Raw genomic sequence first — 115,343 nt, forward strand, 5'->3', positions numbered from 1 at the left:
CCCACGATATGACATATTTCCTATAACTGCATTCCCGTTACTATCTACCAAGCTTTTAGGAATAATTATATTAGAATTCCCCGGGCTTTCTACATAATCCTCTAAAGATTGCATGGAGAGGTTAGCTCCGATATTAATAAACTTCCATGCACTCTCGGTCATCAGTTGAATGGTTGCTACACCACCGGCATTCCCCAGGGTAAACTTGTCTATATTATATCTGGTTGAAGCACCAGCAACAGAACTGGTATTCTTATTATTGGTAAGAAATAAAGTTGCTGAAGCGTCTCCTGTAATTGCGACACCCAGACCTGCTGGGTTAGTCATCAATGAAGTAGCATCCCCTCCTAATGCTCCGTTAGCACCCGCCATTGCATTAAACTTTGACGACCCTATCATAGGAGAATTAGAATAAACATCAATAGAATTTCTGATCGTAGAAATATTCTGAGCCTGTGCAAAATATGCCACAGAAACACTCACGATTACTAAAGATTTTTTTAACATTATTTTTTTAAATAGTTATTATTTGAAAATTATCTACCACCTGATCTGAAGCCGCCTCCGCCACCTCCGGATCTGAAGCCACCGCCTCCACCGGAAGATCCTCCACGGAAACCACCTCCTCCAGAATTGAACCCACCTGATCTGAAGCCACCACTATCATTCGATCTGAAACCTCCTCTTGGTTGGCTGTCATAATTAGGTCTTGGTTGATTCTGCATATTCGGATTACGGAAGCCAGAATTATTATTTCTGAAGCCACCATTGTTATTTCTGAATCCTGAATTATTTACAGCTCCGTTTCTGAACCCTGAATTGTTATTGTTTCTAAATCCTGAGTTATTATTGTTTCTGAAGCCAGAGTTATTGTTATTTCTAAACCCTGAATTGTTAATATTGTTTCGGTAAACTGATCCATTACTTCCATTATAACGAGCTCCGTTGCCTACCAAGCCATATCCGAGTCTTCCGTCAGCTCCACTTCTTCTGTAGGCAGGTCTGTTGTAATATCCATTACCCCAGTAGCCTCCGCCCCAGCCAAGTCCCATTCCCCAGCCTCCGTTCCAACCCCAAGGTCCAAAGCCTCCGCCCCAGCCCCAAGGAGATCCCCAGCCAAGTCCCATTCCCCAGCCTCCGTTCCAGCCCCAATGTCCAAAGCCTCCGCCCCAGCCCCAAGAGCCACCCCAGCCGAGTCCCATTCCCCAGCCTCCGTTCCAACCCCAAGGTCCAAAGCCTCCGCCCCAGCCCCAAGGAGATCCCCAACCCCATGAATTATCATAGTAGTTGGTTTGAGATCCGGCAAAATTGCCCCAGTCTGAATCCGTAGCATTGTTATTCCACGAATCTCCACCCCAAGAGCTATATCTGTTATTCTGGTCTCTTACATTCGTTTCTGCATTCTGGATTACATTTGAATCCTGATAGTAGTCATAATAATCGCCTACTCTGTTTCCGCCATTGTTGATGATCACCCCTTCTGGCAGTGTATCTCTATTGGGGTCATAGTATACCCCATCCGTCTCACTATACCCTCCCATTTGAGCACCGCAAGACATCAGTAGTAATCCACCTGCTATTGCTAAAACGCCTTTGGATTTTAGCATAACAAATAAATTTTTATGTATATTTTTTTTCATGATAACGTAAAAATTTTTAATTTAAATTATATTTGCAAAGTGTACCAAAAATGTACCAAAGCACCGGTAATAAAATCTATCAAAAATAGATTTTTATTTTTAGATAACAATAATGTTAAAAAGTTAAAAAAATTTTAAAAGATAATGGCAAAATTAACCTCAAGAAGCGAAGATTACAGCAAATGGTATAATGAACTGGTTGTAAAAGCAGATTTAGCTGAAAATTCAGGAGTGCGAGGGAGCATGGTTATTAAACCATATGGATACGCAATCTGGGAAAAAATGCGTGATGAAATGGACAGAAAGTTCAAGGAGACCGGTCACGTTAACGCTTATTTCCCGCTATTTATACCCAAAAGTTTATTCGAGGCTGAGGAAAAAAATGCAGAAGGTTTTGCAAAAGAATGTGCCGTTGTTACCCATTACAGATTAAAAACTGACCCTGATAATCCACACAAGCTGATTGTAGATCCAGACGCGAAGCTGGAAGAAGAGCTGATTGTTCGTCCTACATCAGAAGCGATTATCTGGAATACATATAAAAGCTGGATTCAATCCTATAGAGATTTACCTATCCTGATCAACCAATGGGCTAATGTTGTACGTTGGGAAATGAGAACCCGTTTATTCTTAAGAACTTCTGAATTCTTATGGCAGGAAGGGCATACTGCTCACGCCACTAAAGATGAAGCAATAGAAGAAGCTGAGAAAATGAACAAAGTATATGCAGACTTTGCAGAAAACTTTATGGCTATGCCAGTAGTTCAGGGACTTAAAACCCCATCCGAAAGATTTGCCGGTGCCGATGAAACTTATTGTATTGAAGCATTAATGCAAGACGGAAAAGCTCTTCAGGCAGGAACTTCCCATTACTTAGGACAGAATTTCGCGAAAGCTTTTGACGTTAAATTCACCAATAAAGAAGGAAAAATAGAACATGCATGGGCTACTTCTTGGGGAACTTCTACCCGCTTGATGGGAGCTTTGATTATGACCCATTCTGATGATTTCGGATTGGTACTTCCTCCTACTTTGGCTCCGATTCAGGTAGTAATCGTTCCTATCTTTAAAGGAGAAGAGCAGTTAAACCAAATCAGCGAAGTCGCTATGGATATCCAGACCAAATTAAGAGCTAAAGGAATTTCCGTGAAATTCGACAATGACACTCAAAATAAGCCGGGATGGAAGTTTGCAGAATATGAACTAAAAGGAGTTCCTGTAAGAATTGCTATCGGGCCAAAAGATTTGGAAAATAAATCAGTTGAGATCGCAAGAAGAGATAACCTGACTAAAGAAACTCATTCTCTTGAAGGTTTAGATTCCTATATCGATGAATTATTGAAAACGATTCAGAAGGACCTTTATACTAAAGCCTTAAGCTTCAGAAAGGAAAATATGACAAAAGTGGATACTTATGAAGAGTTTAAAAAAGTGTTGGAAGAAAAAGGAGGTTTCATCTATGCACATTGGGATGGTACTGCCGAGGAAGAAGAGCAAATAAAAGAAGAAACAAAGGCAACTATCAGATGTATTCCATTGGATGATGATACAGAAGAAGGGGTTTCTCTTGTTTCCGGAAAACCTTCAAAAAGACGGGTTTTATTCGCCAAAGCGTACTAATTTCTTTTCAATGATTTGTAAAAAAAACATTGGATTTTAAATAAATATTTAAAAAAAATGACATTTGGACAGATTTTTGTTTAAATTTATATCAACATTAATTTAAAAAATATTTATTATGTCTTTAAATGTTATCGATTTAATTAAAGGACAATTAGGTCCCGCATTAGTTTCTCAGACTGCTTCGCAGTTAGGAGAAAGTGAGTCTGGTATTTCAAAAGCAATTAGTGGGTTATTACCTGCAGTTGTTGGAGGATTGGCTAATAACGCTAACAATCCTGGAGTTTTAGATGCTATTACTAGCGCTTCATCTAGTGGAATTTTAAGTAATTTAATAGGTGGCTCTTCTAACAACTCTGTAATTTCCGGCTTATTGTCCTCAATTTTTGGTGACAAATTAAGTGGATTAGTAAATTCGATCGCTACTTTTTCGGGAATTAGCAATAATTCTTCGAGCTCTTTGCTGAATTTAGTAACCGGAGCAACCGTAGGATCTATTGGTAAATATGCTGCTGATAACAATTTAGATAAATCGGGAATCTCCGGATTATTAAATGATCAGAAAGGTATCGTTTCAGGTTTATTACCAGCAGGACTTTCTTTAGCCTCTTTTGGCCTAGGAGCAGAAAACTGGTTTGGTCAAGCTAAAGAAACTGTTTCTTCAGTTTCGTCTACCGCCAAAGACAATATCGCTGAAGGTGTTGCTACTGCTAAAGAAAGTGTTTCAGAAGGAGCAAGAGAAATAAAAGAACAATTCAACAATAACAATAATCAAGGTGGTGGTTCAATCTGGAAATGGTTACTTCCACTTTTATTATTAATTGCTGCAGCCTATTTCCTATGGAAGCAATGTGAGAAAAAAGAAACGACAACGACAACAGTCGCTGCAGATTCTACAGGATCGCATACGGATACCGCTACAGCGGTTACACCGGCTGATACATCAGGAACAATGTCTTCTTCAGCGAAAGTAGATGAAAACATTGATCTAAACGGTACAACCCTTAAAGGATACAAAGGAGGAATGGAAGACAAGATGATTGCTTTCCTAAAATCTGATGGTTATAAAAATGCAGCAGATGACGAAGCATTAAAGACTACATGGTATGATTTTGACCACGTGAACTTTAAAATGGGAAGTTCTACCGAATTGGAAGCTGGTTCTCAAGGACAGCTTGAAAATTTAGTAGCTATTTTAAAAGCATATCCGGATGCAAAAATTAAAATTGGAGGATATACTGACAAAGTAGGAAACGAAGCTTCTAATGTAAAATTATCTACAGCAAGAGCTAACTTCATCAAAGACTGGTTGACAAAACAAAATCTTGGTAGCCAGGTTTTAGGTGCAGATGGATATGGAAGTAAATTCGCAACCGTAGATGCAAAAGCTTCTGATGCTGAAAGAGCTATTGACAGAAAAATGTCTATAAGATTTGCAAAATAATCTTAAGACATATATATAAAAATCCCGAAAGTTTTTTCGGGATTTTTTTTGGATAACTTTTTTATTTACATTTATTTAATTAAATTTGTTAGTCATTTCTAACATTTATGAATCCCAATACAAAGCGCCCTTGGCGAAAAGATAAATTACTACACTCATTACCGGAAGTATACTCATCCGTAAAAGTTCCGAAAAACGGTTCTTTTTGGAGAAAATACCTTGCATTTGCAGGACCGGGTCTCATGATTGCTGTCGGATATATGGATCCGGGAAATTGGGCTACAGATATCGCTGGAGGTGCCCAGTTTGGCTACACCCTGCTTTCAGTAATCCTTATCTCAAATATTTTTGCAATGGTTTTACAGCATTTATCTGTAAAATTAGGGGTCGCAACGGAAAGGGATCTTGCTCAAGCATGTAGAGACCACTTCCACCCTACGACTAACTTTATTCTGTGGATACTCTGTGAAATAGCGATTGCTGCCTGTGACCTTGCAGAAGTAATAGGTTCCGCTATTGCTCTTAATTTGCTTTTCCATATTCCGATAACCTGGGGAATTGTCATTACAACAATAGACGTTCTGATTATACTTCTCCTGCAGGCTAAAGGATTCAGATGGATAGAAAGTATTGTAGGAGGGCTTATCTTTATCATTCTCGCATGTTTCGTATACGAAATTGTGATCTCTAAACCTGCTATTAATGAGATCTTAGGAGGACTGGTCCCTCAAAAGGAGATCATTCAAAACCCGGCCATGCTTTATATTGCTATAGGAATCCTGGGAGCCACTGTTATGCCTCATAATCTTTATCTGCACAGCAGCATTGTACAGACAAGAGATTATAGCCGGAATGCAGAAGGTAAAAAAGAAGCCATAAAATTTGCTACTTTAGACAGTACGGTTTCTCTAATGCTCGCTTTTTTCATCAATGGGGCTATCCTTATTTTAGCTGCTGCTACATTTCATGTTACAGGTAATAAAGAAGTTGCAGACATTCATGATGCATACAAGATGTTAACTCCTATTTTAGGTGCTTCCATGGCTAGTATTGCTTTTGCCATTGCATTATTGGCATCAGGTCAGAATTCTACATTGACCGGAACTCTAGCAGGTCAGATTGTAATGGAAGGCTTTTTAAACATAAGATTAAAACCTTGGTTACGAAGACTAATCACCAGGCTTATTGCTCTGATTCCAGCCTTGATTGTAGCTATTATATATGGAGAAAAAGGAACTACAGAGTTGTTGGTCCTAAGCCAGGTCATCCTATCCATGCAGCTGAGTTTTGCCGTAGTTCCTCTGGTCATGTTTACCAATGATAAAGCTAAAATGGGTGAATTCGTTAACAAACCTCTTATGAAAATCTGTGTTTGGGCTATTTCCATCATCATTATTATTCTGAATCTTTATTTGTTATATCAGACGTTTTCCGAAGCATAAATTTTTCTGCCTTAATGTCCATATTTTGTATTTGGCAGAATCTTTGACAAATACCCTTTAAAATAAGTTATTGAATATGGAAAATCAGGATATCAACGAAGAAAACATCAATAAGCAACAAGAAGACAACTTTCAGAATGAATCAGTTTCTGAAGAAAATGTGACAAATACTCCAACTGCGGAAGAACTTTTGGCAGAAGAAAAAGACCGTTATATTCGTCTTTATGCTGAGTTCGAAAATTATAAAAAAAGAACTAGCAAAGAAAAAATGGAGTTCTTTCAATTTGCCAATCAAGATATGATGGTTTCTATGCTTGGAGTCTTAGACGATTTCGAAAGAGCCTTGAAAGAAATTGCTAAAAATGGAAATCCATCAGACCTACAGGGTGTTGAGCTTATTTATCAGAAATTCAAAAACAGACTTACTGAAAAAGGATTAAAGCCAATGGAAGTAAAAGCCGGAGATAGCTTTAATGTAGACCTTCACGAAGCCATTACCCAGATTCCTGCACCTTCAGATGAGCTAAAAGGTAAAATTGTAGATGTTATCGAAACCGGATATACTTTAAATGATAAGGTTATCCGTTTTGCAAAAGTGGTAACAGGAAACTAATATTAATAAGTGATAAATGATGAGTGAGAGATGATTTTATTTCATTGAGCCACTCTGAGTTTTTATTATCATTTATCAATAATCAATTATAAAATTGTCATGTCAAAAAGAGATTATTACGAGGTTCTTGAAATAAGCAAATCTGCATCAACCGAAGAAATAAAAAAGTCATACCGTAAAATGGCTATTAAATATCACCCAGATAAAAATCCGGGAGATAAAGAAGCCGAAGACAAATTTAAAGAAGCTGCAGAAGCCTACGAAGTATTAAGCGATGACCAAAAACGAGCAAGGTATGACCAGTATGGACATGCCGGTGTTGGAGGTAATGGCGGATTCGGAGGTGGCTTCGGAGGCGGAATGAATATGGAAGACATATTCAGCCAGTTCGGAGATATTTTTGGTGGCCACTTTGGTGGCGGTGGTTTTGGCGGCGGTGGGCGCCAGCAGGTAAAAGGTTCTAATTTAAGAATAAGAATCAAGCTGAACCTTGAAGAAATGGTCAACGGAACCCAAAAGACTCTTAAAGTAAAAAAAATGAAGATGGCTGAAGGAGCCACTTCGAAAACATGTCCTACCTGTAATGGTTCCGGAGTTCAGATGAAAGTAATGAACACCATGTTCGGACAAATGCAAACGCAAACCACTTGTGGAACTTGTCAGGGTATCGGAAAAGTTGCCGATAAAATTCCTGCGGGAGCGAATGCACAAGGTCTCATTAAAGATGAAGAAGAAATTACCATCAACATTCCTGCAGGAGCAAGAGACGGAATTCAGCTGAATGTAAGAGGAAAAGGTAACGATGCTCCTTTTGGAGGTATTCCAGGGGATTTATTGGTTATTGTAGAGGAAGAAATCGATAAGACAATCAAGAGAGAGGGTGATAACCTTCATCAGGAATTATATATTTCATTTGCAGAAGCTGCTCTTGGAACTAAAAAAGAGATCGCCACAGTAGGTGGAAAAGTAAAAATCACAGTGGATGCAGGAACACAATCCGGAAAAATCTTGAGGTTAGCAGGAAAAGGTCTTCCAAGCATTGACAGCTATGGAAAAGGAGATATGTTTATCCATATCAATGTATGGACTCCACAAAAGCTTACAAAAGATCAGAAAGACTTCTTTGAAAATCAGATGTCAAGCGGAGAAATGGTTGCAGAACCATCCGGAAAAGAAAAGACATTCTTCGATAAAGTAAAAGATTTATTCAACTAAAATAGATACAAAAGAGGCCTACAAGGCCTCTTTTTTTTATACTTTATAGACACCCCTCCCTTCCAATAGCGAATGGCAATACCAATCCTAATAAGAGGATTAGCTTTGATATACATTATTACAGTAAATACTTAAGCTTCCGGTTGGCAAAAACCAAAATAAAACTGGATACCAGCAGAAGAATGAAGAAAATAATTGTTTCAAATGGAAAGTATTTTCCCAGCACCCATTTCATTAACAGTGGATGCACAAGATAAATGGCTGTTGATAAACTGGCCAGAATTTTAGAATCTATCATAATAGAAAGATTCTTGCAATATATAAACAGCAAAGGACAGGCAAAGATTAATGAGAATAATAAATCAATACTTTCATCAGGGTTGATGATCGTATAGTTAAAAAATGATTCCAGGATAACCAGACCTGTTACAGCCATTATAACCATGAGCGAAGGTCTGTATTTCATATCCAGATTCAATCTGTTAATCAGATATCCTATGGTCAAAAAAGGAAAGCATACGAATAGAAAGTTTCTGTAAGATGGAAAGAGATTAATGATTAAATCGGTCTGATCTTTAAAATAATGGAGGTTCCCTAAAGTCTGCAGCCCGTATCCAAGACTGAAAAATAAAATCACAAGAATTGAAAGCACCCGAACAGATCTTTTTCGGATAAGAAATAGAATAATCCCCGAAAAGAAAGTTCCTATCAAATACCATAAATGGTGATAACCAAACAGAATATTCATCAGAGTATCCTCTTCTTTCCAAAATGGAATATACACTAAAGACCAGATCAAATAAAGCAAGAATGTCCTTATGAGCCATTTCTTTAATTTATCTGTAGTATCAACATAATAAAAATAATAGCCTGTGATAATTAAAAAAGCAGGCACTGCCATTCTGAAAACTCCGTTCACAAGTACAAAACTTAATACACGATGAGAGTCCCGAAAGACGTGCATATGTAAAAAAACGACAAAAAATGCGAGGATGATTTTTAATATATCAATTGATAAATTTCTCATAATACTCAATAAACCGAATATACAATCCTCAACATTTACTGTTCAGTGTTTTAATTCTAAAAGATGAAGTATATTATTTACGTGTTGCCAGCGTATAAATCTTTTTCCCCAGTGTAAAAAGCAGAACCGCGAAAATTCCACCAATTAGTCCAAAAGTAAAGTTTTTAACAAATGAAGGCCAGTCTGGCAATACATCATGTAGATAACTAATATTATGGGAGAAGATCCCTCCGGAAACTAAAATCAAGGCTATAGTTCCTACAACCGCCAGTATTTTTATAATGATGGGTAGTGCTTTTACCAGCAAATGTCCCAGCTTAGAAAAAATGCCTTTATCATTACTTTTTCGGATCAGTTTAAAACCGGCATCATCCATTCTTACAATAAGAGCTACAATCCCATATACTCCTACTGTTGCTATAAATGAAACAAAAGTAACAGTAAGAATTTGTGTTAATAAAGGATGATCCTCCTGAAGAACAGTTCCTAAAGCAATAATCACAATTTCGATAGACAAAATGAAATCTGTGGTAATTGCTGATTTTATTTTTGATTTTTCAGAATTTTCAGCACTCTCTTCTTTTTGGCTTTCCTCAACGACTTCATGCCCTTTCTTTGAACGGTGAAACAAAAATTCAATAATTTTTTCGACTCCTTCAAACGCCAGGTAAAAACCTCCTAAAACTAAAATAATTTCAATCGCAGGCTTATACAGCCAGTGAAGTAAAAATGCAATAGGCAGAATGATAAGCTTATTAATAAAAGAACCTTTGGTAATGGCCCATAAAACAGGTATTTCTCGCGAAGAGATAAATCCTGTAGCCTTTTCTGCATTGACCGCTAAATCATCTCCTAAAATCCCAGCAGTCTTTTGAGTAGCTATTTTACTCGTTACAGCCACATCATCCATCAGAGCAGCAAGATCATCTAAAATTGCAAAAAAACCAGATGCCATAATCACGTATTATTTATTCACAAAAATAACTATTTAATTCTATTTCTCATTTTCTTTTAAAATCAATTTAATAAAGAAAAAAAACAGCGTTTAAATGTATTCAATGAAATTTTTAACTTTACCCTTATGAATGAAATAGAAAACTGGGAATATGAGCTGCAGCTGATCTGGCAAAAGCTGGGAAAAATCGACAATGCAGATTTTATTGAACAAATTAGTATACATGCATATAAGTTCTCAGGCTCAAAAGCCATTGCAGACTTCGAAATGGCCTGTGCATTCGATTCAACTGGTCATGAAAAAGAAGCTGAGCCTTTATACAGATCTTCATTGAATCAAGGATTATCCGGTTTACGCAGAAGAAGAGCACGCATCCAACTGGCTAGTACCTTAAGAAATAATGGAAAAATAGATGAAAGCATCAGTATTTTAAAAGAAGAAAAAGCCAATTATTCCGATGAGCTTAATGATGCTGTAGATTCTTTTCTGGCATTATCTCTTTTTTCTGCCGGCGAGTGTAGTGAAGCTCTATCTTTAGCGTTAAAAGCTTTATCACAGTACCTTCCAAGATATAATAACTCATTACATAACTATGCAAGTGCATTAACCCTTACCAAAAAATGAGCTTAGCTGTAAATCATAATCTTAAACATAGTTTATGTCTTACTTTAAGAATAACCTCCAGATAGGATTCAATGCTATAAATCAAAGAATTAGCAGAGAAAAGATGATGATCATCATCTTGAAATTATTCATAAATTCTTTTATTTTCATTACATTTGATAGATGAAAAAGCTAGTTCTGAGATATCATTTTTTTGTTTTAGGATGTATTGGCTTTTTGTTGAATTCATGCAACTCCCGATTCAGGGTCTGGGTAGGAAACAACCGCCAGCAAAAAATTTACAATTTAAAATACGGAGAACATCCGAGACAGAAAATGGATGTTTTCCTCCCATCAGAATACCCTGAAGATTCACCCGTTGTTTTAATCGTACATGGAGGAGCATGGAAATACGGGAGAAAAGAGCATATGATTCAGATTCAGAAAATGCTGTTTAAGAATAATATTCCCAGTATTAATATGAATTACCGGCTGGTCTCCAATTCAAAACAAATCACCTATCGCGAGCAGCTTGAAGATATCAGCTCTGTCATCAATAAATTTAATTCTTTAGCAGGCAAAGCAGATCTGCGACCGGACAATTATATTCTCTTAGGCGAAAGTGCCGGTGGGCATTTAGCACTATTATACGGATATCAGCATCCTGATCAAATCAAAAAAATTATCTCATTAAGCGGTCCTACAGATTTCTATTCTAAAGAATATCTGGATTCATTCTATTCAAAATATACTTCACCTACAATACAAAAAGTAGTAGGAACAAAATTTAATCGTACAGCATTGTCTGAAGAATTTAAAAAAGCAAGTCCGATTGCTAATATAGCGAATGTTCCGACCCTTCTTTTTCAAGGAAATCAGGATTTCCTTGTCAACAAAAAGCAAGGGCTGGCCCTGGATTCGGCATTAACCCGACAAAATATTATCCATAAGCTCGTCTTTATGGAAAACACAGGGCATGCACCCAGATTTTTCAGTAAGAAAAAAAGGGACCAGATTATTTATCCCAATATTCTCGAGTGGATAAAAAAATAACCTGCACAAAGCAGGTTATCTATATTTCTTAATTCATTCCGGATTATTCCTCTGAATCATGATTTTCATATTTCGAATGATCCACTTTTTTTCCAAATAAAAACTTGATAATAATCGGAAGAGTTGTAATCAACACAATAACAATAATAATCAATTCAAGCTTTTCTTTTAAATTAATTCCAAATTGCTCCTGGAATAATTTATCAAGATAATGACCTGCAAAAATCAGTATAAATGACCATAAAACAGCTCCAATAATATTATCTCTTAAAAACTCTTTTTTATCCATTTTTACAATCCCCGCTACAATAGGAGTAAACGTTCTTACTACGGGTAAAAACCTTGCCATTATGATTGCCAAAGCTCCATGTTTCTCAAAAAAATCATGCGCCTGATAAAGGTATTTTTTCTTGAATAAAAAAGTATCTTTCTTTTTATATAAAGCCGGTCCTGCTTTTACGCCAAAATAATACCCTACCTCATTTCCGACAATAGCAGCAATGGCAACAGAAGTAGCCAGAATAGTGGTATCCAGCAGATCACTCCCTGTAGAACCAAAAGTTTCCTTGATAATTTCAACAGCGTAAATTCCTGAAACAAATAATAAAGAATCACCTGGTAAAAAGAACCCTACAAAAAGCCCGGTCTCAGCAAAAATAATGAATAGAATGAGCCAAAATCCGCCCATTTTTATATAAAATTCTGGGTTTAATAAATCTTTCCAGCTATTGAAATCTTCCATAAATATTGATAAGTAACAAAAATAAGTTTAAAAAGTCTGAAAAGGAAATTAATTATAAGATTTTAACTAAAAAACAAGGATATTATTCTAGAGCTCCATATCGTCATCAGAAACAGCGGTTCCATCGGCCATCAGAAATGCTTTCAGGAATGGAGTAAGGTTTCCGTTCATCACAGAATCCACATCTGACGTTTCATGTCCTGAGCGGACATCTTTTACCAATTTATAAGGATGCATCACGTAATTTCTGATTTGGCTTCCCCACTCGATTTTCATTTTATTTGCTTCAATCTCATTTCGGGCTCTCATACGCTCTTCAAGTTCCATTTCATATAACCTGGAACGAAGTAACTGCATAGCTTTCTCTTTATTCTGAAGCTGTGAACGCGATTCTGAGTTTTCAATAATAATACCTGTAGGTGCGTGGCGAAGTCGGACTGCCGTTTCAACTTTATTTACGTTCTGACCACCTGCCCCTGAACTTCGCATGGTTTCAAATGAAATATCTGCAGGATTGATGTTGATTTCAATCGTATCGTCCACTAATGGATAAACATATACGGAAACAAAACTTGTATGACGTTTTGCGTTACTATCAAAGGGAGAAATACGCACCAATCTGTGAACTCCATTCTCTCCTTTAAGATACCCAAAAGCATATTCTCCATCAATTTCCAGCGTTACTGTTTTCACTCCTGCAACCTCCCCTTCCTGAAAGTTTAGTTCACGAATTTTATAACCTTGTTTTTCCGCCCACATCGTATACATTCTCATCAACATAGAGGCCCAGTCACAGCTTTCGGTACCTCCCGCACCTGCTGTAATCTGTAACACGGCAGAAAGCTCATCTCCCTCATTAGAAAGCATATTCTTGAATTCAAGATCTTCGATTTTTTCAACCAATTGAGGAAAGGACTGATCTAATTCTTTCTCAGAATCGGGATCCTCTTTTGCAAATTCTACTAAAACCTGTAAATCTTCAAACTGAGTAGTAATTTCTTCATAATCTTCTACCCATCTTTTTTTGGATCGAAGTTGCTTTAGAAATGCTTCTGCCTCTTTTGGACTCTCCCAAAATTCAGGTGCAGCAGTCTTTTCGTCATCATTGGCAATTTCTACCCTCTTCTTCTCAATCTGAAGGTATTTGTGTAAATCTTCAATTCTGGATTGAACGTCTTTTATATGGTCGTTGTTAATCACGAAATTTTCTTTTTTGCAAAAATAAGGATAAAAGTGGGATTAGTGGTTATAAGTTGATAGTTGATAGTTGATAGTTGAAAGTTGAAAGTTGAAAAATTACAGATCTACTAAATACCTACCCTTATCATTTATCAATTAATCTACATCATGAATACATTTTACATGAATACGTTAATACATCAGTACATTCTACAATTATCCAATCAACTCATCAGCGACTATCTCTCCAATCTTCGGAGCTAAAGCTACCCCCATTCCGGAAAGTCTTACCGCACAGAATTGTCTTTCCGAGAATTGCTTTATGATAGGTGTTTTTTCGTTTCCCATAGCCATAATTCCTGACCATCGATTGGCCACTTTGAAATCCTGACCAGGAAGAATAATATCCTGTAAGAAATTCTCTAAATGATTTTGTAAAAAAGCAGTGGTTCCAAAAGTATTTGTCTCTTCCGTTTTAAAATCCTGATTTCTTCCACCACCCAGTAAAATCCTGTCACCAAGATTCCTGAAATAATAAAACCCTTCATCATAATGGAAAGTTCCTTTCAGTTTCAAATTTTTGATTGGTTCTGTTAAAATAACCTGGCCACGTGCCGGAATTATTTCTTCGTCTTCCAGAAATCTGGAACTGAAAGCATTCGTACAAAATATAATTTGATCTGTCTGAATGGAAACTTCATCTGATACTAAAACCTGAACCTCCCTGGTATTTTCAATAATCTCTTTCACTTCAATTCCAAAAAGAAATTCAACGTGTAAGCTGTGACATTGCTCTATAAGCTTTTGTACCAGCTTTCCGGGGTGCAGACTTCCTTCACACAAGTTTCCAATTAGAAAATTGGATTTTCCCAATCCGAATTCCTTTATTTTACCTTGCTGCAAATTGTATGTCTTCTCAATACCAGTAATAGGCTTGATTTTTTCATTTACTTCATTCAGCATGTTTAAAGGCTGATCCGTATTCAGAATTTCAAACCCACCATCTAGCTCAAAATCAATTTCAGAATTTTTGAAATAATGTTGAATTTTTTTCAGCCCTTCAAACCTCATCCGAACCAATTCTACAGTTTTATCCCAACCCATTTTTTCAGAATCTGCAATCACTTCTGTCAGGCTACCGAAACAGGCAAACCCTGCATTTCTTGTTGAAGCTCCCAAAGGAATAGCATTCCTTTCAATGATTAAAACCGACTTTTCAGGATATCTTTCTTTAATAGAAATAGCTGTCCAAAGCCCGGTAAAACCAGCACCAATAATAATGATATCCCGTCTTCTATAAAATGTTTCAAGCTCCCAGATGCTGTTCATGATGATCAATAAATAATGAGTAATGAATGATAAGTAACCTTTTAATTCGCTGCCATTAATTCATAACAGCTAACCTTTATCCTCTCCTCCATCATTTTCACCATTATGCTGAAATCCTATTGCTCTTGCCGGTTCCTCAACAATTTTGAAGGTTTCAAGTTCTGCTCGTAAAGCTTTTATCCTGTATTGAAAATCATCAAAATTATTAATGATAGCGTCATTCAGAAACCGCTCTACTTGCCCTAAATATTCTTCTGTGAGTTTTCCTGCTGCATCTCTCAAAGCTCCGTTTAAGAGATTTTGGTCAATAATAAGGTTTTCATTTCTGGTTCTCTGATAAAGATTTTTAATCCTCTTTTTCAGACTTTGTGTAAAATCCATCAGCATTGTATTGCTAAACGTTTTCATTTTAGAAGCGCTGTCACGCCAGAAAGGAACTTTATCTGCTTTATTATTTTTAAGAATTTTATAGAGTAAGGAATCTTTTTCCAGACCTTTAGTCATTCCATACAGGATAATTTCCGAACGTTCAGAAGCATTGGGTGGAAAGACAGGAATCAATACATCAAATCTTCCGGGAGCCAAAACTTCTTCATCAATTTCTGATATGGAATTGGCAGATCCTACCATAAGCACATCCTCTTTTTCAAATTTTCCGATATAATGAAGAATAATTTCCTGGGTTTCAAGATTGTAAGAAGTAACATTGTTTTCAGGGCTTCTCTCCATCATAATATCATCAAAGTCATCCATAAAAAGGAGCACCTTCTCTTCTTTCATGATGCTTAATAAAAAATCATTAAAGTTGGTTTGGTTCCCGTTCACAAAAGAAGTTCCCAGATAATGCTTTTTGACTTCTTTAAAATGATATCCGATAATTTCTGCAATTTTATTCGCCCAGAAAATTTTACCACTTCCCGGAGGACCATATAAAATAATTCCTGCAGGTTTATTAATTCCCCAATCTTTAATCTGTTGCTTGTTCAGGAAAGGTTCTAAAACACTTGAAATATAAAAGAACAAATCCCGGTACCCGATGAAATCTCTTTGTTGAAGGCTCGTCTTGTAGCCAAAATAATCATATACAAACTGATAGTTTCCTCCCAGTTTGTTATCAATACCATAGCTGGAAATCGAGGAACGGAAAAATCCGTTATCAAAAATATTCGGTGTGGTATCTTGTATAGCTTTTTCTACTTTTTCTTTGGGCTGATTAATGGTTTCTGCAATTTGCTCCAGTGTTTTATTCTGATCAAGATCTTTTTCATATTTTCTCAGAAAATCAACATTCTCACGAGCAAATTTTTCAAAGTCTTCTTTGATCTCAAAATTAGTACTCATACATACGCCTAACTCAAGGTCAAAATCCTGTATAAATTGTTTGATCGCTTCTGCCGATATATTTAATTCCTTTGCCAGTTCAATTAACTTCATATTCACAAATTATACAATCAAATTTAATATTTTAATCCGGAAAGTTTATTTAAAAATAACTTAAACTTTGTAACAATTTGTTAATTACACGGACTACTACTATGTAAAACAAATTACATGGAAAAAATTTTATCAGTAAAGAATCTGACTAAAAAATTCAAACGAGTGGTGGTCAACAATATTTCCTTTGACGTAGAAAGAGGAAATGTTTACGGCCTTCTGGGTCCCAATGGAAGCGGAAAATCCACAACATTCGGAATGCTTCTGTCAACTATCAATCCTACCAGTGGTGATTGGTATTGGTTTGGAAAGAAAGGAACTGATCCTGATACTCTGAAAAAAATAGGAGCGATCATTGAACAACCTAATTTTTATCCTTACTTGAGTGCTGAGACCAATTTAAAAATCGTTGCTGAAATTAAAGAAGCTCCCTATGAAAGAATTGATGAAGTCTTAAAAACCGTAGGACTTTTCGAAAGAAAAAAAGATACTTTTAAAACCTTTTCCCTGGGAATGAAACAGCGTTTAGCTATTGCTTCAGCCATGTTAAATAACCCGGAAGTAATGATTCTTGATGAGCCAACCAATGGACTTGATCCTGAAGGAATCATTCAGATCAGAGAAATTATATCCAGCATTGCAAAACAAGGCATTACCATCATCATTGCTAGCCACCTTCTGGATGAGATCGAAAAGATCTGCAGCCATGTAATTGTTTTAAAAGAAGGAAATGCTATTTACAGCGGAAGAGTTGACGAAATCACCAATAACCAGGGGTATTTTGAATTAAAAGCTGACAATAACACTTTGCTTTTAGCCACTCTTGAAGAGCTTCAATGGTTTACTTCGGTAACATTAGAAAACGATCTGATCAAAGCACAAATCAGGGAAGATGCCTCTATTTCAGCATCTGGTCTGAATCAAAAGCTGGCAGAAAAAGGGATTTTCTTATCTCATCTGACTAAGAAGAAATTATCGCTTGAAACTCAATTCCTCGAACTTGTAAAAAACACGAATACCCATGCTTAAATTATTAAAAATTGAATATTACAAAAACCTGAATTATAAGCCCTTCAGGATTTTTACAATATTGTACTTTGCTATATTGATTGCACTCCTTTTTATCGGATTAGTAGATCTCGATGTTTTCGGAGCTACCATTAATTTAAAAGAACAGGGCATCTATAATTTCCCGGAAATATGGAATTTCACCACATGGATCGTGGCATTGCTTAAAATTTTTCTGGGGTTGATCATTGTTTTTTCAATATCTCAGGAATTCAGTAACAGAATGTTTAAGCAAAATACAATTGATGGATTAAGCAGGAAGGAATTTATCGGCTCCAAGCTATTAACGATCACCGTGTTCACTGTAGTTTCTACTCTCATTGTATTTATCATTACGTTATTTCTCGGACAGAAATATTCGAAAGTTACAGATTCGGCAATGGTATTCAAGGAAATATTTTTCATTGGAAATTACTTTGTCAAACTCTTTACTTTTTTCTGTTTCCTTATGTTTCTTTCCATCCTTTTGAGAAAATCAATGTTTGTTTTCCTTGGATTCTTTGTGTACTGGATTGGCGAGGGAATATTAACTGCTGTAGAAATCTTTCAGAAGGTTCGTGGCACTCAGGAATTGGAAAGAATGAAAATCATGAAAGACGACTTTTTCATTACCCATCTTTTACCTCTCGAAAGCATGTCAAGCCTTATTCCTAATCCAATGCTTAGATTAAATATGGCCAAAGCCATGGGAATGAAATACGAATTTACCTATCCTACAGAAAGCTTAATTGCCTGTATCGTATGGAGCATCCTTTTTATTTTGGGATCTTATTGGATCTTAAAAAAGAGAGATTGGTAGTTTTTCTTTATTAAAAGATTAAAAAAATTTAAATATTTAGAAGGTGGTTCATTTTTTGGACCACTTTTTTTATAATCTTACTGCATATCTGTAAATCATACTCTTTCCATGCCTTTGTCATTCCGCCAGGAATCTAAACCTTTTTACTAATTATTTAGTTTTTACATAGTTATTCAGGTTATTTACTATGTTTAGATTCTTTCGCTTCGTTACTGAATGACAAACTTATGCTTTTCTCAGATTGTTAAATTTGAGTTTTTCATCCACACTATCCATGTCTGTTTTAAAATAATCAAAGCGCTTTCACACTCTACGTTTAAAATCCGTTCACAAACTTTTCGTTCACAACAGAAGAAAATACATTTAATAACAAAAAAGAGGCTGTCTCAAAAGGACAGTCTCTTTTTAGTATTTCATTGAAAAAAGATTTCGATATTTTGAATAAAAAAAATATCTTGGAAAAAAGAAGATATAAGTCAAAAAAGCAGTCTGTTTTAGGCTGCTTTTGACATTTTCTTTAGATTGTGGGCAATTGCGAGTATGCCGATTTCTACCTCGACTTTATTTTTTCCCCGAAGCATGAATCGTTTAAAATTTTTGTTGTGTTTGAGCTCTGCAAAAACAGGTTCAACATCATGGCATCTTTGTTTTCTGAGTTTGATGCCCTTGCTGGTATTAAGAAGTTTGAAAACCTTTTCTCTGATTTTTGCCAATTTAGGATTGTTTTGTGAAGTGGTTATTTGTCCCGATTTCTGATCTTTTCTGAAGTAATTATATTTAACATAAGCTTTTATTTTCTTAGATTTTAACAAGTTGTAATTTTCTTCTGAGCCATAACCAGCATCAGCAACAAGCTCTTTGGGAGCTTTATGATAGCTTTCTTCAAAACCCAGTAAATGAGTCGCTAATGTTTTGGTGTCTGTTGGGTTGGGATGAATTGAATAATGTAAAATGAATTGTCTATGGGTAGAAATTTGTAGATTGTAAGCGGGTTTTAGTTGTCCGTTTCGCATATGATCCTCCTTCATTCGCATAAAAGTAGCGTCTGTATCGGTTTTGGAATAGGAATTTCTATCTTCTAATAATTCTTGCTGTTTTTTATATTTCTCTAAATTATCTGCCCAGTTTTTCTTAGCATAATTCAGTTTCTGACGAACTTTTGAAGCTACTTTTTTATCTTTCAAAACTTCATTGATCTTTTCTATGGTTTGAGTTACTTTTTCAGAATCTACTTCTTTAAAATCAATACTTTCTGTATTTTCAAGCTCGTCTTTGGCAACTGTTTCTGCATAGTTCCAAAGCTCTTCTAATTGCTCTGCAATCCTTTCTTTGTGTTTTTTGACAGCTCTTCCCCAAACAAAAGTATAGCGATTGGCATTGGCTTCTATCTTGGTGCCATCTACAAAAGTGGTTTTCAGACTTACCAAACCTTCCTTTTCCAAAAGAAGAACAATTTGTGTGAAAATAGCTTTAATCTCACCTTTCAATCGTTCACTACGGAACCTGTTTAAGGTGTTATGATCGGGACGGCTCATTGCAGAGAGCCACATAAAATGGATGTTTTCTTTCAAGGCCTGCTCCATTTTGCGGCTTGAATAGATATTGCTTAAATAGCCATAAATCAAAACTTTCAAAAGCATTTTCGGGTGGTAGCAAGATGTTCCGCCAGGTTTGTAGGTTTTAATTAAGCTTTTGATATCCAAGCCATCAATAATGTTTGAAACAATTTTCACAGGATGTCGCTCATCAATCAACTCCGATAAATTGGGAGGAAAAAGCAGATTTTCTTTGGGGGTGTAATCTTTAAAGACTACTTTTGACGTACTTAACACAATGCAAATTAATCAATTTGCAACTATTAGGAAAGCGAAAGCTTTCCTTTTTGCATAAAAAAGGCTATCTCTTTTGAGACAGCCTCTTTCAAATTATTTTTTTTCTAACAAAGGAAGGTATTCACCATATCCCTGTTTTTCCATCTGATCTTTCGGTACAAACTTAAGTGATGCACTGTTGATACAGTATCTTAATCCACCTTTATCCGCAGGACCATCTGTAAACACATGTCCCAAGTGAGCATCTCCTGTTTTACTACGAACCTCCACTCTGGTCATTCCGGCAGAACGGTCCATCTTTTCATCAATTACATTTTTAGTAATTGGTTTGGAAAAACTTGGCCATCCACAACCAGATTCAAATTTATCTGTTGAGATAAACAACGGTTCCCCTGTTGTAATATCTACATAAACCCCTTCACGAAACTCTTTATCGTATTCATTTTGAAAAGGTCTTTCTGTAGCATTTTCTTGCGTTACTCTGTATTGTTCAGCAGTAAGTTTTTCTTTTAAAACCTTTTTATCCTGTTTTTGGTATTTAGCTTTTGGAAGTGGGTTGGCATTTTTAGCCATTTCAAAAAGCCCTGGTTCTATATGACAGTAACCTCCTGGATTTTTATCCAAATAATCCTGGTGATAATCTTCTGCTCTATAGAAGTTCTTTAAAGGAATGGTTTCTACCACCACAGGCTTACTATAATTCTTCGCTAACTTTTGCACTTCTTCTTTTACAATTGCTTCTGTAGCTTTATCCGTAGAATAAATACCCGTTCTGTACTGGTCTCCCCTGTCATTTCCCTGTTTGTTTAAACTCGTTGGATCAATGGTTTTAAAATACAGATCGATCAACAGTTTTAAATCAACTTGTTCAGGATCATATTTTACTTTTACAGTTTCCGCAAAGCCTGTTGTATGGCTTATTACTTCTTCATAGGTTGGATTGGTCTTGTTTCCATTGGCATAACCAACTTCCGTCCCTACAACTCCACGAATTTGTTGAAAAAAGTGCTCTGTTCCCCAAAAACATCCACCTGCAAAATAAACTTCTTTTACATTTTTACTGTCCATATTGGTCTCATTTTCTTTTTTAGTTTCTGTTGATTTTTTTGAATTACCACAGCTTGTGGCAAATACCGCAATACCTAAGACTACTGCGAGTAAAATTAATATACTTTTCATTTTTATCTTTTTATTCATTATTTATTTTTTCCAAATAACATCAGTCCAAACCCAAGTAGCATAAGATCTTTAAGGATAAAAAAATCTGTTACGGGCACTCCGTCCACCACTTTCCAGATTCCGGGTGTTGTGAATAAATAGCTTAAAGTAACCAGAAAAGTAACAATCATTCCTATTCCGGCATACTTCTTTAAGAATGCAAATTTCACACTAAATATCAATAATAATGCAATGATAATTTCTATCGCTCCGATAGTATTTGATACCGCCTGAACACTGGCTATATTATATACGAAAAAGGTGAGGAAATGGTTTTCTACCAATGATTTTATTCCTTGAGCTTCAGTAGGGGTGAATTTGAAAATTCCAATCCACAATAAAATAAGAGCTGCTCCGAAAAGCGAGATGTAGTATCCAAGCCTATATGTTGGATTTTCTTTGTCTAATTGTTGTGATGTTCCGTTCATGTTTTTGGATTTTAAATGTATACTTTATTATTTTCAAAAGTATAGTCGGAACAGCTTCAAAATCCTGACAGAATTTTTTATTAAAAATCCATTTTCCTGATCATTTCATCTTTAAAATTCTGAATATCAGTAGTATCAATTTTATTTTTTTCTTCCTGAATAAGTGTTCTTTTTAAAATTTCATCTAATATTTTCAATTTTTTCTCATAGGCTTTACACCATTTGCATATTTTCAGATGCATGGAAAGCTGCCAGCTCTCTTTTGGAGAAAGGGCTCCGGAATTTCTTTTTTCCATAAGTAATGTTGCTACACTACACGGAAGAAATATAAAATGAATAAATTTTTTCAACATTCTTAATTACTTTATGATTTTGCAAACCAATTAAAATCCAGACATTCTCTTAACTGCATTCTACTTCTTTGTAAAATCTTCCAAAGATTAGTCGTTGAAATGTTTAATTCCTGACTAACATCGGGTGCTTTTTTCTCCTGAAGGTAATACATTTTTAACGGGATCTTCCACCGGGAAGGTAATTCTTCGATACAATCTTCCAAAGTTTTATTAAAATCCTGATCATCCAAAAGCTCAGTTTCTTTAAGGGAAACATCCCAATCATTCAACACACCATCATTTCTCCACGACCCTTTTTCATCAAAAAAATGATCGAGTTTGATATGAGGTTCCGATTTATATTTTTTACGATAAAAATCAGCAACCTTACGATTAAGAATAGAAGTGAGCCACGTCAGAGGATTGCTTTTTCCTTCAAAAGTATCATAAGACGAAAATGCTGAAAGAAAAACTTCCTGAACCACGTCTTTAGCATCATCTTTGTCTGAAAGCAGGTACATCGCCCTTTTTAAAAGAGACTCAGAGTATTTGTTTACCCAGCTTTTCAATTCTTCATTTTTTTTCATCATATGATGTGAGGATTTATTAAAAACTCTGTAACGAATATAAAAGAAAAAATTCTAATTGATTTAAAACCCGCTCCCGAAAACAGAATATTTTTTAAACCTGCTTCTTTTCATGTAGCCGAACAGCCAGATAAATTAAAAAAACAAAGTATTTTGACTTTATGAATGCTCTAAATAAATTATCATGACAATATTTTCCCGTGTTTGTATTAAAAATTTTAAATTTGCATCTTATCAAAAATTTGATATTTTTTAAAAAGCAAAGCAAAACTATGACATCACAAGAGATACGTCAAAAATTTTTAGATTATTTTAAAAGTAAAGACCACCTTATTGTTCCTTCAGCACCTATCGTGTTGAAAGACGACCCTACCCTAATGTTTTCCAATTCAGGAATGACGCAGTTCAAGGATTTTTTCTTAGGTTACAAAACACCTACCGCCCCAAGAATTGCCGATACTCAAAAATGTCTGAGAGTTTCAGGGAAGCATAATGACCTGGACGATGTGGGTAGAGATACTTACCACCATACGATGTTCGAAATGTTGGGAAACTGGTCTTTTGGAGACTATTTCAAAAAAGATGCTATTGCTTTTGCCTGGGAACTTTTAACGGAGGTGTATGGAATTCCTAAAGAAAATCTGTATGTAACCATTTTTGAAGGAGATGCTTCCGAAAATCTGGAGAGAGATCAGGACGCCTATGATTTCTGGAAATCTCATATTTCTGAAGACAGAATTATCAACGGAAACAAAAAAGATAATTTCTGGGAGATGGGTGAAAGCGGACCTTGCGGACCTTGTTCGGAAATCCACATCGATTTGAGAACTCCGGAAGAAAAAGCTAAAGTTTCAGGACTTGAGTTGGTGAATAAAGATCATCCACAAGTTGTGGAAGTTTGGAATCTGGTTTTCATGGAATTTAACAGAAAAGCTGATAAGAGTCTGGAAAAGCTTCCTCAGCAACATGTAGATACAGGGATGGGATTTGAACGCCTTTGTATGGCGTTACAAGGAAAATCTTCCAACTATGATACCGATGTTTTCACTCCGCTTATTGCTAAAGTTGAAGAACTTTCAGGAAAGAAGTATACCGGAATTCTGGAAGATGAAAAAGATATTGCCATTCGTGTAGTGGTTGACCATATCAGAGCGGTTTCTTTTGCTATTGCGGACGGACAGCTACCTTCTAACGGAGGAGCAGGATATGTGATCAGAAGAATTTTAAGAAGAGCTATTTCATATTCTTACCGATTCTTAGGAATGAAAGAACCTTTCCTTTTTGAATTGGTTTCTGTTCTTAGAGCTCAGATGGGAACATTCTTTCCTGAGCTGGAAAAACAGGGAACACTTGTTACAGAAGTAATTAAAAGTGAAGAAGAATCATTCCTTAAAACTATTGAAAGCGGTTTGGTAAGAGTTGAAAAACTGATCCAACAAACCATTGCCGACAACTCAAAAGTATTACCAACCGTAGAGGTTTTCGAATTATATGACACCTATGGCTTCCCGGATGACCTAACAAGAATCATTGCCGAGGAAAAAGGCTTGACTATAGACGAAAAAGGCTTTGAGGCTGAAATGGAAAAGCAAAAACAGCGTTCCAAAAAAGACTCTGCTTCTAAAGTATATGACTGGGTGGTTTTGGAAGAAAAACCGGAAACTTTTGTTGGATATGATCAGCTTGAAGCGGAAACCTATATTACAAGATACAGAAAAGTAGAAAATAAAGACGGAGAATTCTATCAGGTTGTATTAAGCAACTCCCCTTTTTATCCTGAAGGAGGTGGACAGGTAGGTGATAAAGGAACCCTTGAGAATGCTACGGAAAGTTTCGAAGTGATCGAAACCAAAAAGGAAAACGGATTGATCGTCTCTTTAATCAACGGACTTCCAAAAGATGCCGGAGCTGTTTTTTATGCTAAAGTAAATGCTGCAGACAGAAAGAACTCTCAGGCCAACCACTCTGTAACCCACCTTTTACATGAAGCTTTAAGAGAGGTCTTAGGAACTCATGTTGAACAAAAGGGTTCTTATGTAGGACCTGATTATTTACGCTTTGACTTCTCTCATTTTAATAAAATGACGGAAGAAGAGCTTGCATTGATCGAGGAGAAAGTCAATCAAAAGATCAAAGAAAGTATTGCATTACAGGAGTTCAGAAATATCCCTATACAAGAGGCAATCGATAAAGGAGCTATGGCTTTGTTTGGTGAAAAATATGGGGATAGCGTAAGAATGATCCAATTCGGAAGCTCAAAGGAATTATGCGGAGGAACTCACGTAAAAAATACGAGTGAAATCGGTCATTTCAAAATAACTTCTGAAAATTCTGCAGCAGCTGGTATCAGAAGAGTTGAAGCTATTTCAGGAGATAAATCTGATGAATACTTCAAGAATTTAGAAAAGCAAATTGTAGAGCTTTCCCAATTATTAAAATCTAAAGATGTTGTAAAATCTATTGAAAGATTAATCGAGGAAAATACTTCTTTAAAATCTGAGATAGAGTCTCTGAAAAAAGAAAAAGCAAAAGGAGAAATCAATGATTGGAAAAATGCTTACGAACAGAAAGAAGATAAACAATTATTGGTGAAGAAAACTTCTTTGGATGCAGGTTCTGTAAAAGACATTGTTTTCCAGTTAAAAAAAGAAATCCCAACCTCTGTTACCATTGTACTTTCTAATGCTGATGATAAGCCGATGATTACAGTAGGTGTTTCTGATGATCTTGCGGCCAACTATCAGGCTGGAGCTATTGTAAAAGAACTGGCCAAAGAAATCCAGGGCGGCGGAGGCGGAAACCCAGGTTTCGCAACTGCCGGTGGAAAAAACCTGGCAGGTTTAGAAAATGCTTACCAAAAAGCGTTAAATATTTAAATAACAATAAATTACCAATTATCATAAAAACTTCCGAAAATTTCGGAAGTTTTTCATTTTCCAACACTTCATATAATTGACTTTCATTAGATTTACTTCAAAAACGGAGTCTCAATAAAGTTTGAAATTATTAGTAATAAGGTGAATAAAAGTTTTTCAGAATAAGAAATATGATTAATTTTGATTGACATTTACTTCATGAAAAGAGTTCTATTTATAATATTTTTCTGGACATTTATTTTTGGTTATTCGCAATCAAAAATTAACGTTACCGATGAGCTTAACAATAGCCCTATCGTCAATGCAAAAATATTTTGTAATGGTAGTTTTCTTGGACAAACGAACTCTAATGGTATTCTTGAATTTAAAACGAAATGCAAGAGTATTGAAATTCAGGCAGCCAACTACCAGAAAGAAACCGTTCTTGTGGAAGATAATATAGAAGTTTCCTTATATAAAACTACATCAAAAACCACATCAATTGAAACGGTAATCTTACAGGATAAAAGTGATCCAAGGGCTTTGGAAATTTTAAAGAAAGTTAATAAATATTTCAAAGACAATTCTCCAAAAACATTGGATTCATATACCTATAAATCCTATGAAAAAGTTTCTTTAGATATTGATGAAGATAGTATTTCCCAGTTTAATCAATTTTTTCAGGACAGCAATTTTTTCAAGAAAAAAAGAGCGAAGGATTCACTCAATAATATTTCTGCAAGAAAGATCTTTTCAAAAAGTAAACTATTCCTTTGGGAAAGGGCTCAGGAGTTTTTGTATTCAAAAAAATATGGCGAAAAAATCAACATTTTAGATAACAGGATCTCCGGACTAAAACAGCCTATTTATGAAATGATTGCCTTACAGCAAAGCAACAGGGATAAAATCCCGAATCAGATCAAACAGGAAAACCGGGGCTTATACCGATTCTTTCTTACCGATACTATTGAACTGGATGGCAGAAAAAATTTCGTCATCCGCTTTCGTGAAGTAAATTATAAAAAACCGGATAAGAAAAGAAAATTCAATGGCACCATTTATATCGATACAGAAACTTATGGGATCAAGAAGATTGAAAATATAAGTAAAAATAAAAACGACGGAATTATTACCAGTACGTGGATTTTCTATAAAGATAAATGGTTCCTGGCTCATGAGAAAGTAAAATTACGAATGAGTAGAATGGCAATGAAAGAAGATGGCAAGGAAAAAGATGAAGAGAATCCTGAAAAAGCGGAAAAAAGAAGTTTTGGAACCTATGCTTTTCTTACCTCAAAATATTTTGATTTTCAATCTCCTATTGAAGAAAACTCAAAAGACTTTAAAGGTTATACTTTTTCTGTGAAAAATGCTGATGGAAGGTCATTGAACCAATACAGAACCGATCCTTTAACAGACCGGGAAAAAAATACCTATACCACTATCGACAGTCTCGGAAAAATCTATAATATTGATAATAAAGCCAAGATATTAACCGGATTAATCAATGGTCAGATCAGACTTGGAATTGTTGATTTTGCAGTTGATGAGATTGTTAATTATAACTTATACGAAGGATTCAGGGTGGGATTAAAAGCCAAGCTGAACGAGAATTTCAATCCGTACTTTTCACCCGATTATTATTTTGCGTATGGTTTCAAGGATGATAAATGGAAATATGGAATCGGTCTGGATATGAAGACCACTCTTGAAAAAAATTCATTTTTCAGGATTGAATATTATAATGATGTGACTGCTTCGGGAGAGTTTTACCGAAGACTCTGGAATTTCAAAATGAGGATGATGAATTATGGAAATAACTTAAACAATGACCGGTATTATCATTTCAGAGGAGCGTCTTTATCATATCTGAATGATATTACCAATGGTCTTACTCTGGTCTTTGCTGCCAAAAGAAATTTTGAGCAGGCCATGTTTGATTACAAATTCCGGAATAACGGCCCCGCGTTTGAAAACTTCTATACTTTATTCACCTTAAAATTTTCACCCAACTCGACCAACATTATGACCCCTCAGGGAAAATCTATTATTGATCAAAAATACCCTGAGCTTTACTTTAATTATGAACAAAGTTATAAGGTCTTAGGAGGTGATTTCAATTACACTCGTTTTGATGCATTATTTGTGCATAATTTCAAAACAATATTAGGAACAACTGGAGTACGATTGTACGGAGGACTGGTTTTAGGTGAAGCTCCTATCTGGAAAAACTTCACCATGAACGGATTGGCATCTCCAGGAAGAGATATTAACTTTAACCTGACCTCATACCTTGGTTTTGCAACGCTGGAAGGAGGGAAATATTATAATGATAAATTCATAGCCTATTACTTCACTCATAAACTTCCGGTTTATTTAAAAAGCATAGGCCAGAATGTTTCAAGTTTTGATTTTGTTTTAAGAGGCACCATAGGAGATATGAAAAATCCGGAATATCATGATTTCAGATTTAGAAAACTGGATCGCCTTTACCAGGAAGTAGGTCTGGAATGGAATAACTTCCTCTCAAGCTATTTTAATCTGGGTGTATTTTATCGGGTAGGCTATTATACAACGCCCAATTTTAAACAAAATTTTGCAATACAATTTAAACTAAAACTATTAGAATTTTAACCATTTAGCTATGCGAAAAATAGAAATAAAAGCAGATGATTTTTTTGAGTTATTACGATTAAAAGATGTTTCCATGTGGGAGATTTTTTTACAAATGATCGATGGAGAAGAGAAAGAAATTATTTTCATAGACCGTGAAGAAAAAGTTCTTTTTACTTATATTCTTCCCGCTGACAAAGAAAAACTAGAAGAAGACAGGAAAGAATTTTCAAAGCAATTCTCTGAAAAATTAAGCACTCTGAACTAATACAATCGCATGAATAAAAAATACCTATTTTCATTATTAAGCATACTTGCTTTCTGTTTTGGAAGTGCTCAGAAATATCAGCAGCCATTGGTTTCCGCAATCAAAGAATCGGACATTAAAAAAGACATGTACGAAATGGCGGCAGATCAGTTTTGGGGGCGTGAAGCCGGAACATTGAACGAACTTAAAGTCTCGATGTGGCTTGCTGATAAAGCAAAAGACGCAGGCATGAAACCTGCTGGCGATAATGGAACATTCTTCCAGTTTTTTGATATGTACCGTCATCAGATTATTCCTCAAAGTTCCATGAAAATCGGTGGAAGCACTTTAAAGTTATGGAAAGACTTTCTGGTTGCAGAACCCGTGAACACAAATATAGATGCGGATATTGTATATGCAGGAAATGCAGAACCAGAAGAATTATCCAAGCTTGATCTAAAAGGAAAAGTACTTGCAATTAATGCTTCTGATAAGAATATAGACAAGGAAATGACCCTTTTTGTAAGGAGGTATCCGGGATTTATAAGAACAAAATATTACAATAAGGCTTTTAATCTTGGAGCAAAGGCTATTATTTTTATCACAGATGATATTTCAGAAAAAAGTTGGGCTGAAGTTCTTCCTCAGATGACCAGAGGATCTTATGGGGTTGAAGGTTTAAGAGAAAGCATCACTAATAACATTCCTGTTTTATGGATTAAAAAGGAGAATTCTGAATGGGTGAAAAACAATCCTAAGGTTTCTTTACACCTAATCACAGAAACATATAAATATCCTTCCGTAAACGTAATAGGAAAAATTGAAGGAACCCATCCTAAGCTGAAAAATGAATATGTATTAATCAGCGGGCACCAGGATCATGATGGAATCAGACATCCTATTAAAAATGACACCATTTACAATGGCGCTGACGATAATGCCAGTACTTGTGTAGCAATGCTGGCAATGGCAAGAGCTTATAAAAAGCAACCTGGAAAAAGAAGCATTCTTTTTGTTTTTCATGGCGCTGAAGAAAGAGGGCTGCTCGGTTCCAGATGGCATGCTGCTCACCCGGTAGTTCCAAAAGAACAAATTGTCGCTGTATTGAATGGAGATATGATCGGAAGAAACAGTCTCGATGAGGCAGCTTTATTAGGAGGCAATACTCCTCATAAAAATTCTGAAGAATTGGTCAAAATGGCTGAAGACGCGAATAATGAAAGTACCAAATTCAAATATCTAAAAGATTGGGACTCCCCTACCCATGCAGAATATTTCTACTTTAGAAGTGACCATCTCCCCTATGCAAAAGCTGGAATCCCTGCGATATTTTTCACCAGTGTTTTACACGATCAATATCATACACCTCAGGACGAATCTGAAAATATCAATTATAAAAAATTGTATAAAATGACCGAATGGATGTACAGAACTTCCTGGAAAGTAGCGAATGAAAATGAGCGTCCAAAGGTAATTCCGAATTTTACTCTGGAAAGATAAATGCAACCCATATCCACTGATTTTGCATTTTTTAAATACTGCTATAAAACTTTGCGTTGGACTTTTTCAACGCATTTTTTATTGGCTATACTATTGTTATAGAATAAATTGTATAAAAAAATTAAAGAGTTTTAAAACTTATGTATGTTCCTAAGCACCATAATAATTCTTGAGATAACTAAAGTATTTATAAAACTTTTATGGTTTAATTTTTTAAACCACAGATGACCTTTAGATTTACACAATGAATTAGTATTAAATTAGATAATAATTATATTCTGAAGAACCAGAGAAAATAAAGTGAACTAAACAGATTTCCAGAACAGAACTATTCTGAGTATCAGACTTTATTTTCTCTTTTGAATATCTGCCATTTAGAATGTTAAGCATTAAGGCTTATTAAAGGTTTTAGCATTATTCAAAATGGTTCATTCAGGATAAATCCTAAATCCAAAGTTATGAAAAGTTATTTTATAGGAATTGATATTTCCAAAGATACCTTGGATGTTTGTATCATGAGTGATTCTGAAGAGAAAGACATTTTTTTTAAAGTTGAAAATACTCTATCAGGAATTGAAAGTATGATTTCAAGAAACATCCCAGAGAATGCTCAATTGTGGTATTGCTTTGAAAATACAGGAAATTATGGGCTGCTCCTTGCCAGGATATTGGAAAGCCAAGAAATAAGCTATTATCAGGTCCCGGCTCTCGAAATAAAATTAAGTCAGGGAATACAAAGAGGAAAGAATGATCGAGTTGATGCCTGGAGGATTGCCAAGTATGCAAAAACATATTGCAAAGAACTTAAACCTTATCTCCTTCCCAGTAAAGAACTGCTTAAGATAAAAAATCTTCTTACCTACAGAAATCATTTGATAAAGGTAAGAACACAGTTCAAGAATGAGATAAAAGCTTTTTATCAGATCAATAAAATAGCTGATGTAAGTTTTGAAATTAATGATATTATGGGCCATATACAGCAACTGGATAAAAATATAGCATTAGTTGAAGAAAAAATAAAACAGGAAATCCATAATCAACAACACCTCAACCGAAACTTTGAAAAAATAACCAAAGTGAAAGGGGTTGGATTCCTCACAGCAGCTTATATGATTGTATTAACGAATAATTTTACAAGTTTTCAAAACCCAAGGAAATTCAACTGTTATGCAGGGATTGCTCCTTTTGAGCATACATCAGGAACAAGTGTTCAAGGCAAAACTAAAACAAGTAAACTTAGAAATAAAAGAATTAAAACGATTCTTTTTAATGGTGCTAATTCTGCCGTAATTTATGATGAAGAATTAAAATCTTATTACCAAAGAAAAAAACAACAGGGAAAAGCACATAATTCTATTATCAATGCTGTATGCTGTAAAATTGTATATAGAATATTTGCTGTCGTAAAAAGGGAAGAACCTTTTGTAAATTTAACAAGATATAATTTGCATATGTCTTAGAATACTCAGATTTACAAAGATGATTTTGCTATTTTTTCTCGCTGATTTTAATTTCTATCGAAGATAAAAATCATTGTGCCTAAAACATGATATATCAATTTTAGCACCTTAGCGATTAATTTAATCTTTTATTAATTCCCACTCAAGAATGTGTCAAGTGTTTTCTTAGCTTCTGCGACATCGTGTACTCTCAGAATTTTCGCTCCCTGTTTTAAAACTTTCAAATGTAATTTTTGAGTTTCTTCATTAATATCTAATGGAGATTTCCCAAGTGGTTTATAGATAAACGACTTCCTGGAAATTCCAATTAATAGCGGAAATTTCCCAAACCTAAGAAAGTCTACTTCATTGATCATTTTCATTTGATCCTCCACTGTCTTTCCAAATCCAAAACCAGGGTCTAGAATAACATCAGTCACCCCTTTTCGCAACAACTGATCAGTCTTTTCAGAAAAATATCTATTGACTTCCAATGTAATGTCTTCAAATTTCGTTTTATCATGCATGCTTTCATAAGAAGGATTTACATGCATTAAAATGTAAGGCAGCTTTGTTTCAGCTACAGTATCAAACATTTTTTCATCATACTGTCCACCCGAAATATCGTTAATGATATCAATTCCTTCATTAAAACCAAATTTCACAGTTTCAGAATAAAATGTATCAAGCGAGATCAGAGCTTGAGGAAATTCTTTTTTTATCAAAGAAATGAAATTTCCTAGTCTTTTAATTTCTTCTTCGCTGCTTAAGAATTCGGCATTCGGTCGTGTAGATTGAGGTCCGACATCTATGAATTCAGCTCCATCTTTCAATAACTTCTCTGTATGCTCTAAAGCTGATTTTTCACTATTAAACTTCCCTCCATCTGAAAATGAGTCCGGAGTAAGATTCAGAATACCCATAATTTTAGGCTTCGTTAAATCTATTAATTGACCATTGCAGTTGATCGAGTGAAAAGATTGGATAGTTTGGGAGTTTGAGAGCATGTTGAGTCGGAGGGTTTGAATGTATTAGAGTTTGTGTACTATTTAGTAATTAATCAATACAAAGCTAAGGACTAAAAGTAATATGAGCAATAAATATAGGTAATGAGTAATGGACAATAAATTATTTTACAACATAAATTTTACATTCAAAAAACAAAGATCTTCAAACTCTATAGACCCAAACACTTTCACCCTCAAACTCTCAAACTCTCAAACATCTAAACTCACCTATTCTGATTCAAAATCATCCTTTAATTCCTGCAACCTAAACGCTATTTTTGTATATTTGGGCTATTAAGAGAATTTATGTTAAAAACTTCAATACAGTTCGAGAAAATTATCAGTCAATGTCGTGATCTTTTCAGCAAAAAATTACAAGATTACGGGGCAGCCTGGAGAGTTTTAAGACCCAGCTCAATTACGGATCAGATTTATATTAAAGTCAACAGAATCCGTACCCTACAAATGACTGACAAAAAGATGGTGGATGAAAGTGAAGAAGATGAATTTATCGCTATCGTCAACTATTCTATCATCGGACTTATTCAGCTTGAAAAAGGTCTTTCTAATGATTTCAATGAAAATAACGAAGAAATCCTGAGTCTTTATGACAAGTATTCCGCCGAAGCTAAGGCATTAATGGAAAGAAAGAACCATGATTATGGAGAAGCATGGAGAGATATGAGAATTTCTTCCATTACAGATCTTATTTATCAAAAAGTTTTAAGAACTAAACAAATTGAAGATAATCAGGGGAAAACAATTGTTTCAGAAGGTTTGGATGCCAATTATTTTGACATGCTGAATTATGCTGTTTTCTGTCTGATCAAATTCTCAGAACAAGAAAAGAATTTCGAACCTAAAACTATTTAATATGATCAAAGGTATACTTCGCTTTATTATTGCTGTTATTTTTATTCTATCAGGATTTGTAAAGGCAGTGGATCTCGTTGGCTTTTCCTTTAAAATGGAAGAATACTTCTCCCCTGCAGTTTTTAATATGCCGTTTTTTGAAAAATTTGCTTTGCTGTTTTCAATCATTGTGGTCGTATTAGAACTTTTCCTGGGATTTATGCTTTTACTCAAAATAAAGCTTAAATTCACTCTTTCAGCATTAATTGCGCTTTGTATATTCTTTGGCTTTTTAACCTTTTATTCGGCCTATTATAACGTAGTGACTGATTGTGGGTGCTTTGGTGATGCTATCAAATTCACTCCCTGGCAAAGTTTCTTTAAGGATGTGATCCTGTTATTAGGATTGATCATTCTGTTCGCTTTATACAGAAAGGAATTTATTAAAAACAATACAAAAGAATCAACCGGTAAATTAAAGTTTGGGATCTTGGGAATCTTTTCCCTGATTATGATTTATATTATGGCTCAAGGTATTATGCATGAGCCTATGATTGATTTCCGGGATTATAAGATAGGAACTGATATCGCCGGAGAAAAAGAAAAAATCAATAAAAACCCTTCTGAATATAAGACTTTTTATTCTCTTAAAAATCAAAAGACAGGTGAAGTTCTGAAAGTCAACCAGGATGATTATATCAAAGAAACCAAATATTGGGAAGATGGATCTCCATGGAAAATTGAGGAAGGAAAAAATGAATCCAAGATTATCAAGGAAGGCTATAAGTCTGAAATCGTTAAATTTAAAATAGAAGATCCTACAGGGAATGATCTTACAGATACAATTATTAAAGCTCCAAAAGCCATATTAGTGTTCTCCTATCATCCGAAGGATGTCTCTTCAGAATTGATTCAAAGAATTGAAGCTAAAGTAAACACTCAAAAAGATGCTGTCATTTATGGTGTTTCTACAGATCCTAATACCTTTAAAACTATTAAAAATGCTATGATGGACGGAACAGCCATTAAGACCATAGCCAGAAGCAACCCTTTTGTACTGATATTGCAAAACGGGAAAATTGTAGACAAACAACCTTCAAAAGACTATATCAAATAATACTGATGAATGACTAAAGATATCAATGGTGTGATCATCAGTAAAAAACTTTAAACACTAAACATTAAATCAAGACATGCAAAAATCAAATAAACCAATCGCGGGCTATCATTTATTAATGATTCTTTCTTCTGTAGACGGAGAATTTGCCCCCGAAGAAGGACTCGTTGTTCAACAATATTTAGCTGATGAATTTCCATTCAAAATGAATCTGGATAACGAGCTGGAAACTATTGCCCTGCTTCAGCCAGAAGAATGGAAGGATCATTTTGAGTTTCATGCCCGTTGTTTCTACGATGACTCTACGGAAAAAGAGCGTGAAAACTTCATAAAATTTGCTAAAACACTAATAAAAGCAGATCATAAAGTAACTGATGAGGAGCATACTTTCTACAAGCTTCTAAAAAACATGTGGAAGCTGAACTAGCACATGGCTATAAATGAAATTTATAAAAAGTTAATCAACAATTTTAGATAAAAATATGAGAAGAAAAATAGTTGCAGGAAACTGGAAAATGAACAAAAATGTAATTGATGCTCAGCAATTAATGATCCAATTACTAAGCTATAAAAACAGTCATACTACAAACTGTGAGGTATGGATTGCCCCTCCCTCTTTGTATTTAATGATGGCTAAAGATATCTTCGAAAAAGATGAAATCGGAGTATTTTCTCAGGATATGAGTGAGCATGAAAGCGGTGCTTATACGGGAGAGATCTCGGCAGATATGCTGGAATCCATTGATGTAACCGGTTCACTGATCGGACATTCTGAAAGAAGACAATATCACGGTGAAACAGATTCTCACTGTAATAGAAAAATTAAATTAGCTCTTGATAAGGGATTAATTCCGGTATACTGTAACGGAGAAACTTTAGAGCAAAGAAAAGCCGGACAGCATTTTGAGGTTGTAAAAAACCAGACTGAAGTTGCTTTATTTACACTTTCTGCTGAAGAAATTAAAAAAGTGGTTATTGCTTATGAACCAGTTTGGGCAATTGGAACTGGGGAAACAGCAAGTCCTGAACAGGCTCAGGAAATACATGCACATATCAGAAGTATTATCGCTGCAAAATATGGACAGGAAGTAGCTGATGAAGTTTCCATTCTTTATGGAGGTTCTGTAAAGCCAGATAATGCAAAAGAAATTTTCTCCCAGCCAGATATCGACGGTGGTCTGATAGGCGGAGCTGCCTTGAAATTAGATGATTTTTCTAAAATTATTGAGGCTTTTAACTAAGAGATAAGTTATCTTAGGCAATGGACTAAAGTTCTATTGAAGATATATTATAAAATACAAAACGGCGGAATTTTCATTCCGCCGTTTTCTTTTAAAAAATCTAATTATTGAATATCGACAACATACATCGTTCCTTTATCTACTTTTCCTGTTTTAGGAAGAATTTTCGCTTTCGGATTTCCATTTCCATCATCTACAACACCAAAATCATCATCATTGAAAACAGCCAGTTTATTTCCTCCCAAATAAACAATCCCCTCAAACTTATCATGCTCGTAACCCAATTTTGCTACCAGATCAACCGCCAACGTTTTAGAGACAGGCTTCAGCCCCGCCGCTGCAATTTCTGCCCAGGTAGACTGTTCTAAAGCCTTATCATTAATTTTCAATCCATCAACTGCCGCAGGATCTGTTCCACTGACATCAGAAGCTCCTGAGAGATTAATTCTATATACTTTTTTAAGCCCTCCCTCTGAACCAAATTTGCCATCTCTTTCAATGACTAAAAATTCTGTATTGCTGATTGGGGTAATCTCACAAACTGAATCGGAAGCTCCGCCATCTTGTTTATACAAATACTGTTTTGTCTGTCCTGTAGTAATATCAAACGTTACAATTCTAGTTAATGTTGTATTAGTAGCCAAAACCTTTGTAGGAACATACATGGTCGATTGTATGGTGCCCACCAGCATTTTCCCATCCGGGGTCATACACATTCCTTCCATTCCTCTGTTCGGTCTTCTTTTTGCGAAAACAGCAGGAAGTTTTCTATTTCCTGTGTTCACACCGATCGGGCTGATGCGTTCCATTTCAACTCCATCTGCATTATAATGTACAATGTGAGGACCATACTCATCAGACACCCAGAATGTTCCATCCGGTGCGGCAACAATACTCTCACTATCTAAGCCGTATTTATCAGTCCCTAAAGGGTTTCCGTTGGCACCATAAGCAATTTCACCGGTACTGCCCATGCCCACTGGGTTAGGAAGACCTGTAATCGGCTGACCTGAAGGATTTTTAAGCTTGATATATTTTAGAACTTCAATATTTCCTTCAGCATTGATCTTAAAATGCATAATCGTAGGGGTAAAATCAGGAACAAGGAATTTAATTCCATTCAAATAAGCAGTATTGGGACCACGGTCTGTGATCACATAAAATTCTCCTTTTCTGGTAGGATGTGCGGTTGCCCCGGAACCGAAGCCACCATTGATAACCGCTACTCCATTCACTGTAGCTAAAGTGGTGAAAGGAAATTCCTGCGGAAGCTTGGAATAATTGACATCCTGATTGTTTACCGTGTCATCATTGTTGCAACTCCATAAAGCCATAAGGGCAAAAGAAGAGAAAAGAAGTTTTTTCATGGTTACTTTTTATGGTTGCGAAAGTAAAGAGAGCATGTGAACTGATCTTGAATGGAATAACAATTGTATCTTAATTTTGTAAAAACTTTCTCATCTCTGATCATGTTTTTCTCCCGCAGATCAGGCAAATTTTATAAATTTTCATCTACGATAAAAATCCTTGCGCCTTGAAAACATCAACCTTTCAATTTTTTTGCACCTTTGCGATTAACCATTCTATTTATTAACGCAAAGATCTATAATATCGCTGTAGAATTCAAGTTAGCAAAGAGGAGCTTCGCTTATGAAGCTGATGCCTCTGGGTTTAGATTCTTCATTCCGCTATGCTACATTCTGAATGACAGGTTGAAACGAAAAGATTATCTCTTCCCTTTGTTAAGTGAAACGCTTTTGCGCCTTAAAAACATAGCACTTTTAATTAACCATTATAAAACCATTACATTATTTTCAAAAAAGAAAAGCGCACCTGTTGGGTGCGCTTTCGTTTGTATGGTATAAAAGAATATTACTTCTTCTCTTTAGACCTTTGTAAAACCTCATCTACCATTCCGTAGTTTTTAGCCTCTTCAGAAGTCATCCAGTAATCTCTGTCAGAAGATTTCTCAACCCACTCGTAAGTTTGTCCTGAATGCTCAGCAATAATATCATAAAGCTCCTGCTTTAATTTTAACATCTCTCTTAAGTTGATCTCCATATCAGAAGCAACACCTTGTGCACCTCCGGACGGCTGGTGAATCATTACTCTCGAGTGTTTAAGTGCAGAACGCTTTCCTTTTTCTCCTGCAACCAATAATACTGCTCCCATTGAAGCTGCAATACCTGTACAGATTGTTGCTACATCAGGCTTAATGATCTGCATGGTATCATAAATTCCTAAACCTGCATATACACTACCCCCTGGAGAGTTGATGTAAATCTGAATATCTTTTGAAGGATCTGCACTTTCTAAGAATAAAAGCTGTGCAGTAACAATATTGGCCACCTGGTCATCGATTCCTGTTCCAAGGAAAATAATTCTGTCCATCATCAAACGGGAAAAAACGTCCATCTGAGCAACGTTTAATCTTCTTTCCTCCATGATATATGGCGTAAGATTAGTTGGACCATACATTCCCATATACTGGTCGGTAACCAAACCGCTGTTTCCTAAATGCTTTACAGAGAAATCTCTGAATTCTTTTTTAATGTCCATATTTCTATTCGTATTATTTTAAATTTAAGTAAAGTTTAAATTACAACTTTTATTCCTAAAATTTTATAGGACTTTTTGTCACAGGAGACCATCCTAGCTTTTCAATAATTTGTTTTGAAAACTCATTAAGCATCATGATTTTCCTGATCGACTCAAAATATTTCTCCTGATCCGTATCGCGGTAATCTTCAAACTCGGCAGTGGTCTTTTTAATGATGAAATGAATATAATAATATTTATGGATTAAAATATTATGCTCCACCTCATCAGCAATATGGTCTCCCATATTAGGCGGAAATATATTTCTGGTAGCCCAATCACTTAATTCATTGGGATGCATTAGTGCATCAGCAACTTTGGAAGTAATGTCAGCATCCATCAAGGTAATAAAAAAGCTCCCGGCACGAAGCTCATCATGTTCAATTCCTTCTCTGATATTATTTATAATCTTCTGATTGGTTTCTATCTGGAATTCATATTGCTCTTCTTCAAAATGATGTAATATTTCTTCAATAACTGTGATTTCGTATTTTTCCTCTTTCTCATTTTTCCGATGCAGTACCACATCTCCAAACATCAGCATCGTATCAATCAGTTTATTTTCCTGATGGAAAATATTAAACTGAATAGAATCCACTTCCATTTCCGGCTTTGGAACAACTTCCAGTTTAGGAGTTTTATTATTCTCCTTCTGTTGCTGAACGTGCTGGGTCTGGTTTTGCGTAATCTGTTTCTGTATATCCAGCTCATTGAACAAACTCTGTTCAGAAAGTCCGAATTTGTTAGAAACTTCTTTTAAATAAACTTCTCTTTTAAGGGCATTTTGAACAAATCCTACCGATTTTACAATATTACGGATAGCTTCAGCTTTCTTAATAGGATCATTCCCGGCTTCTTTTAAAAGGATTTCTGCCTTAAAATCAATAAAATCCATCGCTTCATTTTCGATGAATTTCTCTACATAATCCTGAGGATGTTTTCGGGCAAAAGAATCGGGGTCATCTCCTTCCGGGAACAGAAGAACACGAATGTTCATACCCTCTGTGAGCAGCATGTCAATACTTCGGAAACTGGCTTTAATTCCAGCGTTATCTCCATCAAAGAGAATCGTCACATTTTCCGTCAATCTTTTGATCAGCTTAATCTGTTCTGTAGTCAGAGACGTTCCCGAACTGGCCACTACATTTTCTATTCCCGACATATGGAGTGAAATCACATCCATATAACCTTCTACCAAAAGGCAGACATTTTTTCTTGAAATAGCCTGCTTACTCTGGTTTAGCCCGTAAAGAACATTAGATTTATGATAGATTTCTGTTTCCGGAGAATTGAGATACTTGGCCGTTTTGACATTATTCTTAAGAATCCTGGCACCAAACCCCAGTACTCTTCCTGAAAAACTATGAATAGGGAAAATAACTCTTTCCCGGAAGCGGTCAATTCCATTCGGTGCATTTTCAGGAAAAATTGAAAGTCCCGATTTTTCTAAAACCTCTTTAGCATATCCCTTTTCCAGGGCATAGGCTGTAAATGCGTTTTTCTGCTCGGGAGAGTATCCCAGCTGGAATTTCCTGATGATATCATCCTTCAACTCACGCTCTTTGAAGTAAGCTAAACCAATTGATTTTCCCTCTTCTGCTTCCCAAAGAAAGTTTTGAAAATAATCATTCGCAACCTCATGAATTTTATACAAAAGATCCCGTTCAGATTGAGCATTTTTTGCTTCTTCAGAGAATTCACGTTTGTCTTCTTCGATTTCAATCCCGTATTTCTTTGCAGCATGACGAAGTGCTTCCGGATATGTGAAATTTTCGATCTCCATCAGGAAAGAAATAGCAGTCCCACCTTTTCCTGTGGAGAAATCTTTCCAGATCTGCTTACTTGGCGATACTACAAAACTGGGAGATTTTTCTTCATGAAAGGGACTGAGCCCTTTGTAATTAGACCCTGCCCGCTTCAACTGCACATATTCACCCACAATCTCTTCTACCCTGATCGTGGAGAATATTTTATCTATGGTCTGTTTAGAAATCATGGTGTAAAAATAAGGAAATTTATAGAGAAGTTAGATATCGGAACTTAGATGTTGGATTAAGTTCAGCCGAAAATCCAATCTTAAATCCAGCGATGAACCGTTCACTCTCATCAACAGCTTTCAAACCATGAAACTCATAAACTTCCCCAGATCAAAACACCTCAAAAATTCTTACTTTTGCAACAAATTACTTTTATGCAATTCAATATAAAAAGCATCGAAGACTGGCAAGGAATAGTAGATCAGGTCATTCCTCAGCTTCAACATAATATCCTTCTTTTAAAAGGAAATCTGGGAGCCGGGAAAACTACATTCACCCAATTTCTACTTAAAAAATTAGGCAGTGAGGATGAAGTCAGCTCCCCAACCTATTCCATTGTCAATGAATATAATACTCCCCAAGGAAAAATATACCACTTCGACCTGTATCGGTTAAAAAATATTGAAGAGGTCTATGACATCGGAATTGAAGAATACCTGGACAATGCCTTCCTTTGTATTATAGAATGGCCGGAAGTTTACGAGGAAGATCTGTATGGTTTAAATTACCATACAATGAGCATTATCAATACCGGAGAAAGCAGAGAAATCTCATTCGAGTAAATTATTATGTATCTTTGCTTATAAATTCAATTGTAAAACAACTATCTGTAAGACATAATTAGTGTAAAGAATGAGTACTACAAATATTTTCACTCCTTTTACTGAAGAAGAATTGATGCCGAAAGAGGAAAAACTGGAAGTTATAAAAAAAGGAAAACAGTTTAGCATTGGTATTCCTAAAGAAACCTGTCTTCATGAAAGAAGAACCTGCATCACCCCTGATGCTGTACAGGTATTAGTAGAGCACGGTCATGAAATCATCATTGAATCGGGAGCCGGAGAAGGTTCTTTTTTTACAGATTTACAATATTCTGAATCAGGTGCCAAAATTACCAATGATCCTAAAGAGGCATTCGGACAGGACTTAATTTTAAAAATCAACCCTCCTACTGAAGATGAAATTGAGTATATGAAACCTAATACCTATCTGGTTTCAGCTCTGCAAATCAATTTGAGGGACAAAGAATATTTCTTAAAACTTGCTGAAAGAAAAATTAATGCGATTGCATTTGAATTTATCGTTGATGAATACAAACAACTTGCATTGGTAAGATTAGTGGGTGAAATAGCAGGAACCGTTTCTATTCTGTATGCGTCTGAATTACTGGCCCTATCCAACGGACTTATGCTGGGTGGAATTACAGGAGTACGTCCTTCAGAAGTACTTATTCTCGGAGCAGGAATTGTAGGTGAATTTGCTACCAAAGCAGCTATTGGACTTGGAGCAAGCGTCAGAGTATTTGATAATTCCCTTTCAAAATTACGTAGGCTTCATACATTGGTAGACAGCAGAGTTCCTACCTCTATCATCGATCCTAAAGAATTAAGCAAGAGCCTAAGACGGGCCGATGTTGTTATCGGAGCCCTTCCGAGACTTAACATGCAGCCTATCGTTACTGAAGATATGGTCATGAAGATGAAAAAAGGAAGTGTCATTATTGACATCACCATTGATAATGGTAAGGTTATCGAAACTTCAGAGCTGACCACCATGGAAGAACCTTACATCATTAAGCATGGTGTGATCCACTGCGGACTTCCTAACCTGACTTCAAAAATGCCGAGAACAACCACCAAAGCAATTTCAAATTTCTTCCTTTCCTATATTTTAAATTATGATGAAGAAGGTGGTTTTGAAAATATGCTGATCCGTAAAAATGAAATGAAACAGAGCCTTTATATGTACAAAGGAAGACACACTAAAAAAATCATCTGCGATCGTTTCGGACTTACCTATCATGATATCAATCTTTTAATTTTCTAATGAAAAAACTGAAATTTTATTTAATCGGCCTTATTCCAGGGCTTATCATTGTATTCTTTATATTGAATAAAAAAGGAGCCAGCTGCACGGGATATTTACCCAACAGCAGAGTAATTGCTGAAACTCTTTCAAAGGATTTTAAGTATTCTGAGAATTTCACCACTGAAATGAATACATATAAAATTGACGAAAAATTTCTAAAGGACAGTATCATTACCAAAGGAAAAGTTGATTTTGACAGAAGCCAGGCTCAAAAAAAACCTTGTCCAGGCTATTTGTTAATCTATCCGGAAAAAAATCCAACCTATGAGATCACTTATGAAAAGTGTGAAGAAACAGTGACCTTGAACAGTCTGAAAAAACTTAGATAACAGCTTATCATTTCAATATAAAGAAACTAAAATTCCATGGAAGGCAATTACTATATGATTCATGATTATCTGATATTCATTGGAGTTTTTGCTATTTTCTTTTTTATAACGCTAAGCATCTATCTGTTCGGACAAAATAAAAAATTCAGACAGCGAAATACTAAATTAATTGAAACCAATAGGTTAATTGAACAAAGATTAAATGAAGTTCAGTTGGAACATATTGGTACCAAGCTAAATCCTCATTTATTCAAAAACATTCTGAATTCCGTTCAGTCACATGCTTACCAGACCTATATGTCATTGGATAAACTGGCGAATGTTCTGGATTACATTTTATACGAAAGCAACAATAAGTTTGTGAGTCCTAAAGAAGAACTCACCTTCGCATTGAGCCTTATTGAAATAAACAAAATAAAAATCAATCCCCTTTTTGATTTCAGAATTAAATCTAAAATAGACAAAGCCGACCCAATCTACGAAGAGAAAGTTTTTGCCCCTCTGATTTCAGTGGATCTTATTGAAAATGCATTCAAACATACTGATTTCTTAGCTCAGGACTCTTTCATTTCCATTCAGTTAGAGCTTGAAAACAGAGTCTATAAAATGAAAGTAAGCAATAAAGCTTCATTAAAAAATGTTTTGGAGAAAGAAAAAAGTGGATTTGGAAGTCAGTCTTTAGATCAAAGACTAAAAATGATTTATAATAATCATTACCAACTTCATAAAAGTTCAAAAAACGGTATCTTCACCGCTGAGTTACAAATTAATTTAGGAGAATTCTATGATAAAATGCGTTATTCTTGATGACGAATTACTGGCAATAAGCTATTTAAAACTTCTATGTGAGCAAATCGAGAATGTAGAGGTAGTAAAAGCATTTAATGATCCTAAAATTTTCCTTAATGAAATTGATAATCTCGATTGCAACGTCTGTATTCTGGATATTGAGATGTCTGGAATGACAGGCCTGCAGGTCGCTGAATTAATTTCGGGATCGAAAAAAATCATTTTTACGACAGCTTATAAAGAGTATGCCGCCGAAGCATTTGACCTCAATGTTGTTGATTATGTAAGAAAGCCTATAAAAAAAGAAAGACTGATACAGGCCTTCGACAAAGCCAAAGAGCTGGTTGCGAACTCCCAGAGAAAAGATTTTATCGAATGGAATACCAATATTGGTAAAACCATTATTTTCACAGATCAGATCGTATATATCAAGACTTCAGAAATCGACAGCCGCGATAAAGATATCATCCTCAATGACGGAACCAGTATCGTATTAAAAAATCTCAATTTTAAAAATCTTTTAGAAATGCTTCCTTCCAACGGGTTTGCCCAGGTCAATAAAAAAGAAGTCATTGCACTCTCAGCCATAAAAGTATTTTCAACTAATGAAATTATTACTACCATTCCGAATGAAGGAGATAATTTTCTTAAACTGCAAATCGGAGATACTTATAAAAGTTCATTAATGGAAATGTTTGGAAAGTAGATCTTTCAAAGGTTTCTGCTTTTATTACAAAAATCGACCGTTTCATTACACCCCACCTATTTTACTGATGCAGCCAATGTATTTTTGCATAAGAATTAAATGATTATTCATGAAACAATTTCTTTATGCCTGTGGAATTCTCATATCCGGTTTTTGCTTTTCCCAGAAATCAGTTGCGAAGGTAAAAGCATCATTTTTTGATGGAGTGGCGGCAGCCGGATATGTAGATCATGGGGCCTTTATCAATTGTACAGGGCCTAATATCAGTTTAACCTATCACAGTACCAAATTGATTCTGGGAATGCTTCCATCATTAAGAATAAAGGAAGACCAGTCCGACGGAACCCGAAACAGTGCAATTACGCCTAATTTAGGAGCTGGTCTTACTTTTATCTATAAAAAACTGGTTCTTCAAATTCCTTTGTATTATAATTCCAAAACTTCAACACAAAATGGAAGCTGGAAAATGGGCATAGGACTAGGTTATTCTTTAAAATAGATTTTTCATTACATTATTTATATCACTTATTACATTTTACGAAAAAAAATATCTACTATCCATATATTCTTTAGAAATTTACACTAAAATTACGGTATCATGAACTTGGGAAAATACAGAAATATAATTTTTTACACCGTCACTATCGCTGTTTTTTCTTGCCTGATGTACTTTTTCATTATTGAAGGGCAGACATTAGAGGTCAAGGAAAATCTTGTGGTGAAAACCAATACTGGGTCCACTTGGGAAAACTTTGTGGAGTCTTTTAAAACCAACCTTCACCATCCATTAGCACTATTATTAGCACAAATCGTTACCATTATTCTGGTAGCAAGATTATTTGGATGGATTTGCATGAAAATAAAACAGCCTACTGTTATTGGAGAGATGATCGCGGGTATTGTTCTGGGACCATCACTGGTGGGAATGTATTTTCCTGAATTTTCAGCATTTCTTTTTCCAAAAGAATCATTGGGGAATTTACAGTTTTTAAGCCAGATCGGGCTGATTCTATTCATGTACATTGTAGGAATGGAACTCGACCTGAGTGTTTTGAGAAAAAAAGCTCATGATGCAGTAGTCATCAGTCACGCCAGTATTATCATTCCCTTTGCTTTAGGAATCGGACTCTCCTATTTTGTTTACCGTGAATTCGCTCCGGAAGGCATTCAGTTTACTTCTTTTGCTTTATTCATCGCAATTTCTATGAGTATTACTGCTTTTCCGGTATTGGCAAGAATCGTTCAGGAAAGAAATCTTCAAAAAACAAAACTGGGAACCGTTGTGATTACCTGCGCAGCAGCCGATGACATTACCGCATGGTGTATTCTTGCCGCTGTTATTGCCATCGTTAAAGCAGGCTCTTTCGCGAGTTCCATTTATGTCATCCTGATGGCAATTGCTTATGTATTTTTAATGATCAAAATCGTAAGACCCTTCCTCAAAAGAATCGGAGATTTACAAGCCGGGAAAAATACGATCAATAAGCCGATGGTTGCTATATTCTTTTTGACTTTGATCCTTTCTGCTTATGCTACTGAAGTGATTGGAATTCATGCCTTATTCGGAGCATTTATGGCAGGTGCGATTATGCCTGAGAATGCTAAATTCCGCACCCTTTTTATCGACAAAGTAGAAGATGTTGCTTTGGTCCTTCTATTACCTTTATTCTTTGTATTTACCGGACTTCGTACTCAAATCGGATTATTAAACGACACGCATCTCTGGATGACTGCCGGATTCATTATCCTGACAGCTGTGGTTGGCAAATTTGCAGGGAGTGCATTAACTGCAAAATTCCTTGGTATTAACTGGAAAGAAAGTTTAACCATCGGAGCGCTTATGAACACACGGGGACTTATGGAACTCATTGTTCTGAATATTGGATATGACCTTGGTGTATTGAGTCCGGAAATATTTGCAATGCTGGTCATTATGGCACTATTTACTACTTTCATGACCGGTCCTGCGTTAGACTTCATTAATTACATTTTCAAATCCAAAAAAGATCAGGAAATAGGTCACGGTGATAACGGCTCCAAGTACCGCGTTTTGCTATCTTTTGACAATCCGGAATCCGGAAGTACATTACTGAGACTCGCTCATGATTTCACTCATAAAATGAATGGAAACAAAAGCATCACAGCCATGAATATAGCTCCCGTAGATGAAATGCATGCTTATGAAATTAATGAATATGAAAACGAACAATTTAAAAACGTTATAGAAACCTCTCATGATCTTCAGCTGGAAGTGACTACCCTATTTAAAGCCTCCACAGATATTGAAAATGATCTTACCAACATTTCCAATAAAGGAAATTATGACCTACTCCTGATCATGCTTGGAAAGTCGATGTACGAAGGAAGCTTACTGGGTAGACTATTAGGTTTTACTACTAAAATCATTAACCCTGAAAAGCTTTTAAATACGGTAAAAGGTAAAAGCTCTATTTTTAACAACTCCCCTTTTGACGATTTTACATTGCAGATTTTAGATAAGACCAATATCCCTGTTGGAATTTTGGTTGAGAAAGATTTCAAAGGGGCAGACAAAGTATTTGTTCCAATATTCAATCTCAGTGATTTTTATCTTCTTGAATATGCAAAAAGACTGATCAATAATAATAACTCTCAAATCATCATTCTGGATGTTGCCGGGCAAATCCGCAACAATATTGAAGTAAAAGAATTGATCAGAAGTATAGAACAGGTAGCTCCCAATCACATTACCTTATACAACGAAAAGAAGATCGAAAAAGAATTCCTCAATGTTCAGGATCTGATGCTCATCAGCAGTAAAAGCTGGAAAGGTCTGATCGACAGCAAAAGCCTTTGGCTTTCAGATATCCCATCGACCTTAATCATATCTAATCCATAAATTTATTTGAAATCAGGACCGGCTTAACAGCCGGTCTTTTTTATGGAATAGAATCAGTTAATCGTAATTCTACTACAAAAATGTAAGTTTAATATTTAAACCTATCAAACTATATCAATTTTTTATAGTTTTAGATAGAATTCATTTTCAAAAGAAACATATTTTTTTAGAGATAAAATACATAACATTATATTATTGATTAAAATTTAATCAATTTAAATTTTTAAAATAAAGAAAAAAAGCAAAAATATCCACAAGACCAAAATATGATAAACTTAATGTTGAAGCCAAAATATTTCACTTTTCTATAAATAATTCCACATAAGAATAATATCTTTATGGGCAAATTAAAAACCTTTCAAGTCACAGCTTTGAAAGGGCTGATGTTCTAATTAAAATTATGAGTAAAGAAAAAATGGTAGAAGCGAGTAGAACACAAATAATGAAAAACAAAATCAGGGTACCGGGGTCTGTCTTACTGATGTTCCTCTTAAGCTCATTAACTGCTAACTGTTCCAAAGAGGCAGGAAAAGACAAACACAGTCCCATGGAACTGGAACATGACAGCATACGGCCAACACTCGCCAGACAAATTGAGGCAGGCGCCTCTGAAGAATATGGCAGCTTCGATCAATACACAAAAAAAGATTTAGACGTATTAATAGAAGTTGAGAAGGCTAAAATGGATCAAAATGGATTTAAGCAGATTACAAATGAAGATTTTGTAAAAAGAATTGAAAATATATTCGGTAAAAAAATTGAAATATCTTCTTCTCAAGAATATTTGAAACTTAATCTTAAAAACAAATGCGATCAGGTATCTGATTATAAAATATTTTCTCCGGAACATCAGAATATTTATATTTCAAAAAAAGATAAAATCCTTACTTCTTTTTATCCATTGCCTGCATTTTTGGATTACAATGCTTTATTTCCTGAATTGAGAAAACTCGAAAAAACTCCTATTGAGTTTACCCGAGACGGAGACAAAATGTACGCTCAGAGATGGAAAGATATCGCTGATCTGGAAATACTGCGTAACAAAAACATCCAAACAACCATCCACAGAAACAAATACCTATTTAATGATAACAGAAGTAGCTTAAATTGGCTCGCCGTTAAAGATCAGGATTTTTTAAAAAGGCTTGTTGCTGAATTTGGCTACGACCAAGAAGAAAAAATCAATACCCTTGCATTACGTCTTTTCTTTGAAGAATATTCTGCGGAAGATGATATGTCGCTGGGAAAATTAGGCCGGATTGTATTTGTAAAAGGCTGTGACGGAAAACTTCAAATAAGGAAGGGTCTATTGAATTCTATTGAAAAAAGTACAACAGAGGACGACGACAGATATATTACTGCATTAGGAGACTATATTATCGCCTATCTTTACAAGGAAGATGACAATACATTTACTCCCAATGAAAAAGCGGAAATCGTTGCCTATATCTCGAATATAGAAGGTCCTGCCTTTCATAAGTATAAAAACGAAAGTGATAGCGCATGGGAACAAGCAGCAACTCCTTTATATTTCCTGCTCAGTAAAGACGCTATGAACCACCCTGAGGTACTTGACATCATCAAAAAAAACAATTACTTTGACTTGCAGCCTCTTAAGGAATATATTGAAAGTGGACAATTGGAGAAGGAGGCACCTCCTGCTCAAGAAAAATAAAACAGGTACCATTTAATCCATCGCTAGATCATTAAATTAAAAATCATATTCCACATTTAAAAAATATTTTATACCTTCGCCCAGTGATTACAAATAACGGAACATATTATTATAGAATTTTTAACTCAGATTTGGGATAGGGATTCTTATGAAATTATATACAACCTCGTCCTAGGACGGGGTTTTTTATTTTAAAAATTAAAAAGATGAAAATTAGTATTATTGGTGTCGGGCTAATTGGGGGTTCAATTGCATTAAAATTAAGAGAGAAAGGAGTTGCAGATTTCATATATGGTATTGACAACAGTAGCAGGCATCTTGACGAAGCATTACATTTAAAAATTATTGATGCCAAGGTTGATCTTGAATATGGAATTAAGAATTCGGATCTGGTTATTATTGCTATTCCTGTAGATGCAGCAAGAAAGGTTCTCCCTTCTGTATTGGATCTGATTTCCGAGTATCAGACTGTGATGGATGCAGGTTCTACCAAAGCGGGCATTGTCAACGGAGTTAAAGAACATCCAAAGCGCTCAAGATTTGTGGCATTCCACCCCATGTGGGGTACTGAAAACAGCGGACCTAAATCTGCCATTGCGGAAAGTTTTTCAGGTAAGGCAGGTGTTATCTGTAATAAAGAAGAATCTGCAGCCGATGCTTTAAGCCTTGTTGAAACAATCGTTAAAAGTCTGGACATGCATTTAATTTATATGGATGCAAATGATCATGACGTACACACTGCCTACATCTCCCATATCTCTCATATCACCTCTTATGCTCTTGCCAACACAGTTTTGGAAAAAGAACGTGAAGAAGATACCATCTTTCAGCTGGCAAGTTCCGGTTTCTCAAGTACCGTACGATTGGCAAAGTCACATCCGGAAATGTGGGTTCCTATTTTCAAACAGAATAAAGAAAACGTTCTGGATGTCCTGAATGAGCATATTTCCCAGCTTCGAAAGTTTAAAGCAGCACTAGAAAAAGAAAATTACGAATACTTAACGGAGTTGATCTCTAATGCTAATAAAATAAGAGGAATACTTGATAAGTAATCCTCTTATTGAATATTTTTTTATCATTTCGATGAAGGAGAAATCTCTTAAGAACTTTAATGATTGATAGTACCTTTTCTTTTGTCTTAAAACAAAAATTTAAGATTGGAAACTACGGCTAAAATGAATACTGTTCTCTAAAATTTCTAAAACTCGTACAGATTTAAAGTATATGTATTATTAACTTTTCTACCCGCACTCAGACAGTAGAGTTTTCTTAAGGCTCACACCATTCATTTTCTTAACGCCTACGTTTCCTGGGTCGCTATTAAAAATCTTTGATTTTTTTTAAGTTTATGTGTACTTATTATGCAGTCTGTATTAAACTTAAAATAACTAAAGTGTTAAAAACTTTTGTGACTTTTGTGGTTTGATAAACTATGTTTAGATTCTTCACTTTACATTCGCTTCGTTCTGAATGACAAGGGTGTTAAACAAATCACATAATAAAAATCAATTTTTCTTAGCACTCCGGAACATTTACCGCAATAGCCAACCCTCCTTCTGAAGTTTCCTTGAACCGGTCACTCATAGACTGTGCCGTTTCCCACATGGTTTGGATCACTTCATCTAAAGTCACTTTAGCTTTTGCAGGGTCACTTTCCAGTGCAATATTTGCGGCAGTAATCGCCTTTATCGCCCCCATTGTATTTCTTTCAATACATGGAATCTGCACCAATCCTTTGATAGGATCACAAGTTAAGCCTAAATGATGCTCCATCGCAATTTCAGCAGCCATTAAGACCTGTCCTACACTTCCGCCTAGAATCTCTGTTAAACCTGCTGCTGCCATAGCGGATGAAACCCCTACTTCAGCCTGACATCCACCCATCGCTGCAGAAATTGTTGCATTCTTTTTAAAAAGTGTTCCTATTTCTCCGGCCACTAATAAAAATCTTACGATATCATCCTCACTTGTAAAAGGTGTAAATGCCTGAGCATACATTAAAACAGCTGGAATAACCCCACTCGCTCCGTTTGTAGGAGCCGTAATGATTCTTCCGAAACTTGCATTTTCTTCGTTTACCGCCAGTGCAAAACAAGCAATCCATTTGTTGATATTGGTAAAGTTCTCTTCAGCATCTACCACCATCTGGAACCACTCGTCAATATTTTTGTATACTTTATCTCCTAAGAGTTTTCTATTGATTCCGGCTGCTCTTCTGGTAACATTTAAACCACCCGGCAGGATCCCTTCTTTATTGACCCCTTTATAAATACATTCTTTGATCTGTTGCCAGATGTATAAAGCCTGTTGTTTGGTTTCTTCCTGAGTTCTCCAGCTTTCTTCATTAATCAAGACCAAGTCTGAAAATTTTTCAAATCCCAATTTTTGACAATATTTCACAATATCAGAACCGTGATGACAAGGATACAATGTTCTGACACAATGTTTTTCTATGGAATTTTTTTCCTGACTTGCAATAAACCCGCCTCCTACAGAATAAAAATCCTGAACAAGCTCGGTTCCATCTTCAAAAACAGCTCTAAAGATCATTCCATTAGGATGGAAATCAAGAGATTTTTGCATATTTAAAACCAAATGATACCCGTAGATAAAAGGAATTTCTTTTTCTCCACCCAGGTTAATAATCTGGTCATTTTTTATTTTGTCTATTTTCTCATCAATTTTTGATGTATTGATGGTTGTGAAGTCTTCACCATTCAGCCCAAGCATCCCGGCAATATCTGTTCCGTGTCCAATTCCGGTTTTTGCCAAAGAACCGAAAAACTCAAGGAAAACTTCTTTCACTTCTGCGATTGATCTTTCCCTTTTTATAATTCTAATAAATGCAGAAGCTGCATTCCAAGGCCCCATAGTGTGTGAACTGGAAGGACCTATACCCACTTTAATAATCTCAAATACTGATATTGATTCCATAAAAGATTCATCATTTTTCCTCAAAACAAAGATACGTGATAAATCTTTATGATATTCGCCTTTCTGATACGGTTTAATAATTATTTAAGCAATTACCACCTCAAACTTTCTTCATGTTGAGAAATATCAAGCCCCACACTCTCGGATTCTTCAGAAACCCTTAAAGTGATCATACAATCTGTTATTTTATATAAAAGTAATGACCCCAGAAAAGCAAATGCAGAAACCAGCAACAAAGCCATCATATGATGAGCAAATACCTCAAATCCTCCATGGAGAAGACTCGCCTTTTCACCATGCGCAAATATGGCAGTTAAAATCATTCCCATAATCCCACCTACCCCATGACAGGCGAAAACATCCAGGGTATCATCAATCTTTTTAAGCTTCTTCCAGTTCATCATAACGTTAGAAACAATTGCCGAAATAAAACCAATAAAAAGACTTTCAGGAATAGAGACAAAACCACATCCCGGGGTAATAGCTACCAATCCTACGACTGCCCCTATACATGCACCCAATGCCGAAACACTTCTTCCGTTGATTCTGTCAAAAAGTATCCAGGTCATCATGGCTGAGGCTGAAGCGATAGTCGTTGTCCCAAATGCAGTAGCAGCAGTAGCATTTGCGCTTAAAGCAGATCCGGCATTGAAGCCAAACCACCCAAACCAAAGCATTCCTGTTCCCAAAAGAACAAAAGGAATATTAGAAGGTTCATGATGCGGATTTTTCCTTTTCCCTACAACTAAAGCACCCGCCAGAGCAGCAAACCCTGCACTCATATGAACCACTGTCCCACCTGCAAAATCCTTTACTCCAAAGTATTTATTTAGTAGACCATCCGGATGCCAGACCATATGACAAAGGGGAGTATAAATAAAAATACTAAAAAGGATCATGAATAACAGATAAGAAATAAACCGTACCCTTTCTGCGAATGAACCTGTAATCAACGCAGGGGTAATCACAGCAAATTTCATCTGAAAAAGGGCAAACAAAACAAAAGGTATGGTAGAAGCCATAACTTTATGCGGCAGAACGCCAACATGACTAAAAAAAGGATAACTGAAAGGATTTCCTATAATCCCATAATGTGTGCCATTCATTTCAAATCCCAGTGACTCACCGAATGATAAAGAAAAGCCAATCACAACCCACACGATAGAAATTACTCCTAAAGCAATAAAGCTCTGTAACATGGTAGAAATAACATTTTTCTTTCCTACCATTCCGCCATAGAAAAATGATAAGCCGGGAGTCATTAGTAGCACAAGCCCGGCAGCAGCCAAAATCCAAGCCACATCTGAACCAACGATATTATTTTCATTTAAAAACTCACCGGAATCAGGTATATCAGTAGTGGGTGTCCAGAATAAACCTCCAATAGCCACAACTGATATTACAATAAAGGAAACGATCCATTTCAATCCTATTTTCATAAAATTTAATTTTAACCCTATCAAAAATAGGCATAAATTTCATAAAAACATATATTTTAAAACCAAACCCTATTAATTTTCAATACACATCTAAAATAAAAATATTTTATTTAAATATTTCACCTAATAATTTAGAAACTTCTTTATATTTCGTCGCCGGGAAAAGATGAGTCCCACCTTTAATAATATAGTCAGGCTTTGAATTTTTAATTGGAAAAACAACATCACGATCCCCTAATATCTGAATCACTCCCGGAGTTTCTTCAAACTTCCAGTCAGAGATCTGTTCAATAGACCATTTTAAGTAATATGGATCTTTCACCCTGAAATATTGTAAAACTTTCGGATTTTTAGGATCAAAAAACTTTCTCATGACCGAATATACTCTGGTATTCTTTTCATTAAAAAAGCGTTCTGGTAATAGTTTAGGAATTCTTGTAATCTGTCCGGTTCTGATCAACCGGGATTTTTCTCTGTCAGATTTTATACTGCCCATGATCACAACCTTCTCTGCGTGTTTTACCGCATTGATTTCCTGTACCATAATCCCTCCAAAGGAATATCCGAGAAGACAAAAAGGTTCGGAATCATCAATTTTCGCAGCCATTCTTTCAATATACTGAGAAAAAGATTCATTTCTTTCAGGAATCAGCCAGTCGATAAAAACAGGTTCAAGGTGAGCTGGAAACTCTAATTTTTCCAGTACTTTAAAATCTGCACCTAATCCACTTACAATATAGATTTTCATATGGCTAAAATAAAAAATATGGACAACTATTGAAAGCTGTCCATATCCTAATTTATTGTTAAAGTAGTCTCTTTTTATTTTTTCTTGACAGGAACCCTGTTTTCGTTATCTAATTTTTCAGTAGACACTCTGAACTGAATGTCCATTTCGTCTTTAATAAAATAATCTTTTAATGAAGATTGATAGAATACTTTAAAGTCTCTTCTGTTCAATGAGAATTTAGCCGATTCAACAACTACTGTAAATTGCGTTACGTATACATTAGCCGGAAAAGTAATTGTTTTTCTAACTCCTTTTATGGTAAGGTCACCATATACTGTTGAATTATACTCACTGTTTGCTAAAGGTATAATTTTAGTCAAATGAAATTTCGCGATCGGAAATTTTTTAACTTCAAAGAAATTGGTGCTTTTAAGATCATTGGTTAATTTGATCTGATCTTCGTCAGATACATCTCCAGCCATCAGACTTCTCATATCTATTACAAATTCACCGTCTACCAAAACCGTTTTATCAAAATTGAACTTTCCGCTTTTCAGCTTTATGGTACCTGAATGGGATGATGCTACCGTTTTTACAACCTTGTATCCCCACCATCTGATTTCGGAAGAAGTAACTTTGGAGACTTTATCAAATTTTCTTTGAGCAAAAACAAATGATATGCTCGCACACATCATAGCAAACAATAGTAATCTTTTCATTCTTTTTTATTTACAATTCAACAAAAATAAAAAAAAGTGTAGAACTTCTACACTTTTAACAATCTTTTTTTGATTAAATTATTTAGCAGTCACTTTTACAAGCATATCGATATCATCTTTCACAAAAACATCCTGCATTGTAGATTTGTAAGCAACATCAAATTTTTGTCTGTCGAAAGAGAATTTATTAGATACCAAACTCACTACTCCTTTACTATAAGCAATTTTTGCAGGGAAAGAAATACTGTTGGTTTTTCCTTTTACCGTAAGATCTCCCGTTACTACATAGTTATACACTTTATCATTGTTTTTCTTTACAGAAGTAATTTTAAAAGCAGCAGTAGGATACTTTTCCACTTCAAAGAAATCCCCGTTTTTAAGGTGACCGTTTAGTTTTGTCTGATACTCTCCTGACAGATCTGTTGAGTTGATAGAAGTCATATCAAGAACGAAAGCCCCACCTGCAACCTCATTTCCTTTCATTACTAAGTTTCCTGACTTTACTTTTACAGTACCGTCATGAGAACTTGCTTCAGACTTTGCTACTTTATACCCCCACCAGTGAACATCAGATGCTACTACTTTTTTTGATTGCCCGAAAGCCAAACCACCAGCCAAAACTGCTAATAATAATATTTTTTTCATTGAATAAAAGTTATTTAATTGTTTATTTAACAATACAAATGTAATTAACTTATCTGATAGATTTTATTGATGTACATCAATAAAAGTAATTATTTTCATGAATAATATCAGTCCAAAAAAAACTCCGGAAATTCCGGAGTTCAATTTTTTATTGGTAATAAGCTGTATAGAGCACAACTCCATGCAAGCCTGTAAGGTTATTTTTAATCAAATAGATCGGAATATCTTTTAACATATCCTCCATTTTATCACTGATTCTAAATTTTTCATAGAATTTAGCTTTATCCATATAATCATTCAACATCTGAGGAATATCTCCGGAAATCAACAATCCACCGGTAGCCTTAAGCTTCAATGTCAGGTTATTGGCTTCTCTGGCAAGAAATTCCAGGAAGGTGTCCAAAGTAATCTTACAAATAAGCACATCATCCTCTACTGCAGCTTTATAAATCTCCTGCGTAAAGTTTCCGTTAGCCAATCGCTCTGCCAGCCATTCGGGTTCCGGATGTCTTTTTACATCTCTCAGGAATCTGTAAATATTAAACAATCCTGTTTTTGAAAGAACATTCTCCCAACTTACAATTCCATAAATATTATTTAAAAATTGATAGAATTCTACTTCTACATTGGTTCGTGGTGAAAATTCAGAATGCCCGCCTTCTGTTGCAAAAGGTCTTAGACAGCTTCCATCAAAGAAATATCCAGCTTCTCCTAATCCGTTTCCTGGTGCTAAAATAGCCACATTTCCTTTTTCTAAATGCCCACTTGTATAAATAGCATCTAAATCACTATCCTCAAGAAGTCCCATTCCGTAAGCGGAAGCTTCAAGGTCATTAAGCATCTCTACTTTCTCAAACCCGAAATCTTTTTTAATTTCTTCTACTACCAGATTCCAACCTAGTCTCACAGGATTACTTCTTCCATCAAGTACAGGTCCCGGAACTGCCATTCCCAAACGTTTGGTATTCTCCAATTGGTTTTCCTGAATAAATTTTTTCAGAATTTCAGAGAAAGAGGAATGTTCCTTTGTAGCGTATGTTTTTTGAATTTTTATATCAAGACCTCCGTTACCAGATACATAGTAACCTAGTGTAGTAATATCTTCACGTAAGTTTGCCCCAATGATGGAAACATCATTATTATTACTGTCTTTTACACCCGGCAAATAAAGGGGAAATTTTGGATTTAAGTTCATAATCACAAATTTTATCAAATATAATAATAGTTTTCGAAAATTCTGTACGCTAATAAAAAACCTTTTCAAAAAAATGAAAAGGTTTTGGTTAATAATTGTTTATATATAGATCTAACTACTTTCCTAATGGAATGTTGTAAGAAAATCCGACACCAATGTTACCCACATTGTAGTCCTGATTTACTAAATCACCTTTACTTCCCGTAAATACCTTCTGATATTGAACGAAGAAATTCCAGTCTCTGTTGTGGTATCCTATTTCAGGTTTAATATAGAATCCTCCGTTAGGTCTGTCAACCGAAGTATTGGAAGCTACTTTATTATCCCCTACCAAGAAACCATAACCCAGGTCTGTTCCGAAATAGAACCCTGTTTGTTTAGGATATATCCTGATTAACGCCGCAACAGGAATTACTCCTACGTCGTTATTCTTATATCCATTGTTTTCTTTACTAAAATAGTGGGTATACCCTGTCGCAATACCTAATCCTACTCCAGGAGTAATCAGATTCTGATAAGCAACATCTACCCCTACAGCGGCAGAAAGGTTGTCTGCAGGAACAGCCAAACCAACATTCGCCCCTACTTTAAGCATATTGTTCATTTGTGAGCTCTGTGCACTTAATACACCTGCTGTTAAAATTCCAGCTAGTAAAACTACTTGTTTAAACATTTTCATAATTTCTGATCTTAAAAATTTTACTACTCATGATGATGTAAAAATCATGCCAAGGAAGTGGTTTCCGATGATTTTAACACCTGTAAAAATCACAAACCAATGAAAATCAAATAGTTAATTTTTGTTAAAATTTAAATAAATGTTTAATTAAAAATATAACAATAGAATCGGATCCGGATTTTAAATTTTAATACGTTCAAGGGTTTCACTGAAAATAAGACGAGGAAACTTTAGTCGTCCAGCTACATAAAAAAGATACTACCTTTCCAGGGGTAGTATCTTTTATCATTTTAAGATTCAGTAGAAACCTTAAGCAGTGATCTGCTTTTTCTCTTCTTCTTTTTTATCTAATTTTTCACTCACTTTCTTTACGATGTATTCGATAACCAGTGGTGCAACAATAGCAATGATTGCTTTAAGAATTCTTGATTTCATATTTATTCATTTTGATTAATAATTACAATTTTTAAGCCATTTATCAAATCAGGTCTGTTCATCTTGATTCTGGTAATTTTGAAAAGCCTCCTTTAAGCTCGCCCGAATTCTCCTCTTAAGCCGCTCCGGTTTTAAAACAGTAATAAACTCTCCTAATCCCAATATCATCCTTTCTAACTCGAAATTAAGCTGTACACATATTTTAAAAGTTGTTCCATTCTCGTCTTCATCTATAACCACCTGTGAATGATGAAAAGGCTTTGTTTTCACATAAGGAGCGTGTTTAGGATTCATTTTAAAAACAACATTCTGAGGACGCTGACCATCCGAAACAGTAACACCAATCACTTCTCCAAAATACCGGTCAGAATCAAATTCTTTATCAATATAAGTTATCTTCTCTTCAACAGAAATATGCTCCATTCTGTCGAGTGCCAGATTATACATCTTATTATTAAACCAGCAGATAAGAAACCAACGGTTATTGTATTCTTTCAGTAATTGAGGGTGCACCGTATAATAACCGGATTCTGTTGCTTTGAAACTTTTATAGAGAATCTTTAATACCTTCCTGTTTAAAATGCTTTCATACAAGATATCGATATGTTCCAACCCTTTCAACTGTTCATTTTTATCGAGATGAATAATCGATTTTTGATTGGTAGAATGAATAGAATCTTCCAGCTTCTGAATTACTCCATTCATCTCTTTAAACATCGAAAAATCTTTAAACTGTTTCAGGATCTGAATCGCATTATTCATCGCCTTCAGATCATTTTCATTGACAGAAATGTTATGAATACTGTATTCCGGGTCACTGTATCGGTAATATTTTCTTTCATACACTTCTATAGGTGCTTCATAGCCAAATTTTTCACTGCGCATATTCTGAAGATCCAGCTGTACCGTTCTCTTACTTACAAAAGACTCTTTTCCTTCAAATTCAAATAATGCTTCAGAACACTCATCTATTAAGTCTTCCAGGGTATACTTCCGGTATTTATTTTTAAGACATTTATCTAAAGTCTTATATCGAATCAGAGCATTTTTATTGGATGACATATATTTTGTGTTTACTTTGTGAATTGGTTAATCGCAAAGGCGCAATTTTATTTAAGCTCATTGTTTTTAAGGCGCAAGGATTTTAGCTTCGATACAATTTACATCCGGTCAAATTATTGAAAACCTTTGTTTTCCTTACAACTTGAAAACGGTTTAACCACATAAAAACGTGTCGTTGCGATTAACTAAGACTATTTCTTTCTTAACGCCTCCCCTTCAAAAACAATTCCATCCCATCCAAATTCTATAAAATTCCTGATATTCTGATGATCAGTACCTTCAGGGTTCTTAAGAACATCTTCTCTGTAAAATTCTCCGAACAGACTTAACACCTCTTCTTTTGACAAATTATTTAATTGTGCAAAACTGAATACTTTACAGGATCCGTTATTCTGATCAGCTTCATTCACTGTATTTCCATTTTTAAATTTTGTCGGAGTAAAGTCATAATGTTCATCAATATAGGTAATAACTTCTTTGAATTGAATTGTTTCGGGTGAGCTTTTTAATTGGTCTAGTAACATGTATTTATTTTTTTAAGGCTGAATTCTAAAATTGCTAAATCGCAAATTTGTCGTGCAACTTTTCAACAGTTTAACGGTTTTACGATTTAACAATTTTACTTCTGTAAAAATAATTAAAAAAAATTCATCTACGCAAAAAGATTGCACACTTAGGTCATTACTTTGCATCAACAAAATAAGAGAACATATGGAATTTAATGGTAATCACCTAATAGAATTAGGATTCAGACCTGCCCAATGGTTTAAGGAAGCAATTGAATATATTAACAATAATACACTGGATGAGAATCAAATCAGAGAGTATCTGGAACAGTTCAGACAGCCGGATCCAATCCCACTGCATGAAGTTCCTAAAGATTTCATCATCAACATCCGTGCTGAGCATGAAAGTGAAACAGATAATATAGAAAAGGTTATTAATACCATGAAAGTTTTAATGAAAACCCCTACACTAATTGATGGAGCTATAATGCCGGACGCCTGTCCTACCGGACCGGAAGGACAAATTCCTGTCGGCGGAGTGGTTGTAGCAAAAAATGCTATCCATCCGGGGTTCCATAGTGCAGACATCTGCTGCTCTGTGATGTTAACTGATTTTGGAAAGGCTGATCCCAAAGAAGTATTGGATACAGCTCATTCCATCACTCACTTTGGATACGGAGGAAGACCAAGAGGTGAACAAATGCCCATGTCTCAGGAGCTGATGGATGCGTTTAGGGAAAACTACTTCCTTAATGATGAAAGACTGATCAGTATTGCACGCTCCCATATGGGAACTCAGGGTGATGGAAACCATTTCCTGTTTGTCGGAATTTCTAAAAATACAGGAAATACAATGCTGGTAACTCATCATGGGTCAAGAGCTCCGGGCGCTGCCTTATATGATAAAGGAATGAAAGTGGCTAACCGATTCAGACAGGACCTTTCCCCTGAAACATTGAAAGAAAATGCATGGATTCCTTACGATACGGAAGAAGGAAAATCCTATTGGGAAGCCCTTCAGCTAATAAGAACATGGACCAAAGAAAACCATACTTCTATCCATGATGCTATATTAAGTAAAATGGAAATAGAAAAAGAAAACCGATATTGGAATGAACATAACTTTGTCTTCAAGGATGGAGATCTGTTTTACCATGCCAAGGGCGCTACTCCATTGGATGATAAATTTATGCCGGATATCACGGGACCAAGATTGATTCCGTTAAACATGGCTGAACCAGTTTTAATCGTTCAGGGAAAGACGAATGAAAGAAACTTAGGTTTTGCTCCGCATGGAGCAGGAAGAAACTTCAGCAGAAGCCAACATAAAAGATCACTGGCCCATAAAACCGTTGAAGAAATTTTTGCTGACGAAACCGAAGGATTAGACATCAGGTTCTTCTCGAATGAAATTGATATTTCTGAACTACCTACTGCTTATAAAAGTGCAAAAAATGTAAGAGCTCAGATTGAAGAATATGGATTGTGTGAAGTATTGGATGAAGTAATGCCTTATGGATGTATTATGGCAGGTGATGTTCAGAAAAATGCGCCATGGAAAAAAAAGAAGAAATTTAGAAAGGCATAAGGCTTATTATATTTTTTCTCTCGCAGATTAAGCAAATTTGATCAGTTCATAAAATCACCAAGTGTCAACACACATAAATCAAAACCCCTCTATCAGATAGAGGGGTTTTATATATAATTATTATTTATATCTTAAGCTTCGGTTGAAGGATTTTGATTTTCCTTAACTTCTCCTGCAGGTTTATCACCTTCAGGTCTTGCCTGCTGTTCCTGTCTTGGCTTTTGCTCCGGTCTTGGAGGTCTTGGCAACAAAACTTTACGAGATAGCTTCATTTTTTTACGGTCATCATAACCCATAAATTTCACTTCTACTTCATCACCTTCTGCATAAGGAACCTTATCTAAACGTGACCATTCGATTTCTGAAATATGAAGAAGACCTTCAGTACCCTTCGCAATTGCTACGAAAGCTCCGAAATCCATTACTTTTACAACTTTACCTTTGTAAACTTCTCCTATTACAGGTACAAAAGTAATTTCGTTGATCTTAGCAACAGCAGCATTGATTTTCTCTCTGTCTGTTCCTGCAATCTCGATACGTCCGATTTCTCCTACCTCTTCGATAGCAATAACCGTATCTGTATCTTTTTGTAACTGCTGAATAATTTTTCCACCAGGTCCGATCACAGCACCAATAAAGTCTTTTGCAATCTCCATAACCACCATTTTCGGTGCATGAGGCTTCACATCAGCTCTTGGCTGGGAAATCGTTTCTGTAATTTTATTAAGGATATGTAATCTTCCGTCTTTAGCCTGCATTAATGCCTGCTCCATAATATCCATAGAAAGTCCCTGAATTTTGATATCCATCTGACAAGCAGTAATACCATCTGCAGTTCCTGTTACTTTAAAGTCCATATCTCCCAGGTGATCTTCGTCGCCTAAGATATCAGAAAGTACTGTGAATTTTCCAGATTTTGTATCTGTAATAAGACCCATTGCAATACCTGAAACAGGTTTTGTAATCTGTACCCCTGCGTCCATTAATGCTAATGTTCCTGCACAAACCGTTGCCATAGAAGAAGAACCGTTAGATTCTAAAATATCGGAAACAATTCTGATTGTATATGGGTTTTCTTCAGGAATTACAGCCTGTAAAGCTCTTTGAGCTAAGTTTCCGTGTCCTACTTCTCTTCTTGAAGTTCCTCTTAGAGGTCTTGCTTCACCAGTAGAGAATGGAGGGAAGTTATAATGTAAGAAGAATTTCTCGTCGTAGTTAGCCATAACACTGTCTACCATGTTAGCATCCTTTACAGATCCTAAAGTAACAGCTGTTAATGATTGAGTCTCACCTCTTGTAAATACTGCTGATCCATGAGCTCCCGGAAGGTAGTCAATTTCTGACCAGATAGGACGGATCGTTTTAGGATCACGACCATCCAAACGGATATTGTCTTCTAAGATCATTTGACGCATTGCTTCTTTCTCTACATCATGATAATATACTTTTACGAAAGGAGTTACTCTTTCCAGTTCTTCAGCATCATCAACATACTGAGCTAAAAACTCTTCACGAACTGCTTTGAATTTTTCTCCTCTCTCCTCTTTACCAGATGGAGTTCTTGCCACTTCGTATACTTTATCATAAGTCTCTTTCCATACCTTTTCACGGATGGCTTCATCGTGATTTTCGTGGCTATATTCTCTCTTTGGTAAAGATTTACCTACTTTTTCAGCTAATCTTTCCTGAGCTTCAATTTGTTTTTTAATTTCAGCATGTCCGAAGATGATTGCTTCTAACATTTCCTGCTCAGAAATCTCCTTCATCTCTCCCTCTACCATTACGATTGAATCTTTAGTAGCTCCAACCATGATATCAAGTTCAGAGTTTTTAAGATCTTCGTAGCTTGGATTAATAGCAAGTTTTCCATCAAATCTTACTACTCTTACTTCCGACATTGGTCCGTTAAAAGGAATATCAGTAATAGCGATCGCAGCGGAAGCAGCTAAACCTGCCAAGTCATCAGGAATAGATTGCCCATCATAAGAAATAAGGGAAATCATTACCTGAACTTCAGCGTGAAAATCTTCAGGGAAAAGCGGACGAAGAACTCTGTCCACCAAACGCATGGTTAAAATTTCCTGATCAGAAGGTCTTGCCTCTCTACGGAAGAAATTTCCAGGAATCTTTCCTCCTGCATAAAATTTCTCTCTGTAATCTACTGTTAATGGCAAGAAATCTACACCAGGGTTAGCTTCTTTATTGGCTACAACTGTCGCTAAAAGCATAGTTCCACCCATTTTTACTACTACAGAACCATCAGCCTGTTTTGCTAATTTACCTGTTTCAATTGTGATTTCTCTGCCGTCTGCAAGAGTAATCGTTTCTGTAAACGCTTGAGGTATACTCATAAATAATTTTTGTTTAAACACTCCGTATTGAGTGTGATTGATATAAATTCGTCTAAAATTTGTTTGCAAAGATAAACTATTTTCTTGGTAACTGCCATTATAAAAAAGAAAAGAGAGAGACTCATTAAACAACTATCTAGCAATCACTTAATCTATTACAATATCATGATCCGGAACGAGGTTTAATAACGGATGCCATCCACAAGCTTTTTCTTTATGGTGATGAGACTCAACTTAATACCCATTTTAACCATTTCTTCTTTTGGAGAAAATTTTCCACTTATTTTTTATCTCAAAAAGAGATAATAATTATGCTTACTGAGAAAATTAATGTAAAAACACCTAAAAAAGTTGCAGAAAAAAAAGTTGTTCCCCTATATTTGCCCTGCTTTTTAAAAGTATGATTGTATATCTCACAAAAGAACTGAGAGCTTCAAATCTTATAATCTATTGAAAGAGTGCATGATCATCTCTTTCCTTTAAATAAATATTTATGATTAGCAATAAAGAAGTAAAGTCGCAAAACAGGAATTATACGGTTCCGTTGATCACCATTACCCTGTTGTTTTTTATGTGGGGGTTTATCACCTGTATGAATGATATTCTAATCCCTTACCTGAAACAGCTTTTCAGCCTTACTTTCTTCGAATCCATGCTGGTACAGTTCTGCTTTTTCGGAGCTTATTTTATCGGTTCATTAATTTATTTTTTCATTTCCATTACCAAAGGAGACCCAATCAATAAAGTAGGATATAAAAAAGGAATTATATTTGGAATTTTCCTGGCTGCCCTGGGTTGCATTTTGTTTTATCCGGCTGCCACTTTTTCTTATTACCCATTATTTCTCGGAGCGTTGTTTATTTTAGGATTAGGCTTCACGGTCTTACAAATTACAGCCAATGCTTATGTTTCATTATTAGGGAGTGAGGAATCTGCATCGAGCCGTCTGAACATGACTCAGGCTTTTAATGCTTTTGGAACTACAATCGCTCCTGTATTAGGAGGGCACCTGATCTTTGAGTTTTTCTCGGCTCCGGACGGATCATTCAGTGCAGTAGCAACAAGAATTCCTTATCTGATTTTTGCCGGAATCCTTTTATTGGTAGCTCTATTGATCTCCAGAGTAAAACTTCCTTCTTTCCAGACTGAAGAGGAAGAAATCGTAAAAGGTTGGGGAGCCTTACAATTCAGTCATTTAAAATTTGGTGTTTTCGCCATGTTCTGTTATGTAGGTGGAGAAGTTGCTGTAGGTAGTTTTATTATCAGCTTTCTGGAGCAGCCACAGATAATGGGCTTTAACGAAATCATCAGTAAAAATTATCTTTCTTTATATTGGGGTGGTGCTATGATCGGACGTTTTCTGGGAGCCATATCTCTGAACCAATCTATCAGCCAGGGTAAAAAGGCTATTTATATGCTGGGAGCGGCAAGTATTGTTTTCCTGGTTATCTTTAGTATTGTTAACCTTACTTTTTCACAGATTAGCTTTTTCCTTGTATTTATTGTTCTGAATTTTATTGCCTTCTTCATTGGCAAGGCAGCTCCTGCCAGAACACTATCAATTTTTGCAGCCATTAATGTTGCGCTTCTCATTTCAGCAATGGTCAACCATGGAGAATTAGCTATGTACAGCATTTTGGGAATCGGAATTTTCAACTCCATTATGTTCTCCAATATTTATACGCTGGCAATCTCAGGTTTAGGAAAATATACCAGTCAGGGATCTTCATTAGTAGTAATGGCCATTTTAGGAGGTGCAATTGTTCCTATTTTCCAGGGATATCTTGCGGATCAATTGGGTGTTCAGCATTCCTTTATCATTCCAGTATTCTGCTATCTGGTGATTCTTATTTTCGGTGCCTACTGTACAAAGTATTTGGGACACGTAGAAAATACCGAATCCAAATCAGGGCACTAAAGTTAATTAACCATATAACTTTATATAAAACTCCGGCTTCATCTGCATACTCTATACATACAGTGTCAATTCAGATGAAACCGGTTTACTTTTTATATTATTATGCTCTTTCAATGACAATCAATATTGAAAACAACTCAGAAATCGGATGTCAACGGAATAATGAAAGATTCATAAGTAAAGTTATTTAGATTCTTTCCGATAAAGAATAGAATCTCTTTTAATAATTCCGGTATGTAGTATCTAAAACAAAAAAGCAACCTCTTTCGAAGTTGCTTTTATTTGAAAATCTTTGTAGATTATTTTCTTAAACCTAGTTCAGCAATAATTGCTCTGTATCTTGCGATATCTTTATTTTTAAGGTAATCTAGTAAACTTTTTCTTTTACCTACCAATTTCACCAAAGATCTTTCAGTTGCGTAATCTTTGTGATTGCTCTTTAAATGAGCAGAAAGGTGGTTAATTCTGTAAGTAAAAAGTGCAACTTGTCCTTCAGCACTTCCTGTGTCCTGTGCAGATTTCCCGTGTTTTGAGAAAATTTCCTGCTTTTTTTCTGTTGTTAAGTACATTCCAATATTGTTTAATGATTATTATGTAACGGGTGCAAAAGTACAACTATTTTTTAAGTCAGCAAAACATTATTGATTTCATAAATCAAAATTGATAGAAAAAAATGTTAAAAATTTCTTAATAAATTTTATGTCATCCCATTAAAAGACAGTAATTTTGCAAACGAATTACAGATGAGAAAAATTTTACTCTTTACAACGATTTCCACTTTTTTATTAATCGGTATCACATCGGTAAAAGCACAGAAAGGTGCTTCAGAGGATAAAATAAAAAAGATATTATACTTCAATCCTGAGGTAGAACCTGACATTGAGGAAATTAAAGAACCTACCAATCATGCATTTTTCAGTGCCGTTTCAGACAACTTAAGCGGTTATAAAAAAAATAAAATGCTCCGGGCAGAAATCCAGATTCCATTTGATAGTGTAGACGCTCAGACTATAGTTGATTACTGCATCAATAATGAAGCTGACTTCGCTATTGTTCCAAAGGTAAAATACTTCAAAGTAGGAATCGGAAAATATGTTTTCTCCAACCAGGTTATTGTAAGTATGAAACTCTTTGATGCCTCAGGAAGCCTCATTACAGAAACTGACTACGATACCTATCGTAAAAACATGCGCCTTCTGGGATCTGCTGAAAATTTTATAAAAATCGGTACCAACGGCGCCATAAAAGGTATTTTAAAAAAATTAAGAAAGATAAAACCCTCTTCAGAAGCAGGTTTCTAATTAAATAATATGTTCTTTTAAAGGCGAACACACAATACAATTTTTCCAAACAAACACTAAAAACAAAAATAACATCAATATTTAATAAAAATATCAATAATACATTGTTAATATTTCAAGTATTTTTATTAATTTAGTAAAACAATAAAAAAAATAAGTTTTAAAAATATTTGAAAAACACCTTGATATCGAAAGTTTAAATCATACCAAATAAATTCTCTTCATTTTTTAAATTCATTATTACACCCACAATTTTGTGGGTGTTTTTTATCCTTATCACCCTTACCTATCACAAAAACAGCAGGTTATTAAAAATAACTCTCTTTATATGTGAATAATATGAATATTTTTTATTATTTTAGTAATTCATTAAAACTAAATACTTTATACTATGAAAAACTTAAAAAAGCTTAATCGAAAAGAGCAAAAAGAAATCAAAGGAAGTGGCATCAGAAGATGTACTAATAATTCACAGTGTTTTGGAGGATGGTGTTGTAATAATGTATGTGTAGTTTATGCATGTATGGAAAATTAGTACTCTCAATTTTTTCAAAAGCAGAATACTATGAAAAATCTTAAAAAGCTTAACAGACAACAACAAAAATCAATTGACGGAGCCGGTCCTATTACAAAATGCAGAAATTCATCGCAATGCGGATATGGAGAGTGTTGTACCGGAGGAATGTGCCTCCCTTCTCCAGTTCAGGAGTGCGAACCTCTTGAATAATCATGTGTAGTATATAAAAAATCAGGATTACTGTAATATTTAAAAGTTTAATTAAGACATCCGTTTCTACGGATGTTTTTTTATGATTATACATATGTTAATTAACACTCAGGAGAGGTGTAAAACTTTAATTAATCCTTAATTTTGCTCCATCATTGGTCAATTTTAAAAATTTGAATTATTTTTGCATATCCAAAAATCTTATGCTTTGAACTATACTGACGAACTTATCTTTAATCCTGCCGATATTGCCGAAACTCTTAGTGGACTCCCTGCTGATGAGAGGCTTTTGGCGTTTTTAAAAGTTCCGAAAGAGTATAAAGCCGAAGTATTCTCTCATCTTGATCCTGATTTTCAGGAGGAAACGATCAGAAGCATTGGAAGCGACGAGGTCTCTGAGATCCTGAATGCAATGACTCCGGATGACAGAACTGCCCTTTTTGAAGACTTTCCGGATGAGCTTATCAAATACTCTATCAATCATCTTAATCCACAGGAAAGAAGGATTGCCTTAAAACTTTTAGGGTATCATTCTGACTCCATTGCGCGTCTGATGACACCTTATTATATCCAGATCCGTAAGGAATGGACTGTAAAAAAGTGTTTACAGCAGATCAAAAAGGTGGGAAAAAGGGTTGAAACTATGAACCACCTCTATGTTGTAGATGAAAGAAATCGTTTAATTGATGACTTAGCCCTGGGTAGTTTATTATTGGCTGAAGAGGATACACTAGTATCCGATCTTACAGATAATCATTTTGTGGCTATTACTACCATGACCTCAAAAGAAGACGCGGTTACTTATTTTGAAAAATATGACAGGACTGCACTTCCCATCATCACAGAATCCGGGGTTCTGGTAGGGATTGTAACTATTGATGATATCTTAGACCAGATTGAACAACAAAACACAGAAGACATTCAGAAGTTCGGGGGTCTTGAAGCCCTAGACCTTCCCTACACACAAACTTCTTTTATCGAAATGGTAAAAAAGAGAGGAATGTGGCTTATTATATTATTCTTTTCCGAAATGCTTACGGCATCAGCTATGGGATATTTCGAAGATGAAATTCAAAAAGCTGTTGTACTGGCCTTATTTGTTCCTCTTATCATTTCCAGTGGTGGAAATTCAGGTTCACAGGCTGCTACCCTTATTATCAGAGCTATGGCACTTCAGGAAATCGGACTAAAAGACTGGTGGTATGTGATGAAAAAAGAAATTTTCACAGGCTTATTCCTCGGTGGCATTTTGGGAATCATCGGTTTCTTAAGAATCATGATATGGCATGAAGCCGGCTTTTTCAGTTATGGTGCTCATTGGGTATTTGTAGGCTTAAGTGTTGCCGTTTCCTTGGTATTGATCGTTCTTTGGGGAACTCTTTCCGGATCTATGGTTCCGTTTATTCTAAAAAGCTTTAAACTCGATCCTGCTACATCATCCGCACCTTTTGTTGCTACCTTGGTAGACGTGACGGGATTAATTATTTATTTTTCCGTAGCCGGACTTTTCTTAACCGGTAAACTTTTGTAATTTTAGACAAAGTCTAACAATGAAAGTTATTTCTCTGGTACCCTCTATTACGGAGGCACTATTTGATTTGGGTTTAACTGAGAATGAAATTATTGGAAGAACAAAATTTTGCATTCATCCCAAAGAAAAAGTCAAGAACATTCCCATTATCGGTGGGACAAAAAATCTGAATATTGATAAAATCAAAAGTTTACAACCTGATTTAATCCTTGCGAACAAAGAGGAGAATATCAAAGAACAGGTAGAAGCCCTGATGGAAGATTTCAAAGTAGTAGTAACTCATGTCGAGACTATTGAAGACAACTACTATTTAATGAAAAACTTAGGGAATATATTTCATCAAGAGGAAAAAGCACAGGCCTATAATCTAAAAATTTACGAAGTTTTACATCAGGCTAAAATAAAATCCAAAGTAAAAGCAGCTTACCTTATCTGGAAAAATCCTTATATGACAGTCGGTTCAGATACATTTATCCATCATATTTTAGCAGAAATAGGATTTGAAAACAGTTTTAAAGACAAGACCCGCTATCCTGAAGTGAATATTGAAGATCTTGCTGATACAGATCTTATTATGCTATCTTCAGAGCCTTTTCCATTTAAAGAAAAACATATTGCTGAGTTAAAAGAGCATTATCCTGATAAGAAAATTATGATTGTAGACGGTGAAGCGTTTTCATGGTATGGAAGCCATATTGCAAAGTGCGAAAACTACTTTAAAGAATTAGTAAGTGAGATAGATTCTCTTTGATTTTTAGGTCCCTTTTCTCTCGCAGATTTCTATTAAAAGTATTTATCCGACCCATCAGGTTACAAGCATTGAGCTTCCGAAAAATAAAAAACTCCGGTTTGAATACCGGAGTTATATTTTTTAGATTTCAGATGATTACAAAATCTTGGAAACTTCATTACAAAGCCATTCCAATAACTCCCGATCTTCAGCCGTAAACGGATCTATCTGGTGGGAATCGATATCGATCTGACCAACATTTTCGCCATTCTTAATAATGGGAACTACAATTTCCGCTTTGGTATCAATTGAGCAGCTTAAATAGTTGCTTTCCTGTTTAACGTCAGGCACTACAAAAGTTTCGTTAGAAACAGCAACCTGACCACAAATTCCTTTCCCAAAAGGGATGATGGTATGATCTGTTTCAGCACCTACGTAAGGGCCTAAAATAAGTTCTTCTTTATCTCCATTCTTAAAATAGAAACCTGTCCAGTTGAAATAAGAAATTTCCTGATCCAACAAATGACAAACTTTTTGAAGCTTTTCTTCTGTATTATGTTTCGGGCTTTCAAGAATAGAAGAAAGCCTTTTCTTTAATTCTGACATTATATTATTGTTTTAAGAGAATTGTTTTAGCGAAAGCTCTTCTTTATATCCAAACATTCCGCGTTCTTTGATCATTTCTGCAACACCTTCCGGAACCTGTGTTTCCCAACCTTTGATGCTGCATGCTATTTTTCTTAAGATCTCTCTGGAGTAAATTTCCAAGAACTCAGGATTGTAGTTTTTAATATCCACAATACGATTGTTCAGCTTAAAATACTTATAAAGTTCTTTTAAATTTTCTTCCACTTTAAGATTTGATGAATCTAACAATTCATGGTTTTCAGGATCCTTGTAAGGATAAAGATAAACTCTCATTCCGTTACGGAAGAATTTTCCAAACGCTTCAAGAATTCCACCTGACAGGTTTTTATAATACTTTTCATCGAATACCATTAAAAGATTATTTACTCCCATGGCTACCCCAATATTCCCTGAAGTATATGAAGCAAAATAATCGATCAATCGATAATATTCTGAGAAGTTAGATACAATTACGGTATACCCTAATTTACCCAGGATATCAACTCTATCCATAAAATCCCTTTCATCAATATCACCGTCCGCTCTAAGATTTGAAATAGTAATCTCTATCAGAATTTCAGTTTCATCCTGAGTACAAGCTGCATCCTTCATAAACATATCAATACCATTTTGAAGCATGTCAATATTTACTTTAGTTACCGGTCTGAAGCTTCCCCGTACTGCAAAAATATTTTTCTTATATAAAATATCAGCCGGCAGCATATTGTTTCCTTCCGAATTGAAAATCACCGCATCAGTCATATTATTTTTAACCAATTGCAGAGACATCAATCGGTTATCCACATAAGCAAATGCAGGACCACTGAAATCAATCATATCGATTTCAAGATTATCAGTAGCTACATCATCGTATAAGGATTCTATTAATGTTCTCGGATTGTCGTAGTAAGTAAAAGCGCCAAAAATAAGGTTTACCCCCAGGTTACCCAATGTTTCCTGCTGTAATGTAGCATCGTTTTCTTTGAATTTTACATGAATTACAATTTCGTTGTAATCTTCATTTTCTTTAACCTGAAAACGGATTCCTACCCAGCCATGGCCTTTAAGCGTTTTGTCGAAATTAATCGTCGTTACTGTATTGGCATACGAAAAAAACTTTCTGTTAGGATTATTCTCTCTGGAAATTCTTTCTTCAATCAACGCTACCTCATAACGGAGCATCTTACGAAGTCTGTTTTGAGTAACATATCTGTTTTTCACCTCTTTTCCATAGATCGCATCACTAAAATCTTTGTCATAAGCAGACATTGCTTTGGCAATTGTACCGGAAGCCCCTCCTGCTCTAAAAAAATGCCGAACAGTCTCCTGCCCTGCTCCAATTTCTGCGAAAGTACCATAAATAGTAGGATCTAGATTAATTGTTAATGCTTTTTGTTTAGGAGTTAGTTTCTGATACATTAGGACATTAAATTTTTTGTAAATTTACCAAAATAATACCAACCTCAAAACAAATGAAGTTGAAATTTTTAGGAACTGGTACTTCCCAGGGTGTACCCGTTATTGGCTGTACATGTGAGGTCTGTACTTCGGATAATCCAAAAGACAACCGCTTACGATCTTCTGTAATGATTACCACGGAAGAAAATAAAAAAATACTGATTGACTGTGGCCCTGACTTCAGGCAGCAAATGCTGGTCAATCACGAGAATACAGTAGATATAGCCCTTATCACTCATGAACATAACGACCATATTATTGGTCTCGATGACATGCGCCCGCTTATTTTTAAAACCGGAAAAAATGTACCGCTCTACTCCAATCAAAGAGTAGGAAACGAGATTAAAAAACGTTTTCCTTATGCTTTTGCCAATGTAAGGTACCCGGGTGCTCCCGCTTTTGACCTGCATGAAATTGAAAATGTTCCTTTTCATGTTTTGGATACAGAAATTACTCCAATCGAAGTAATGCACCACCAGATTATGATCTTTGGTTATAAGTTTAAAAAACTGGCCTATATCACAGATGCTAGTTTTATTCCTGAAAAAGAAAAAGAAAAATTAAAGGATCTGGATGTCCTCATCCTTAATGCCATCAGAAAGTTCGACCCTCATCCGGCCCATTTTATTCTTCCGGATGTTATTAAACTTCAGGAAGAACTAAAACCTAAACAATTATTTTTAACCCATATCAGCCATCATTTTGGATTGCATGATGTTGAAGATAAATTACTTCCACCAGGAATGCACCTTGCCTACGATGGTTTGGAAATAAATTTTTAAATAAAAGTTCAAAAAAAGTTTTTAAACTTTCAGAAAAAGTTTCTATATTTGCACACCAATTTAAAGCAAGCCCAGTTGGCGGAATTGGTAGACGCGCTAGACTCAAACTCTAGTATCGAAAGATGTGCCGGTTCGATTCCGGCACTGGGTACAAGACCGGAAAAAGGTGATTATTCACTTTCTTTCCGGTTTTTTTTAGCTCCTCAACTTATTTTAATCTGGTAGATATTAGGAAATATAATGCTTTTACATTGAGTACTTAATATATCCCCCTCCATTTTATTTTAAAATTTATTACAGATCATAAGTAACTGTGGTATAATACAAACCTCCTATGGCAGGTCCTCCTAAAAATGAATTATAATAGGTATTAGTCAGGTTTGTTGCGCCAATTTTTATCCCCATTTTTGACTGAATGAGTTCATAACTTATTTGAGCATCAAGCGTTCCGTAAGATTTCACATTACCATTCACTAAAAAAGATCTCCAATAGAAACTACTCTGACGTCTGTAAGAAATGTTAAAGCCAAAACCCTGGATTAGATTTTCTCCTGAAAAAGAAATGTTCCCCATCCACTCAGGTGTGTTAAAACCATCTTCAAAACCATCATTATTTTCAGTACGGCTTAGCTTAGCGTAGGATACATTTCCGCTGAAAGTATAATGATTCCAAAACTGGTAAGACAACCCCAGACTGGCTCCAAAATTATAAACCTGGCTTTGTGAGTTGGTATACATCCTGTAACGGCTCTGCTTACTTCTGTCATTAAGATATGCTGGGATTAATGATGGATCAGTTGTATTAGGCACATTCATTTCGACCTGTGCTATAAAGTTATCGTATTTATTAAAATAAAAATCAGCATCCAGCTTCAAACTTTGCTTCAGGAAAATTCCCTTATATCCTACTTCAAAAGAGTTGATATTTTCCGGTTTTAGATAAGTATATGTATTTTTAACGAGAAGAGATTTTCGTTTTTCTATAGCATCAGAAAGTGGCGTTCCATTATTAAAATCATTAGTCACTGCTGCCTGAAAACTATCAATAGAACTTCGTAGGTATGCATTCTCAAAAACACCGTTTGACATAATCTTTAGTCCGCCTACTCTTTTTACCCCTCCACTGTTTACATTAGAAAAAGCTTCGAAAATACTTGGAAATCGGGATCCGCTCTGAAAAGACATTCTTATACTTTGTTCTTTAGTGGGAGTTACAACTGCGGTAATCCTTGGATTATATTTTATATCAAAATAATCATTCTTATCTGCTCTTAGTGTTGCTGATAACTTTAGTAAACCGTGAAACAAATTTTTACCAGCCTGTACAAAACCTCCGGTTTTGCCATAACTAAACGAATCAAAAGATTTGCCTTCAGCAGGGTTGATAAAATAGTTACCGTCAGGATTAATCAGGTAGGATTGATAATCTGCACCCACCAGCAAATCTAATCCTGTATTTTCTCTAAAGTCAGTTCCTAACATAGCGCTAACATCTAACTGTCCTTCAGCATGTAACAGCTTATCTCTGACGCGTAGAGCAGCTCCTTCATCCCAATTATTTATATCCGCAAGTCGGCTAACTTCATTCTTAAATAATGCAGTTCCAGGCTGTAATCTTCCATTATCAGCTACAGCCCGTGCCTGATTGAGTGCCTGCACAATGCTCATACTAGGATTGGCTATTGCACTGTTAAAAGCTGCTGAATAATCAGCATACCAAGTATTATCCGACTTGAAACTTCGATCAAGATTCTCAGCTGCAGATCGAAGGTTAAATGATTTACCTGTATTCTCGCTGGTCAAAAAAGCCTTGATCTGAAAAATATCATTTTTAAGTTCAACTGCATGTTGTTGAAGCAGATAATCTTTAAGTGCAAAACGGTTAGCCCTTTGATAAATATTATCCAAATTTGCAAAGCGGTAGGTATATGCCAACATAGTTTTAGGTCTTATTTTATAGTATAAACCAATATCCGCTTTAATATTTTGTATGTTGTAATCCGTAATATCCTTTTCGCTATATCCCGTACGGGCTACCACGTAACGTCTGCCATCAAGTGTAAGCGTACGACGGTTAGACGATTCATTTCCATAACCATTTACAGGATCATAAGCTGGATTATCAGGCCCTCCCGGAATACCCAGGTTTGCATTCGCAGCAGCATTCAAATCCGTGCGATCATCAGCTATCCAGTCTGAACCTTTTGAGAAAGTACCATTCAATTTAAAAGCAAAACGATCAGATACTTTTTCGGCAATCCGAATACTGTTTTCCGTGAATAGAGTGATATTCGACTGATTGCCATCTACATGATTAACCCCTGTTTTTTGCTGTACTGTTATCCCACGATGGACAAAAGGATCTTTCGTAATAAAATTGGCAAGGCCGTTTACTGAATTCAGCCCATAAAGTGCTGATGCTGTACCCGGAATAATTTCAACTCTTTCAATATCCAGATCACTGGGTCCCATCGCGTTTCCGATAGGAGCTCCAATATGAGGTGCCTGATTATCAAAGCCGTCCACCAATTGAGTAAATCTGACATTAGTTGTATTGGCAAAACCACGCGTATTAATTATTTTGAAACCTAAACTTGGAACTAACATCTGCACTCCTTTCACATTTTCGAGTGCATCAAAAAATGAAGGTGAGGCACTTTTCTTAAAATACAAGCTATTAACAGACTCGATACTTACCGGAGACCTCATAATGCTTTCTGATATACGCGAAGCAGATATGACAACCTCATCTAACGTTTGAATTTTGATCGTATCACCTGCAGGTTTCTTCTGTGCGCGTACTATACATGCACCAAAGCACATGAAGAAAAGAGGTAAAGAAGTTGATAAAATTATCTTCATAAAATTCTAAACATAATTAATGATGTAACAAATACCATGATATCAACGGTTTTTCACATTAAAAGCAATTTATTCTACCATTCAATTTAACAGTCTGATTTGAGAGGGTTTCCTTGAACACAATAGTTTTACCAGCAATCACCTTTTATTAAAGTCTATTGTCATTTACAAAATTACATATCCAATTTCAGAATCTCATCATGGATTACTGTTTCGAATAGTGATTTAATTATAATCTTTTCAAGTACTAAACCATAAATGAAATCATATAGATATAAATGTCATCTGCTTTTACGCTATTTCTTCTTTGCACTGGACAAATAATAATGCCACAGCATCATAGAGGCTACCGATCGAAAGGGCTTCCATTGTTCGCTTACTTCAAGTATTTCCTCTCTTGAGATTTTTGGTGGAAGCTGTTTCAAACGTTTTAAGGCATTGACAGCAGCAAGGTCTCCGATGGGAAAGATATCTGTTCGCTGAAGGGTAAACATCAGATACACATCAACTGTCCAATTCCCAATTCCTTTCAGGCTCACCAATGTTTTACGGGCCTCATCATTGGACATTCCTGATAACTCCTTAAGGTTGATCTCATCATTTGTTATTGCCTCTGCTAAGCCTCTGATATAAATCGTTTTTTGACGGCTTACGTAACATGCTCTCATCTCTTCATCAGTAAGCTTTAAAATATTTTCAGGAGTAATCTCTCTTACTTTTTCTTTTAGCTTATTTAAAGCAGCTAAAGCAGAGGCCAGCGAAACTTGCTGTTCTAAAATAATATGAACAAGTGTTTCAAAAGTGTTTTCACGCGTCCACATCGGCGGATAACCATGGTTGTCTAAAATTCCTTTTAAATCCTGATCCTGTCCGGCTAAATACTCACATAGCTTATGGAAATTGTCAAGATTAAAAGTTTTTGTTTCCAATATTGAATTCATAACTCCCTATTTTCATATTAAATTTAAAATAAAGACGGCATTCTAAAACCCTTCTCCAAATCAAGCAAAATCGATTTGTTTTCCAGGCCTCCTGCAAAGCCTACCAATTTTCCGGATGCTCCCACTACTCTATGGCACGGAACAATAATGGATATCGGATTTTTATTCAAAGCTCCGCCAACTGCACGTACCGCTTTTATATCACCGAGAATCTTAGCCAGTTCCCCATAAGTTTTTGTCATGCCATAAGGAATTTTCAGTAAAGCTTCCCAAACTTTGATCTGAAAATCAGTCCCTTTAAAGTCAAGCGGAATATCAAAAATCCTCCTCTTGTTCTCAAAATATTCTTTTAATTCTGCTTCAGCCTGTAAAAGTACGGGATGCAAATCTTCTCTTACAGGGGCGGAAAGCTTGGTTCTTTTATAGTCCTCCCCTTCCCAGAGTACTGCCACAAGACCTTGATCCGAAGCAATTACCCTGATCAGTCCGACAGGAGACGGAACATCTTTATACATTAATTTTTTATCATCCATAATTTAAGTTTTGATTATTGTTTCGCTTACTGATTTTGTGCCGGGGAGCAATTGTAGCATAAGCCCTACAATTACAACACAAATCAACAGGCAAATGACTCCAAAATGATAAGCCGTCTGCCAGCCATCTTTTGAAAAGTAAAAAAATACACCTCCGATTATACTTACTCCCAATGCAGATGCCGTCTGCTGAAAAGTTGAATAGATTCCCGCAGCCGCACCAGCATATTGAGACGGTACATTTTTGAGAGCGATATTTAGTAATGAAGGGAGAACAAGTCCGTTTCCGAATCCCCAGACACCCATTAATCCAATAATCAGCCAGGTATTGATTCCTGGTTTCCAGAGTGTCATTTGAAGATAAAATGCAATAAATAGAATAACAACTCCTACTTGTAATATTCTTTTTCCGAATATAACGATCAGTCTGGACGCCATTAAAGAAGATAATATAAATAAAATTCCCGGGATAATAAAGTACAATCCGCTATCCAGAGCTGAAACACCCAATCCATTTTGTAAATAAACCGCACTGAGTAAGAGATATGCCGTATGCAGCATAAAATGGAACAATACGGCAACCAATCCGATATTGAAATCTTTTATTTTAAATAATCTGACATCAATTAAAGGATTCCCGTTTTTGGAAAGTTTAATTTTTTGATTGTAAATAAAAAAGATAAAGAGAATAACAGATAGGATCAGCAAAACAAAGCTCCACAATGGCCAACCCGACTCACGTCCCTGTATCAGAGGATAAATAAGTGAGAATAATGCCAAAGTTAGAATTACTATTCCTGTATAGTCAAATTTTGTAGTCTCATGTTTGGGTGTTTCAGTGAGATATTTATGCGTTGCCCAAAGTGTTATAACCCCAATTGGAAGATTGATAAAAAACACCAATCGCCAACCATCTATCAACCAATGAGTGTCTGATAAATACCCTCCTAACATTTGTCCGATGGCCGCAGCAGTTCCAAGTGTAATCCCATACAAGCCAAAGGCTTTTGCACGTTCTTTGGTATCGGTAAAAAGCACTTGTATGAAAGCAATGGTTTGTGGAACCATAAATGACGCGCTAAGTCCCTGAAAAATCCTTGTCACATTCAGTTGAAAAGCTGATTGAGAGAGGCCGCATAAACATGAGGCAACGGTAAACGCAAACATTCCCCAAAAGAAAACTTTTTTCCTTCCGAAATGATCTCCTGCCCTACCTCCTGTTATAAGAAAAGCTGCATAACCAAGCAAGTATCCTGCAATCACGAACTGCATTTCGCCATCGGTCGCATGAACTCCTTTTTTAATGGTAGGTATGGCAACATTGATGATGAATACGTCAATTACAGAAAGCAAAGGCGCAGCCAATACAATGATCAGCTCCAGCCACTTATTTTTTACATCTTTCATTTTAGATCAGTTTCTCAATGATTTTTTTTGCAAACTGGATTTCGTCAGTTTTTTTAAATACGGAAGCCGTAACGATAGAACCTTCAAGCATAACATAAATCGTTTCAGCCAACTCTTCATCTGTCAAGACTTTCTTGTGACCTGAATTTTCAACAAGTGTCTTAATAAATTCTTTACTATGAACCTTTGTTGACTGTATTTCAGCCAAAACTCTAGGATCACTTGTTCCTGCTTCATCATTTACTTTAATGAACGGGCAGCCCCCAAACTGCCGGACTTTCTGCCGTTCCATATGATAATCAAAAAGCGCCAGTAGTTTACCTTTAGGATCTGTGATTTTATTTACATAAGCTTCTAATCTGCTAAACCACAGCTCATGCGTACGTCGAACATAGGCAATTAACAAATCTGTTTTTGTTTCAAAATGCTTATATAAAGACGCCTTGGCAATATCAGCTTCTTCAATGATCTGATTAATGCCGGTGTTATTGTAACCCTGTTTATAAAATAAGTGGTCAGCAGTATCCAATATCCTGTCGATGACGACTTGTCCTCTCTGTTTCATTTGACAAAGATAAAACATAAATAGACAGAATTGTCTATTTATGTTTTGTGTTTTTTTCTATAACCTAGATATACGACATCAAAAATCTGTTCAATAGGTGTTCTCATACTGAGCATTTTTAATTTTAAATATATCTTTGTAAAAACATTAAATAATGAAATTGCTGTTGTCGTTTCTACTCATACTACTGATTAGTTCTTGTATAGGAAATTCTGATTATGATCCTAATCCTTCTCCTAAATCAGTTATAAAATCAACTCAATATTATGTATATAAATCTATTACGAAAAAAAATGGGGTAATAACCTTTACCAATATGCATGATGGTACATGTACGGCAAAATCATATTATCAAATTAATCAATATGAAGATTTTAATGAGGTAACTTTTGTATCCTACTCAACATGTAATAATTTTCAAACATTAAAAGGGACTTATAGCAGTCCCAACGCAAGCATCATCCTTAATGGAATTATTTATACAGCCTTCATTAATAAAAATGAATTAACTGTTTCGAAAATCGATACTGTTATGGAAGATACTTACGAGGAGATTACGATTGCAAGAAGCAAATAAGAGTTCATTACCAAGGAAGACAGCTCTCTTTTTTTAATACTAAACACCAATTTCAGCAATCTTTAAAGTTTAAAAAACACTGAAATTACACACCAAACTCACTGTTTAATGAATAAAAAAGTCCATATTAATTAAATTTAATCTCCTAAAAGTAAAACTAAGCTTCTAAAAACAAACACATTAAATCAATTCATGATATACGTCATATCCCTGATAGAGCCTATTACAACACTTTTTTAAGGTGAATATGTATCTTTGGAGTGAATTAATAACATTATGAAGAAACTTATTCTACCAATTACAGTATTGGTTTTATCAACTATGAGTGTTGTATCTTGTCGTGAAGAATCGATTGAAGAAACTCAAGCCATCTCAAAAGAATCATTAACATCAAAAGGAATTAATCCTGTTGTTGCTGTACCTTCCAAAAACTTAAATTATGATGAAGTATTTGTTGGGGGTAAAAATATGTCAGCTGCTCAGAAAGCAAACGCTACGGTTACTTTAAACAGCGATCAAATGGTAGTAACAACACCTAGCAAAACATTTATTGGTGGGCTTTACAACTCTACCACATTGGATAATCTATCTTATGTTCCTATTACGTATCCTACTAAACCCATTACTGTATCATACTCATTTCCTTCAGATTTCGTAGTGGATGTTATTCAAAAGCCTTCATTATCCAGTATGAGGGCATCTGTGATTAAAGCCATGAAAAATGCTAACTTTAGTGGTCAGCAATCCTTGTCATTTGATTATAATATTAAACAGTTTTCTTATTATAACGAACTTAAAATCGCTTTTGGAGCCAATGTGAATATTGGTAGTATTTTCAGTATTGATATCAGTGGAAGCAACAATAAAGTAAAAAAAACCACTGGGATATTTGCTAAGTTTACACAAAAGAACTTTACCATCGATATGGATATCCCTGATAATGGGAACATTTTCAAGAACGAATCCGATTTAGCTCTTGCTGCTTCCAAAAATCCTGTTTATATCAACTCTGTTACCTATGGAAGGCTTGGAATCATCTCCCTGGAATCTAATTACTCCTATGATGAGACTGCTTTTGCGTTGAAAGCAGCATTAAATGCTAAAATGGTTAACGGTTCATTAAGCATTGATATCCAAAGTAAAAAAATATTGGCAGAATCTGAATTAAATGTTTACGTCGTTGGAGGAAAGGGAGCTGATGCTGTACAGGTTGTAAAAGGTTATGACAAATTTATTGAATTCATTGTAAACGGTGGTCAATTCACTGTTGAAGAACCTGGAGTTCCAATCTATTTCTCAGCATCTCACGCAGGAGACAATTCTGTATATTATACTACGTTCACTGTCGAAAAATAACCATGAAAAAACTATTATATGTAATGGCAGCCATCTCTTTGGTTGCTTTAGAGAGTTGTGCCAGTGATCAAATTAAACTAGGTGATCAGGAGCAGTTTGCCCGCTCCCCACAGCAAGTCATTAATATCACATCGTTTGGAACCTCCCCTGCCATACTTTCTAAAAATAAACGCAATATCTTTGCTAAAGGTACTACTGATGAGGACGAATTCACAGAAACGAAACAGTTTGAATCATCAGAATCTGTCGTTTTACCTCATTTACAAATGTATATTTTCCCGGGATCTCTGTTGAAGGGAAATTCTATACAAAATATGGACTTCAAACCGATCAGTGCATCTGTGAAACCGGTTACCGTATCTTTATCCATTCCTGCACTGAATAAAAAAACGGCGTTTACGATGGATAATCCATCCTTATCTGCAACAAGACAGTTTGTTCAAAATTATATTCAATCTGCAGATTTTACACAAAACGGAACACTAAGTTACAGTATTGAGCAATTTACGTCTTATGACGAGCTTAAAGTAGCTTTTGGGTCTAATGTAAATACAAGATCTTTGTTTGGAAAAAATTCAACATCTACGAATATTGAAGAAGGAATGATTTCTAAAAGGACCGGATTCTATGTGAAATTTTACCAGACTTCCTTTACCTTAGATATGGATCTTCCGAATGGTTCATTAATTAATGATTCCAACATTGATACAGGTGGTGTTGAGCCTGTATATGTAAGCTCCATTGCTTATGGAAGAATGGGAGTATTATCTATTGAAACCAACGAGCAGACTGAGACCGCAAGAAAAACCATCAACGAAAGCTTTAATAAACTCTTTGTAAAAGGGGAAAGCTATCTGACTCAGGAAGAAAAATCATTTTTAGACGGAGCAGATTTTAATCTTTATTTAATTGGAGGTAACGGAGTTACTGCAGCACAATCATTTAAAGGATTTGAGGCCTTTGTTAATCATGTTGCCAAAGGAACCTTCTCAAAAAGCCAGCCGGGAGTCCCTATTTTTTGTACTTATTCTTATTTAAATGATAATTCACCAGTTAAAACAACATTTAAATTTGACATCAAAAAACCGCCGGTATATGTAAAAATGGTTCAGGAAAATATGGTAACCAGCAGCCGTAACAAGAATATCGACCTGAAACTTTATTTCTATTCAAGCCGAAGCCAGACCAATATGATTGCACCTCCAAGTATTAATTTCACTATTAATAAAGTTCTTACTACAGGAGTAAAAACCCCTCCGATTACAAGTAACGCCGGCTGGAACTATACTGAAGTAACCGAACCTATAGTTCTCCAAAATGCAGGAATGAATACCAGTATGAGTCTCCCAAACATGCCGTTACACCGGGAGCAGGGACAATGTGTTCCAAGGGGAAGATTCGGATGTGAATATTTTGCAAGCCGTACAGAATCCTATAAATATACACTCACACCGAGCAGTAACCATACGTACATCGTTATTGATTAATTCTATTCATCATGAAAACAGTCATTCATTTAGTCATCCTGATATTCGCTTTCGCGTCATGCAGCAATACCGATAATATCGACGAGCCCCAACCGGCAGTTAAAAACGTTTATCAGTTCACTTATAGCAAAAGTAATTATTCTGTAAAGGATATTACCTTATACAAAGGTTCCACAGGAGAGAAAAGCCACCCCAATGAAACGTATTTAAAAAATTATTGGGATATCCAATTAATCCCATGGGAGAAAATAAGTGTTGATGTGAAAAAGAATCTCATTTATCTGAATACAGGAACATCGGCTGAAAAAAGCTATTCTATAGAGAGAAAAAAAGATTCTTTATTTATTCCTGACAATAATGAATTGACATATATTGGTTTATTTAATCAAAATAATAATTCTTTACAGATAAGAAGATCATTTAGAGTGTCGACCAAAATGCCTCGTGAAAATTCAGGTCTTATCCATAGCAAAAGAAACATTATAGGGCTCACCCGATACCAGGATATGTTTTATAAGTACGGAACTTTTGAATCCCCTGCAGGGATGACTGAACCAGATGATGAAGTTTTATGGAGCAATATCGATTACAATTATCAATCTTTATAATATCCGGTATATCCGGATTTATAATCATTTTATTTATTTTAGGTACTAATAACCCCTCTGAAATCTTTCAGAGGGGTTATTTCTTAAGAAATAACCCCTCTGAAATCTTTCAGAGGGGTTATTTCTTAAGAAAATTGAATTTTCATGTTTCTGCAAAGAAAGAATAAGTCTTATTGATTAGATCACCAAAAGATCGACAAACTCATTAACATTAAGATCGACAAGCTTTTCATATTCCAAAGAATTCTCCAATACCTGTTTTTGTTGTTTTTCAGGATAAATACGGGCCAGATTCACTTTATATTTTTTAATTAATTCAGGAATACCTTCATCTCTTCTCCTTTTGTGCCCTATCGGATATTCGACCACTATTTCGTCCAAAATAGATCCGTCATTTAATTCTACTGTTAAAGCATTAGCGATTGAACGCTTTTCCGGATCGTGATAATCTTTGGTAAACTGTATTTCTTCCACACACTCAATTTTGTCACGAAGCACATCAATCCTTGGGTCAGAAGCAATAGTATCTTCATAATCTGCAGCAGTCAGTCTCCCGAAGATAAGCGGCACTGCCACCATATATTGAATTGCATGATCACGGTCAGCAGGGTTATTTAACGGGCCTTTTTTATCAATAATACGAATGGCCGCCTCGTGAGTACGGATGGTGATCTTTTTAATATCATCGGCAGTTTTACCTAATTCCTTTAACTTATGATGGAACGTCATTGCTGCCTCTACAGCAGTTTGAGAATGAAATTCTGCAGGAAAGGAAATTTTGAACAATACATTTTCCATTACATAAGAACCATAGTCACGCTGAAATTTAAATTCATTTCCTTTAAACAACACATCATAAAAGCCCCATGTTTTAGCGGTAAGTACTGACGGATATCCCATTTCACCGGTCTTAGCAATCAATGCTAAGCGTACTGCTCTGGAAGTTGCATCACCTGCTGCCCATGATTTACGACTTCCCGTATTAGGAGCATGACGATAGGTTCTTAAAGACTGTCCGTCAACTAATGCTAATGAAACAGCATTGATCAGCTCATCACGTGTCAATCCTATTAATCTCCCAACAACGGCAGTTGAAGCCAGCTTCACTAATAGTACATGGTCCAGACCTACCCTATTGAATGAGTTTTCAAGAGCTATTACCCCTTGTATTTCATGGGCCATAATCATTGCCTCCAGTACCTGTTTCATTTTTAAAGGCTCTTTTCCTTCCGCAATATAAGCCCTGGACAACCAATCGGCAGTCGCTAAAATCCCTCCTAAATTATCCGAAGGATGTCCCCACTCTGCAGCTAACCAGGTATCATTAAAATCCAACCAGCGAATAATAGTTCCAATATTAAAAGCAGCCTGAACCGGATCCAATTGAAATTGAGTTCCCGGTACTTTAGCACCATTCGGAACAATTGTTCCTTTGACAATAGGCCCGAGTAATTTGGTACAGGCAGGATATGTTAAAGCTTCCAGCCCACATCCGATCGTATCTAAAAGACAGTAGTGAGCTGTTTTCCAGGCTAAATCATTCTTGATTTCGTAATTCAATACATAATCTGCAATATCTGTTAATACTTTATCCGGTTGCGGTCTTTCATTTGAAATGTGTGATGACATCTTTTTATTTTTAAATTTTATTATTATATATCTGTTGAATTGATTGATTATCGGCTTCCTATAGGAACAAAATCTTTATTTTCAGGCCCTGTATAATTGGCACTTGGACGGATAATTTTTCCATCCTGTCTTTGTTCGATGATGTGTGCACTCCATCCTGTTACTCTGGATACGACAAACAATGGGGTAAACATTAAAGTCGGAACCCCCATCAAATGGTATGACACTGCTGAGAACCAGTCCAGATTAGGAAACATCTTTTTCTCTCCCCACATAATCGTCTCCAATCGTTCTGCAATATCAAAAAGCAACATATCCCCTTCTTCTTCAGAAAGCTGTTTTGCTACTTTCTTAATCACTACATTTCTTGGATCAGAAATGGTATAAACCGGATGCCCGAACCCTATGATTACTTCTTTATTGGCAATTCTTTTGCGGATATCTTCTTCCGCTTCATCAGCAGAATTATAACGGCTTTGAATATCAAAAGCTACTTCATTTGCTCCCCCATGTTTAGGACCTCTTAGCGCCCCGATCGCTCCTGTTATAGAAGAATAGATATCAGATCCGGTTCCGGCAATTACCCTGCTCGTAAAAGTAGAAGCATTAAATTCATGTTCAGCATAGAGATTCAATGAGATCTGCATTGCTCTCACCCAGGAATCAGATGGTTTTTTACCATGTAATAAATGTAAAAAGTGTCCGCCAATGGTATCGTCATCTGTTTCAACCTCAATCTCTTTTCCATTATGGGTATAATGATACCAATATAAAAGTGCTGAGCTGAATGAGGCTAATAACTTATCTGCGATATCCCTTGCTCCGGCCACATTATGATCATCTTTCTCAGGCTGGATCGTACCTATGGCAGAAACAGTTGAACGCATAACATCCATTGGATGTGCAGCCGCAGGAATATTTTTTAAAATACTTTTTACGGAATGAGGCAGGCCTCTTAACGATTTGAGTTTGGTTTTATAAGTATTGAGCTGTGATTGTGTCGGAAGATGGCCATAGATCAACAGATAAGCTACTTCTTCAAACTCTGCTTTTTCAGCCAGATCCAGAATATTATATCCACGGTAATGCAGGTCATTCCCGCTTTTACCAACACTGCAAAGTGCAGTATTTCCTGCTGCTACGCCTGAAAGTGCTACGCTCTTTTTAGGTTTAAATGTAGGTTCATTATTCATTGACATTTTTGTTCTTTTTAAAAAGGTTATCTAGTTTTTGTTCATAATCATGGTAATTGATACTCTCATAAAGCTCATCACGGGTCTGCATGGTATCCAATACATTAGCCTGTGTCCCGTCTTTACGAATATGTTGATATACATTCTGAGCAGCTTTGTTAGCAGCACGAAAAGCAGAAAGCGGATATAGAACCAAACCCACTCCTGCTTTTTTCAGCTCTTCAACAGTATACATTTTGATCATCCCGAATTCAGTAATATTTGCTAAAACAGGAATCCCGGTCGCATCTACAAATTTTTGATAATAGTTTAAATCGGGAACAGCCTCCGCAAATATGAAATCTGCTCCGGCTTCCTTATAAGCAACTGCACGTTCAAGTGTTCGTTCCAATCCTTCGTTGGCAAATGCATCTGTCCTTGCTCCAATCACAAAATCGTCATCAGTTCTGGCGTCAACAGCCGCTTTTAGCCGGTCAACCATCTCCTCTTTACTTACTACTTCTTTACCAGGTCTGTGTCCACAACGTTTTGCTCCTACCTGATCTTCAATATGTAAGGCACCCGCACCCGCCTTAATCAGAGATTTCACTGTTCTGGATACATTAAATGCCGAAGGACCAAAACCTGTATCTACATCTACCATCAACGGCAGCTCACATACATTGGTTATCCTTTGAATATCGATTAATACATCTTCGAGGGTTGTAATTCCCAAGTCGGGAACACCTAAAGAACCTGCAGCAACTCCGCCTCCTGAAAGATAAATAGCATTGAAACCTGCCTGCTGAGCCAATAATGCATGATTAGCATTGATAGCTCCAACAATCTGAAGAGGATTTTCTTTTTGCATAGCCTCCCGGAACCGTAATCCGGCTGACTTTAAATTGGCATTTTTACTCATCTTAATATCATTGTTCGTTTAATGTTTTTAACTCACATACTATCAACAATTTAAAAAATAGTTTTTTTTTAAATTGTTTAAACTAATCCAACGACCTATAAACCTTGATGAATGGTTGATGATAAATACCTCACTTTGACAATTAATCAGTAATAGTCAGATAATGTGACCGTATGATCACCAACCCTTTTAATGTCTATAAATCATTATAAAAAGCAGTTGATAACTTCACAATACTTTGTAAGAGAGAAAATTATGGAAAGGAGCAATACGGCAGAACTATAGATATACCTGTATTTTTGCAATACATGCGGTAAACACTATCTCTGCATCATGATCATACAACCATATCAATACTGGTGCATCATCAAAACGTATCATACCTGACTATAAGCTTCAGATCGCGAAAGCATCGTCAATTCGAAATAGGCAGGTCTCCTGACTTGTAACGATTTTTATCGTCCTTCCCATTCGCAAAAACGAACAGTGGACCTTGATAGATAAAAACCTTTTTGAGTGTTACTTACAGTTGCGCGACAGTTCGTGATTTACACACGATTCCCTTTTAATACCCAGCTAAGTGTAACCAATTTCGGTTGATAAAGAAGTCTAACTAAACTCCTTGGTCGTAAATATAAGTATTTTATCCAAACACGTATATAATAATCCCCTAACCTATGTTAGGCAAATATAATCCCCTAAAAATGTGCTTGTTAAAAATCATTCAAATGGATAGATCATCAAAAAACAGAGAATATTAATCCTAAAAAAATTCCCTACAAGGAGCAAGCTCCCTCTGCTTTTATTATTTTTTATAGAAAGCTAAGTATCCATCACGGTCGAAATTATTCCGGTAAAAGCTTCCTGGCTTTTTCACCGGCCTTTTGTAGAGACAGGACGTTTTTGGTATTAATGCGATCTGCAAATATGATTCTAAAATAGTGACTGAATTGATTCCCGAAGCCAAATATTTCACCCGGAGTAAATAAAATCCGGTGAGTTTCGCAATAATGATAAAAAGCATAGATATCCAATCTCTCCGGTAATCTTCCCCAAATACTATATCCTCCTGCCGGCTTATAAAAATGAGATCCATCCGGGAAATAATTGCTCAAAGCCTCTCCTATTGCTGTAGCCTGTTCCTGCAATTGTTTACGAAAGACTCGCAAATGTTTCTCATAGCTGTTTTCTTCCAGCAATTTAATCAATAACTCCTGATATATTGGAGCTACGGATCTGCCCAATGAAAATCTCAGCTTTTCTGCTTCCACATAATATTTACCCGGGTGTAGCCAACCCAGACGTATTCCAGGCGCCAATGTTTTGGAAAACGAAGAAAAAGTCATCACCAAACCTGATTCATCAAAATTCCGGATGCAGGAAGGCCTTTCTTCACCAAAATAAAGATCTCCGTAAATATCATTTTCAATAATCGGTATTTCGTACATCAAAGCAACAGATAAAAGCTCTTTTTTAATTTCATCTGTCATGAGAATACCGGTCGGATTATGAAAATTAGGCGTTACCACCAATGCTTTAATGTCATTTTCATTACATATTTTACGAAAATACGCTGTATCAAAACCGATCTCTTCATGTATAGGAATTTCTATCGTTTTAAGCTGGAGGTTGGCTATTACCTCCAATATAGAAAAAACACATGGACTTTCAACAGCAATAGTATCTCCGGGGCGGGTAACTGATGCCAAAGCAATATAAAGCGCCTGAAGAGCTCCGTCAGTGATAATCAATTCTTCGGAATTCAAAGCACAGCCATATTGCCTAGCACGGGATGCTATTAGTTCTCTTAGTTTTAATGAACCGTTTACCGGATAATAACGAAGAAGTGAAGCAGCCTTCTCCCGGATCACTTCCTGCATCTTTTTTAAGATAAGCTTTTGCGGAATCAGCAAATCAGTTGGAGTTGCCGCGTTAAAAGAACCATATTCGTTAGGTCTATTTCTTACCGATGTTAATTTTACATTTTTGCTGAATGTAGTCTCCTCTTTAATCTGTTGTTTCTGAGGTGATGACTGGGCAGTAGTAGCCTTCTTTAAGTCTGAAGCTACAAAATAGCCTGAACGTGGAATATTTTTGACCCAACCTTTGATCACAAGATATTCGTAACCACTCTGAACAGAGCTCATACTCAGACGGTACTCTTTTTTAATTTCCCTGATGGAAGGCAGACGGCTTCCCGGGAGTAGTGTTCCATTTTTTATCTTGTGTTCAATAACAGAAGTAAAAACTTCATATCTGTACGTCTGCATATGGGTTCGTCTTTTCATAACAAATGTACAGAATCTGCTTCTATCTAAAAAGAACTGTATCGATTGTATTTTACCAAACTGTATCGATACTTTGTATTAAGAATCCATAGCTTTGAATAAAAAAGAAGTCAATGGAAATCATATCAAAGTTCACCGTAGGATCAGATCAGGGAATTGACCAGCTTTTTGCTGTGATGAGACCTTATATCAGAAGTATATATAAGGAACATGTTTCTTCAGAAAAAATAGAAGAATATCTCAGCGAACATGTAGAATACAGAAAAATGATCAACACTCTCAATGATCTTTCTATTCAGCTGATCATGGTTTATGTGGATGATGAGCCGGTCGGCTATTGTCTTTTTAAAAGCGGCTCAGGTTATTCCGGCTCTCCTGAAGGAAAAAGAATGACTGAGATCATAGACTTTGCTATACTACCTGAATACAATACCCCTGAGGTACAGTTATCCCTTTGGAAGAAAAGCAGATCGGCAATCACATTTACAGATAGTATCTGGATTATCATCACTGAAAATGATTCTAGAATTCAGTTTTTTAAAGATCAAGGATTTCTTGTCAAGCAAAATACGTTGTTAAAAACATTTCCCCTGCCAGGTCACATCTATGAACTAGAAATAGGATAAAGTATTTGACAAATCCGAATTCCTCTTGTATGATATAAGGACATTTAAAATAAGAATACAAAAAAATAGATTTTAAATAAAATCAAGCGAACCATTAAGAATAGTATAGGATTAAAATCTATCTTAAGATTTTAATAGCACCCAATTCGTTAAAAAAACATTAATTCACAATTAATTCAAATGAAGCAATTTAATTAATTGTACCTTAGAGAAATATTTAATAGGTGGAGCTGCCGATATTTTGATTTTTAAGTTCTGTTGCCATTCGCTTCGCATTATGATATTGTTGTATAGATGGCGTGCAGCGTTTAATTCTTATTATTATGAATGGATCTCCATTTGATTTATCCGATACCACATATCCGGAATTTCTCACCCGATTTAAAACTTCACTTCATCATCTTTTTGACAAAGAAAATATAGATCAACTTAGTCTTTCCAGAGGGCTTCCTCCCAATGTATGGAAGGAAATCATGAATTTAAAGCCTCTTTCTGTAGCTATACCTAAAGAATTTGGCGGTCGTGGTGTAAAAGTAAAAGAATGTTTGGGGTTGTTATCCGAAGCTTCTTATGAATCACTTCCTTTATCCCTAACTTTCGGGATCAACATTGCCCTTTTCCTCGAACCTCTGGCAAAATATGGTCATGAATCTGCTAAAGCCGGTATTTTCAAGAATTTTTTAGATTATGGAGCAATGGGAGGACTAATGATTACTGAACCCGAATACGGAAGTGATGCCCTGAATATGAAAACTCAGAATGAGTTGGTAGGAGAAAGTTATCATGTAAAAGGTACTAAACATTGGCAAGGACTTACAGGAATGGCCAATTACTGGCTCATTACCTCCAGAAATCTAAATGCTGAAGGAAAATTATCGAGAGACGTCGATTTCTTTATTGCTGATACCCACCAAAGAGAGCAGAATATAGAAGTTCTCGAATATTATGATAACGCAGGGCTATACATGATTCCCTATGGATTAAATAAAATTGACATTAAGGTTCCGGAAACCAATAAACTGATCCAGGAATCTACCGGATTAAAAATGATGCTGGATATCCTGCACCGCAGTCGTTTCCAGTTTCCGGGAATGGGTATGGGGTTCTTAAAAAGAATGCTGGATGAGGCCACCCAACACTGTAAAGAAAGAATTGTAGGAACTTCCAACCTTTTCTTCCTGGACCAGGTTCAGTATCAGCTGGCAAAAATGCAGGCATTTTTTACACTTTGTTCGGCAATGTGCGCCAAAAGCTGTAAAGTAAGTGGAATAGAAAATGATGTTTCAGGAAAAGGAATCCACGCCAATAGCATGAAAGCTTTGGTTACTGATATGATGCAGGAATCCGCTCAAATGTATGTTCAGCTTTCAGGAGCAAAAGGATACAGAACATCCCATATTGGAGGAAGAGGAATTATGGACAGTCGTCCTTTTCAGATTTTTGAAGGGTCGAATGAAATGCTGTATACTCAAATTTCAGAAGGAATTCTGAAAGATATGAAAAAGAAAAAGACAGAACATTTCGGTGACTACCTCATTCTTAATGAACTGACTCAGGAAGGAGCTAAGCTCTATACTAAAGAACTCAATTTCAAAGTTGATACAGCTCTTTCTCAAAGAAAAATGATTGATCTTGGAAAAGTTATCGCAAGGATCATTATCATTAATGATTTACTGGAACTGAATAATTCGGGATTCAGCCAGGAACTTACAGACAATGCTATTCAGGTGGTACGTCAGGAAATGGTAAGCCTTCTTGCCTCGATGCACCATCATCAAAACCTTAATATGATGGAAGATACCAGTGAAAAAAGCAATTGGATGACCTTTTCGTAATCATTCTTCTCCGCTATCTTAATCATTCAAAAGCTTCTTTTATGTGGAAAGGAAGCTTTATATATTTTATAAAATGAAGAAAAAAATATACCTATTGGTATGGACGATCTTGATTCCTTTATTAGCATGGATTGCTTATTTCGGGAATCATTTTTTTTCAGGTACCACCTATTCTGTAATTCTGACTATTTTCCTGATCGGCAGTGTACTGGCCGCGGTTCATCATTCAGAAGTCATTGCTTACCGTCTTGGAGAGCCATTCGGAACATTGCTTCTGGCATTTGCTATTACCATCATCGAAGTGGCTTTAATTATCTCCATCATGCTTGGTGCAAAAGGCCTTGAGACAATCACCCTGGCAAGAGATACCGTTTTTGCCGCAGTAATGATCATTATCACAGGAATCATTGGTATTTGTATTATTGTTGGTTCTATAAAATACAGAGAGCAAACTTTTACTTTACAGGGAGTCAGTACCGCATTAATTACCCTTACCACCATCATTATGTTTGTTCTTATCCTTCCTAATTATACCATCAGCCATTCAGGAGGTGAATATACCAAGTTCCAGTTGCTATTTGTTGCCATTGTTTCACTAGGACTCTACTTAGGTTTTACGATGATGCAGACTGTAAGACATCGCAGCTATTTTATCTCTCCTGAAAATAAATTAATGAATGCTCTTTCTTCAGAAGAACGCCTCCCTGCAAAGCCCTCAAAAAAAGAAATGTATATCAGTGGAATATTTTTGATCCTCTGCCTTGGAATTGTTGTTTTGCTTGCCAAGCTTCTATCAAAAGATGTAGAACATATCGTGGTTTGGGCCGGAGCTCCGAAGTCCCTGGTCGGTATTATTATTGCAGGGATTGTTCTTTTACCTGAAGGAATGGCTGCTTTCAGAGCTGCCAGAAGTAATCAGATTCAGACTTCACTGAACCTTGCTTTCGGCTCTGCTTTAGCCAGTATTGGCCTGAGTATCCCCGCTATCGCAATTACATCAGTGATTACCGGAATAAGAATGACGTTAGGTATTGACATTAAATCTACCCTTCTTTTGGGGCTATCCTTATTTATTATCACCATTTCCCTGATCACCGGTAAAACGAATATGATGCAAGGGCTCGTACTTATTGCTATTTTTTTACTTTATCTTTTCATTACGATAGCTCCTTAGCAGAAAGGGATCAGTTGCTTTGCCAGCCTCCTGCTCTCAGCTCCCTTTCTACTTCATTAATATCCGTTAATGGAAGATCATAACTATCATCAATATATCGGATAATATTTTCGTCGGTTTTATCATCCAGCTTTCTGATGAAAAGTTGATTATTGGCTTTTAAATATTCTATGAACAACTCAGGATCTTCTTTGGTACAATATCTTTTTTCGAGTACTGCTCTTTTATCATCATTCACAATAATATCATGAAAAGAAGTATTCATCAAGACAGTTTGAAAAAAAGAATCTCCCGGCAATAAAGTATTGAGATAATACTCTTCAAACTCCATCACTTTTTTATTATTGCTTAAAAAAGCACAAGTATCTCTGGTAAATATCACCCATTTTCCACCAATATAGGGGACAACTCCTTTCATAAACTCTCTTTTATAAATCAGGGAAGAAATACGGTGAGCCAATTCTGTAAAATGATTCTGTATCCTTTGAAGCGTATCCGGCCTGTAGAATTTCTGATCATAATAGAACAGATAATTTTTTCCCCTGCGGGCAGCAAGAAACTCACGGATGATCGTTTGGGATTTTAAAGGATAATCTTCACCACTTAAATTGATAAAGTAATCCCATTCCGTACTCACATTCAATAAAAACTCCATGGCATCCAACTCCGCTTGTATCATACTGAACCCTCCTGAGATAATATTCATGCTCTCGAGGATATAGGCATTAGGAAACTGTACTAGAAACAATTGAATTTCTTCAGTAATTTCGGGCTTTGCTTTCCGGTCAATGTGAATAAGATAAAACTGATCACGGGAATATATCTTATGAAATAGTTTCATAAATTTTTCCGGCTGATCATGAATCATAATGAAATAGGCTATTTTTACAGAGTCTGAAGAAAGCCTTTTTAAAGGTTGTGACTGGGTCTGGGTAATGGAATGGTAGGGTTGCATGGTAGAGAGATTAAAATCATCCGCACCTGCAAACAACTTAATAACATATAAAGCTACAAATAATTTTTTGAAAATCAATCAATTAAATCATCCTTATTCCATATTTTTATTGTATATTTGCATATAATAAATAAACAGGCCTCTGCCTTTGCTTTCTGTTACAGTTTAGAATACCCATTTTTTTCTTTCCAGTTTTTGCTTTTTCAGCTGCCAAATTTAACCCTTATTTATTTCATGAATGAATATTTATATTGGCAATTTTAACCTTCAAACGAAAGAAAAACAATTAGAAAGCTCTTTTACTCCTTTAGGAGATTTACTCACAGTAGAAATTATTAAAGAAGACCATTCCGAAAGCTCCCGAGATGACGGATTTGTAAAAATGCCTAATTAAACTACGGCATGACATGCTATTGCAAAACTCATAACAGCCTAAGGGAAAGAAATCCGGCACTGTAATGAACCAAGCAAAATAAATAATGGAAAAAAGTAAGAATCACACCCTTTCTTCATCCAAATACCCAATAACAAAATAATTATATCAATCTCCCGAACACGGAACCAATTGATAAAAACGTCGAAGTTTTCGACAACCTTATATGAATTTCAAAAATCTAAATTTAATCAACCCTATTATACGTGCTGTAACCGAAGCAGGATATTCAAAGCCTACAGAGATACAAAGCAATGTAATTCCTCAGATTCTGATGGGTAGGGATGTTATGGGATGCGCACAGACAGGAACCGGAAAAACAGGTGCATTTGTAATGCCTGTTCTTCAGTTACTAAAGAAGAGCGCTCCGGAGCATAAAGAAATTCGAACATTGATATTAACGCCAACAAGAGCATTAGCTACTGAAGTTGAGGAAAATTTTAAAATATATACGAAATACCTTCCTTTATCTTTATTCACTGTTTACGATGGTGTTTCACAAGGAGGCCAGCTTGCTGCTCTGAGAAAAAGAGTAGATGTTTTGATTGCAACTCCTGAAAGGTTGTTGGATCTGGTAGCTCAAAGACATATTAACCTATCTAAAATCGAAATTCTGATTTTAGATGAAGCTGATAAAATGCCGAATGCAAGTTTTATAGACCAGGTAAAAAAGGTTCTTAAACTTATTCCGCAAAAAAGACAGACCCTGTTCTTTTCATCAACAATGCCGAAAGATCTGCGAAGATTTGCCGACAGCCTACTGAATAACCCGGTAGAAATTATGATTACTCAGGACTCCTCAATTGCTAAAAACGTTGATCCGTCCATAAGTCTTGTTGAAAAAAAAGAAAAAACTGATTTGCTTGTCAACTTATTACAAGATGATTCTCTTTTACGCTCCCTTCACTTTGCAATGAAGAGAACCGTAAGGATATAAAAAAGCAATCAATAGATGACAGACTATAAAAGGCTTGTCACCCGCAAATATTTAATACAATAACTAAATAATAAAATTAATTTATGGCAGATTCTTTCTCTAAAAAAGAAAATTTCAAGAAAAAAATTCAAAAACAAAAAGAAAAGGCTTTGCGTCGCGAAGACCGTAAAACTAATAACAATAAGGGAAAAGGACTTGATGAAATGCTAACGTATGTTGACTCATACGGAAGACTTACGTCTACTCCACCAGAAGAAAAACAGGAAATCAATCTTGACGATATTCAGTTAGGAGCAGCACCTATTCCCGAAGAAGAGATCCGTAAATCAGGTATTATCACATTTTTCAGTGATAAAGGGTATGGTTTTATCGCTGAAGATAAAACAAAGGAGAATGTATTTTTCCATACCAATAACTGTATTGAGGAAGTAAAAAAAGGAAATAAAGTATCATTTGAAAAAGAGCGATCTCCAAAAGGATTTTCTGCAGTTAATATTCAATTGATTAGATAATAAAAAAATAACAACAATTTTAATAACAAATACAATGCAAGAAGGCACAGTAAAATTTTTTAACGAAACAAAAGGTTTCGGATTTATTTCTCCATCAAACGGAGGAGAAGATATTTTTGTACACGCTTCAGGATTAAGCACTAGAATCATTCGTGAGAACGATAAAGTGACTTTTGAAGTACAAAAAGGTGAGAAAGGATTAAATGCAATAAATGTAAAGCTAGCTTAGTTCTACAGATATTCTCCATAAGATGATATCAACTCATTGATTAAGCCCCATTTATGGGGCTTTTTTATGCATATACTCTAGATTTCTGAAAACTATTTTTATAACTGAGCCTTCTAATAAAAGCTCAGTTTCAATTTTTCAACAAAATATATCGCCGTGATTTTATCAGAAAATCGTTTCTATTAAGAGCCTGTTTAAAAATTTCTCAAAAAAATAATAAAGAATTTCATTTTTGTTTCCTCGCAGATTCTACATTCTTTACCACGTAAATAGAAAAGATTCGTGTATTCGTGGCAAAAAATAAAATTAGAAAAATGACCTAACACTCTCATATAAAATTAGAAACAAAGCAACAGGATTATAAATACATTAGAATAGCCACGAATAAGGCTCTTTACAATGTATTCAGATGTTTTTATGTTCAGAATAATCCGGGATTCTCAATATTTAGAAAACTTAATCAACTATATAAAGACTTAATTTTAGAAATTTAATTACTCAGCTCACTTGTAAAAATACTATATTTATTCAATCCAAAAATTATACTATTGGTGTTCGCATCGGAATTTAAACCGAATTAATGGAAAAGTTAAAAGTTTCCTGAAATCCGGAGCTTTTTTGACAAGCTGCGAATAGTCTGTATAGTCCGGATATTATTAAAAACACAAATATGAAAATTACAATTACCAGAACTACCAGCATGGTAGACAAGGGCGCTCTTCTGAAACGTCTTCAGCATAATATGTTTACAGAAGTATTAAATATTCCCAGAAAATTCAGTGATATCCAACATACGCAAATTAAAGCTTTAGTATAATGAAGAGAACTGGTAAAATAGTAAAGCGGATATTATTTATATTGTTAGGCTTCGTTGCCGTCCTTAGTATACTGGTCTATTTCTATATGCGACAGTCAGAATTTGGAGCCTTACCTGAAGGTAAACGGCTTGAAATGGTACAAGCTTCACCTCATTATAAAAATGGCAAATTTAGAAATCTGGTTGAAAGGCCTGTTCTTACTGAAGGATATAACATGACAAAGGTTATTTATACGACATTATTTACAGATTTTCCTAATAGAAATCCTATCGATTCCCTTCCATCCGTAAAAACTAATTTAAAGACACTGAACCCACAGGAAAATGCTTTGGTTTGGTTTGGACATTCTTCTTTTTTCCTTCAGCTAGATGGAATAAAGATCATAGCAGATCCTGTATTTAGTGGGAAAGCCTCTCCAATACCCGGCAGTATTAAAGCATATAAAGGAAGCGACATCTATACTGTAGCAGACTTACCTGATATAGATTACTTACTTCTATCCCATGACCATTATGATCATCTGGATCACGAGACCGTCAGCGCATTACAGAAAAAAGTAAAATTTGTGATCTGCGGATTAGGAAATGGAGCTCATTTCGAACGCTGGGGATACACTTCTGAACAGATTATCGAAAAAGATTGGTATGAGTCTGTAGAAATAAAACCCGGATTCAAAATATTCACCGAATCTACCCATCATGAATCCGGCCGGGGCTTTATAAGCGGGCAAGCATTATGGCTGTCTTTCTTAATTCAGGCACCCTCAATGAATATCTATTACAGTGGTGACGGAGGACGTGATGATCGGTTTAAGACAATTGGCTCTAAATATGGGAAGATAGACTGGGCGATTATGGAATGCGGCCAATACAACAAAGCCTGGCAATCTGTACATGAACTACCCGAAGAAGTTGCCTTAGCAACGAAAGAACTCCATGCACAAAATCTATTACCCGTTCACCATTCCAAATTTACTCTGGCTAACCATCCCTGGAAGGAACCTCTGGAAAAAATATCCGAGCTATCCAAAAATCAACCTTATCGTTTGACAACACCAATGATTGGTGAATTGGTACAATTGGACAGTCAACGTCAACAGTTTAAGGAATGGTGGAAAAATATACATTAATGCTTTCATTTTTATTCCATGTAAATAAAATATAGTAAAAAAAGATCCTCTAGTGGTAATTATTCCTGCTACTTGAGGATCTTTCTCATTTTTGCTTGCTTTTTTGCAACATAAAATTCATCATCAGTAAATAAGCAAGCCTGGCTTCTTTCCGGGAAAGAATATAAGTTTTTATGAAAGAGATGACCTTCATATTAAAAAAAGCTATCCTAATTTAAGAATACATTTTTTATATACATCTGGTTATCACTATCAAAAAAGAACACACAAACCACTAAATATCAGATACTAACAAATTAATTCACATCCATTTCATCCATTTTTTAAAAAAAGATGCAATTTTATTTGGCTACTTAGGTCAAACGACCTATATTTGTATTAGGTCAAATGACCTAGTTGTTAAATATTAAACAAATGGAAACAAAAAAAGTATTAGTCATTAACGGACACCCGGACAAAATTAGTTTTAATGAAGAAATAGCTCAGGCTTATTTAAAAGAATTGGCAGATCTTGGAACAGAGGCGACTTATCTTCCACTAAGAGATTTAAAATTCGATCCTGTTTTAAGAAACGGTTATCGGTTAATAAGCGAACTGGAGCCAGATTTGAAAAATGCTGTAGAATTAATTAAAAAAAGCACTCACATCGTCTGGATCCATCCCCTATGGTGGTTTGGAATGCCGGCATTATTGAAAGGTTTTATTGATCGTGTCTTCTTACCGGATATTGCATTTAGCTTCAATAAAGAAACTGGAGAGGAAAAGCCATTATTAGGAGGGAGATCAGCGAGAATCATCAGTACAGGAGATGCTGGAAAAGATTTATACGAAAAGGTATTCAATAACTCGGCTATAACGCAATTAAAATTAGGAATATTAGAATTTAGCGGTTTTGACCCTGTTTCAGTTAATTATATTGCCCCAATCTACCTAAAAACACGTGAAGAGCTCGATGTTTACCTTGATGAGATAAGAGCTGCTGCTAAAGAAGATTTCAAACTGATTAGCTAAACGCCTTAGATAACAATAAAAACACAAATTTTAAATAAATAATATTATGTCTAGATTAAATGGAAAGGTTGCATTAGTAACCGGAGGTGCTCGCGGAATTGGAGCGGCAATTGTAAAAGCGTTTGTTGCACAAGGTGCAAAAGTAGTTTTTGGAGATATATTAGCTAAAGAAGGACAAGCTATAGCTGATGAAGTAGGACCAGATGCAACATTTATACATTTCGATGTAAGAGATTTAGAAGGCTGGAAAAAAGCGGTAGCATTAACTATTGAAAAATATGGTAAACTTAATGTACTGGTAAGTAATGCTGGTATTGATAAGGGCGGACATATTGATGACTTTAGCTTTGAAGATTGGGATGAAGTAATCAACACCAATCTGGTAGGTTATTTTAAAGGAATAAAAAGTGTTATGCCAGCCATGAAAGCAGCAAAAGGAGGTTCGATCATTAATGTAGGATCAACCGGTGGTTTTACTGCATTTCCAGGAGCATCTGCCTATGTAGCTTCATATTTTGGAAACCGTGGCTTAACAAAGGCTGCTGCACTTGATTTAGGAAAGTATAATATCAGAGTGAATTCTGTACACCCTGGTTACATCAGAACCAATATGACAGCTCCATTCCCGAAGAATATCTATCAAGGATATGCTCTTGAAAGGCTGGGTGAGCCTGAGGAGCTTGCAAATCTGGTCGTGTATCTTGCCAGTGACGATTCGTCTTACTCTACGGGTGTAGAATTTATCGCCGATGGAGGACAGACTCTTGGAAGAACGGATGAGTTTGATCCAAACAAGTATACTTTAAAAGTATAAGATAGAAAGCCCGGAAGAAGATTCTTCCGGGCTTTGTCTTTATATCAAACTTATCGATAAACTTCTACTTATAATGCTGAAATATCCCAAAATCAGAAGGTGTCCAGAGAGCAGCTTTCTGTCCGGCAGCTTTTAATGCATCATTTGCCCAGGTATTACAAGTATATAAAAAGTTGTAACTTCCATTAGCATCATAAAATGCGTCATTATCTCCATACACAGCATTGGTCGGGATCAGAATAAAATTACCATTCTTGTCCCTGTCAAATTTATTTTCTACAAACTGTACCAGCTTTTGATATTGAGACTTGCTGATCATAATTATTTTACAGTCGTCCCCTTCTTTCATAGTATCGTAATAGGTACAATGCATAGCAGACTCACTCATCCAGAAGGCCGCTTTAAAGGCCGTTGAAAATTTCAAATCAGCCCAGGTTGGTGTGTCCAGATAGAATCCTTTATCACCCCATCCAATTCCTATATAACGATAATCCGTTCTTTTTGATCTGGTGTTGGAAAAGGGAACTTTTGCACTCCAGTCTTGCCATTCATTTTTAACGGGCATAACAATATCCGTATGTACACCATTGGTATAAATATAAATAGGGATTTCTTTTCTCTCTCCATCATCTTTTGCAGAAACACTGATAAAAGGGATCAAAAAACCTAAGACTACATATACAATAACAAGCCCCAGAATAATCCCTATAGCCTTTAGAAATACAATCAATATTTTTTTCACACTCATGTTTTCAAGATTAATAAAATTTAATTTTTAATTTATTGCTAAACTATTTGTTTTTATCGGAAAAATAAGTAAATTTAGGTATGAAATAGTAATAAATATGCGTAAAAACACTAAATCCCAAAAAAGATTTAAAGTAAGAGTAAAAATTGCTCCAAAAAGAATACAAAAAAAACGTTGATTTTCTAAAAGATTTTATCTTTTTGAAAGTCAATTTTTCTTTTTAGGAAAGGCTTTTTTTAAGAGTTCTTGTTGTTTATAATCTTCATCTCCTTACATCTAAAAATGCAAGGCATGATCGGCAACCCTCTTTAACTTTGGAATGTAAATTGTCCAAATGAGGAGGTATCACCCCAAATCACCCTTAATTTTTATCTGAAGATTGCTCCAAGAATTCAATATTTCTTTTCAGACCTGCGAATTTAGTTCTCTTTACAGGAGACTTCCTGAAAATTTCTGAGAATAATTCCTGGGTAAGCTCCTTCCATTCCCCTTTTTTAAAATTTTTAAGAGGTTCATTAGGGGAAAATCGGCTCTGAAGATTAGGAGCAGAAAAACGATTCCATGGACAAACATCCTGGCATATATCACACCCAAACATCCAATCTTCCATCCTATCTTTAAAATAATCAGGAATTTCACTTTTTAGTTCGATCGTTGCATACGAGATACATTTGCTTCCATCGATAATTTTATCCGAAACAATAGCCTCAGTAGGACAAGCATCAATACACTTTCTGCAGGTTCCACAATGATTAGTGGTCTCATAATCCGCAACAAGCTCAAGATCACATATGATTTCCGCTAAAAAATAAAAAGATCCATTCTGCTTAGTGATCAGGTTAGCATTTTTACCAACCCAACCTATTCCCGACTTTCTCGCCCAGCTTCTTTCCAAAACCGGTGCTGAATCTACAAACACTCTGAATCCGAAATCACCGATTTCCTCCTGAAGTTCAGCCACCATTTCGCGAAGAATTTCTTTGATCACCTCATGATAATCTTCAGCATAGGCATATTTAGAAATTTTATAATTCTCCAGAACGGAGATTTTCTCTTTAGGAAAATAGTTATATGAAAGAGAAATCACCGACTTAGATCCTTCTACAAGTAATCTTGGATCCAGTCTTTTATCAAAATGATTTTCCATATACTTCATTTCACCATGGAAATTATTTTTGAGCCACAGCTCCAGATTACGGGCATCTTCTTCCAGAAAATCAGCTTTAGAAATACCACAGCTCTGAAATCCAAAACTTTTAGCTTTGGATTTTATTAAGTCAGAATATTTTTCAGCGTTTGAATTCATGATTTCCTGTTGCAAAACTAAGATTATTTTATAAATTTGCCGCCTTTGACATTCATATACCGAAACAAAAATATATCGAAAAACTGAAAAAATTAAAACTATGAAAAAAGTAGGTCTTCTAATAGGACTTTTTACCATGAGCATCACCTTTGCTCAAATTAGATTTGAAAAGGGATATTTTATTGATAACTCAGGTACCAAAACTGAAGTATTCATTAAAAATGTAGATTGGAAAAATAACCCGAAAGAATTCGAATATAAATTTGACAACAATTCTGAAGCAAAAAAAGAAAGCATAAAAAACATTACTGAATTTGGAATCGATAATGCTGGAAAATATATAAGAAAAACAGTAATGATTGATTATTCCTCCAGTAACCTTAATTCTGTTTCGGATAAACGAGATCCGGAATTTGTAAAAGAAACATTATTTCTAAAATATCTTGTTGAAGGAAAAACAAACCTTTTCTATTATGAAAATGGTGGTACCAGAAGGTTTTTCTACAATAAAGACCAATCTGATATTCAACAGCTTGTTTATAAAGTTTTCTCAGTTGATCAAAGCCAAATCGGGTATAATGAAGATTATAAAAAACAACTTTCTAACATTCTGGAATGTGGAATAGAAAATAAAGAAATTCAAAGAACAGATTACAGAGCCAATGATCTGACAAAGCTTTTCATGAAATCTAATGCATGTTCAAGTGGTAATTCTGTTAATTATACTGCAACAAAAGGTAAAAGAGATGTTTTTAATTTAAGTATAAGACCTGGAATAAGCTCGTCGGCACTTCAGACCACTGCTTATTCTTATGGATCATCCAGTACAGCAGATTATGATAGAAAAACATCTTTCAGAATAGGCGCCGAATTTGAATTTATTCTTTCATTCAACAAAAACAAATGGTCTCTTTTCTTAGAACCTACTTACCAATATTACAAATCCGAAGGAGAAATGACTAATTATCCAGGAGAATATTATGAGGAAAAAGTGAAACACAGTGTAGATTATAAATCAATTGATATTCCGTTTGGTGTCAGACATTATTTCTTTCTGAATGATCAGTCTAAGATATTTATCAACGGGGGTTACATGGTAAGTGTCAATCTCAATTCATCTATTAAAAGACAATATTCCGACATGAAAATTGAATCCGGAAATAATCTGTTTTTTGGAGCCGGCTATAAATACAATGATAAATTCGGAATAGAATTCAGGGTAAATACCTCAAGAAACATTTTAAGGAATTATAGTATGTGGAAATCCAATTATAATAGCGTGTCTCTAATCTTAGGATATACTCTTTTCTAAAAATTAAGCACAAGTAAAACGTTTTTTTCAGAAAAAAAATACGTAATTTCGTTCATATTTTAATGTTTAAAATCAAACAGCTATGTCTTTAACAGAAGTATTAAAATCAGGAAATTATCAATTAATCGACGTTCGTGAACCCATGGAACTGGAAATGGACGGTAATATAGAAGGTGCACAAAATATTCCATTAGGAGAAGTAGAGGATAGAAAAGAAGAAATTCTATCGATTGAAAAGCCTGTTGTTATATTCTGCAGAAGTGGAAACAGAAGTGGAAAAGCATTAGAATATTTAAATGCCCAAGGTTTAAAGGATGGCTATAACGGCGGAGGCTGGGCAGACCTGAAAGCAACAATCGAAGCAAATCAAGGAACTTTTTAAGTTCCTTTTTTATTTTTTAGCCCCTATCAATATGGTAAAACTTCAGGAAATCTTTCAACAACTTTGTATTACGTTTAATGGTCGTCATGAGCATATTTAATAAGCTGTGATATGAAATGAATTCGTGCATTCGTGGCTAAAATAAATTAAGCTGAAGAAACTCAACAGACTTTTTCAGTACTACTTCAGGAATTTCTTTATGTGGAGTATGTCCCACCTCAGGAATAATATATTTTTCTGAATATCCTTTAACCTGGGTTATTGTTTTTTCAACCTGATTCAAAGTCCCATACTCATCCTGTTCTCCCTGAATAAATAACAATGGGCAAGTGATATTGCCTAAAATATTTTCAATATTCCAATCTCGGTAACTTTCTCTAGTCCAGGTTTCCGTCCATGCTTTAAAGAGAACTTCCACCTTATCACCATGATATTTCTGTAATCTTCTTGCCAGATCGGTGGTTTTATAAGCATCCCAGGCATCATATACTCCTTTTAAAGTAACATCTTCAACAAAAATATGCCCTGCTTCACAAATAACTGCTTTAACTTTTTCAGGGTACTTTCCTGCCATAATCAGAGCAATTGTTCCTCCGTCACTATGTCCAAACAAAATGGCATTATGGATCTTCAATTCATTCAGCAGATCATTCAGAACATCAGCCTCCAGCTCCATATAGTTATTGGATCTTTCATGAGTCGGCATTGGATCGGATTTCCCATATCCAAGACGGTCATATACCAAAACATTATATTGTAAAGCTTCTGAAAGTCGTGTGGGAAAGTCACGCCACAATTGGGTACAGCCTAAAGAATCATGAAGAAAAACCAAAGTCGGCTTATTTTCATAAGCATGGATATATTCCAGATAAAGTTTTTTTTCTTTTATTTCTATTATATTATGATCTATCAAAGCTCAGTCCTCATTACAAATTAGGGATTTTGACTTCTTCAAATTCCTTCAGCAAATTACTAAAAACAGTTTCTACGGGAAGAATATCATCAATTAATGCCGAAACCTGACCTATTTCCAGTTCACCTTCTTCCATATCACCTTCGAACATTCCTTTTTTCGCACGTGCTCTTCCTAAAGAGGCTATTAAAGCCTCTGTATTCCTTCCCTCCTGGTAGATCCCTTCAAGCTCACTAAAGAACTTATTTTTGACCATTCTGACAGGTGCCAGTTCTTTTAAAGTAAGGTGGGTATCACCTTCATTCAGTTCGGTAATCTTCTTTTTCCAATTATCATGTGCACTGGCTTCAATTGTTGCTGCAAAACGAGACCCGATCTGAACTCCATCTGCGCCCAAAATCATAGCCGCTTTCATTTGAGAGCCTAAGGCAATCCCACCTGCAGCAATCAGGGGTTTAGAAATATGTTTTCTTACATTTGGGATTAAACAGAAGGTCGTGGTTTCATCTCTTCCGTTATGGCCTCCTGCCTCAAAACCTTCAGCTACTACAGCATCTACTCCTGCATCTTCACATTTCATGGCAAATTTTGTTGAAGAAACTACGTGAGCTACTTTGATTCCTTCTTTTTGAAGGGTTTCCGTATACGTTTTAGGATTTCCGGCTGAAGTAAAAACAATCTTAACTCCTTCTTCCAAAATAATCTGGATAATTTCTTCAATATTCGGATACAGCATAGGAACATTGACTCCAAAAGGTTTATCAGTGGCAGCTTTACACTTCTGAATATTCTCTCTTAAAATATCAGGATACATACTTCCTGCTCCTATTAATCCTAATCCACCGCAGTTGGATACTGCAGAAGCAAGTCTCCATCCTGAATGCCAGATCATCCCTGCCTGAATGATCGGATATTGTATATTAAAAAGTTTTGTAATTCTATTCTGCTCAGATTCCATCTTATGAAGCTTCTTAGCTGTACTAAAATCTATAAAATTGCTCATACTGTAAAAATACTAAAAACAAAGATTTTATAAGAAATTTAATCACTTTTTTCCACAAAAAAACCTTCAGCATTTACTGAAGGTTTTTACTTTATTTCTTTAAAGCTTCTTTTTTCCAGTTTCCTTTGAACTGGCAAGAATCATAACGACCGTCTATCGATATAAACGTAGTTGGTAATTTGGAATTTACAAATTTCTCAACCATCTCATTTCTTTTCTTATTAAGAGCCATTTGCTTTATCCTATCGTAATCCGTTTCCAGGGTAATCTGGTGAGAAGGAATTACTTCTTCGATTTTGACAATCTTTACTACTTTTCTTTTTCTCTCATCCTCATCATCAAAAGCAGTGGTAATATCATCTTTATTAAGACCGGCAAGCTCATAACTGATTGTTCCCGGAATACTTTCTCTTTCGATTTTGTTGGAACCATCGGCACCAGGAATTACCCCACCGTTGAATTTAGTTTTTTTATCTTCTGAAAATTTGAAAGCAGCATCTTTAAAAGTAATTTTTCCTTCTGTAATTAAAGTTCGGATACTGTCCAGTTTCTTTTTAGCTGTTTTAATCTCATCTTCCGTAGGAGTAGCCATCAAAAGAATATGTCTTGCATCATAGATTTTCCCCGATTTCTTGATTAATTGGATGATATGATACCCAAATTCCGATTCTACCGGATCTGAAATCTCTCCTTCCTGCAAGTTAAGCGCTGCTGCCTCAAATGGTTTAACCATCTGCCCTTTGGAAATATTCTTCATCAATCCTCCATTAGCTGCAGATCCCGGATCTTCAGAATAAATTCTGGCCTGGCTTTCAAAACTCTCACCTCCTGCAATATCAGCCTTGATTTTTTTCAGTTTATTGATCAGTTCATCCTTATGCGCTTCAGTAAGCTTAGGGAACGTCATAATCTGAGCTAAAGTCACCTCATCTTTAATTTCAGGTAATTGAGCTTTATATAGATTATAGAAATCGGTTACTTCGTTAGGAGTAACGTCTGCTTTATCGGTAACTCTTTGATATTTTGCTTGTCCATAGTAGGTATCGGTATCTATTTTTTCAATAGCATTTTTCATTTCATACCCATTTCTGAATTTGTAAGCCGTCAACATTGTTTTTTCATCAGGAAACTGAGAAAGAAGCTGGTTATATTTAGCATTCGCCTGCTCTTTAATAGCTGCAGAACGGTTTTCAATCAATGTATCCTTTTTTGCTTCATATACCAGAAGCTTATTATTGATCAGATTTTCCAAAAACTCACACTTATCCGTATTGGAAGCTCCCTGCTGTTTTGCATAGTTCATCTGTTCATTTACATCAGATTCCAGTACAATTTCATCCCCAATTACAGCAGCAATACCATCTATTAGGTCTCCTTGTTTTAACTGAGATTTCATGTTGGTAGAAAACAGCATCACAAAAACTCCAAAAAGAAAAGTGATCTTTAGTTTATTTATCATTTTAGTATTTTAAACAAGTTGCAAATTTAGAATTCTTAATGAATTACACTAAATTTTTTATTATAAATATTTCTTAAAAAGATCTATTTATTGTAGTTCAACATCAAATGTCGTTAATTCTTTGAATTGTCTCAGTCTGGCGAACATATCAGATTCATTGACTTCTTCAATTCTTTCAGTTCCGAATTTTTCAACAGTGAAAGATGCCATGGCAGAACCTACAATTAAAGCAGATTTCATTGTTTCAAAATCAATCTTATTTTTCTTTGCTAAATACGCAGCAAATCCACCTGCAAAAGTATCTCCCGCTCCAGTTGGATCAAAGACATCTTCTAAAGGAAGCGCAGGGATTGCAAATACTTTATTCTCATTGAAAAGCAATGCTCCATGTTCTCCTTTTTTAATGATCACATATTTAGGACCCATTCCAAGGATTTTTTTCGCAGCTTTTACTAAAGAGTATTCTCCTGACAACTGTCTTGCTTCCTCATCGTTAATGGTGATCACATCTGTTTTTGCAATCATAGTCATCAAAATATCCAAAGCGGTATCCATCCAGAAATTCATCGTATCTAAAACAACCAATTTAGGACGTTCATTCATTTTTTCAAGAACAGATAACTGAACTCCGGGATGCAGATTACCTAAAAGTAAGATCTCTGCGTCTTGCATAGAGTCCGGAATTTTTGGATCAAAATTTTCAAGAACATTCACTTCTGTTGCTAGCGTATCTCTTGTATTTAAGTCATTATGGTATTTTCCTGACCAGAAAAATGTTTTCCCTTCTTTTACGATTTCAAGTCCTTCAATATTTACCTTTCTTTTAGTAAACATATCAAGATGTTCCTGAGGGAAATCTCCTCCTACAACAGAAACGATTCCTGATTCTACGCCCAAAATAGACGAAGTAATCCCAATATAAGTGGCTGCCCCTCCTAAAATTTTATCTGTCTTACCAAATGGTGTTTCAATTGCATCAAATGCAACACTTCCAACAACTAAAAGTTTCATATATTTTTCAATGTATTTTAAACTGATTATTTTTTCCATTCAAAAGTATCCAGCAGGTGTTTCATATCATTTTTGATATAATTCACTGCGGGTGCTAATGAATCCGGTTTAGGTCTTGTATTAAAGTATAGATAGGCAGTTACAAAATGTTTTGTACTGTCCGTAATGTAAAATTGAAGATTAGAAGCACTTTGTCCTTTTAATTCATAAAAGTTTCCGTATACCTTTTTTTCAGGGTATTCGAAAGACTTGGTATCAATAGCACTGGCTTTAATAGTATGCTCGTATACCATTTTCTCTGATTCTTTGATATGATCTGCAAAGTCGTTGTGAATAGGATAATAAGTAACGAAAACTTTAGCTTTCATTTTCGGATAATTCAGATAGTACCAGCAAGGTCTTTTTGCATTTGTTATGTTTGCAAAATTTGAATATTCAAAAGTATAAGCACAATTCGACTCAAATTTTTGATATTTAGGTGTGGGATACTCCAGACGTAATTCTCCATAAGGTTTGGGAACCGGATCTTTTCCACATGAAATTAAAAGCAATGAAGCAAATATAAAAATGACTTTTTTAATCATTTTGCAAAAGTACAAATTAGATTTCAGATTTAAGAAGACAAATTTCAGTCTTTCAACGAGTTTTGAATATAGCTTTCCAACGGCTTCGGAAAAGATTTTTCGTGAGATCCGTGTAAGTCAGTTATGATATATCCGTTTTTGTTTATAAAATCAAGCCAGACCATCTCTGAAGTGATTTCAACATCTGCAATTTCAATGCTTAAATTTTTATGGGTAAGTTTATGCCTAATGGTTTTCACCCCTTTTGTAAATGATTCTAATTCTTGGGGAATAACAACAGGAAATTCGAAAAGTTTCTTCCAGATAAAATCATCTTTTCTCTGCTGAATTAAAAACTGTCCCTGATAGTGTACAAAATAGTAGTTCAGATGAAGATCCTCTGTTTTTACTTTTTTAGTTTTAACCGGAAAATCTGAAACTTTATCTAAAGAAAAAGCCAAACAATCTTCGTTCAAAGGACATTCTCCACAAAGTGGATTTTTAGGCTTACAAATTTCTGATCCCAGATCCATCATAGCCTGATTGAAATCCCCTACGTTTTTAGGCATGACTAGTTCTGCCAATTCCGAAAAGTAAGCAAAAGCCCTGGAACCTGAAATATCAAAATCATCAGCAAAAACTCTGCTTAATACTCTATAAAAGTTTCCATCTACAGCAGGCATTCTTCCACCAAAACAAATACTTGAAACAGCAGCGGCAGTATATTTCCCAACTCCCTTTAATTCTAAAATTTCGTCATATTGAGATGGAAAAACACCTCCAAAATCAGTCATAATCTGTTGTGCTGCCTTATGAATATTAATGGCTCTGGAATAATATCCCAATCCTTTCCAATATAGCAAAACCTCATCTTCCTGAGCCTCTGCAAGAGATGACACATCAGGAAATCTTTCAATAAAATTATTATAATGATTGAGACCCTGATTGATTCTCGTTTGCTGAAAAACAATCTCACAGATCCAGATTTTGTATGGATCTTTTGTTTTTCTGAAAGGGAGATCCCTTGCATTATTCTTATACCAGCCTAGAAGTTTGTTTCCTATATGAAGAAAGTCTGAATCTCTATTATTCTTTTCCAAAAAATTGAGTCTGTTTAAATAGTTCAAAATGTTTCAACATGCTTTAACCTTCACTTAGAAGGACTCGTATCAATAATCTCGAAACATCTGACAAAGATAAGACTATTTACTTTCTTCACCTACAGAGTATACCGGAGCTGTTTTAAGCCATTGGTATTTAAGCTTCTTCTCTTGGGCAATAAAACGGTACCCATCGAGTTTTTTTAGAAAAATATACATGGAATCTTTTTTCAGATGTAATCTTTGCTTGGAAAGAAACTGAAACGGGTAGCTGATGACAGAATCTCTTGTCGTTTTTTCTATGGTTCCTGATTTGAGTCTGTAAATAAAAATAGCTCTTCCACGACCTGAGGAACTGTCGACAAGCTTAATATCAGATGTTGAAAGAACCATATCACTTGCATCAAAACATTCATCCACATTCATTACATAAGCCTTGCCTTCCTGTCTTTCATCAGCAAAAAGATCTACCTTATGACGATCTGATACCTGGTTTTGCTTTTCACAACTTGTTGCGGAAATCATTAGAAAAAAGGGCATGCAGTAGCATAGCCTGGGTTTAAACACATTAATTTTCATAGAATTTGGTAGAAAAAAACCGATGTAGGTGCATCGGTTTTTGATATATAAATTAGATTGGTATTATTCCTGAGCGTATTCAGCATCCCATTCGTTACCATCATCTCCTTTGTGGCCATCCAGTTTAATAACAAAACTTTTTGTAGGAAAATAAGGAGTTAAACGAATGTCCAGCCATACTCTGTCTTTATTCACTTTATCCTGTTCAAAACGAACAATTTTGAACTTTTCAATAAGTTTATCCGGACCTTTGATTCCATCAAGGAAGGTAACAATCTGTCTTCTCAGATCGTCTTCATTCTTCGCATTCCAGTTTTCAAAAGCTCTTCTGTTCAAGAAATCCAGCAATACTTTAGTTACGTAATCAAATACACGAACTACCGAATAGGTTTGAAGTCCGATATTATCTCCTGTAAATAATGTTTTAGCAGAGAAAGCCATGATCTTTCCATATTCATTGACCATCGGGACTAGTCCCATTTTTTCCAGCTGGGAAATTTCACTTTTCTTCAACTCGAATTTTACGGCATCCACCTCATTAATATTCCCGTGTTTTTTACCTGCGGCTACCTGAGACATCAATGTTTTGTGGATTTTACCGGCTAATGAAGTGGAAGGTGGAAGTTCTACATTTTCTTCTTCTCCTACCTCTTCTGCTCTGCCACGTCCTACAAGCCAGTTACAGGTCATAATTACATTACTTCTATGAAGTTCTCCTCCTGTAAGGTTGGCAGAATGGAATAAGTCTACAACGTCATCCGGTTTATCAAGATTAGCGAAATCCGTAACCATCATTACCTTGTTTTCATTACATATTTTTGCCCATTTTTCAATAACTTTATTGGATCCCAGATAACCAGGAATGGCAAGAATAGAGTAATTATCTCTAAGGTCTAAACGATCGTAATAGCTTTTAAATTCCTCGGCAATAGCATCGATAAAGAGTGGATTGTCCAGATCTGAAAGTTGATCAAGACTTGCGTTAACAATGCTTACGTTATCAACTTTATCGAGTTCCGTATTTTTATAAAACTGTGCTACTGTTCTGTAAGAAGTTTCCAACTGACGAACGGTATCGAGTGTATTTTTTAGATTAGTCTTTAAATTCTGCTCAGCCTGCTGTGCTTTATGCTTGCAGGTATCAGCCATTTTATCAGCAGACTCATTTCCTTCCAGAAGACTAACCCACAGGTTGATTTTCTGAAGTAATTCTTTTCTTTCGTCTCCTTTATTATTATCGTTAAGGAATATTTCTTTCCTAGCTTTCCTTGTCGGATTCATGTTGGCGATACCATCCACAACAGATTCTACAAAACCAAACCCACCAATTTTGTTGAGCTCGGCAAGAGGATTCCCTTTCGGTTGTCCAGAATGTTGTTGCTGACCTTGTTGCTGGTTTTCTGCCGCCTGTAATTTACTATCCATGATTTTAATGTAAAGTCTTTAAATTATTTTTCAAGTTCTTGGGCCACTTCTTTCAATACTTCCACAAAAGCAGCTCTTGTCTGCTCGTTTTCCAGCATGTTACGCAAAATTTTATTTGTTTTTAGCTGGCGAACAATTTTATTATATTGTTCCTGCTCCATACTAAGCTGTTGCAAATAATTTGATTTCTGAGTAAGATTTTTGGGAGTGAAGTCCGCAAGATTTTGAAAACGGAATTCTTCTTCCACGGCACTGCCATCTTCTGTTTCGTGCTGTACACTTACTGAAGGCTGAAAATGCTTGAAGACGTCGTCCACAGTCTTTAATCCTGTTACAATTTCAGGGGTATACGTTTCATCGGTTGTAAGCTGACTTACAATTAATGACTTGTTTTCCTGGATTTCCTGAATAGCTTCATTAGCGTCTACTTTTATCTCGTTTCCGCCAACACCATAATTAAACATTGCCATATTATTATTATTTTGAGATTTTTGGTTTGGGTTAGAATGGGTCTTATCTGACGAATCAAATAAGCGACCAATCCAATGTTTAAATTTAAAAAAAAACTGTAACATACAAAATTTTGTTAAGATTTTTCTTGAATTATTTAATTATAGCTATATTATATGACATAAACTTGTCGTTTTCACTTCCCTAAACTATGAAAAATAAATAAAATCAAACCATAAAGAAATAAAAGAAAACTTTTGCACAATTTTCTTTTAGAAAAAAGCATCCATTCATGTTAAAATAGGAATTTCTCAGAATGTTGAAAAAAATATTCTTTATATTTAAGCAAAGTAAGCAGAATCATGAAAGATGTAAAAATAGCGTTTAGAAAACCAATATTTCCTGTTTCAGAAGCATTACAGCAATATTTGGAAAAGCATAACAGAACCACCAAAATTCAGTTTCTGTATGAAGACCTTCTGCGATTTAGTGATAGTATAAGCATCCTGGATAAAGATGGCAAAGATACCTTGTGGCTTGGTGTGTTATATTCTGAACATGAATTTCAAGAAATAGAAGCTAATTTAAATAAGATTTACACCCTCCTTCATTCCGACGGAGATGAAGCTACTTTACCTTATCTGAAAGTAGATACGATCGACTTTTGTACCTTCGGAAACTCTAAACCTTTTAGAATCAGGGTAAGAAATATTCTGAACGACAATCATACTAATTTTTATATTAAACAGGCCGATGCTTCCCGCATCTATGGATTGGAGCTTGAAGATTTGCTCTCTCCTAACCGGGTTAACTTTCTAATTTATAAAAACACCCTGATAGAAGAGCATATTTTAGGAATTCCCGGAGATGTTTTTATTCAGAATCATTTATTCAACTGTACAGAATTGGAAAAGGCACAGATTTCTAAGGAATTTGTAAAATTCAATGAGCGCTGCCTCATCGGGCTACTGGGTGATATGCGATCTTATAATTATGTTGTTATCCCAATACATGATTTCGACCAGATTATTTACAGAATCCGTCCTATCGATTTTGATCAGCAGAGCTATGAAGGGAATTTGAAAGTATACCTTCCCCAGTATTTCAAAGAAAACAGTCTTATGGTTAATATGGTAATGGAAAAGCTGAAGCCCAGTTCTATAGAACAGTACCGTAAAGAAGTACGTTCACAAATCGTAAAAAGAGTGACCAGCAGTAAAAACAGATTCGATGAACTCATTTCTATTATGAAAAAAGAAGACCTTGCGCCGGAAGCCAATGTTATAGAATTAAAAGCTGCTTTACAAAAGCTTACCTACGACGTAAATTTCAAATATTGTAAAACTATGGGAGACGTTCTGGAAACCGGAATAAAGTTTGTGCTCCGGAATTACAAGAAAGTATATTAAAAGAAGAATCCGTCCCACATTTAGTTGAGACGGATTCTTTCTTTTCTAACAATTTTGGTGGTTTACCAAATTTTTATTCTGTCCTGAGGTGCTTTGTATAGCTTATCTCCAGGCTTTATATCAAATGCTTTAATAAAGGCATCCTGATTAACCAAAGGTCCAAATGCTCTGAAATACCCCGGCGAGTGCGGATCTGTCTTTACCTGATTTACCATATACTGGTCAGTAGATTTAGTTCTCCAAACTGTCGCCCAGCTCATAAAGAATCTTTGGTCTTGTGTAAATCCACTGATTAATCCCGGATTTCCATGATCCTTAAGGTACATTTGCAATGCATCGTATGCAACAGCTACTCCACCTAAATCACCGATATTTTCCCCACTAGTAAATTTACCATTCACAAAGCTTCCTTTTACCGGCTCATATGTATTATATTGCGTTGCCAGCTGACCCACCTTCGCATCAAAGTTCTTACGGTCTGCATCCGTCCACCAGTTGTTAAGATTACCGTCACCATCGAAACGCGAACCACTATCATCAAAACCATGAGAAATTTCGTGTCCGATCACCGCACCAATTCCTCCAAAGTTAACAGCTGCGTCAGCATTAGGATTATAGAAAGGAGGTTGAAGAATAGCCGCAGGGAATACGATTTCATTATTCGAACCACTATAGTAAGCATTCACCGTTTGTGGAGTCATTCCCCATTCTGTTTTATCAACCGGTTTTCCAACTTTTTCCAGATTTCTCTGATACTGCCAAGCTGAAACATTCTGTAAGTTAGAATATAAGGTAGCACCTTGAGCAGGAGCTTCTACTTTTAATGCCGTATAGTCTTTCCATTTATCAGGATAAGCAATTTTTACACTGAATTTAGACAATTTCTCCTGAGCTTTCACTTTTGTTTCCGGAGACATCCAATCCATTTCATTAATATGGGTCTTGAATGATTTTAGCAGATAATCAATGTATGTTTCCATCTGTTGCTTGGCTTCAGGAGTAAAATATTTTTCAACATACAGTTTCCCGAAAGCTTCTCCTAAAACACTATTAACAAGACTCAAAGCTCTCTTATCCATTGGTCTCTGTTCTTTTTGTCCCTGAAGATATTTTGAATAGAAGTCAAAACGGATCTGCTCCAAGCTTGCATCCAGATTGCTTGCATTCCCGTTAATAACATGGTATTTTAAATAGTCCTTAAGTAAAGGAAGATTCTTCTGAGTCAGGAACTGATCCATATTCTGATAATACTTCAATTCCCCAACAATTACTTTATCTGTTTTTACACCAGCATCAGCTAAGTATTTTGGTAAGTTGATATTTTTAACCAATCCTGATAATTCAGACATATTTTTCGGATTGTATCTCAAGTTGGCATCTCTGTTTTGCTCCAGCGTCAAAAGGTAGTTAGCCAATTGTTTCTCAAAAGCGACTACATTCTCAGCGGACTGAGCAGAGTTTTTATACCCTAAAACTCCAAACAGTTTTCCAACATAGTTGGTATACTCACCTAGCGTTTTAGTGTTGGCTTCATTAACTTTCTGATAGTAATCTCTTCCTAAGCCAAGATCAGGACCTCCAAGATAGACAGCATTCATTTTAGAATTCTTCATATCTGCTCCTACTCTCCATCCATAGAAAGAATTATCTCCTAATCTGGTCGCTTCTAAAAGATATTTCTGTAAATCATTAAGGTTTTTAATAGCATCAATTTTAGCTAAATCTCCTTTTATAGGAGCAAGGCCATCAGCATTTCTTTTGTTTACATCCATAAACGATGCGTACAAGTTTTGAATCTTTTGTCCTTCTGAACCATTAGAATATTTTTCGGATAAAATTTTATTTAAAATATCCAGAGAAGCATCATCTACATTCTCTCTCAATGCATTGAAAGATCCCCAGCTTGCTTTGTCAGATGGTATCTGAGTAGTTTTCACCCAATTTCCGTTCACATAGCTAAAGAAGTCATCCTGCGGACGAACACTTTTATCCATGTAGGATAAATTAATACCTTCTTCTTTCACATCTTCCTTTGCAGGTTGTGTAGTGGTAGCTGTTGTTTCTGCTTTAGTTGTTGTTTCTGCAGTTTTGGCAGTACCACACGAATTTAAAAATACCACACCCGTGAAGGCTAGTATCCCAATATTTAGCTTTTTCATTAAAGATTATTTTTGATTGTACACAAACTTATCAAATATACGAATTTTCGTAATGTAGGAATTAGTAATTTGAGAATGTGTTAAAAGTAATGGGTTATGGGTTGCTGGATATGAGGTACGGAGTGCGAGGTACGGGTTTCAAGATGCGAGATTCGTCGGGATATAGGATTAGATGTTTATTATTTATCTCAATAGGCAATTTTAACTGCTCCCTACTATCTTCCATCTGCCACCTTCTCAAACAAAAAACCGCTCATTACTGAGCGGCCTTATTTTATATTGATACTGTCTTACCAGATTTTGATTCTGTCCTGAGGAGCTTTGTATAATTTATCTCCCTGTTTTACATCGAATGCTTTGTAGAATGCATCAACGTTGGTTAAAGGACCGAAACTTCTGAAATATCCAGGAGAATGCGGATCTGTTTTCACCTGGTTAATCATATATTTCTCACTTGACAATGTTCTCCAAACTGTAGCCCAGCTTAAGAAGAATCTTTGATCTTGTGTAAATCCACTGATAACTCCAGGGTTTCCTTTATCTTTCAGATACATTTGCAATGCATCGTAAGCGATATTTACTCCTCCCAGATCGGCAATATTTTCCCCGTTTGTGAAAGTTCCGTTAACGAACGTTCCTTTTACAGGCTCATATTTATCATACTGAGAAGCAAGGGCTTTGGTTGCTTTTTCGAAATTAGCCTTATCTTCAGGAGTCCACCAGTCTACCAGATTACCATCGGCGTCAAACTGAGCACCTGAATCATCAAATCCGTGGCTCATTTCGTGACCGATTACTGCTCCGATCCCACCAAAATTAACTGCCGCGTCTGCCTTAGGGTTGAAGAACGGAGGTTGAAGGATCGCTGCAGGGAATACAATCTCATTGTTTACCGGATTATAATAAGCATTTACCGTCTGTGGAGTCATTCCCCATTCTGATTTATCCACCGGTTTTCCGATTTTTGCTAAATCTTTATTGTATTGCCATTCCGAAACATTCTGAAGGTTTTGATATAAAGTTCCTCCTTTTGCTT

General features: G+C 35.6%; 107 protein-coding genes, 1 tRNA gene and 1 riboswitch (2 of these 109 running past the window's edge). Of the genes, 54 read left to right on the forward strand and 54 right to left on the reverse strand.

The genetic code is table 11. The annotated features are described in order from the left end of the window. Together CJF12_RS08010 and CJF12_RS08015 are read right to left on the reverse strand one after the other, a co-directional pair. Window positions 1–507, reverse strand: the 5' end (the start) of a protein-coding gene (locus tag CJF12_RS08010) for an OmpP1/FadL family transporter (protein WP_034685476.1). The gene continues 918 nt to the left of window position 1, outside the view; the window shows 507 of its 1,425 coding nt (coding positions 1–507); the start codon lies at window positions 505–507; its stop codon lies beyond the left edge, outside the window. 29 nt (window positions 508–536) lie between these two features. After that, the gene (locus CJF12_RS08015; protein ID WP_095591096.1) at window positions 537–1,607 is read right to left on the reverse strand and encodes a prolyl-tRNA synthetase; all 1,071 of its coding nucleotides are present in this window, start codon (window positions 1,605–1,607) and stop codon (window positions 537–539) included. Window positions 1,608–1,784: 177 nt separating this feature from the next. On the opposite strand from CJF12_RS08015, the gene proS reads away from it, so the two are divergent. The 5 genes from proS to dnaJ all read left to right on the forward strand — a co-directional run bounded on the left by proS (window position 1,785) and on the right by dnaJ (window position 7,974). Continuing rightward, window positions 1,785–3,260, forward strand: a complete 1,476-nt coding sequence (gene proS / locus CJF12_RS08020; RefSeq protein WP_034685481.1) for a proline--tRNA ligase — start codon at window positions 1,785–1,787, stop codon at window positions 3,258–3,260. Between the two features lie 118 nt (window positions 3,261–3,378). Further along, window positions 3,379–4,704, forward strand: a complete 1,326-nt coding sequence (locus CJF12_RS08025) for an OmpA family protein (protein ID WP_034685483.1) — start codon at window positions 3,379–3,381, stop codon at window positions 4,702–4,704. 107 nt (window positions 4,705–4,811) lie between these two features. Then, window positions 4,812–6,146 (forward strand): Nramp family divalent metal transporter, encoded by a 1,335-nt coding sequence (locus CJF12_RS08030; RefSeq protein ID WP_034685485.1) that lies wholly within the window; start codon window positions 4,812–4,814, stop codon window positions 6,144–6,146. Between the two features lie 76 nt (window positions 6,147–6,222). Next, a complete protein-coding gene (locus CJF12_RS08035; protein ID WP_034685487.1) occupies window positions 6,223–6,759 on the forward strand; it encodes a nucleotide exchange factor GrpE in 537 nt (178 codons plus the stop codon). 99 nt (window positions 6,760–6,858) lie between these two features. Continuing rightward, window positions 6,859–7,974, forward strand: coding sequence for a molecular chaperone DnaJ (dnaJ, locus tag CJF12_RS08040; protein ID WP_034685489.1), 1,116 nt, complete (start codon window positions 6,859–6,861; stop codon window positions 7,972–7,974). A 118-nt stretch (window positions 7,975–8,092) separates the two neighbouring features. On the opposite strand, the gene CJF12_RS08045 is transcribed toward dnaJ, so the two are convergent. Both CJF12_RS08045 and CJF12_RS08050 read right to left on the reverse strand, forming a co-directional pair. Then, window positions 8,093–9,001 carry an acyltransferase family protein gene (locus tag CJF12_RS08045; RefSeq protein WP_084675657.1) on the reverse strand — a complete coding sequence of 303 codons (909 nt, stop codon included), beginning with the start codon at window positions 8,999–9,001 and terminating at the stop codon, window positions 8,093–8,095. A 73-nt stretch (window positions 9,002–9,074) separates the two neighbouring features. Beyond that, window positions 9,075–9,956, reverse strand: coding sequence for a DUF808 domain-containing protein (locus tag CJF12_RS08050; protein WP_034685491.1), 882 nt, complete (start codon window positions 9,954–9,956; stop codon window positions 9,075–9,077). A gap of 126 nt (window positions 9,957–10,082) precedes the next feature. Between CJF12_RS08050 and CJF12_RS08055 the strand changes: the two genes are divergently transcribed. Beyond that, window positions 10,083–10,580, forward strand: coding sequence for a tetratricopeptide repeat protein (locus CJF12_RS08055; RefSeq protein ID WP_034685493.1), 498 nt, complete (start codon window positions 10,083–10,085; stop codon window positions 10,578–10,580). A 162-nt stretch (window positions 10,581–10,742) separates the two neighbouring features. Further along, a complete protein-coding gene (locus tag CJF12_RS08060) occupies window positions 10,743–11,612 on the forward strand; it encodes an alpha/beta hydrolase (RefSeq protein WP_034685496.1) in 870 nt (289 codons plus the stop codon). A gap of 43 nt (window positions 11,613–11,655) precedes the next feature. Here the strand turns inward: CJF12_RS08060 and CJF12_RS08065 are convergent, their stop codons facing one another. The 4 genes from CJF12_RS08065 to CJF12_RS08080 form a co-directional block, all read right to left on the reverse strand. Further along, window positions 11,656–12,354, reverse strand: a complete 699-nt coding sequence (locus CJF12_RS08065) for a DedA family protein (protein WP_034685498.1) — start codon at window positions 12,352–12,354, stop codon at window positions 11,656–11,658. A gap of 87 nt (window positions 12,355–12,441) precedes the next feature. Beyond that, window positions 12,442–13,554, reverse strand: a complete 1,113-nt coding sequence (prfB, locus tag CJF12_RS08070; RefSeq protein ID WP_034685501.1) for a peptide chain release factor 2 — start codon at window positions 13,552–13,554, stop codon at window positions 12,442–12,444. A 195-nt stretch (window positions 13,555–13,749) separates the two neighbouring features. Then, the gene (locus tag CJF12_RS08075; RefSeq protein WP_034685503.1) at window positions 13,750–14,862 is read right to left on the reverse strand and encodes an NAD(P)/FAD-dependent oxidoreductase; all 1,113 of its coding nucleotides are present in this window, start codon (window positions 14,860–14,862) and stop codon (window positions 13,750–13,752) included. Between the two features lie 69 nt (window positions 14,863–14,931). Further along, window positions 14,932–16,296: an ATP-binding protein gene (locus tag CJF12_RS08080; RefSeq protein WP_034685506.1), complete on the reverse strand. Its 1,365-nt coding sequence runs from the start codon at window positions 16,294–16,296 to the stop codon at window positions 14,932–14,934. Window positions 16,297–16,413: 117 nt separating this feature from the next. On the opposite strand from CJF12_RS08080, the gene CJF12_RS08085 reads away from it, so the two are divergent. Continuing rightward, the gene (locus tag CJF12_RS08085; protein WP_034685509.1) at window positions 16,414–17,325 is read left to right on the forward strand and encodes an ABC transporter ATP-binding protein; all 912 of its coding nucleotides are present in this window, start codon (window positions 16,414–16,416) and stop codon (window positions 17,323–17,325) included. Next, window positions 17,318–18,163, forward strand: a complete 846-nt coding sequence (locus CJF12_RS08090) for an ABC transporter permease (protein WP_034685511.1) — start codon at window positions 17,318–17,320, stop codon at window positions 18,161–18,163. Before CJF12_RS08085 ends, CJF12_RS08090 begins: the two co-directional genes overlap by 8 nt. Window positions 18,164–18,657: 494 nt before the next feature. Here the strand turns inward: CJF12_RS08090 and CJF12_RS08095 are convergent, their stop codons facing one another. The 5 genes from CJF12_RS08095 to CJF12_RS08115 all read right to left on the reverse strand — a co-directional run bounded on the left by CJF12_RS08095 (window position 18,658) and on the right by CJF12_RS08115 (window position 22,560). Continuing rightward, the gene (locus CJF12_RS08095; RefSeq protein WP_095591034.1) at window positions 18,658–19,995 is read right to left on the reverse strand and encodes an IS1182 family transposase; all 1,338 of its coding nucleotides are present in this window, start codon (window positions 19,993–19,995) and stop codon (window positions 18,658–18,660) included. A gap of 93 nt (window positions 19,996–20,088) precedes the next feature. Continuing rightward, window positions 20,089–21,174 (reverse strand): peptide-methionine (R)-S-oxide reductase MsrB, encoded by a 1,086-nt coding sequence (gene msrB / locus CJF12_RS08100; RefSeq protein WP_034688084.1) that lies wholly within the window; start codon window positions 21,172–21,174, stop codon window positions 20,089–20,091. A gap of 17 nt (window positions 21,175–21,191) precedes the next feature. Beyond that, window positions 21,192–21,641 carry a DUF417 family protein gene (locus CJF12_RS08105; protein WP_034688067.1) on the reverse strand — a complete coding sequence of 150 codons (450 nt, stop codon included), beginning with the start codon at window positions 21,639–21,641 and terminating at the stop codon, window positions 21,192–21,194. 80 nt (window positions 21,642–21,721) lie between these two features. Then, on the reverse strand, window positions 21,722–21,937 hold the full coding sequence (locus tag CJF12_RS08110; RefSeq protein ID WP_228379137.1) for a hypothetical protein: 216 nt from the start codon (window positions 21,935–21,937) through the stop codon (window positions 21,722–21,724). Between the two features lie 68 nt (window positions 21,938–22,005). After that, entirely contained in the window at window positions 22,006–22,560 is a 555-nt protein-coding gene (locus CJF12_RS08115) for an RNA polymerase sigma factor (RefSeq protein WP_095591229.1), read from the reverse strand. 272 nt (window positions 22,561–22,832) lie between these two features. Between CJF12_RS08115 and alaS the strand changes: the two genes are divergently transcribed. The 5 genes from alaS (at window position 22,833) to CJF12_RS08140 (ending at window position 31,235) form a co-directional block, all read left to right on the forward strand. Beyond that, window positions 22,833–25,436, forward strand: coding sequence for an alanine--tRNA ligase (alaS, locus tag CJF12_RS08120; protein WP_034688087.1), 2,604 nt, complete (start codon window positions 22,833–22,835; stop codon window positions 25,434–25,436). Window positions 25,437–25,634: 198 nt separating this feature from the next. Beyond that, window positions 25,635–28,049, forward strand: a complete 2,415-nt coding sequence (locus tag CJF12_RS08125; protein ID WP_034688076.1) for a hypothetical protein — start codon at window positions 25,635–25,637, stop codon at window positions 28,047–28,049. A gap of 10 nt (window positions 28,050–28,059) precedes the next feature. Continuing rightward, entirely contained in the window at window positions 28,060–28,296 is a 237-nt protein-coding gene (locus tag CJF12_RS08130; RefSeq protein WP_034688079.1) for a hypothetical protein, read from the forward strand. 9 nt (window positions 28,297–28,305) lie between these two features. Beyond that, window positions 28,306–29,775, forward strand: a complete 1,470-nt coding sequence (locus tag CJF12_RS08135) for a M20/M25/M40 family metallo-hydrolase (protein WP_034688081.1) — start codon at window positions 28,306–28,308, stop codon at window positions 29,773–29,775. Window positions 29,776–30,233: 458 nt separating this feature from the next. Next, window positions 30,234–31,235, forward strand: a complete 1,002-nt coding sequence (locus tag CJF12_RS08140) for an IS110 family RNA-guided transposase (protein ID WP_034683537.1) — start codon at window positions 30,234–30,236, stop codon at window positions 31,233–31,235. Between the two features lie 131 nt (window positions 31,236–31,366). Here CJF12_RS08140 and folP read toward each other — a convergent pair whose 3' ends face one another. Further along, entirely contained in the window at window positions 31,367–32,221 is an 855-nt protein-coding gene (folP, locus tag CJF12_RS08145) for a dihydropteroate synthase (protein ID WP_034683536.1), read from the reverse strand. Between the two features lie 306 nt (window positions 32,222–32,527). On the opposite strand from folP, the gene CJF12_RS08150 reads away from it, so the two are divergent. The 4 genes from CJF12_RS08150 to tpiA all read left to right on the forward strand — a co-directional run bounded on the left by CJF12_RS08150 (window position 32,528) and on the right by tpiA (window position 35,431). After that, entirely contained in the window at window positions 32,528–33,094 is a 567-nt protein-coding gene (locus tag CJF12_RS08150; RefSeq protein WP_034683533.1) for a DUF1599 domain-containing protein, read from the forward strand. Between the two features lies 1 nt (window position 33,095). Next, window positions 33,096–34,190: a BT_3928 family protein gene (locus CJF12_RS08155; protein WP_034683530.1), complete on the forward strand. Its 1,095-nt coding sequence runs from the start codon at window positions 33,096–33,098 to the stop codon at window positions 34,188–34,190. 76 nt (window positions 34,191–34,266) lie between these two features. Further along, window positions 34,267–34,617, forward strand: coding sequence for a tellurite resistance TerB family protein (locus CJF12_RS08160; protein WP_034683528.1), 351 nt, complete (start codon window positions 34,267–34,269; stop codon window positions 34,615–34,617). 55 nt (window positions 34,618–34,672) lie between these two features. After that, entirely contained in the window at window positions 34,673–35,431 is a 759-nt protein-coding gene (tpiA, locus tag CJF12_RS08165) for a triose-phosphate isomerase (RefSeq protein WP_034683527.1), read from the forward strand. A gap of 104 nt (window positions 35,432–35,535) precedes the next feature. On the opposite strand, the gene CJF12_RS08170 is transcribed toward tpiA, so the two are convergent. The 3 genes from CJF12_RS08170 to dnaG form a co-directional block, all read right to left on the reverse strand. Beyond that, window positions 35,536–36,798, reverse strand: a complete 1,263-nt coding sequence (locus tag CJF12_RS08170; RefSeq protein ID WP_034683525.1) for an esterase-like activity of phytase family protein — start codon at window positions 36,796–36,798, stop codon at window positions 35,536–35,538. Window positions 36,799–37,303: 505 nt separating this feature from the next. Further along, window positions 37,304–37,990 carry an ATP-dependent Clp endopeptidase proteolytic subunit ClpP gene (clpP, locus tag CJF12_RS08175; RefSeq protein WP_007842699.1) on the reverse strand — a complete coding sequence of 229 codons (687 nt, stop codon included), beginning with the start codon at window positions 37,988–37,990 and terminating at the stop codon, window positions 37,304–37,306. Between the two features lie 55 nt (window positions 37,991–38,045). Then, window positions 38,046–40,025: a DNA primase gene (dnaG, locus tag CJF12_RS08180; protein ID WP_034683522.1), complete on the reverse strand. Its 1,980-nt coding sequence runs from the start codon at window positions 40,023–40,025 to the stop codon at window positions 38,046–38,048. 195 nt (window positions 40,026–40,220) lie between these two features. Between dnaG and tsaE the strand changes: the two genes are divergently transcribed. From tsaE to CJF12_RS08225, 9 genes are all read left to right on the forward strand, one after another. Beyond that, entirely contained in the window at window positions 40,221–40,628 is a 408-nt protein-coding gene (gene tsaE, locus CJF12_RS08185; RefSeq protein ID WP_034683519.1) for a tRNA (adenosine(37)-N6)-threonylcarbamoyltransferase complex ATPase subunit type 1 TsaE, read from the forward strand. Between the two features lie 70 nt (window positions 40,629–40,698). Continuing rightward, on the forward strand, window positions 40,699–41,892 hold the full coding sequence (locus CJF12_RS08190) for an alanine dehydrogenase (protein WP_034683517.1): 1,194 nt from the start codon (window positions 40,699–40,701) through the stop codon (window positions 41,890–41,892). Continuing rightward, a complete protein-coding gene (locus CJF12_RS08195; RefSeq protein WP_034683515.1) occupies window positions 41,892–42,263 on the forward strand; it encodes a hypothetical protein in 372 nt (123 codons plus the stop codon). Before CJF12_RS08190 ends, CJF12_RS08195 begins: the two co-directional genes overlap by 1 nt. Window positions 42,264–42,299: 36 nt before the next feature. Beyond that, the gene (locus CJF12_RS08200; RefSeq protein ID WP_084675624.1) at window positions 42,300–43,070 is read left to right on the forward strand and encodes a histidine kinase; all 771 of its coding nucleotides are present in this window, start codon (window positions 42,300–42,302) and stop codon (window positions 43,068–43,070) included. Next, window positions 43,048–43,758: a LytR/AlgR family response regulator transcription factor gene (locus CJF12_RS08205; RefSeq protein ID WP_034683513.1), complete on the forward strand. Its 711-nt coding sequence runs from the start codon at window positions 43,048–43,050 to the stop codon at window positions 43,756–43,758. Before CJF12_RS08200 ends, CJF12_RS08205 begins: the two co-directional genes overlap by 23 nt. A gap of 109 nt (window positions 43,759–43,867) precedes the next feature. Beyond that, complete coding sequence (locus tag CJF12_RS08210; RefSeq protein WP_034683511.1) at window positions 43,868–44,257, forward strand: hypothetical protein; 390 nt, start codon at window positions 43,868–43,870, stop codon at window positions 44,255–44,257. Window positions 44,258–44,362: 105 nt separating this feature from the next. After that, window positions 44,363–46,636, forward strand: coding sequence for a cation:proton antiporter (locus CJF12_RS08215; RefSeq protein WP_084675626.1), 2,274 nt, complete (start codon window positions 44,363–44,365; stop codon window positions 46,634–46,636). Between the two features lie 400 nt (window positions 46,637–47,036). Then, window positions 47,037–48,311 (forward strand): hypothetical protein, encoded by a 1,275-nt coding sequence (locus CJF12_RS08220; RefSeq protein ID WP_034683505.1) that lies wholly within the window; start codon window positions 47,037–47,039, stop codon window positions 48,309–48,311. 206 nt (window positions 48,312–48,517) lie between these two features. Next, entirely contained in the window at window positions 48,518–49,363 is an 846-nt protein-coding gene (locus tag CJF12_RS08225) for a prephenate dehydrogenase (RefSeq protein ID WP_034683503.1), read from the forward strand. Window positions 49,364–49,826: 463 nt separating this feature from the next. On the opposite strand, the gene CJF12_RS08230 is transcribed toward CJF12_RS08225, so the two are convergent. The 10 genes from CJF12_RS08230 to CJF12_RS08270 all read right to left on the reverse strand — a co-directional run bounded on the left by CJF12_RS08230 (window position 49,827) and on the right by CJF12_RS08270 (window position 58,673). Continuing rightward, window positions 49,827–51,245: an L-serine ammonia-lyase gene (locus CJF12_RS08230; protein WP_034683501.1), complete on the reverse strand. Its 1,419-nt coding sequence runs from the start codon at window positions 51,243–51,245 to the stop codon at window positions 49,827–49,829. Window positions 51,246–51,337: 92 nt separating this feature from the next. Beyond that, window positions 51,338–52,684 (reverse strand): ammonium transporter, encoded by a 1,347-nt coding sequence (locus CJF12_RS08235; RefSeq protein WP_034683499.1) that lies wholly within the window; start codon window positions 52,682–52,684, stop codon window positions 51,338–51,340. A gap of 106 nt (window positions 52,685–52,790) precedes the next feature. Continuing rightward, on the reverse strand, window positions 52,791–53,432 hold the full coding sequence (locus CJF12_RS08240; protein WP_034683496.1) for an alpha/beta hydrolase: 642 nt from the start codon (window positions 53,430–53,432) through the stop codon (window positions 52,791–52,793). A gap of 74 nt (window positions 53,433–53,506) precedes the next feature. Next, window positions 53,507–54,133 carry a YceI family protein gene (locus CJF12_RS08245; protein WP_034683494.1) on the reverse strand — a complete coding sequence of 209 codons (627 nt, stop codon included), beginning with the start codon at window positions 54,131–54,133 and terminating at the stop codon, window positions 53,507–53,509. A 78-nt stretch (window positions 54,134–54,211) separates the two neighbouring features. After that, window positions 54,212–54,778, reverse strand: a complete 567-nt coding sequence (locus tag CJF12_RS08250; RefSeq protein ID WP_034683491.1) for a YceI family protein — start codon at window positions 54,776–54,778, stop codon at window positions 54,212–54,214. 148 nt (window positions 54,779–54,926) lie between these two features. After that, window positions 54,927–55,973: a glucokinase gene (locus CJF12_RS08255; protein ID WP_034683488.1), complete on the reverse strand. Its 1,047-nt coding sequence runs from the start codon at window positions 55,971–55,973 to the stop codon at window positions 54,927–54,929. A 115-nt stretch (window positions 55,974–56,088) separates the two neighbouring features. Further along, a complete protein-coding gene (locus CJF12_RS08260; protein WP_034683486.1) occupies window positions 56,089–56,652 on the reverse strand; it encodes a hypothetical protein in 564 nt (187 codons plus the stop codon). A gap of 309 nt (window positions 56,653–56,961) precedes the next feature. Continuing rightward, the gene (locus CJF12_RS20345) at window positions 56,962–57,087 is read right to left on the reverse strand and encodes a hypothetical protein (RefSeq protein ID WP_262483407.1); all 126 of its coding nucleotides are present in this window, start codon (window positions 57,085–57,087) and stop codon (window positions 56,962–56,964) included. 48 nt (window positions 57,088–57,135) lie between these two features. Then, window positions 57,136–58,149 carry a helix-turn-helix transcriptional regulator gene (locus tag CJF12_RS08265; RefSeq protein WP_034683484.1) on the reverse strand — a complete coding sequence of 338 codons (1,014 nt, stop codon included), beginning with the start codon at window positions 58,147–58,149 and terminating at the stop codon, window positions 57,136–57,138. 191 nt (window positions 58,150–58,340) lie between these two features. Next, a complete protein-coding gene (locus tag CJF12_RS08270) occupies window positions 58,341–58,673 on the reverse strand; it encodes a HopJ type III effector protein (protein WP_034683482.1) in 333 nt (110 codons plus the stop codon). 187 nt (window positions 58,674–58,860) lie between these two features. Here CJF12_RS08270 and CJF12_RS08275 point away from each other — a divergent pair, with 187 nt between their 5' ends. After that, a complete protein-coding gene (locus tag CJF12_RS08275; protein ID WP_034683480.1) occupies window positions 58,861–60,243 on the forward strand; it encodes an RtcB family protein in 1,383 nt (460 codons plus the stop codon). A 131-nt stretch (window positions 60,244–60,374) separates the two neighbouring features. Here the strand turns inward: CJF12_RS08275 and CJF12_RS08280 are convergent, their stop codons facing one another. Further along, window positions 60,375–62,594: a polyribonucleotide nucleotidyltransferase gene (locus CJF12_RS08280; RefSeq protein WP_034683478.1), complete on the reverse strand. Its 2,220-nt coding sequence runs from the start codon at window positions 62,592–62,594 to the stop codon at window positions 60,375–60,377. A gap of 493 nt (window positions 62,595–63,087) precedes the next feature. Between CJF12_RS08280 and CJF12_RS08285 the strand changes: the two genes are divergently transcribed. Continuing rightward, on the forward strand, window positions 63,088–64,512 hold the full coding sequence (locus CJF12_RS08285) for a sugar MFS transporter (protein ID WP_034683476.1): 1,425 nt from the start codon (window positions 63,088–63,090) through the stop codon (window positions 64,510–64,512). A gap of 299 nt (window positions 64,513–64,811) precedes the next feature. On the opposite strand, the gene rpsO is transcribed toward CJF12_RS08285, so the two are convergent. Further along, window positions 64,812–65,081 (reverse strand): 30S ribosomal protein S15, encoded by a 270-nt coding sequence (gene rpsO / locus CJF12_RS08290; protein ID WP_034683474.1) that lies wholly within the window; start codon window positions 65,079–65,081, stop codon window positions 64,812–64,814. Window positions 65,082–65,255: 174 nt separating this feature from the next. Between rpsO and CJF12_RS08295 the strand changes: the two genes are divergently transcribed. From CJF12_RS08295 to CJF12_RS08305, 5 genes are all read left to right on the forward strand, one after another. Next, window positions 65,256–65,813 (forward strand): hypothetical protein, encoded by a 558-nt coding sequence (locus CJF12_RS08295; protein ID WP_034683473.1) that lies wholly within the window; start codon window positions 65,256–65,258, stop codon window positions 65,811–65,813. A gap of 391 nt (window positions 65,814–66,204) precedes the next feature. Then, window positions 66,205–66,348 (forward strand): bacteriocin-like protein, encoded by a 144-nt coding sequence (locus tag CJF12_RS20540; RefSeq protein ID WP_449384836.1) that lies wholly within the window; start codon window positions 66,205–66,207, stop codon window positions 66,346–66,348. Window positions 66,349–66,378: 30 nt separating this feature from the next. After that, window positions 66,379–66,540 carry a bacteriocin-like protein gene (locus CJF12_RS19885; RefSeq protein ID WP_157759846.1) on the forward strand — a complete coding sequence of 54 codons (162 nt, stop codon included), beginning with the start codon at window positions 66,379–66,381 and terminating at the stop codon, window positions 66,538–66,540. 208 nt (window positions 66,541–66,748) lie between these two features. Beyond that, window positions 66,749–68,071: a magnesium transporter gene (gene mgtE / locus CJF12_RS08300; RefSeq protein ID WP_034683470.1), complete on the forward strand. Its 1,323-nt coding sequence runs from the start codon at window positions 66,749–66,751 to the stop codon at window positions 68,069–68,071. 19 nt (window positions 68,072–68,090) lie between these two features. Further along, window positions 68,091–68,822, forward strand: coding sequence for an ABC transporter substrate-binding protein (locus CJF12_RS08305; RefSeq protein WP_034683468.1), 732 nt, complete (start codon window positions 68,091–68,093; stop codon window positions 68,820–68,822). 135 nt (window positions 68,823–68,957) lie between these two features. Here the strand turns inward: CJF12_RS08305 and CJF12_RS08310 are convergent, their stop codons facing one another. After that, window positions 68,958–69,407 carry a GAF domain-containing protein gene (locus CJF12_RS08310; protein WP_034683465.1) on the reverse strand — a complete coding sequence of 150 codons (450 nt, stop codon included), beginning with the start codon at window positions 69,405–69,407 and terminating at the stop codon, window positions 68,958–68,960. Between the two features lie 12 nt (window positions 69,408–69,419). Then, entirely contained in the window at window positions 69,420–70,847 is a 1,428-nt protein-coding gene (locus CJF12_RS08315) for a hypothetical protein (RefSeq protein WP_034683463.1), read from the reverse strand. Window positions 70,848–70,900: 53 nt separating this feature from the next. Between CJF12_RS08315 and CJF12_RS08320 the strand changes: the two genes are divergently transcribed. Beyond that, entirely contained in the window at window positions 70,901–71,668 is a 768-nt protein-coding gene (locus tag CJF12_RS08320; RefSeq protein WP_034683462.1) for an MBL fold metallo-hydrolase, read from the forward strand. 69 nt (window positions 71,669–71,737) lie between these two features. Beyond that, window positions 71,738–71,819: transfer RNA gene (locus tag CJF12_RS08325), tRNA-Leu, on the forward strand. Between the two features lie 143 nt (window positions 71,820–71,962). On the opposite strand, the gene CJF12_RS08330 is transcribed toward CJF12_RS08325, so the two are convergent. From CJF12_RS08330 to CJF12_RS08350, 5 genes are all read right to left on the reverse strand, one after another. Continuing rightward, window positions 71,963–74,530: a TonB-dependent receptor gene (locus tag CJF12_RS08330; RefSeq protein ID WP_228379083.1), complete on the reverse strand. Its 2,568-nt coding sequence runs from the start codon at window positions 74,528–74,530 to the stop codon at window positions 71,963–71,965. Between the two features lie 296 nt (window positions 74,531–74,826). After that, window positions 74,827–75,471 (reverse strand): DNA-3-methyladenine glycosylase family protein, encoded by a 645-nt coding sequence (locus CJF12_RS08335; protein WP_034683461.1) that lies wholly within the window; start codon window positions 75,469–75,471, stop codon window positions 74,827–74,829. A gap of 23 nt (window positions 75,472–75,494) precedes the next feature. Then, window positions 75,495–76,004 (reverse strand): methylated-DNA--[protein]-cysteine S-methyltransferase, encoded by a 510-nt coding sequence (locus CJF12_RS08340; protein WP_034683458.1) that lies wholly within the window; start codon window positions 76,002–76,004, stop codon window positions 75,495–75,497. Between the two features lie 3 nt (window positions 76,005–76,007). Further along, window positions 76,008–77,411 (reverse strand): MFS transporter, encoded by a 1,404-nt coding sequence (locus CJF12_RS08345; protein ID WP_034683455.1) that lies wholly within the window; start codon window positions 77,409–77,411, stop codon window positions 76,008–76,010. A 1-nt stretch (window position 77,412) separates the two neighbouring features. Next, window positions 77,413–77,976, reverse strand: coding sequence for a TetR/AcrR family transcriptional regulator (locus tag CJF12_RS08350; RefSeq protein WP_034683453.1), 564 nt, complete (start codon window positions 77,974–77,976; stop codon window positions 77,413–77,415). Window positions 77,977–78,130: 154 nt separating this feature from the next. Here CJF12_RS08350 and CJF12_RS08355 point away from each other — a divergent pair, with 154 nt between their 5' ends. The 4 genes from CJF12_RS08355 (at window position 78,131) to CJF12_RS08370 (ending at window position 82,004) form a co-directional block, all read left to right on the forward strand. Beyond that, complete coding sequence (locus CJF12_RS08355; protein ID WP_034683450.1) at window positions 78,131–78,553, forward strand: hypothetical protein; 423 nt, start codon at window positions 78,131–78,133, stop codon at window positions 78,551–78,553. A 276-nt stretch (window positions 78,554–78,829) separates the two neighbouring features. Next, complete coding sequence (locus CJF12_RS08360) at window positions 78,830–79,909, forward strand: thiol-activated cytolysin family protein (protein WP_034683447.1); 1,080 nt, start codon at window positions 78,830–78,832, stop codon at window positions 79,907–79,909. Between the two features lie 2 nt (window positions 79,910–79,911). Next, entirely contained in the window at window positions 79,912–81,396 is a 1,485-nt protein-coding gene (locus CJF12_RS08365) for a thiol-activated cytolysin family protein (protein ID WP_051887245.1), read from the forward strand. 11 nt (window positions 81,397–81,407) lie between these two features. Then, complete coding sequence (locus CJF12_RS08370) at window positions 81,408–82,004, forward strand: hypothetical protein (protein WP_034683445.1); 597 nt, start codon at window positions 81,408–81,410, stop codon at window positions 82,002–82,004. 177 nt (window positions 82,005–82,181) lie between these two features. Here CJF12_RS08370 and CJF12_RS08375 read toward each other — a convergent pair whose 3' ends face one another. The 4 genes from CJF12_RS08375 to CJF12_RS08390 form a co-directional block, all read right to left on the reverse strand. Continuing rightward, window positions 82,182–83,633, reverse strand: a complete 1,452-nt coding sequence (locus CJF12_RS08375; RefSeq protein ID WP_034683442.1) for a bifunctional 2-methylcitrate dehydratase/aconitate hydratase — start codon at window positions 83,631–83,633, stop codon at window positions 82,182–82,184. A gap of 47 nt (window positions 83,634–83,680) precedes the next feature. After that, window positions 83,681–84,832 (reverse strand): bifunctional 2-methylcitrate synthase/citrate synthase, encoded by a 1,152-nt coding sequence (prpC, locus tag CJF12_RS08380; protein WP_034683440.1) that lies wholly within the window; start codon window positions 84,830–84,832, stop codon window positions 83,681–83,683. Then, window positions 84,819–85,727 carry a methylisocitrate lyase gene (gene prpB, locus CJF12_RS08385; protein WP_034683437.1) on the reverse strand — a complete coding sequence of 303 codons (909 nt, stop codon included), beginning with the start codon at window positions 85,725–85,727 and terminating at the stop codon, window positions 84,819–84,821. Before prpB ends, prpC begins: the two co-directional genes overlap by 14 nt. A 411-nt stretch (window positions 85,728–86,138) precedes the next feature. Then, window positions 86,139–86,333: riboswitch (cobalamin riboswitch) on the reverse strand. 239 nt (window positions 86,334–86,572) lie between these two features. Beyond that, complete coding sequence (locus CJF12_RS08390) at window positions 86,573–88,015, reverse strand: aminotransferase-like domain-containing protein (protein WP_034683435.1); 1,443 nt, start codon at window positions 88,013–88,015, stop codon at window positions 86,573–86,575. A 113-nt stretch (window positions 88,016–88,128) separates the two neighbouring features. Here CJF12_RS08390 and CJF12_RS08395 point away from each other — a divergent pair, with 113 nt between their 5' ends. From CJF12_RS08395 to CJF12_RS08405, 3 genes are all read left to right on the forward strand, one after another. Beyond that, complete coding sequence (locus tag CJF12_RS08395) at window positions 88,129–88,641, forward strand: hypothetical protein (protein ID WP_051887244.1); 513 nt, start codon at window positions 88,129–88,131, stop codon at window positions 88,639–88,641. A 323-nt stretch (window positions 88,642–88,964) separates the two neighbouring features. After that, window positions 88,965–90,476, forward strand: coding sequence for an acyl-CoA dehydrogenase family protein (locus CJF12_RS08400; protein WP_034683432.1), 1,512 nt, complete (start codon window positions 88,965–88,967; stop codon window positions 90,474–90,476). Between the two features lie 73 nt (window positions 90,477–90,549). Further along, window positions 90,550–91,650 (forward strand): calcium:proton antiporter, encoded by a 1,101-nt coding sequence (locus CJF12_RS08405; RefSeq protein ID WP_034683430.1) that lies wholly within the window; start codon window positions 90,550–90,552, stop codon window positions 91,648–91,650. 10 nt (window positions 91,651–91,660) lie between these two features. On the opposite strand, the gene CJF12_RS08410 is transcribed toward CJF12_RS08405, so the two are convergent. Beyond that, the gene (locus CJF12_RS08410) at window positions 91,661–92,683 is read right to left on the reverse strand and encodes a beta-1,6-N-acetylglucosaminyltransferase (RefSeq protein ID WP_228379082.1); all 1,023 of its coding nucleotides are present in this window, start codon (window positions 92,681–92,683) and stop codon (window positions 91,661–91,663) included. A 160-nt stretch (window positions 92,684–92,843) separates the two neighbouring features. Here CJF12_RS08410 and CJF12_RS08415 point away from each other — a divergent pair, with 160 nt between their 5' ends. The 8 genes from CJF12_RS08415 to CJF12_RS08445 all read left to right on the forward strand — a co-directional run bounded on the left by CJF12_RS08415 (window position 92,844) and on the right by CJF12_RS08445 (window position 98,488). After that, window positions 92,844–92,999 carry an RNA recognition motif domain-containing protein gene (locus CJF12_RS08415; protein ID WP_084675621.1) on the forward strand — a complete coding sequence of 52 codons (156 nt, stop codon included), beginning with the start codon at window positions 92,844–92,846 and terminating at the stop codon, window positions 92,997–92,999. 205 nt (window positions 93,000–93,204) lie between these two features. Beyond that, window positions 93,205–93,975 (forward strand): DEAD/DEAH box helicase, encoded by a 771-nt coding sequence (locus CJF12_RS08420; protein WP_051887243.1) that lies wholly within the window; start codon window positions 93,205–93,207, stop codon window positions 93,973–93,975. Window positions 93,976–94,058: 83 nt separating this feature from the next. Beyond that, window positions 94,059–94,487 (forward strand): cold shock domain-containing protein, encoded by a 429-nt coding sequence (locus CJF12_RS08425; RefSeq protein ID WP_034683428.1) that lies wholly within the window; start codon window positions 94,059–94,061, stop codon window positions 94,485–94,487. A 34-nt stretch (window positions 94,488–94,521) separates the two neighbouring features. After that, entirely contained in the window at window positions 94,522–94,716 is a 195-nt protein-coding gene (locus tag CJF12_RS08430) for a cold-shock protein (protein ID WP_034683426.1), read from the forward strand. Window positions 94,717–95,386: 670 nt separating this feature from the next. After that, a complete protein-coding gene (locus tag CJF12_RS19890) occupies window positions 95,387–95,533 on the forward strand; it encodes a hypothetical protein (protein ID WP_157759847.1) in 147 nt (48 codons plus the stop codon). After that, window positions 95,533–96,663, forward strand: a complete 1,131-nt coding sequence (locus tag CJF12_RS08435) for an MBL fold metallo-hydrolase (RefSeq protein ID WP_034683424.1) — start codon at window positions 95,533–95,535, stop codon at window positions 96,661–96,663. Before CJF12_RS19890 ends, CJF12_RS08435 begins: the two co-directional genes overlap by 1 nt. Before the next feature lie 414 nt (window positions 96,664–97,077). Next, window positions 97,078–97,674, forward strand: coding sequence for an NAD(P)H-dependent oxidoreductase (locus tag CJF12_RS08440; RefSeq protein WP_034683574.1), 597 nt, complete (start codon window positions 97,078–97,080; stop codon window positions 97,672–97,674). 46 nt (window positions 97,675–97,720) lie between these two features. Beyond that, window positions 97,721–98,488: a glucose 1-dehydrogenase gene (locus CJF12_RS08445; RefSeq protein WP_051887242.1), complete on the forward strand. Its 768-nt coding sequence runs from the start codon at window positions 97,721–97,723 to the stop codon at window positions 98,486–98,488. Window positions 98,489–98,552: 64 nt separating this feature from the next. On the opposite strand, the gene CJF12_RS08450 is transcribed toward CJF12_RS08445, so the two are convergent. Then, window positions 98,553–99,230 (reverse strand): TIGR02117 family protein, encoded by a 678-nt coding sequence (locus CJF12_RS08450; protein WP_034683566.1) that lies wholly within the window; start codon window positions 99,228–99,230, stop codon window positions 98,553–98,555. A gap of 367 nt (window positions 99,231–99,597) precedes the next feature. Further along, entirely contained in the window at window positions 99,598–100,542 is a 945-nt protein-coding gene (gene queG, locus CJF12_RS08455; protein WP_034683564.1) for a tRNA epoxyqueuosine(34) reductase QueG, read from the reverse strand. Between the two features lie 100 nt (window positions 100,543–100,642). Here queG and CJF12_RS08460 point away from each other — a divergent pair, with 100 nt between their 5' ends. Both CJF12_RS08460 and CJF12_RS08465 read left to right on the forward strand, forming a co-directional pair. Continuing rightward, on the forward strand, window positions 100,643–101,854 hold the full coding sequence (locus tag CJF12_RS08460; protein WP_117590855.1) for an outer membrane beta-barrel protein: 1,212 nt from the start codon (window positions 100,643–100,645) through the stop codon (window positions 101,852–101,854). Between the two features lie 82 nt (window positions 101,855–101,936). Continuing rightward, window positions 101,937–102,236, forward strand: a complete 300-nt coding sequence (locus CJF12_RS08465) for a rhodanese-like domain-containing protein (protein WP_034683421.1) — start codon at window positions 101,937–101,939, stop codon at window positions 102,234–102,236. A 136-nt stretch (window positions 102,237–102,372) separates the two neighbouring features. Here CJF12_RS08465 and CJF12_RS08470 read toward each other — a convergent pair whose 3' ends face one another. The 9 genes from CJF12_RS08470 to CJF12_RS08510 form a co-directional block, all read right to left on the reverse strand. Next, window positions 102,373–103,149 (reverse strand): alpha/beta fold hydrolase, encoded by a 777-nt coding sequence (locus CJF12_RS08470; RefSeq protein ID WP_228379080.1) that lies wholly within the window; start codon window positions 103,147–103,149, stop codon window positions 102,373–102,375. Window positions 103,150–103,162: 13 nt separating this feature from the next. Next, window positions 103,163–104,152: an NAD(P)H-dependent flavin oxidoreductase gene (locus tag CJF12_RS08475; protein ID WP_228379079.1), complete on the reverse strand. Its 990-nt coding sequence runs from the start codon at window positions 104,150–104,152 to the stop codon at window positions 103,163–103,165. Between the two features lie 91 nt (window positions 104,153–104,243). Continuing rightward, window positions 104,244–105,611 (reverse strand): peptidylprolyl isomerase, encoded by a 1,368-nt coding sequence (locus tag CJF12_RS08480; protein WP_034683419.1) that lies wholly within the window; start codon window positions 105,609–105,611, stop codon window positions 104,244–104,246. 87 nt (window positions 105,612–105,698) lie between these two features. Then, window positions 105,699–106,622: a PfkB family carbohydrate kinase gene (locus CJF12_RS08485; RefSeq protein WP_034683551.1), complete on the reverse strand. Its 924-nt coding sequence runs from the start codon at window positions 106,620–106,622 to the stop codon at window positions 105,699–105,701. 26 nt (window positions 106,623–106,648) lie between these two features. Continuing rightward, entirely contained in the window at window positions 106,649–107,206 is a 558-nt protein-coding gene (gldD, locus tag CJF12_RS08490; protein ID WP_034683417.1) for a gliding motility lipoprotein GldD, read from the reverse strand. 44 nt (window positions 107,207–107,250) lie between these two features. Further along, a complete protein-coding gene (gene mutY / locus CJF12_RS08495; protein WP_034683415.1) occupies window positions 107,251–108,285 on the reverse strand; it encodes an A/G-specific adenine glycosylase in 1,035 nt (344 codons plus the stop codon). 102 nt (window positions 108,286–108,387) lie between these two features. Beyond that, window positions 108,388–108,810, reverse strand: a complete 423-nt coding sequence (locus CJF12_RS08500) for a hypothetical protein (RefSeq protein WP_228423538.1) — start codon at window positions 108,808–108,810, stop codon at window positions 108,388–108,390. A 117-nt stretch (window positions 108,811–108,927) separates the two neighbouring features. Continuing rightward, complete coding sequence (locus CJF12_RS08505) at window positions 108,928–110,289, reverse strand: DUF5458 family protein (RefSeq protein ID WP_034683413.1); 1,362 nt, start codon at window positions 110,287–110,289, stop codon at window positions 108,928–108,930. Between the two features lie 23 nt (window positions 110,290–110,312). Continuing rightward, a complete protein-coding gene (locus tag CJF12_RS08510) occupies window positions 110,313–110,759 on the reverse strand; it encodes a type VI secretion system contractile sheath small subunit (protein ID WP_034683548.1) in 447 nt (148 codons plus the stop codon). A 342-nt stretch (window positions 110,760–111,101) separates the two neighbouring features. Here CJF12_RS08510 and CJF12_RS08515 point away from each other — a divergent pair, with 342 nt between their 5' ends. Next, on the forward strand, window positions 111,102–112,148 hold the full coding sequence (locus CJF12_RS08515; protein WP_034683411.1) for a hypothetical protein: 1,047 nt from the start codon (window positions 111,102–111,104) through the stop codon (window positions 112,146–112,148). A 62-nt stretch (window positions 112,149–112,210) separates the two neighbouring features. Here the strand turns inward: CJF12_RS08515 and CJF12_RS08520 are convergent, their stop codons facing one another. Then, complete coding sequence (locus tag CJF12_RS08520) at window positions 112,211–114,307, reverse strand: M13 family metallopeptidase (protein WP_034683408.1); 2,097 nt, start codon at window positions 114,305–114,307, stop codon at window positions 112,211–112,213. A gap of 290 nt (window positions 114,308–114,597) precedes the next feature. Then, window positions 114,598–115,343: the final stretch of a M13 family metallopeptidase gene (locus CJF12_RS08525; protein WP_034683406.1), read on the reverse strand. Its footprint extends 1,312 nt past the window's final position; only the last 746 of its 2,058 coding nucleotides appear in the window; the start codon falls outside the window, past its right edge — the gene reads right to left on this strand; its stop codon occupies window positions 114,598–114,600.

It is taken from the genome of Chryseobacterium piperi (genome assembly GCF_002285635.2).
Lineage (GTDB): Bacteria > Bacteroidota > Bacteroidia > Flavobacteriales > Weeksellaceae > Chryseobacterium > Chryseobacterium piperi.

Coding starts and splice junctions, on each gene's coding strand:
- CJF12_RS08015 (WP_095591096.1), bottom strand. CDS start 1,607: ATGCTAAAATCCAAAGGCGTTTTAGCAATAGCAGGTGGATTACTACTG.
- proS (WP_034685481.1), top strand. CDS start 1,785: ATGGCAAAATTAACCTCAAGAAGCGAAGATTACAGCAAATGGTATAAT.
- CJF12_RS08025 (WP_034685483.1), top strand. CDS start 3,379: ATGTCTTTAAATGTTATCGATTTAATTAAAGGACAATTAGGTCCCGCA.
- CJF12_RS08030 (WP_034685485.1), top strand. CDS start 4,812: ATGAATCCCAATACAAAGCGCCCTTGGCGAAAAGATAAATTACTACAC.
- CJF12_RS08035 (WP_034685487.1), top strand. CDS start 6,223: ATGGAAAATCAGGATATCAACGAAGAAAACATCAATAAGCAACAAGAA.
- dnaJ (WP_034685489.1), top strand. CDS start 6,859: ATGTCAAAAAGAGATTATTACGAGGTTCTTGAAATAAGCAAATCTGCA.
- CJF12_RS08045 (WP_084675657.1), bottom strand. CDS start 9,001: ATGAGAAATTTATCAATTGATATATTAAAAATCATCCTCGCATTTTTT.
- CJF12_RS08050 (WP_034685491.1), bottom strand. CDS start 9,956: ATGGCATCTGGTTTTTTTGCAATTTTAGATGATCTTGCTGCTCTGATG.
- CJF12_RS08055 (WP_034685493.1), top strand. CDS start 10,083: ATGAATGAAATAGAAAACTGGGAATATGAGCTGCAGCTGATCTGGCAA.
- CJF12_RS08060 (WP_034685496.1), top strand. CDS start 10,743: ATGAAAAAGCTAGTTCTGAGATATCATTTTTTTGTTTTAGGATGTATT.
- CJF12_RS08065 (WP_034685498.1), bottom strand. CDS start 12,354: ATGGAAGATTTCAATAGCTGGAAAGATTTATTAAACCCAGAATTTTAT.
- CJF12_RS08075 (WP_034685503.1), bottom strand. CDS start 14,862: ATGAACAGCATCTGGGAGCTTGAAACATTTTATAGAAGACGGGATATC.
- CJF12_RS08080 (WP_034685506.1), bottom strand. CDS start 16,296: ATGAAGTTAATTGAACTGGCAAAGGAATTAAATATATCGGCAGAAGCG.
- CJF12_RS08085 (WP_034685509.1), top strand. CDS start 16,414: ATGGAAAAAATTTTATCAGTAAAGAATCTGACTAAAAAATTCAAACGA.
- CJF12_RS08090 (WP_034685511.1), top strand. CDS start 17,318: ATGCTTAAATTATTAAAAATTGAATATTACAAAAACCTGAATTATAAG.
- msrB (WP_034688084.1), bottom strand. CDS start 21,174: ATGAAAAGTATATTAATTTTACTCGCAGTAGTCTTAGGTATTGCGGTA.
- CJF12_RS08105 (WP_034688067.1), bottom strand. CDS start 21,641: ATGAACGGAACATCACAACAATTAGACAAAGAAAATCCAACATATAGG.
- CJF12_RS08110 (WP_228379137.1), bottom strand. CDS start 21,937: ATGGAAAAAAGAAATTCCGGAGCCCTTTCTCCAAAAGAGAGCTGGCAG.
- CJF12_RS08115 (WP_095591229.1), bottom strand. CDS start 22,560: ATGAAAAAAAATGAAGAATTGAAAAGCTGGGTAAACAAATACTCTGAG.
- alaS (WP_034688087.1), top strand. CDS start 22,833: ATGACATCACAAGAGATACGTCAAAAATTTTTAGATTATTTTAAAAGT.
- CJF12_RS08125 (WP_034688076.1), top strand. CDS start 25,635: ATGAAAAGAGTTCTATTTATAATATTTTTCTGGACATTTATTTTTGGT.
- CJF12_RS08130 (WP_034688079.1), top strand. CDS start 28,060: ATGCGAAAAATAGAAATAAAAGCAGATGATTTTTTTGAGTTATTACGA.
- CJF12_RS08135 (WP_034688081.1), top strand. CDS start 28,306: ATGAATAAAAAATACCTATTTTCATTATTAAGCATACTTGCTTTCTGT.
- CJF12_RS08140 (WP_034683537.1), top strand. CDS start 30,234: ATGAAAAGTTATTTTATAGGAATTGATATTTCCAAAGATACCTTGGAT.
- folP (WP_034683536.1), bottom strand. CDS start 32,221: ATGCTCTCAAACTCCCAAACTATCCAATCTTTTCACTCGATCAACTGC.
- CJF12_RS08150 (WP_034683533.1), top strand. CDS start 32,528: ATGTTAAAAACTTCAATACAGTTCGAGAAAATTATCAGTCAATGTCGT.
- CJF12_RS08155 (WP_034683530.1), top strand. CDS start 33,096: ATGATCAAAGGTATACTTCGCTTTATTATTGCTGTTATTTTTATTCTA.
- CJF12_RS08160 (WP_034683528.1), top strand. CDS start 34,267: ATGCAAAAATCAAATAAACCAATCGCGGGCTATCATTTATTAATGATT.
- tpiA (WP_034683527.1), top strand. CDS start 34,673: ATGAGAAGAAAAATAGTTGCAGGAAACTGGAAAATGAACAAAAATGTA.
- CJF12_RS08170 (WP_034683525.1), bottom strand. CDS start 36,798: ATGAAAAAACTTCTTTTCTCTTCTTTTGCCCTTATGGCTTTATGGAGT.
- clpP (WP_007842699.1), bottom strand. CDS start 37,990: ATGGACATTAAAAAAGAATTCAGAGATTTCTCTGTAAAGCATTTAGGA.
- dnaG (WP_034683522.1), bottom strand. CDS start 40,025: ATGATTTCTAAACAGACCATAGATAAAATATTCTCCACGATCAGGGTA.
- tsaE (WP_034683519.1), top strand. CDS start 40,221: ATGCAATTCAATATAAAAAGCATCGAAGACTGGCAAGGAATAGTAGAT.
- CJF12_RS08190 (WP_034683517.1), top strand. CDS start 40,699: ATGAGTACTACAAATATTTTCACTCCTTTTACTGAAGAAGAATTGATG.
- CJF12_RS08195 (WP_034683515.1), top strand. CDS start 41,892: ATGAAAAAACTGAAATTTTATTTAATCGGCCTTATTCCAGGGCTTATC.
- CJF12_RS08200 (WP_084675624.1), top strand. CDS start 42,300: ATGGAAGGCAATTACTATATGATTCATGATTATCTGATATTCATTGGA.
- CJF12_RS08205 (WP_034683513.1), top strand. CDS start 43,048: ATGATAAAATGCGTTATTCTTGATGACGAATTACTGGCAATAAGCTAT.
- CJF12_RS08210 (WP_034683511.1), top strand. CDS start 43,868: ATGAAACAATTTCTTTATGCCTGTGGAATTCTCATATCCGGTTTTTGC.
- CJF12_RS08220 (WP_034683505.1), top strand. CDS start 47,037: ATGAGTAAAGAAAAAATGGTAGAAGCGAGTAGAACACAAATAATGAAA.
- CJF12_RS08225 (WP_034683503.1), top strand. CDS start 48,518: ATGAAAATTAGTATTATTGGTGTCGGGCTAATTGGGGGTTCAATTGCA.
- CJF12_RS08230 (WP_034683501.1), bottom strand. CDS start 51,245: ATGGAATCAATATCAGTATTTGAGATTATTAAAGTGGGTATAGGTCCT.
- CJF12_RS08235 (WP_034683499.1), bottom strand. CDS start 52,684: ATGAAAATAGGATTGAAATGGATCGTTTCCTTTATTGTAATATCAGTT.
- CJF12_RS08240 (WP_034683496.1), bottom strand. CDS start 53,432: ATGAAAATCTATATTGTAAGTGGATTAGGTGCAGATTTTAAAGTACTG.
- CJF12_RS08245 (WP_034683494.1), bottom strand. CDS start 54,133: ATGAAAAGATTACTATTGTTTGCTATGATGTGTGCGAGCATATCATTT.
- CJF12_RS08250 (WP_034683491.1), bottom strand. CDS start 54,778: ATGAAAAAAATATTATTATTAGCAGTTTTGGCTGGTGGTTTGGCTTTC.
- CJF12_RS08255 (WP_034683488.1), bottom strand. CDS start 55,973: ATGAACTTAAATCCAAAATTTCCCCTTTATTTGCCGGGTGTAAAAGAC.
- CJF12_RS08260 (WP_034683486.1), bottom strand. CDS start 56,652: ATGAAAATGTTTAAACAAGTAGTTTTACTAGCTGGAATTTTAACAGCA.
- CJF12_RS20345 (WP_262483407.1), bottom strand. CDS start 57,087: ATGAAATCAAGAATTCTTAAAGCAATCATTGCTATTGTTGCACCACTG.
- CJF12_RS08265 (WP_034683484.1), bottom strand. CDS start 58,149: ATGTCATCCAATAAAAATGCTCTGATTCGATATAAGACTTTAGATAAA.
- CJF12_RS08270 (WP_034683482.1), bottom strand. CDS start 58,673: ATGTTACTAGACCAATTAAAAAGCTCACCCGAAACAATTCAATTCAAA.
- CJF12_RS08275 (WP_034683480.1), top strand. CDS start 58,861: ATGGAATTTAATGGTAATCACCTAATAGAATTAGGATTCAGACCTGCC.
- CJF12_RS08280 (WP_034683478.1), bottom strand. CDS start 62,594: ATGAGTATACCTCAAGCGTTTACAGAAACGATTACTCTTGCAGACGGC.
- CJF12_RS08285 (WP_034683476.1), top strand. CDS start 63,088: ATGATTAGCAATAAAGAAGTAAAGTCGCAAAACAGGAATTATACGGTT.
- rpsO (WP_034683474.1), bottom strand. CDS start 65,081: ATGTACTTAACAACAGAAAAAAAGCAGGAAATTTTCTCAAAACACGGG.
- CJF12_RS08295 (WP_034683473.1), top strand. CDS start 65,256: ATGAGAAAAATTTTACTCTTTACAACGATTTCCACTTTTTTATTAATC.
- CJF12_RS20540 (WP_449384836.1), top strand. CDS start 66,205: ATGAAAAACTTAAAAAAGCTTAATCGAAAAGAGCAAAAAGAAATCAAA.
- CJF12_RS19885 (WP_157759846.1), top strand. CDS start 66,379: ATGAAAAATCTTAAAAAGCTTAACAGACAACAACAAAAATCAATTGAC.
- CJF12_RS08305 (WP_034683468.1), top strand. CDS start 68,091: ATGAAAGTTATTTCTCTGGTACCCTCTATTACGGAGGCACTATTTGAT.
- CJF12_RS08310 (WP_034683465.1), bottom strand. CDS start 69,407: ATGTCAGAATTAAAGAAAAGGCTTTCTTCTATTCTTGAAAGCCCGAAA.
- CJF12_RS08315 (WP_034683463.1), bottom strand. CDS start 70,847: ATGTATCAGAAACTAACTCCTAAACAAAAAGCATTAACAATTAATCTA.
- CJF12_RS08320 (WP_034683462.1), top strand. CDS start 70,901: ATGAAGTTGAAATTTTTAGGAACTGGTACTTCCCAGGGTGTACCCGTT.
- CJF12_RS08330 (WP_228379083.1), bottom strand. CDS start 74,530: ATGAAGATAATTTTATCAACTTCTTTACCTCTTTTCTTCATGTGCTTT.
- CJF12_RS08335 (WP_034683461.1), bottom strand. CDS start 75,471: ATGAATTCAATATTGGAAACAAAAACTTTTAATCTTGACAATTTCCAT.
- CJF12_RS08340 (WP_034683458.1), bottom strand. CDS start 76,004: ATGGATGATAAAAAATTAATGTATAAAGATGTTCCGTCTCCTGTCGGA.
- CJF12_RS08345 (WP_034683455.1), bottom strand. CDS start 77,411: ATGAAAGATGTAAAAAATAAGTGGCTGGAGCTGATCATTGTATTGGCT.
- CJF12_RS08350 (WP_034683453.1), bottom strand. CDS start 77,976: ATGAAACAGAGAGGACAAGTCGTCATCGACAGGATATTGGATACTGCT.
- CJF12_RS08355 (WP_034683450.1), top strand. CDS start 78,131: ATGAAATTGCTGTTGTCGTTTCTACTCATACTACTGATTAGTTCTTGT.
- CJF12_RS08360 (WP_034683447.1), top strand. CDS start 78,830: ATGAAGAAACTTATTCTACCAATTACAGTATTGGTTTTATCAACTATG.
- CJF12_RS08365 (WP_051887245.1), top strand. CDS start 79,912: ATGAAAAAACTATTATATGTAATGGCAGCCATCTCTTTGGTTGCTTTA.
- CJF12_RS08370 (WP_034683445.1), top strand. CDS start 81,408: ATGAAAACAGTCATTCATTTAGTCATCCTGATATTCGCTTTCGCGTCA.
- CJF12_RS08375 (WP_034683442.1), bottom strand. CDS start 83,633: ATGTCATCACACATTTCAAATGAAAGACCGCAACCGGATAAAGTATTA.
- prpC (WP_034683440.1), bottom strand. CDS start 84,832: ATGTCAATGAATAATGAACCTACATTTAAACCTAAAAAGAGCGTAGCA.
- prpB (WP_034683437.1), bottom strand. CDS start 85,727: ATGAGTAAAAATGCCAATTTAAAGTCAGCCGGATTACGGTTCCGGGAG.
- CJF12_RS08390 (WP_034683435.1), bottom strand. CDS start 88,015: ATGAAAAGACGAACCCATATGCAGACGTACAGATATGAAGTTTTTACT.
- CJF12_RS08395 (WP_051887244.1), top strand. CDS start 88,129: ATGGAAATCATATCAAAGTTCACCGTAGGATCAGATCAGGGAATTGAC.
- CJF12_RS08400 (WP_034683432.1), top strand. CDS start 88,965: ATGAATGGATCTCCATTTGATTTATCCGATACCACATATCCGGAATTT.
- CJF12_RS08405 (WP_034683430.1), top strand. CDS start 90,550: ATGAAGAAAAAAATATACCTATTGGTATGGACGATCTTGATTCCTTTA.
- CJF12_RS08415 (WP_084675621.1), top strand. CDS start 92,844: ATGAATATTTATATTGGCAATTTTAACCTTCAAACGAAAGAAAAACAA.
- CJF12_RS08420 (WP_051887243.1), top strand. CDS start 93,205: ATGAATTTCAAAAATCTAAATTTAATCAACCCTATTATACGTGCTGTA.
- CJF12_RS08425 (WP_034683428.1), top strand. CDS start 94,059: ATGGCAGATTCTTTCTCTAAAAAAGAAAATTTCAAGAAAAAAATTCAA.
- CJF12_RS08430 (WP_034683426.1), top strand. CDS start 94,522: ATGCAAGAAGGCACAGTAAAATTTTTTAACGAAACAAAAGGTTTCGGA.
- CJF12_RS19890 (WP_157759847.1), top strand. CDS start 95,387: ATGAAAATTACAATTACCAGAACTACCAGCATGGTAGACAAGGGCGCT.
- CJF12_RS08435 (WP_034683424.1), top strand. CDS start 95,533: ATGAAGAGAACTGGTAAAATAGTAAAGCGGATATTATTTATATTGTTA.
- CJF12_RS08440 (WP_034683574.1), top strand. CDS start 97,078: ATGGAAACAAAAAAAGTATTAGTCATTAACGGACACCCGGACAAAATT.
- CJF12_RS08445 (WP_051887242.1), top strand. CDS start 97,721: ATGTCTAGATTAAATGGAAAGGTTGCATTAGTAACCGGAGGTGCTCGC.
- queG (WP_034683564.1), bottom strand. CDS start 100,542: ATGAATTCAAACGCTGAAAAATATTCTGACTTAATAAAATCCAAAGCT.
- CJF12_RS08460 (WP_117590855.1), top strand. CDS start 100,643: ATGAAAAAAGTAGGTCTTCTAATAGGACTTTTTACCATGAGCATCACC.
- CJF12_RS08465 (WP_034683421.1), top strand. CDS start 101,937: ATGTCTTTAACAGAAGTATTAAAATCAGGAAATTATCAATTAATCGAC.
- CJF12_RS08475 (WP_228379079.1), bottom strand. CDS start 104,152: ATGAGCAATTTTATAGATTTTAGTACAGCTAAGAAGCTTCATAAGATG.
- CJF12_RS08480 (WP_034683419.1), bottom strand. CDS start 105,611: ATGATAAATAAACTAAAGATCACTTTTCTTTTTGGAGTTTTTGTGATG.
- CJF12_RS08485 (WP_034683551.1), bottom strand. CDS start 106,622: ATGAAACTTTTAGTTGTTGGAAGTGTTGCATTTGATGCAATTGAAACA.
- gldD (WP_034683417.1), bottom strand. CDS start 107,206: ATGATTAAAAAAGTCATTTTTATATTTGCTTCATTGCTTTTAATTTCA.
- CJF12_RS08500 (WP_228423538.1), bottom strand. CDS start 108,810: ATGATTTCCGCAACAAGTTGTGAAAAGCAAAACCAGGTATCAGATCGT.
- CJF12_RS08505 (WP_034683413.1), bottom strand. CDS start 110,289: ATGGATAGTAAATTACAGGCGGCAGAAAACCAGCAACAAGGTCAGCAA.
- CJF12_RS08510 (WP_034683548.1), bottom strand. CDS start 110,759: ATGGCAATGTTTAATTATGGTGTTGGCGGAAACGAGATAAAAGTAGAC.
- CJF12_RS08515 (WP_034683411.1), top strand. CDS start 111,102: ATGAAAGATGTAAAAATAGCGTTTAGAAAACCAATATTTCCTGTTTCA.
- CJF12_RS08520 (WP_034683408.1), bottom strand. CDS start 114,307: ATGAAAAAGCTAAATATTGGGATACTAGCCTTCACGGGTGTGGTATTT.